The organism is Massilia sp. Root133, from assembly GCF_001426525.1.
Lineage (GTDB): Bacteria > Pseudomonadota > Gammaproteobacteria > Burkholderiales > Burkholderiaceae_D > Telluria > Telluria orientalis.
In genome coordinates this window covers 509,544-610,371 of the sequence record NZ_LMEW01000001.1, presented here as the reverse complement: position 1 = coordinate 610,371, position 100,828 = coordinate 509,544, and the positions used below count along the sequence as shown (strand labels likewise).

Sequence of the window (100,828 nt, the reverse complement as noted above, 5' to 3'; positions counted from 1 at the left end):
TAATTCATCCACGCTGTCGAATCTGTTCAGGTAGAAAAACTCGGACTTGAGCACGCCGAAGAAGCTTTCCATCGCTGCGTTGTCGTGACAGTTGCCTTTGCGGGACATGCTCTGCACGAGTTGCCTCTCCCGTAGCTGACGCTGGTAAGCTGGCATCCGATATTGCCAGCCCTGATCGGAGTGAAGCATCGGTTTTTCATGCGGTTGCAGCTTGGCCAAGGCTTTATTGAGCATCGAGCTGACCATATCGAAGACGGGACGCCTRTTCGTTTCGAAGGCAATGATTTCACCGTTGTACAGGTCCAGTACTGGCGACAGGTACAACTTTTCACCCGCGACGTTAAACTCGGTCACGTCCGTCACCCATTTCTGATTGGCTGCYTCGGCCTTGAACTGGCGYTGTAGCTCATTCGGCGCGGTTTGCCCTACCTCGCCCTTGAACGAGCGGTACTTCTTCGGTCGTACAAGCGATTTCAGGCCAAGCACGCCCATCAGACGCTGAACCACCTTGTGATTGACCAGGTGCCCCGACTGCTTCACGACAGCCGTGATACGCCGGTAACCATAACGCCCCTTGTGACGCTCGAAGATGGCTTTGATCGCGGCTTTCAGCTCGCCGTACTTGTCGCCCTCATGTCGCAAACTCAGCCGGTAATAGAACGTGCTACGCGAGAGCTGCGCCAGCTTGAGCAGGCCAGCCATAGRGTAATGCTGCCTTAGTTCGTGCACTACTTGCGTTTTTTCGGCGACGCTTGCTTCGGCCGGGCCTGAACTAAGGCTTGCAACTTTTTTAGGTAAGCATTCTCCATGCGCAGGTAGTCCAGTTCGGCCAGCAATTCCTCCCTGGATCGCTTTTCATCGGAGGGCATATCAGGCTTTGCTGTCGGGACTGCCATTGCTGTGGGTCTTCCTCGTGGGCGTGGTTTCAATGCATCCAGTCCGCCGCTATGAAAGCTGCGCTCCCACACACTGAGAATGCCGGGATTGCGAATATCGAACTGCACGGCCGTCTGGCCGTATGACATCTCATTTTCCCACATGTGCCGCAAGACTGACAGTTTGAACTCGGCGCTGTAGTGGCTGAACTTCTTCTTGAAAGCCTCGCTGCCATGGGCGCGGAACCGCTCGACCCACCGCCTAACCATCGAGTGCGCCAACCCGTGCTTCAGCGCCAGCGTCTTGTATCCGCCTTGCTGGTCCAAGTATTGCTGAACTACAGAGAGCTTGAACCGCTCATCGTACTTCGTCATGAAAAAACCCCAAAAGTTGGTGTCCAACTTTTGGGGTTCAGTTCANCGCCTAACCATCGAGTGCGCCAACCCGTGCTTCAGCGCAGCGTCTTGTATCCGCCTTGCTGGTCCAAGTATTGCTGAACTACAGAGAGCTTGAACCGCTCATCGTACTTCGTCATGAAAAAACCCCAAAAGTTGGTGTCCAACTTTTGGGGTTCAGTTCACCGCGGGGACGCCCTTTTCGAGCTGTTGGATGCCGCCAGGCCCAGGTCTCGCGCGCACCCGGCCAAGATGCCGGGGACGCAGAGCCTCACCTGGGGCGCCGAGCCAGGCCGGCCGGCACCCGCCAGACGATCAGTCCAGCTTCCAGGCGTAGTCGACCTTGGTCCAGGTCTGGGCCGGTGCGCCATCCTTGGTGCCTGGCTTGAACTTGCAGGCCGACAGGCCCTTCATTGCAGCCTTGTCCAGGCCTTTGAAGCCGCTCGATTTCTCCAGCTTCGAATCGGCCACCGAACCGTCGGCGGCGACGAGGAAGGACATCGACGTGATGCCCTGCTCTTCGTTCATCAGCGACGCTTTCGGATATTCGACCTTGCATTTGGACGGATCGAACGTCGCCGGCGTTTCGCCTGCAAAAGCCGAACCAGCGATACCGGAGACCAGCAGAGCGACGAGGCTCACAGAAAATTTCTTATTGGACATTTTTATTACCCCCGAAAAACAAAGTTTTTTTTGATGCCGGTGCTCTCCACCGGCGCTGGACGAGCCGTCCTGGCTCAGAATTCTTCCCAATCGTCGCTGGCGGCTGCCGCTGCGACTTTTTTCGCGGTCGATGCCGGCGCATCCGCCGGACGTTCCTGCTGGGCCGGCTTCTTGGCCTTCGCGGCGGCCGGTTTCTTCAGCTGCGGCTTGGCGGCCGGGCGGACGACGACAGCGCGGCTGGCGGTGGCGGCGGCCGGCGCCGGTGCGTCCACGATGGCCTGCTCCTCGCCTTCGGCCAGCTTGAAGATGCTGACGACGCGCTGCAGTTCAGCGGCCTGGTCCTGCAGGCTCTGGAAGGCGGCGGCGGCTTCTTCGACCAGCGCGGCGTTCTGCTGCGTCATGCCGTCCATCTCGATGATCGACAGGTTGACCTGTTCGATGCCGGCGCTCTGTTCGGCGCTGGCGCTGGCGATGTCGCTCATGATGTCGGTCACGCGCTTGACGCTGGCAACGACCTCGTCCATCGTCTCGCCGGCCTCGCCGACGAGCTTGCTGCCGCGGCCGATCTTCTCGACGGAGTCGCCGATCAGCTGCTTAATTTCTTTCGCGGCCGCTGCGGAACGCTGGGCCAGGTTACGCACTTCCGAGGCGACGACGGCGAAGCCGCGACCCTGTTCACCGGCACGGGCTGCCTCGACGGCGGCGTTCAGTGCCAGGATGTTCGTCTGGAAGGCGATGCCGTCGATGACGCCGATGATGTCGGCGATCTTGCTTGCCGAGCTATTGATCTCGCCCATCGTGCCGACGACCTGCGACACCACGTCACCGCCCTTGCGTGCCACGTCCGATGCGGTGGCGGCCAGGTGATTCGCTTCGCGGGCATTGTCCGCGTTCTGCTTCACGGTCGACGTCAGTTCTTCCATCGCCGACGCAGTCTTCTCCAGCGAGCTGGCTTGCAGTTCGGTACGCGACGACAGGTCGGTGTTGCCGGCTGCGATTTCACGCGATGCGGTGGTGATGGTATGCGTGCCGCGACGGACCTGGCTGACGATGTCGACCAGGCTGTTGCGCATCTGTTTCATTTCGATCAGCAGGCTGCCGCGATCCGACGACTTGGTGTCGATGGCGATCGACAGGTCGCCTTCGGCGATGCTGCCGGCGATCTTGGCGGTGTAGTCCGGTTCGCCGCCCAGCTGCTTCAGCAGGCCGCGGGTGATGATGGTGGCAGCCAGGATGCCGAGTGTGACGGCCAGGGCCAGCAGCACGAGCATGAAATTACGGGCGCTGGCGAAGGCGGCTTCCGCGTCGACCTGGGACTGCGCGTTCAGCTTGTCTTCCAGCCTGCCCAGTTGGTCAAGCCCGTCCAGCCACTTCTTCTGGGCAGGACGGATTTCCTTGACCATCACGCGGGTGGCGTCCATCGCGTTATTGGCCAGGTAGAGTGCCGATGCCTTGGCGATGGCCGGCATGGCGGCGCCTTCGGCTTCTTTCACTTGGTTCAGCAGGGATTTTTCTTCAGGCAACGCTTCTTCAGAGAACTTAGCTGCCAGTTTTTGTTGCAGAGCATCGTATTTGGCAGTCTGTTCCTTGAAACGGTTCAGTTCCGGCTCCATGTCGGCCGGGTCCGTCATCAGGGTCAGGGTACGCAGCGAGGTGACGCGTTCGCTCACGTTGTTACGCATGTCGACGACCAGGCGGGTGACGACATTGTTGACATTCACGACGTGGTCGAGCCGGTTCTGGATCTGCGCCATGCGCAGGATGCCGACGACGGTAACGATAACCAGCAGCACGAGCACGAGGGCAAAACCCAGGCCCAGACGCACGCCGACCTTCATGTTTGCTAAGTTCATTCCTTATCTTCCCTGTTTCAAGTGATCAGACCCGCTCCGGAGTCTTTGTCTTTTGTTACGGAAAGTCCATCTTCCCGGTGGACTTACGTATTTCCGTCAGGATAAATCAAAACGACGATTTGCAGACAGAAAACATGCACCGCTGTAATTATGTTTCACCACAACAACAGGATTAGATGTCATGCAAGGAGAAGAGCCCAGATTATGGGTCTATTCTTGCTATAGGGCAAGGATAACGTTGCAAACGATTAAAAGTTTGCAACATTTTTTGTAGCGGATTTTGAACATCCCGGCCATTTTCATGCAACCGGGGTAGCAAAATAACTAAAAGTCAACCTTACGCGGCGCTTACGCGGCGAGGCGCAGTTTGCCGGCGGCTTCGAGGAGGAGATCGGGGTTGCCTGCGGCGAGGCGGCGGGAATCGGACAGCAACTGGCGATAGCCGCGCGCGCCCGGCAGGCCGGCCATCAGGCCCAGCATGTGGCGCGTGATGCTGTTCAGGCGCAGGCCCAGCGGACCGTAGCGCTCCAGCTCGGCGCGGATGTATGGAATCATGGCTTCCAGCACCTGCTCGCGCGTTTTCGGCGGGGTTGCGTCGCCATAGAAACGGGCGTCCCAGCCGGCCATCACGTAGGGATTATGGTATGCCTCGCGGCCGATCATGACGCCGTCCACGTGCTGCAGGTGCGTGGCGATCTCGTCGTCGGTCTTGATGCCGCCGTTGATGATGATCTCGAGGTCGGGGAATTCGCGCTTCAGCTGGTACGCGACTTCATAGCGCAGCGGCGGGATCTCGCGGTTTTCCTTGGGCGACAGCCCCTTCAGCACGGCATTGCGCGCGTGGACGATGAAGGTGCGGCAACCGGCGTCGGCGATGGTGCCAATGAAATCGCGCACGAAGCCATATTCTTCGTTGTGATCGATGCCGATACGGTGCTTGACGGTGACGTCGATGCTGACGGCGTCGCGCATCGCCTTCACGCAATCGGCGACGAGTTGCGGTTCCTGCATCAGGCAGGCGCCGAACGCCCCCTTCTGCACGCGCTCGGACGGGCAGCCGCAATTCAGGTTGATCTCGTCATAGCCCCACTGCTCCCCCAGCTTGGCGCTCTTGGCGAGGTCGGCGGGATCGCTGCCGCCCAGCTGCAGCGCGATGGGATGCTCGACGTCGTCGTAGCGCAGGTGGCGCTCGACGTCGCCATGGATCAGGGCGCCCGTCGTCACCATCTCTGTATACAACCAGGTGTGTTGCGTGATCTGGCGGTGGAAGACGCGGCAGTGGCGGTCCGTCCAGTCCATCATGGGTGCCGTACTTAAAGTTCGCTTGCGGTATTTCATCAATATCTCAAAATTACATTCGTGGCTGTTGACTTAATTCAAACTCAAATTAGTTATGAATGCATGGTTCAGTAGCCATCCAAAGACAGGATTATCCCGCATCGAGGTCTCTGCCGCCATCTCACGTTAAAGCATGCTGTCGCAATCCTTGCCCCGCCCGCGATGAAAGAGTATGTTAAGCGCACACCTCGACGTCAGAACAAGGAGCGCGAACATGTCAATCAAACGGCCCCGTTCTTTTCGAGTGATGCTTGGATTGCTCGCGACAGCGGGCCTTGTCGCGTGTGCCAGTCCTGACGGCGACCATGGTCGGCATCACGCGGATCAATCTGCAGAAACCGCTGGCAATGGCTTACCGGGTGGCCCCCAGTCGACTGGCGGAATGATGGGCGCCGGCATGACAGGAAGCAATGGCAGCTGCCCGATGACGGATTGCGGAAATGCCACCGCCTCTACGCAACGACAGCCGATGATGGATAAGGATGCGATGTGCGCCATGTACCGCGGCATGCGCGACGCTCCGACAGAGCAGGCTCGGCAAGCGATGATGGAACGGAACATGCAAGCGATGTCTCCCGAGATGCGCCTACAACATATGGAAATGATGCGGCAGCAATGTCAGTGAACCGACGCTGGCCGCCCGTCGTCAGCATCTTCCTTGTCCTGCGGTTTACTGACCAGCCTGGATAACTCGAGGTTGCCAACTGGTGGCGTAGTACGCCAGGGCACGACGAACAAACGCTCTGCCAATCCATCAGCCACGCGTCTCATCTGCTCGCGCTCGCCGGCCATCCGCGCCTGTAGAAGCGGGTCACGCGTGCCGGCAGCAAGTATGCTCTTGTTGATCACCCACGCATAGGGTTCGACGCCGGCGCGGCGCAAGTCGTCCTGTAACGCCACTGCTTGCGAAACGGGCGTCACTTCCGGCAAGGTCACCAGGATGATCTTTGTGTAGGTTCCATCTTGTAGCCGCATCAAGGGCGTGGTCACGCGTCCACTGCCAAGGCCCTCGAATTCGCGCAGCGTTTGCCGATGATAGGCACCGGTAGCATCCATCAACAGCAGGGAGTGCCCGGTTGGCGCCGTGTCGAGCACGACGAAGGCACTCCGGGCTTCGTTGACGATTTTCGAGAAGGCGTGAAAAACCGCTACTTCTTCGGTGCACGGCGAGCGCAAATCTTCCAGCAACAAGGCTTTTTCCTGCGCATTCAACCCCGACGATTTGCTTGCCATCACCTTGGCGATGTAGCGCTGGGTTTCAACCTTCGGGTCGATGCGATCGACATGCAGACCAGACACCTCCGCATCCAACGTGCCGGCAAGGTGCGCTGCCGGATCCGTGGTGCTGAGGTGGACGGTTTTCCCGCGTCGGATCAGACCGAGCGCCAAGGCGGCGGCCAGGGTCGTCTTGCCCACCCCGCCCTTACCCATCACCATGATCAAACCGTGTTCGGCAAGTGCCAGCTCGTCGGCCAACGCGTCCAGGCCGGGCAGCGGCTCGATGGGATCATTGGCGGCATTGCTCTTGATGGTCGGGCTCGCATTTGCCGTAAAAAGCGCACGCAAGGCAGCAAGCCCGACCGTGTCGAACGATCGCAGCGGCACCTGATCTTGCGGTAATGATTGCAGGCATGTCGGCATCTCATCCAATGCCCGCTGTTCCAGAGTCCAGATGGCAACCGCGACCATATCGTCGGGATCGCTGGCGTGGAACACCCCATTGATGACCAGACGCTGGTTGTTCAGGCCGAGCGTGTGCAATTCCTCCGACGTGCGCGCCGCCTCGGCAATCGCACTCTTGTCGGCGCGGGCGACCAGAATGATTGTCGTCCGGCCCGGATCGGTCAGGGCATCCATCGCAGCCTTGAAGCGTACTTCCTGCATCTTCAAGCCCGAATGCGGGCCAAGACAGGAGGCGCCACGATCGTTACCGGCCAGAAAACCGCTCCACGCCTGTGGCAGGCTGAGCAAGCGTAGCGTGTGCCCCGTCGGCGCCGTGTCGAACACGACATGGTCGTAGTCATCGGCTGCGTCGAACAGCAGGGAGGCAAATTCGTCGAACGAAGCGATCTCCGTAGTACAAGCGCCGGACAATTGTTCACGCACAGTTGCGCGGTCTGTATCGCTGGCGCTGGCGTCCATCTGTGCCAGGACCCGTCGGCGATACGATTCGGCGGCCGCGTCCGGGTCGATGTTCAGCACGGACAATCCCGGTGCGCCGGGCACCGGAGAGGGTTTGTTGCGAAGCTCGATGCCCAGCATTTCGTCGAGGTTCGATGCGGCGTCGGTACTGACGAGAAGCACCCTTTTTCCAGCATCGGCGAGCGCCAGCGCCGTCGCGGTCGACAGCGACGTCTTGCCGACGCCTCCTTTACCTGTAAAAAACAGGTGCCGGGTCGGCCTATCCAGGAAACCCGGCGTTTTCGCCTTGAGCCAGTTTGCCGCCTGATCGCGTGTTGGCATGCTGCCGCCGTGGACGAGCGCGCCATCGATGAGGATGGCTGGCGTCGCGGTCGCACCCAGCCGCTCGATGTCCTGCCTGTCCGTGACCTCTGCGATATCAATCGACACACCGGTAGCGCGAGCCATGTCTTCAAGTAGTGCAACGACGCGTTGGCACTTCTCGCGTTCGGTTTCCAAGACTTTGATTTTCATCAGCCTTTGCCTTTAGTAGAGTGAGACTAGAAAGACAAGCTTTGGCCAGCATACTCAACTGTCCGCGCGAGAACAACCTTTCAAGGAAGTGCAGACTTGCGCGCAACCATCCCAACGAGCGCCGAGAGGCCCGCATGGCGCTTCCCTTCGCCGAGTTCGGCCTCGTACTCTTCGAGCTCCAGGATCTCGAGCGATGCGAATGCCGCGCGCAGCATCTGCTCCGTATACAGATTATCGAGGACGCCCGGCCCGCCCGTGTTGTATTCCAACTGTTTTGGCGTATACCCCTGCAAGATGAGCAGCCCTCCCGGTTTGAGCGCGGCCGTCATTCCGGCGAAGATCCGGACGCGTAGCGCCGGATCGGCGAACTGGATGAAGATGGCGGCAATGACGTCGTAAGCATCCGGACTCCAGGACCACGTGGTGCAGTCCGCTACCTGGTAGTTGACCGACACCCGCGCATCGCGCGCGAGTCTGCGGGCCTTGGCAACGCCCGTCGACGATATGTCGAAGGCGTCCACGAGCAATCCTTGCCTGGCCAGCCAAACGCTGTTGCGCCCTTCGCCGTCCGCTACCAAGAGGGCACTCTGGCCAGCCTCCAGAAGAGGCGCATGCCTGGCGAGATAACTGTTTGGTTCGGTACCAAAAACGAATTCCGACGTGTCATAACGTTCGTCCCAGACTCTTGCCGCGTCCTCGAACCGGTTGCCCGTCATCTTGTCCCCTTTCATGAAAATCATCGCCGATGAAATCATTCTATTGAAATATATATCGTAAATCAATATAATATTCACGGCTATATTGAAATTGAGGAGTCAACCTGTGGCGCACGACCAAGACAAATTCAACCTGGAGGACATGCAGGCCGCCGCCGCACGGGCCTGCGCCTTGCTGAAGGTGCTCGGCAATCCGGACCGCTTATTGCTGCTGTGCCAGTTGACGCAGGGTGAGTTCTGCGTCAGCGATCTTGAATCCAAGCTCGGCATCCAGCAACCCACGCTTTCCCAGCAACTCGGTGTACTGCGCGAGGAGCAGCTGGTGAGTACCCGCCGTGAGGGCAAGCAGATTTACTACAGCCTCGCGAGCAAGGAAGCCACCGCGGTGCTGCAGGTGCTTTACCAACTGTACTGTGTCCAACCACTGGGAGAAGACAATGACGATTGACTGGACCCACTTTACCCCTTGGACAGCATTGGCCGGGGGGCTGCTGATCGGACTGGCCGCCTCGACATTCGTCCTGCTCAACGGCAGGATCGCCGGCATCAGCGGCATTCTCGGCGGTCTCCTGCGCCCGGTGCAGGGCGATATCGCCTGGCGCGTCGCTTTCCTGGCCGGGCTGGTGGCCGCTCCCCTGCTCTACGGCCTGTTCCGGACCTTGCCCGCCGCCCATATTGAAGCCGGCGACGGCACGCTCATCGCCGCCGGCCTACTGGTCGGCCTCGGCACCCGCTACGGGTCGGGATGCACCAGCGGCCACGGCGTGTGCGGCCTGTCCCGCCTGTCGCCGCGCTCGCTGGTCGCGACTGCCGCGTTCATGCTGGCAGGGTTTGTCACCGTGTTCGTCATACGGCACCTTGCCGCTTGAGGAGGAATAAATCATGCAAATCGTCAGCGCATTCATCGTCGGCTTGGTCTTCGGGATCGGGCTGATCGTCGCGGGCATGACCGATCCGGCCAAGGTCCAGGCGTTTCTCGACCTGGCGGGTAGCTGGGACCCGTCGCTGGCCTTCGTCATGGGCGGTGCGATCCTGGTCGCGCTCGTCGCCTTCCGCTTCGCCGGCACGCGTGAGCGCTCGATGCTGGGCGAGGCCATGCGCCTGCCGACCGTCAGCCGGATCGACCGCCGTCTCGTCCTGGGCAGCCTGGCATTCGGCGCCGGATGGGGACTGGCCGGTTTCTGCCCGGGCCCCGCACTGGCGTCGTTGGCCACGGGCGGGAGCAAGGTCCTGATCTTCACCGGCGCCATGCTGGCCGGGATGGTCGTGTTCGAATTCCTGGAGCGACGCGTCGCCGCGGCCAGGACGCGCGCCGCATAACCGGAGCCGTGCGATGCTGACTTCGCTGTTACTCGGACTGGCGGTCGGATTGATCCTGGCACTGACCGGGGCGGGCGGCGGCATCCTCGCGGTGCCGTTGCTGGTATTTGGCACCCATATCGGCGTGGCGCAGGCCGGACCGATCGGCCTCATGGCGGTCGGGATGGCGGCCGCCCTCGGCGCCCTCCTCGGCCTGCGCGCCGGGGTGGTGCGCTATCGCGCGGCACTCCTGATCGCCATGACGGGTATGCTGTTCTCCCCTGCCGGACTGTGGCTGGCGCACCGCATCGACAACCGCTGGCTCGGCGTGCTGTTCGCGCTGGTGCTGCTGTATGTCGCCTTGAACACGTTTCGCAAGACGCGCGCCGGCCATCTCGCTGCGGTAGAAGAAGCAGCACGCCGGCCGGTCTGCCAGCGCGGGGCGGGGACGGGCCGCTTCATCTGGACCCGTCCGTGCGCCCGCGCGCTCGCCCTGTCCGGCTCGATTGCCGGCCTGTTGTCCGGCTTGCTGGGCGTCGGCGGCGGCTTCGTGATGGTGCCGGCGCTGCAGCGCCATACCGACCTGGCGATGCAGTCGGCGGTGGCGACGTCGCTGGCCGTCATCGCGCTGATCTCGGCGGCCGGGGTCGCCACCAGCGCGGCCAGCGGCACGCTCGCGTGGGGCATCGCTCTACCATTCTCCGCCGGCGCGCTGGCAGGGATGCTCGGCGGCCGCACGCTGTCGGCGCGGCTGTCCGGCCCACATTTGCAAAGAGCCTTCGCCACGGTATCCGCCGTGGTCGCTGTCGGCATGATCGCCAAGACATTACTGTAAGCACCACACGACGCCCATGGAGTACGCCATGCATCTCAATCCAATTCAGCTGTTCGACACCGAGTCATCGACCTTCACCTATATTCTCTCGGCACCGGGAAGTCCCGAAGCGGTCATCGTCGATCCTGTCGACCGCCAGCTCGAGCGCGATCTGCGCCATCTCGAGAGGCTCGGCCTGAAGCTGGCCTACGTACTTGAAACGCACGCGCACGCCGACCACGTCACGTCGGCCGGCGAACTACGGGACCTGACCGGCGCCAAGGCGGCGGTGCCGAGTGGGTGCGGTATCGCGCCGGCCGAAATGCAACTCAACGACGGCGACGTTCTCACGTTCGGCAACGGTGAAATGATCGAGGTGATCCATACACCCGGCCATACCGCGGGCAGCATGAGCTATCTCTGGCGCGGCAATGTGTTCACCGGCGACACGCTGCTGATCGACGGGTGCGGACGCACCGACTTCCAGAGCGGCAGCGCCGACGCCCTGTACGACAGCGTAACCCGCAAGCTCTTCGCCCTGCCCGACGATGTGCGCGTCTGGCCAGGTCACGACTACAAGGGACAGTCGGTGTCGACGGTCGGCTGGGAGAAGCGCCACAACGCGCGTCTCGCCAACCGCAGCCGGGAAGAGTTCATTAAACTGATGGGAGAGCTGAATTTGCCGAAACCCAAACTGATCGACATCGCCGTCCCCGCCAACCAGAACCTCGGACTGCCTCACGGCGGGTGAGCCGACAGAAGAAACACCACCCCGATGGATCAAGGAGCTGACATGCGGCCTGCCCAGCCTTGCGGGCTCGACGACGAGGAAGCCGGACGACGACTGCGCGAACAAGGTCCGAATGAACTGCCCACATCGAAGCCGCGCAGCGTCCTGCGCCTGCTGCGCGACATTGTCTTCGAGCCGATGTTCCTGCTGCTGGTCGCCTGTGGCGCCATCTACATGGTATTGGGCGACCGCCAGGAAGCGTCGATGCTGCTGGGGTTCGTGTTTGTCGTGATGGGCATTACCTTTGTCCAGGAGCGCCGCACGGAACACTCTCTCGATGCATTGCGTGACCTGTCCAGTCCGCGGGCGCTCGTCTTGCGCGGAGACCAGGCTCGACGGATTCCGGGCCGCGAACTGGTGCGCGGCGACGTCGTTCTCCTCGCGGAAGGCGACCGGGTGCCGGCCGACATCCGGCTGCACGAATCGTCGAACTTGATGGTGGACGAATCAATGCTGACAGGCGAGTCGGTACCTGTCGCCAAGCGGGCGGCGTCCGACAGCGCGGCCCCGGACGACAATGCAAACGTCAACGTGTTTTCCGGAACCCTTGTCACCCAGGGCACGGCGCGCGGCGAAGTCGTCGCCACCGGCGAGCAAAGCGCCCTCGGCAGGATCGGAAGATCGCTTGCCGGCCTGGGCGGCAACAGTACACCCATCCAGGCCGAGACCCGCCATATCGTCAAGGTCGTGGCCCTGGCCGGTATGGCGCTGGCTGCGCTATTGACCCTCGGCTATGGCATCTTGCGCGCGGAGTGGCTGCACGCCCTGCTGGCGGGATTGACGCTGGCAATGGCGATCATTCCCGAGGAGTTGCCGGTTGTCCTGACGCTCTTCCTCGGACTCGGTGCCTGGCGCCTGTCCCGGCAAAGCGTTTTAGCCAGGAACATTCCCGCTGTCGAACTGCTCGGCGCCACGACAGTGCTGTGCGTCGACAAGACAGGGACGCTGACCACCAATCACATGGTGGTCCGCAAGCTCTGGTGCGACGGTACGGAATTTGACGTCGGGGGCGCACTGGATGCGCTATTTCCGGAAACCTTTCATGGCCTGCTGGAGTATGCCGTGCTGGCGAGCCACCGACGCGCCTTCGATCCGATGGAAACGGCCATCACGGAGGCGGGCAAGACGCTCCTTGCCGACACCGAGCATTTACACGGCGACTGGACGCTCGTCGACGACTATCCCCTGTCGCGCGAGATGCTGGCCATGACGCGGGTGTGGCAATCGCCGGACACCACCGAACGCATGATCGCGGCCAAGGGTGCGCCGGAGGCGATGGTCGATCTATGCCACCTGGACCCGGTACGCGGCGCGCGTATCGCGGATCAGGTCGCGCGCATGGCGGCCGACGGCCTGCGTGTGATCGGCGTAGCGAGGGCCGTGTTCGCGGCCCGCGATCTGCCGGAGAGCCAGCACGATTTCGATTTCCAATTCCTCGGCCTGGTCGGACTGGAAGACCCGGTGCGCGCCAACGTGCCCGACGCCATCGCCGAATGCCGCGCAGCCGGCATCCGCGTCGTGATGATCACCGGAGACCATCCGGCCACCGCATTGTCGATTGCGCGCCAGGCGGGCCTGCCTGCGAATGGCAACTTCATGACGGGAGCGGAGCTGGCCTCGCTCGGCGACGACGAACTCGGGATGCGCCTGGCGGCGACGGATATCTTCTGCCGCGTGATGCCTGAGCACAAGTTGCGGCTGGTGCAGGCGTTCCGGGCAAGCGGCGAAGTCGTTGCGATGACCGGCGACGGCGTCAACGATGCGCCGGCCCTGAAAGCGGCGAATATCGGGGTCGCGATGGGTGCGCGAGGCACCGACGTCGCGCGCGAGGCTGCCGGCCTCGTGCTTCTGGAGGACGATTTTTCCTCACTGGTCACGGCAGTACGCTATGGCCGTCGCATCTTCTCCAATCTGCGCAAGGCCATCGTGTTCGTGGTCGCCGTCCATGTGCCGATCGTCGGCCTGTCCATTCTGCCCGTCATGCTCGGGTGGCCGTTGGTGCTCCTGCCAGCCCATATCCTGTTCCTCCAGCTGATCATCGACCCGAGCTGCTCGCTCGTGTTCGAAGCGGAGGAGCCAGAACGGGATGCGATGCGTGGCAAGCCACGGCGTCCGGAAGACAGACTGTTCGACACGGCTGTGCTGATCAGGGGGCTATGGCAGGGAGCGGGTCTGCTGGCGTTACTTTGCGGGATGTACGCGTGGAGCCGCCATCACACGGGTTCCGACGATGCCGCCCGCGCGATGACCTTCACGGTACTGGTTCTTTCCAACATCGGACTCATCTATGTAAACCGTACCTGGGAAGGCGCCACGTGGCAACGCGAACATGCCGGGAACCGCTATTTCAACTGGATGGCCGTGTCGACGCTCGCCGTGCTCACCATCGTTCTCACGATTCCCGCCATCGCGCGCCTGTTCTCGTTCGTACGACCGCCGGCCGGGATACTGCCGATTGCCGCGGGGGCCGCGATCGTAGCCACGCTGTGGTTCGAGGTCGTGAAGACGGTACTTCGCAAGCGGCAAGGCGGCACTGCGCCGGCCGGGTGACGCCGATCTCATTGCAGCAAACGACCAGGAACCAGGATCTCCCGCAACCGGTCGTCCTCGCGCAGGACAAAAATCGCATCGATCCCGTTTGCCCTGGCAAGGACGACACCGTCCTGTTCACCAAGCACAAGCAGCGCCGTGGCCCAGGCGTCGGCCAGGACGCAAGTCGGCATGAGCACGGTGACCGCCGCGACGGCATTCGACAACGGCTGTCCGGATCGCGGATCCATCGTGTGTGCATACCGCTTCCCATCGACTTCGATCCAATGCCGATAATCGCCGGATGTTGCGATGGCTGCGTCAACGAGTTCCATGACACCGGAGACCTCGCGCTGGCCGAAGACCGGCTTCTCGACCGCGACAGCCCAAGCTTCCCCGCCGGGCTTGACGCCACGCGCCCGCATTTCGCCATCGATACCGACCAGGTAACGCTCGACACCCAGACGTTCGAGACAGCGCGCAAGCTCGTCGACGCCGTAGCCCTTGGCGATCCCCGACAGGTCCAACGTGACCGGATGCAGCTTGCGGACTCGCCGACGTGCGCGGTCCGTATCGAGGATTGCACCCGCTTGCGTGGGTCGCCGCGGATCCGGCGCGGGATCGTGCGCCGCGAACGACCGGGCCGATGGACCAAATCCCCACACGTCCACGAGTGCGCCAACACCCATGTCGAAGGCGCCATGCGATGCCTGGCCGACCCGCAGCCCGATGTCGAGTACCTCCATCAGCTCGAAGGGTATCGTCACCCAGGTGTTTTCGGGCGCGGCGTTCAGGCGGCACACATCGGACGTTGGTATCCAGGTCGACATTTGCAGATCCACCTTGTCGACGGCGGCTTGCAGCCGCGCGCCGATTGCCATCGCATCGATGGGCTCCGACGCATAAAAGATCGCCGTATAGCGCGTCCCCATCGTCTTGCCATTCAGGCTGTAGCGCCGCAAGGCGACATGGGACTGCTGTTCAGAAAACGTCTTCACGGTACCGTCCAGTCGTTCTGAGCGTTTGTACGCTCAGGTTCATGGGCGCCAGGATCTCGTCCAGAGCCATCCTCACGCTGTGCGCCATCGCACTGCTGCCGCAGACGAGAACCTGGCCACCGCCTCCAATCAACCTGCGCATGTTCTCGGCATCTTCCGTCAATCGCGTCTGCACGCGGACGCCATTGCCGACACGTGAAAATGCGGTGTGAAGCTGCGTGAGCCGGGCGTCGGCCAGATAATTCTTCAACTCCGGTTCATACAGGAAGTCCGATTCGGGATCCCGCCCTCCCCAGTACAAATACATGGGATATTTGCCGGTATTATTTCGAATAAAACCCGCGAGCGGGCCAATGCCGGTGCCGGCTCCGATCAGGATCACCGGCGACTTTCCGGACGCGGGACGGAACTGGGGATTCGGCTGGATGAACGCTTCAACACGGTCGCCAACCCGAAGACCGTGCAGATATGTGGAACACATGCCGCCCGGCTGCTTACGCACACAAATTTCGAGCACGCCGTTCCCGGAACCGCTCGCCAGTGAATAGAAGCGCGGCATGGCGCTACCGGGAGGAATGATGCCGGCCAGGTCCCCCGCCTCGAAATGCGGCAGTCGATCTCTCTTGAACAGCCTGTTCAACAGGCCCCCGGGGGCCGCAACGGAAGCGGCAACGAAACGCAGCACGACCGTCGGTTCGGATTCCTCCCGGCCATAATCGATCCGCTCCTGCAGGCATAACGGAAAGGTCTGCGGATGGACCGGCGTGTATTCCAGCTTCAGCCCGGTGCCAAGCATGTCGCCGGCCGCAACGCCCCAACGTGCGAATTCCTGCGACGATTGCCGGTTGATCGTGACCAGTTCGAGGGCCGGCTGGCAGCCATGCGCACGGAAAGCCGCATCGACGTCTTTGGCAAACTGGCAGAATTTCGGAAATTGCCGGTCACCGAAACCAAGCACGGCGAATCGGGTCGCCGGGTCAGGCGGGCGTTGAGCCAGCCGCGCCAGGAACTGGTCGGCGGATGAAGGCGCGCCGCCGTCGCCATAGGTCGCTGTCAGGACGAAGACCACGCGTGCGGGGCTGTCATGGAACGAGGCCTGGTTCATCGGCGCGGTGCACACCCGCCTTCCCGCCTCGCGCAGCGCATCGTGCAAAACGCGCGCAAATCCCCATGTACTGTTGTTCTCGCTGCCCACCAGGATCAGGATCTCCGCCGACCGCGCCCGACTGTTGCCTGACAGGCGCGGCTTCGCGCGCCGCCGCTGCCACCAGACAGTCGCGCCCGTCACCGCCATCCAGGGTGACGTCAATGCGCACACGCCCAGAATCAAACCGAACCACCAGAGACCTTCGCCCGTGTGCAAGCGGTAGAGCAACTCGTACGCCTCGCGCGTGCCGCTGTGCGCGCGAAAAGCGAGCAAGGCGCCGCTCGACGGGTCGACGTATCCGTCTCCCTGGACAGTTCGCAACGTGTAGACGGCCGCAGCGTCGCCGGGCTCCGGAAACACGAGTTCGCGCAGGTCGGCTACGTCGGTGGCGACCAGGGCAGGCAATCGTCCCACGGGCGCAGGTGGCCCACCCGACGTCGTCGACGGAAAATCGGGCTCGTCTTGCATGCCGTCGGAGACGAAGCCGAACGTCGCGGCCGACATGTACGTGCCCGTGATCGCCGATATCAACAGGCCCGCAATGGCTAGCCGTCCGACCTCGGCATGCCAGCGCTGGCTTCTGCTGCCGTGTAGAGGCCGCGCCAGCGCCCGCCAACCGCCGACGCGATGGACCAGCAGCATGAGTCCCGACACGCAGAGCACGAGCATCACGACCGCCGTCACGCCAGTTGCGATGCGGCCGGTCGTGTCGAGGAACAGCGATCTGTGCAACTGTTTAACCCATCGGAAGAACGCCGATGGGGTGTACGGCCGAATACGGTTGCCGCTCGCTGGATCGACCTGGTCTGCCCCGGCGCCGCTCCCGGTTTGGTAATACACGATGAGAGCGCCCGACGGCGTGCGTTGGATCTGTTCCGCGCCGGGATAGCGTGTCTGCACCCGCTCCGCCAGCCGGGCCACGTTAAGACCCGCCGGCAGGCTCGCTCCCATCCGCTCGGCGGCCGGATCGACCGACAGGATCGCACCCGTCACGCCCACGACGGCGATGAACAGCGCGGCGACAAGCCCCGGGAGCGAGTGAATCTTGCGTAACATACGTCCGCGGTTACAGATCGTAGCTGAAGGTATTGATATAGCCTCGGCCCTTGACCGCTTTTCCGCTGCCCTGTTTCGTCAGGGGCACACGCACTTCGGCAGGATTGTCCCGGCCGTCCTCGACAGCACTATCGATCCTGATTTCATAGCCGGCGTCGATCAGGACATCAGCGATTTCGACTGTGACCTTGAGTCCTTTGCCGCTGCCGACGCTGGCGCCTGTGATGCCGTCGAACTCGCGGGTATTGAGACCGCTACCCCGGGCCCATGCACTCATGTGCTTGTAGTATTTCGATTTCTTTCCCGCGACCCATAAGGTTTTCTTGTATTTTCCGGCAGCGTCGGTCAGATACACCGCCAGATAAGCCCCATTGCCGCCATAATTCTGCAATTGAGCGTTCAACGTTACCGGCTTGGCCCAAGCGGCAGTCGGAAGCGCGCACGCGCTCGCGATGCACATATATGTGGTTATTTTTTTCACGAAAGTTTCCTTTATCGGTCGTGCTTCGCCCCGAGGTTATGTCTTCTCCCAACCGGCGGGAGATATTCCGCCGTATCCGCCTCTTCTTGGAACTCGACTTCAAAACTGCGAATTTTCAGGGTAGCAGGAGAATATTTCGCTTTTACCTTATTGCCGTTGCGATCCACCGCCCTCACCTCATAACAACCGTCATCCACCTTGATGCGCTGTATGGTCCAACCGTTTTTTTCGGCCTCTTGCCGCAACGTATCACGTGGCTTCCACTGGTCAACCGGGTCCGTACAGTCGACATGGGCCGACGCCTTATCACTGCAGACCAGAGCAGTCAACACGACGAAAACTGGAAGTAATTTCATGATGGAGTGTCGGAGCGATACATAGATCGGACCTGCGATGACGACTCGACGGGGTGCCCGGGTAAAAGCGGAGAGAATATATCCAATGCCCGAAAGCGTCTGACAGCAAGCAGATAGCTCTGGAAAATATAGCCGAAAACGCTTATATCGACACAAATTTATCTTTTTGAAAATTGATGCAAATCAAAGCGCGATCCAAGATGAGTATTTTGCTTTCATAACAGGCAAATCAGTTACAAATCAGGCCTCGATAATCGAGACGCGTGCAAAGCGCAGGTTGTCGAAGACCCGGATTCGCCCTTTGAGCGGCCACCAGTCGTACAGGAAGATCTGCACCGGTCTCCACATTGCAACCCAACCGATGATCGTGAGGCTCTCGCGTACGATCGATTGGGTGGGGCTGGGAATAAGACCTCCCGCGACCTCTGCAAGGAATAAGCAAACACAAACGAAAGCCACACCGATTGCAAGACTCATCCGTCCCTGCCTTAATAACTGGCGCAGTTCATAACGCACCATCTCGGCCTTGTATCGGTAATAGTTGTGGATAGCATCAGAAACAAGTTCGCAGGCCTTTGCGGTGGACTCGATTTTTTCGACGAAAATAGTCAGTTGCAAACGGCTTTCGTGAGGCAAGGCCAACGCCCAGCTTTCAATGAATGCTTCACAACTGCGGTCGAGATCCTTGTTCAGGAGAGGTGATGGGTCGAGCGAATTGAATAACTGTTCGATCTCGCGGACGCGGAGTTCCAGGGTGTGAATCGGGTGCGGACCAGGAGGCATGAAGTCAGTTTAACCCAACTATCCACTCGCGCATGCCCCTGGCTTGCCATAAAATAAAGCCACCTCAACTACGGGTCGGAAGCATGAGACACCAGGAAATGCACCGTATCAAACACTTGGGGTGGTTGCGCGCCGCCGTCCTTGGGGCGAACGATGGCATCATTTCGACCTCCAGTCTCCTCGTCGGCGTTGCCGCAGCTCATGCGTCGCATAGCAATATGCTGTTGACCGGCTTCGCTGGACTCGTGGCCGGGAGCATGTCGATGGCGACGGGCGAATATGTCTCGGTCGCGTCTCAGGCCGACACGGAGAAAGCATCGATCGGCCAGGAAAAAAACGAACTGGCCAATGACCCGGAAGCGGAGCTGCGCGAATTGACCGCGATCTACGTGCAGCGGGGCCTGGAGGCGGATTTGGCCCGGCGCGTTGCCGCGCAACTCATGGCGCATGACGCTCTCGGCGCCCATGCCCGCGACGAACTGGGGATGTCCGAAGCCACGCAGGCACGCCCATTGCAGGCGGCCCTTGCCTCCGCATCGAGTTTTGCTGTCGGCGCCGCCATGCCATTGGCGATCACGGCATTGGCGCCAGCCGGGCTGCTCATTGCGGTGCTGGTCGTTGCCACACTTGTCGGGCTTGCCGGACTCGGGGCACTGGCGGCAAAGACTGGTGGCGCGCCCGCCATGCCGGCCGCGCTCCGCGTCACGTGCTGGAGCGCCCTCGCCATGGGTTCCACCGTGGCCATCGGCAGCGCATTCAGCGTCGGCTTATGACATCGCATGGCGCGGTTCGCCGTGTTGTCCGTCCTGCTCCCGCGGAGGCTGTCCCACTGCCAGGGGCCGTTTCGAGAAATGGCTTAGTCGTAAGACTACAGTACGTGACTGTCGAGCTGTAAACGCGCCTGCGCGGCCAGCGCGTCGAGCCGTGCGGTCAGGGCCGCCAGTGCCGCGGACGAGTTGACTTAGAACCGCATGACCGATGTCCGCTCCTGCATTGACATCACCGCGGTGGCAAGGCAGCCAGCGATTTTTCTCATGAGGCGTTATTAAATAAACTGTTTATATCGATCGGCAATCAGCACATGCGCAGTGCCAAGCATGCAAACCGAACAGCCGCGACGTCGGGGCATATCTGAACCAACGACTTACGCCGACCGTAGCGGCCGGACACACAACCGAGGTTCCCCGGAGTCCGACGTAAGGGCTCGGGCACGGCTTCGACCACGAATGCCTTGGCAGTGTCGAACGCCGCCTTCGCACGGGCCGTTCGTCTTCGCGAAAACCAATTGCTACAAATTTGCTACAGCTGCCCCATTCCTCACTCTATAAACAGCGCTTCCTCGGTCCAGTCCATCATCGGGGCAACACTTAACGTTCTCTTGCGGTATTTCATACTATCCAGGCTCGGCACCGAGACCGGTCAGTATATACGACGCCCCTCGAACCTGTCTTCACCCGACACTGACCGGCATGCCGCCAACCTGTGCCTCGTTCGCGATTTCCCTGACGAGCTGCATCACCGTCTTGCCCGCGAGCGTCAACGGTCCCTGCTGGGACACCGCCAACGCGATATGACGCAGCAGCTGCGGCTCGACGATCGCGCTGGACTGGAGCTGGAGGGACCGGGTTGCGCCGGAAATAGCATACGGCCCCAGCAGTGCATACATGCCGCCATTGCTCACGATCCGCGTCTGTAACGCGAGCGAATCGACCTCGGCCACGACATTCAGCGCGATCCCATGCTCGGCCGCGACATGGTCGAGCCTGTCGCGCCATGAGTTCGGCCGGCAGAACATTACGAGAGGCAGCCGGTTCAACGACCGGAAAGCGACGGTCGGTGCGCCCGTCAACGCATCGCCGGGCGGGCCGACGAGGTACGTCTCCACTTCGGACAGGTAGACGTCGCCATGGTTGGGGGTCGCGCTGTGCCGGTACAGCAGTGCCAGGTCGACGTCGCCATTCTCGAGCCAGGTTTCCAGCTGCGCCCCCTGCCCTTCCCGGATCGTCAACTGGATCAGCGGGAACTGCTCCTTCAGCCGGTAATACAGCGTCGTGACGAACGGATGGGCCGTCGACGGCAGGATCCCGAGCCGGACCGCGCCGACGGGCGTGTCCGCCGTCGCGCGGATATCGTTCGTCAGCTGGTCGGTGTCGGCAATCCACCTGCGGATGCGCGGTGCGATCCGGCGCCCGAGCTCCGTCAGCACGACGCCACGTCCCGTACGAACGAACAACCGCCCCCCGCACTCGCGCTCCAGCTCGGTGATCTGCCGGCTGATGTGCGGCTGCGTCGTCCCGTAGGCCGTCGCTGCTTTCGTCAGGCTTCCCAGCTCGCTCACGACGATGAACAGCTTCCAGGCCCCGTAATGGATGGCGTCTTCTTGGTATGCGTTTTTAGGCATGTCTGAAATGTCTGACTGATGGCTTCCGGCATAGCCTAGCACGGCCTAGACTCGATTTGCCAATCTGAATCGACTAACAACACAACGGAGGAGATACGGGATGAAACTCGTGGCTTACCAATACGAAGGCAAGGCCGGCTACGGCGTGCTGTCCGGCGACCGGATCGCCGCCCCGGGCAAGGATTTCCTGGAACGCTATCCGGACATCCGTTCCGTCCTGGACGGCGGCGCGCTGCCCAAACTGCAGGAAGTCGTGACCAGTGCACCGGCCACGCTGGCCCTGGCGGACGTTGAACTGCTGCCGCCGCTCGCCAACCCGCGCAAGATCTTCTGCGTCGGCCTGAACTACAAATCGCACGTCGCCGAGACGAAGCGTCCGGATGCCGAGCACCCGGCGATCTTCGTGCGCTTCGCGGACTCCCTCATCGCCGACGGCGCGCCGCTGCGCTACCCGAGCGGCAAATCGGAAAAATTCGACTTCGAGGGCGAACTCGCCGTCGTCATCGGCAAGGGCGGCAGCGACATCGCCGAGGCGGATGCAATGGCCCATATCGCCGGCTATGCCTGCTTCAACGACGCCACCGTGCGCGACTGGCAACGCCACACGCACCAGTGGACGCCCGGGAAGAACTTTCCTGGCACCGGCGCCTTCGGCCCGGCGCTGGTCACGGCAGACGAGATCGCCGACATCACGCAATCCGTGCTGACGACCCGGCTGAACGGCGCCGTCATGCAACAGGCGCCGCTGTCGGACCTGATCTTCACGCTGCCCGTCATCATTTCGTATCTGTCGACGTTCACCCCCCTCTCCCCCGGCGACGTGATCGCGACGGGCACCCCGGGCGGCGTCGGCGACCGCCGCGAGCCGCCGCTGTACATGAAGCCGGGCGACACGGTCGAGGTCGAGATCAGCGGCATCGGACTGCTGAAGAACACCGTCAAGGCTCTCTGAGCCCATCGAAGCAAACAAGGAGACATCAGCATGACCACGGAAAACACCGCGGGCCACCTGCGCATCGCCGTCGACATCGGCGGCACGTTCACGGACCTGGCGATCCTCAACGAAAAGACGGGCGAGCTGTCGTTCGGCAAGGCGTTGTCCACGCACGGCCAGCTCGTGAACGGCATCCAGAACACGCTCGACAGCGCCGGCGCGCACGTCGAGGACGGCGGCCTGTTCCTGCACGGCTCGACGATCGCGATCAACACGCTGCTGGAGCGGAACGGCGCGAAGACGGCCCTGCTCATCACGCAGGGCTTCCGCGACATCTACGAGATCGGCCGTGTCAACCGTCCGGACGCGTACAACCTGTTCTTTTCCAAGCACGAGCCCCTGATCCGCCGTTCGCTGCGCTTCGAAGTGCCGGAGCGCCTGCTGGCCGACGGCACGGTCTACCGGCCGCTCGACGAGGATGCGGTGCGCGCGCTGGCACGCCAGCTCAAGGACGAAGGCGTGGACGCGGTCGCGGTCCTGCTGCTGCACTCGTACCGCAATCCGGCGCACGAGATCCGGGTGCGCGACATCGTCCGCGAGGAGATCCCCGGCGTGTTCGTCACCGCGTCGCACGAACTGTCGCAGGAATACCGCGAGTTCGAGCGTGTCTCGACGGTGGCGGCCAATGCCTACGTCGGCCCGCGCGTGTCCGCCTACCTGGGCGAACTGGAAGAGCACCTGGACCAGCAGGGCTTCCCGGGCGATTTCTATGCCGTGCAATCGACCGGCGGCCTGTTCCCCCTCGACCACGCACGCCGCGAATGCGTGCGCATGCTGGAATCCGGCCCGGCCGCGGGCGTGATCGGCGCGCAGGCGATCTGCGCCCAACTGGGCCTCGGCGATGCGATCGCGTTCGACATGGGCGGCACGACGGCGAAGGCCGGCGTCATCAACGACGGCAAGCCGCTGACGAGCAGCAGCGCCCTGATCGGCGGTTACGAAAAGGCGCTGCCGATCCAGATCCCGATGATCGACATCTTCGAGGTCGGCACCGGCGGCGGCAGCATCGCGCGCCTGGAAGTGGGCAACGCGCTGCGCGTCGGCCCGCAAAGCGCCGGCTCGATCCCGGGCCCCGTGTGCTACCAGCGCGGCGGCACCGAGCCGACCGTGACGGACGCGAACCTGCTGCTGGGCCGCCTGGACGAACACAACTTCCTCGGCGGCGAAATGCTGCTCGACAAGGACCGTGCCTACCGCGCGATGCAGACGAAGATCGGCGATCCGCTCGATATCGATCCGGTGCGCGCCGCCGACGGCATCCTGCGCATCGCGGTGACCTCGATGTCGCACGCGGTGAAGGCCGTGACGACGGAGCGCGGCCTGGACGCCGGCAGCTTCACGATGGTCGTCTACGGCGGCGCGGGGCCGCTGCACGCCTCCGCCATCGCCCGCGAACTGGGCATCCGCAAGGTGCTGATTCCGTTCGCGCCCGGCTACTTCTCGGCCTATGGCATGCTGTTCTCGGACCTGCGCTACGACTACGTCCGCTCGGTGTTCCGCAAGCTGGACGACGTGTCGTTCGAGGAGATCGAGGCGATCTACGCCGGCATGGAGGCCGAGGGCCGCGCCGCGCTGGCGCAGTCCGCGGTGGCGCCGGAATCCATCGTGATCGAGCGCGCGGCCGACATGCGCTACGTCGGCCAGGAGCATGCCGTCGCCGTGGACCTGCCGACCGAATTCTTCGAGCGCCAGGACCGCGGCGCGATCAAGCAGCGTTTCGACGCCGTCCACAATGTTCGTTACGGTACGTCGGCACCGGGCGAGCCGGCCGATCTCGTGAGCCTGCGCGTCACGGTGCTGGGCGTGATGCGCAAGCCGCCCCGCCACGCCGTCGAGGAAGGCAGCGCCGTGCCGCCGGACGAAGCGCTGCGTGCCCGCAAGGACGTGTACTTCCGCTCGGCCGCCGGCTTCGTCGCCACGCCCGTCTACAAGCGGCACCTGCTGCGCAGCGGGAACCGCATCACCGGACCGGCGCTCGTCGAGGAACACGCATCGACCACCGTCGTGCAACCGGGCGACGAGGTACTCGTCGACGCCTTCGGCAACCTGCAAATTTCCATCGGGAGCGAACTGTAATGAACACGCAAGCACACGCCGCAGAAGCGGTCGATGCCGTCACCGTCGAGATCATCCGCAACGGCCTGATCGCGGTGACGGAAGAAATGAAATCCAACCTCACGCGGACGGCTTACAACCTGATCATCTACGAGGCGCTGGATTTCACCGTGGGCCTGTTCACCGTGGAAGGCGACTCGATCTCCATCGGCCTCGGCCTGCCGATGTTCATCCGCGGCATGAGCGAAACCGTGAAAGCGAAGATCCGCCACTTCGGGCTCGAGAACATCAAGCCGGGCGACATCCTCGTCACCAACGACGCGTACACGACGGGCAGCCACCTGAACCACTTCACGTTCACGATGCCGGTGTTCCACGAGGATGAGCTGATCGGCTTCACCTGCTGCATGGCGCACTGGCTGGACGTGGGCGGCACGCTGGGCCAGATCACGACCGACATCTATTCGGAAGGCATCCAGATCCCGATCGTCAAGTATCGCAAGGAAGGCATCGTCAACCAGGACCTGGTCGACATCATTGCGATGAACGTGCGCCTGTCCGAGCGCGCGATGGGCGACCTGCGCGCGCAGATCACGGCGATCACGACGGGCGAGCGCCGCTACCTGGAACTCGTGCGCCGCTACGGCTGGCAGGCCGTGCGCGCGTCCGTCGTGCAGATCATGGACCATTCGGAAGCGCTGGCCCGCGCCAACACCCTGAGCATCCCGGACGGCGTGTACGAAGCCGAATCGTACATGGACGACGACGGCCTCGAAGTCGGCAAGCGCATCCCGATCCGCGTCAAGGTGGTCGTGCAGGGCGACGAGATGACGGTCGACTTCACCGACGTCGCCAAGCAGGTGCGCGGCTTCTACAACTCCGGCTTCACGACGGGTATCGCCTGCGCCCAGGTCGCGTACAAGTGCCTGACGACGCCGACGGACTATCCCGTCAACGACGGCAGCTTCCGTCCCTTGAAAGTCATCATGCCGATGGGGACCGTGATCAGCGCGGAGCGGCCGTTCCCGATGCGCGTGTGGATGACGTTCCCGATGACGGTGATCGACACGATCTTCAAGGCGCTCGCCCCCGCGATTCCCGACCGCGCGATCGCCGGCCACCACGCCGACCTCGTGTTCCCGAACATCCACGGCATCTCGCCGGAAGACGGGCGCCTGTTCATCGTCGGCATCGGTCCGCTGGGCGGCGGCTGGGGCGCCAAGTCGCGCGAGGACGGCGTGTCGGCCACGGTCTGCATCAATGACGGCGACACCCACAACAGCCCCACCGAGCAGCTGGAGGCGAAATACCCGGTGCTGGTGGAAAGCTACCGGCTGCGCCAGGACAGCGCGGGGGCCGGCCGCCAGCGCGGCGGTCTCGGCGCCGAGATGGTGGTGCAGGCGCTGTCGCCGTTCTCGGTCACGACGCGTATCGACCGCGTCCACTGCAAGCCGTGGGGCCTCGATGGCGGCCATGAAGCGGCGGGCAACGGCATCGGCATCCGCAAGGACGGCGTCTGGGACGAAAGCCATGCGAACGCCAAGGTGTTCAACGTCCGCCTGGCGCGCGGCGATGCGTACAAGATGCTGTCGGGCGGCGGCGGCGGATTCGGCGATCCGGCCGAGCGCGATCCCGCGCTGGTGGCGGACGACGTGCGCGAGGGCTACGTCAGCCGCGAGCAGGCCGCGAGCGCCTACAAGGTGATCGTCGGCGCCGACGGCAAGCTGGATGCCGCGGCCACGGCACGGCTTCGCGGCACCGCGTCCGTCACCGCCTGAGGCCATGATGGAAGCCGCCGCCCACGCCGTATCGGTCGAAGCACGCGAACTGCTCGACATCTGGGACCGCCTGGCACGCCAGCACGTGGCGCTGGCGGGAAGCTGCGCCTGCAGCGCGGGTGGCGTCACGCTGCAGCTGCAGGACTTCGAGCAGGACATCGCCGACTACCTGCTGGGCCAGGCGGAGCGCAACGGCCGCGCGGACGTCGCGGCGATGCTGCGCGAACGGGGCCGCGCGGATGACGGCACCTGGAGCATCGGCGCCCTGCTCGGGGCGCTGGCCGGGGCGCCAGGGGACGACACCTGTGCCTTCCTCGTCGCCCGGCTCGGCAAGACCCTGCGTTCTTTCGCTAAACTCCATGGTTGAGGAACACACATGAGCCCCAACGACAAACCCACGCTGCCGCTGCCCGTCACCGTATTGACCGGCTTCCTGGGCAGCGGCAAGACCACGCTGCTGTCGCACATCCTGCGCGATCCGGCCTTCGCCCGCACCGCGGTCATCATCAACGAGTTCGGCGAAGTCGGGCTCGATCACGACCTGCTCGAACAGACGCGCGAGGAACTCGTCCTGCTGGCGAACGGCTGCGTGTGCTGCACCGTGCGCGGCGACCTGCAGGCCACGCTGGCCCGGCTGGCGCGCGACGGAGCGGCGCACGGCATCGACCGCGTCGTGCTCGAGACGACGGGCCTGGCCGACCCGGCGCCGATCCTGCACACCCTGATGGCCGAACCGTCGCTGCGCGAGCACTTCCGCTTCGACCGGCTGATCACCACGGTGGATGCGGTGAACGGCGCGGACACGCTGGCGCGTCACGACGCGGCACGGCACCAGGTCGCACTGGCCGACCGACTCGTGCTGACGAAGACCGACCTGTCCACGCCGCAGGGACGCGCGGCACTCGAACGCCGGCTGGCCGCACTCAACCCGGGTGCGCCCGTGTGCCCCGCCACCCAGGGCAGGATCGAACCGGAGATCCTGTTCGGCGGCGCGGTCGCGCACGACGCGGCCGACAGCGACGCGTGGATCGCCCGGGCGACCGGGCATGACCATCACGATCACGATCACGATCACCATCACCCTCATCATCACCACGACCACGCCGGGGGCATCCGCTCGCATGCCGTCGTGCTCGACGATCCGGTGTCGTGGCGCGGCTTCCAGGCCTGGCTCGACATGATGACGGCCATGCGCGGTCCGGACCTGTTGCGGGTAAAAGGCATCGTGCACGTGCGCGAGCATCCGGAAGCGCCCATCGTCATCCACGGCGTCCAGCACATCTTCCATCCGCCCCGCAAGCTGGACGCCTGGCCAGGCACGGACCGCCGCACGCGTCTCGTGTTCATCACACGCGGCATCGACCAGGACGACATCGAAGCGACGCTGGCCGTGTTTGCCCACAAGGAGACATGAACCGGTCACATACGCAGAAGCTCCCGTAGGCCGCCCAGACGGCACCACAATCAATAATCACGGAGACAACATGAGCATCGCAAACCAGACAGTCACACCCGAACACCAGTTCGAACCATCGCCCAAGCGCGACCAGAACGTCGCGCAGGCCGCCCCACTGCTCTTCCGGCTCGAGAACGTCCACATGTCGCGCTGGCACACGAAGGCCAGGGTCATCATGGGCAGCGCCACGTTCTTCGACGCGTTCGACGCCCTGTCGCTCGCCTTCGTCCTCCCGGTCCTGATCGGGCTGTGGAAGATCACGCCCGGGCAGGTCGGCCTGCTGATCGCGTCCGGCTACCTGGGCCAGGTCGTCGGTGCCCTGTTCTTCGGCTGGCTCGCCGAGCGCATCGGGCGCGTGCGCAGCGCCGGCATCACGATCGGCCTCATGTCCATCATGAGCATCGGCTGCGCGCTGGCCGGCAACTTCAACATGCTGTTCCTGGCCCGTTTCATCCAGGGGATCGGCGTCGGCGGCGAGGTGCCGGTGGCCGCCACCTATATCAACGAACTGTCGCAGGCGAAGGGCCGCGGGCGCTTCTTCCTGCTGTACGAACTGATCTTCCCGATCGGACTGCTGGGTGCGGCACAAGCGGGCGCGTTCGTCGTGCCCCGCTTCGGCTGGGAGTACATGTTCCTGATCGGCGGCCTTCCCGGCCTGCTGATCTGCCTCCTCGTATTCCGCCTGCCGGAATCGCCGCGCTGGCTGATCGGCCGCGGACGCTACGCGGAAGCGGAGCGCATCATCGCGTCCGTCGAGGCTTCCAGCCGTGGACGCCACCTCGATCCGGCCACGCAGCCGGACGCCTGCGCGGCACGCACCGCGGAACTGGCCCGCACGCTGCAGAACAAGCGCAAGGGGTCGTGGAAGGAACTGTTCTCGCCCGTCTACAAGCGCCGCACGTTCGTCGTATGGGCGCTGTGGGCGAGCGCGTACTTCGTCGCCAACGGCATCAACAACTGGCTGCCCAGTCTCTACAAGACCGTGTACCACCTGCCGCTGCAGGAAGCGCTGCACATGGCATCGCTGTCGAACGTGCTGAGTACCTGCGCCGTCGTCTGCTGCGCACTGCTGATCGACCGTACGGGGCGCCGCCGCTGGGCCATCGGCAGCTTCGTCCTGGCCGGACTGCTGCTCGTCGGCCTGGTCACGCTCGGTACCGACAGCGCCACCCACGTGATGATCCTCGGTTCGGCCGCGTACGCCGTGATGGGCACGACGACAGTGATGCTGTACCTGTACACGCCGGAGATCTATCCGACGCGGATCCGCGCGATCGGTACCGGCCTCGCCACGTCGTGGCTGCGCGCCGCATCGGCGACGGCGCCCGCACTGGTCGGCGTCGTGCTGGCGAAGGACGGCATCAACACCGTGTTCCTCATGTTCGCCGGGATGACCGTCGTCGGCCTCGTCGCGGCCCTCGGCATGATCGAAACCACCAACCGCTCGCTCGAAGAAATCTCGCCCTGAGGCGATAGCCCGCACCCGGAGACACCATGACAATCGAAAACAACAAAGCCGCGCTGGCCGCGGCAGGGGCCCTCGCATGCCTGCTGTGCGCAAATGCGGCCGCACAATCGTCCGTCGAACTCTATGGTTTGATCGGCACCTACCTGGGCAGCGTGAAGCGCAGCGGCGAGCCGCAGGCGGTCACGCAGCTGAACGGCGGTGGCCTGACGACGTCCTTCCTCGGCTTGCGCGGCAGCGAGGATCTCGGATCGGGTAACCGCATCGTCTGGTCGCTGGAAAGCTTCTACCGCCCGGATACCGGTGAGCAGGGCCGCAACGCGACAGACCCGTTCTGGTCCCGCAATGCCTGGGTCGGCGTGGAAGGCAGCTTCGGCAGGCTGACACTGGGCCGGCAGACGAATCCGATGTACCAGCAGATGCTGCAACTGAGCCCGTTCGGCACCTCGGTGGTGTTCTCGCCGCTCGCGACACAGAGCTTCGTCGCGGCGTACGGCAGCAACGTGCTCGGGGACACGGTGTGGAACAACGTGATCCGGTACACGACGCCGCGCGTCGGCGGCGTGCGCGCCAGCATCGACTACGGCCCGGGCGAACAGGCCGGCCGGGCGGGCGTGGCGAACCTGGGCGTGCACGCCGACTACAACGACGGCCCGTGGAGCGCGGCCGTCAGCGCACAGCGGCTGCGCGTCAACATCCTCACGCCGCTGCCGGTGGAACAGAAGGCGTGGATGGCGGGCGTCGCCTACGACTTCGGTCCGGTCAAGGTCTACGGCAATGCCGGCCACGCCGGCATCGACGGCGGGAACACGTCGCGGCTGCTCGATGCCGGGTTGTCGGTCCCGGTGGGCGCGCGGGGCGCGATCCTGCTGGAGAGCGCCCGCACGAGATTGACGCCGGCGCGCGGCGCGAACACGCAACGCCGCACGACGTCGCTCGGCTATGACTACCGGCTGTCCAAACGAACGGACGTGTATCTCATCCACACGGGCGACAAGAAAACCGGCGCGGGCTACGCGGCAACGAACGCGCTCGGCATCCGTCACGCTTTTTGACGGGTTCGATCGGCACTGGAGCGCCGCATGCACCACGGTGCGGCTTCCCGCATGCCTACCCGGGCCGCCCCCCGGCGCCTACACTTTTCCACATCGTGAAGAGAGCAGCCGACATGGGATTCGAACTCGACGAAAAAATCGGTATCACGCGCATCCGCCTCAGCTTGCCCGTATGTGGCCTGACGGTGGTGGCGGCAGGCCAGGCGCCCCGTCCACCGCTTCGAGTACGCCATCCAGTTCACGGACGGCGCTGCAGCGGCTCCCGCTAGTCGCCGCGGTTGAAGGGGAAGCACAGCGCGGCGATCACCAGCACGATGACCAGGAACCATGTCACCCGATCGAGCCAGTCCATGATGGGTCCGTAAAAAGAGAATGCCGGCACGGAAAGCGCCGGCGTCGACGTCAGGCTATCTTACGCCGATGCTTACTTGCCCGGCTGGTACAGCTGGTCGAACGTGCCGCCATCCGCGAAGTGCGTCTTTTGTGCCTTCGTCCAGCCGCCGAACACGTCGTTGATGGTGAACAGGTTCACTTTCGGGAACTGCGCCGCGTATTTCGCGCCGATCGCAGCGTTGATCGGGCGGTAGTAGTTCTTCGCGATGATGTCCTGGCCTTCATCCGTGTACAGGAATTGCAGGTAGGCGTCCGCCACCTTGCGGGTACCGCGCTTGTCGACGACCTTGTCGACGACGGCCACCGGCGGCTCGGCCAGGATGCTCGCCTTCGGCGCGACGATTTCGAATTTATCCGGGCCCAGTTCCTTGATGGCCAGGATCGCCTCGTTTTCCCAGGCGATCAGCACGTCGCCGATGCCGCGTTCGACGAAGGTCGTCGTCGCGCCGCGGGCGCCGGAATCCAGCACCGGCACGTTCTTGAACAGCTTGGCCACGTAGTCGCGCGCCTTCGCTTCATTGCCGCCCGGCTGTTTCAGGGCGTTGCCCCAGGCCGCCAGGTAATTCCAGCGCGCGCCGCCGGACGTCTTCGGGTTCGGGGTGATGACTTGCACGCCCGGCTTGATCAGGTCGTTCCAGTCGTGGATGCCTTTCGGGTTGCCCTTGCGGACCAGGAACACGATGGTCGAGTTGTACGGCGAGCTGTTGTGCTGCAGGCGCTTCTGCCAATCCCTGGCGATCAGGCCGCGCTCGGCGATCTCGTCGATGTCCCAGGCGAGGGCCAGCGTGACGACGTCCGCCTGCAGGCCGTCGATCACGGAGCGGGCCTGCTTGCCCGAACCGCCGTGCGACGCCTTGAAGGTGACGTTGTCGCCGGTCTGGGCCTTGTACCTGGCGGCGAAGGCTTTGCCGACGTCCTGGTACAGCTCGCGCGTCGGATCGTACGACACGTTCAGGAGAGTGATGTCGGCGGCATGCACGGTCGGGGCGATCAGCGCGATGCCGACCAGGGCCTGGATCAGTTTTCTTGACAACATATGGAGGCTCTTTTCGAAAGGTTCTGGAAGGCACAGGTTAAGCACACCCCCTCGAAAGACGAACGAATACTTTCGGTCTTGTATATCCGGTTTACGCATGACAGCCCTGCCATACGTACAACAGTCAAAATGACAACATGAAACCCGCAAAAAAAAATTTAAAAAATTTCCGCTCGGCATTTAATGACGGACGTGAAATGGTCGTCCTGTACTTGTGAGAGCGCGAGATGCGCAACCTCCCAACAGTATCCAAGCCATTAGGAGCCATATCATGCTGAGCCTTCACACCAACGTCGCATCGCTTTCCGCACAAAATTCGCTGAGCCGCACCCAGAGCTCGCTGTCGACCTCGATGACCCGCCTGTCGACCGGTTACCGCATCAACTCGGCAATGGACGACGCTGCCGGCCTGCAGATCGCCACCCGCCTGAAATCCCAGAGCAGCGGCATGGCCGTCGCCATGCGTAACACCCAGAACTCGATCTCGATGCTGCAGACCGCCGACGGCGCGCTGAACGAAGTCACCAACATCCTGACCCGCATGAAGGACCTGGCAACCCAGGCCGCCGACGGTTCCTCGTCCGACGACGACAAGAAAGCGATGGACAAGGAGTACAACTCGCTGACCGACGAACTTTCGAACATTTTCTCGAACACCAAATTCGGCGGCACCGAGCTGCTGTCGACCAGCGCGAACGGCAAGCTGAACGCCGCCGCCGGCATCACCTTCCAGATCGGTGCCGACAGCTCGGAAAAAATGACGGCGAACTTCGACACCGAACTCTCCGCGGCCGGCGGCGTGACCGACTCGATCACGACGGCGACCACCGGTTTCGTCTCGAACGCCGCCGGTGCGCCGATCGCCGCGTCGACCGGTTCGATCCTGTTCACCGACGCCAACACTGCGATCGGCAGCCTGAACACGGCCATCGACGCCGTCTCGACCCTGCGTTCGAAGCTGGGCGCCGTGTCGAACCGCCTCGACCACGTCTACAACAACCTGTCGAACATCTCGAGCAACACGCAAGCCGCTACCGGCCGCATCATGGACGTCGACTTCGCGACCGAGTCGTCGAGCATGACTTCGAACCAGATGCTGATGCAAGCTGGTACCGCCATGCTGAAGCAGACCAACAGCATGTCGTCGATGGTCATGTCCCTGCTGCAGTAATCGCAGGGCCAGTAATGGCCACCCCGGGCTAGTCCAGCCGGAATCCGCAAGAGGCCAGCCACAAGCTGGCCTTTTCACTTTACACTGCCGAGATCATGGCCAGTCTATCCATCCCCGCCCTTCCGCCACCCGTCATCCCGGCGAGCGCGCCCGGCACCCTGCCGGCCACGCCGGTCGGTGCGGTCGCGGCCGCCGTCCCGGTCGCCTTGCTGCAGGCCGAGCTCGAGGCAATCCCGCTGCCGCTGCCTGCCGCGCAGCCGGCACCCGCGCTGCCCGCCGGCGATGCCCTGCCCGATGCCGCGGCGATGCGTCCCGACCAGGTCGTGATGGCGCGCCAGCTCACCTGGCCGCGTCCGGACGGCGGTGCGCTCGCCACGTCGTGGCGCGGGATGGTGCGCAACTATGGCACCCAGCTCGTCACGCGCGCGGTGCAGGCGTCCCGGCAACAGTCGGGCCAGTCGCTGCCGGGCGCGCTGCTGCAGAGCGGGCTGGATGCGCGCGTGCTGCGCCAGGCCGATCTCGCGACCCTGCCGCCCGACGCCTGGCGGTTCACCGTGCATGCGGGTGGACCGCAGGCACAGCACCTGCGCGTGATCGGGGAAGAGGAACAATCGCAAAAACCGCAGCGCCGCCGGCGCCGTGCCGCGCTGCGCCTGGAACTGGTGCTGGCCGACGGCACCGTCGTCACGGTGCAGGCGGAGCCGCTGGCCGATGGGGTCATGCTCGAACTGTGCACGCTCGACCCGGGCACCCTGCTGCACCTGCGCGCCCTGCAGCCGCAGCTGGAAGACGCCGTGCGCCGCTCGGGCCTGCGCGTACTCGGCTGGACCTGGAACGACACCCTGCCGGAAGGCCGGGTGCACGCGCGCCTGCCGTCGACCGAGGCGGCGGCCGCCCTCAGCCTGCCCGTGTTCCGCGCGATGGCGGAACTGGCGCTACTGCTGCCGGCGGCGTAATCAGCCGACCGTGCCGATGATCGAGACTTCCCGGTTCTCGGGAATCTCGTTATACGACAGCACGTGCAGCCCCGGCGCGAACAGGCGCGCGTAGCGGGCCAGCAACGGGCGGATCTGCGGGAGCACCAGGAGCAGCGGCGGCGTATGATGCTGCTTCATCTGCTCGCGCGCCACCGGCATGTTCAGCTGCAGTTGCTGCAGCAGCTGAGGATCGATCGGATAGTTGTCCAGCACGACCTTGCCGCCGTTGCTCTGGCGCGCCTGGTTCAGGGAACCGAGCAGCATGTTTTCCAGCTCGCCCGACAGGTTAAACGCGGGCATGTCCTTCTTCTTGCCGTACAGGCCGGACACGATCTGGCGGCGCAGCGCGCAGCGCACCTCGGCCGCGAGCAGGATCGGATCCTTCGTCGTTTCCGAGCTGTCCAGCAAGGTGGTCGCGATCACGACGATGTCCTTCAGCGACACGTTCTCGGCCAGCAGCACGCGGAACACGCGCAGGAGCTGCGTGTGCGTGAGCGCCTTGTCCAGCGCACCGGCCAGCTTCGGCGACAGCGCGGTGAGGCGTTCCATCAGCGCCGGCACGTCCTCGTGGCGGAACAGCTCCGCCATGTAGTCGCGCGCGACCTTGGACGTGTGCGTGGCGATCGCGCTCGGCACCTCGACGACCTGGTAGCCCTGCCCCAGCGCGTGTGCCTTCTGCTCCGGATCGATCCACGTGACGGCCATGCCGAACGCCGGTTCGATGCCGGGGATGCCGTCGATGTCGCCGTACACGTTCGGCGACGGGATCGCCATCAGGCATTCCGCCACGACCTCGCCCTCGGCCACGACGGTGCCGTTGATCGCGATCGCGTACTGGTTCGGGCGCAGCGTCAGGTCGTCGCGCACGCCGATGGGCGGCAGCAGCAGGCCCATCTGCTCGGACAGGCTCTGGCGCACGCCCTTGATCCGTTTGGTCAGCACCTCGCCCTGGGCCTTGTCGACCAGGTGCACGAGCTTGTAGCCGACGGTGATCGAGATCGGCTGCACGACGGGCAGCTGCTGCCAGTCGAGTTCCGGCACGCGGTCGTCGCGCAGCGCGGCCTCGATGGCGGCCACGCCCGATTCGCCCGGCGGCTTCACGTCTTCGCGCGCCAGCTTCCAGGCGACGTAGCCGATGGCCGCGGCGAACGCCATGAAGAACAGCGACGGCATGCCCGGCACCATCGCCAGGATCAGCATCACGCCGGCGGCCGAGTACAGGACCGAGGGGTTGGCCAGCAACTGGCCGCCGACCTGCTGCTCGAAGTCGCCCGAGTCGCTGATGCGGGTGACGAGGATCGCCGCCGCGGCCGACAGCAGCAGCGCCGGCACCTGGGCCACGAGGCCGTCGCCGATGGTCAGCAGCGCATACTGGCGGAAGGCATCGCCGAACGACAGGTCGTGCATCACCGCACCGATCGCGACGCCGCCGATCATGTTGATGAGCAGGATGAGGATCGACGCGATCGCATCGCCGCGCACGAACTTGGAGGCGCCGTCCATCGCGCCGTAGAAGTCCGCTTCCGCCGCCACTTCCTTGCGGCGCAACTGCGCCTGTTCCTGGTTCACGAGGCCCGCGTTCAGGTCGGCGTCGATCGCCATCTGCTTGCCGGGCAGCGCGTCCAGCGTGAAGCGCGCGGACACTTCGGAGATACGTTCCGAACCCTTCGTCACGACGACGAAGTTGATGATCATGAGGATCACGAAGACGACGATACCGACGACGAAGTTACCGCCGATGACGACGTTGCCGAAGGCTTCGATCACGTGACCCGCCGCGCCCGTGCCCTCGTGGCCGTGCAGCAGCACGACCCGCGTGGACGCCACGTTCAGCGCCAGGCGCAGCAAGGTGGTGCCGAGGATGACGGTCGGGAAGACCGAGAAGTCCAGCGGCCGCCTGGTCGAGACGGACGTCAGGATCACGATCAACGCCAGCACGATGTTGAACGTGAACAGCACGTCCAGCACTGCGGGCGGCAGCGGCAGCATGATCATCGCCAGGAGCGTCAGCAGGAACGCCGGCGTGGCGATCTTCTGGCGGCGCAGCTCGAGCATCAAGCTGTTCAGGAAATTCATGTCGGGGATACCTCACTCAAAGCGGCCGGCACGGCCACGTCACTCGGGAACCGCGGGGCGGCCTGGCGCCGGCCCGCACGGAACGCATTCAATTGCAGCACGTAGTTCAGCACCTGCGACACCGCCTGGTACAGCGCGGCGGGAATCTGCTGCTGCACCTGGCTGGTGTTGTAGATGGCACGTGCCAGCGGCGGCAAGGCGATCGTCTCGATCTGGTGCTTCGCCGCGACGGAGCGGATGTACAGGGCCATCTCGTCGATGCCCTTCGCCACCACGAACGGCGCTTCCGCACGCTTGGTGTCGTACTTCAGCGCGACCGCGTAGTGCTCGGGATTCACGATCACCACGTCGGCGGTCGGCACCGTCTTGTTTACGTTGCGGCGTGCCATCTGCTGCTGCAGCTGGCGGATGCGCGCACGGATCTCGGGCTTGCCCTCGGTGCTCTTGTATTCTTCCTTCACTTCCTGCTTGCTCATGCGCTGGCTGCGCGCGAACAGGAAGGCCTGCAGCGGCACGTCGATCAGCGCGAACAGCACGAACACGGTGACGAGCGCCATCAGGCCGTCGAACATCATGCTGGCGCCGTGCAGCAGCGCGTCCGACAGCGGCATGCGCTGCAGGTTGACCCACGCCGACAGCGCCGAGCGCACGACGTGCACCAGCACCACGGCGAGCAGCGCGGCCTTGGCCACCGACGTCGCGAACGTCGTCCAGTGCTTGCCGGAGGCCAGGTTGCCGAGGTTCTTCACCGGCGAGAAGCGGTCGAACTTCGGCACCAGGTTGCTGGTCGAAACGGCCCAGCCGCCCGGCACCAGGCTCGCGGCGACGATCGCGAGCGGCACGGCGGCGAGCGGCAGCACCATCTTCACGAGCAGCACGGCGGCGCCGCTCCATACGACGGTCATCGCGTTTTCCATCGAGCCGGCCGCGCCCAGCGGCGCGTACACGAGCCGGAACAGCGACCGGAACGATTCCAGGTAGCCGGGCAGCAGGAACGCGAACAGCTTCAGGCTCACCAGGATCCCGACCGCGGTGGCCAGGTCCTTCGAGCGGACGACGTGGCCCTGCTCGCGCGCCTTCTTGAGCTTCTGGGCTGACGCCTTTTCCGACTTGTCGCCGCCGGTATTGTCAGCCATGCGCCGCCCCCATCTGCTGCTGCAGCATCTCCAGCACCTGGTTCGTCATCTGCACATAGTGTTCCGGGATGAAGCGCACGACCTGCACCAGCATCATCAGGCCGAACAGCGTCACCAGCGAAAAGCCCAGCGAGAACAGGTTCAGCGACGGCGCGACCCGGTTCAGGAAGCCGAAGCCGATCTGCACGACCATCGTCGAAAACACGATCGGGAGCGCGAGCAGGATCGCGGCCGAGAACACCCAGCCCACGTTCAGCGCCACCGTCTCCAGCAGGAGACTGTTGTAGCCGCCGCCGACCGGCCACGCCTTGAAGCTCTGGCCCAGCACGCCCGCGAGCACGAGATGGCCGTCGACGGCGAAGAACACGAGGATCGCGACGATGCCCAGCAGGCCCGAGATCACGTCCGACTGCTGGCCGTTCATGGGGTCGTTCATCTGCGCCATCGAGAAGCCCACCTGGCTCGAGACGAGGAAGCCGAGCATGTTCACGACGGCCATCGTCAGTTGCAGGGCGAGACCGATCACGCCGCCGATCACGGCCTGCTCGATCATCACGACGACGCCGGCCAGCGAGAACGGATCCGGCATGACGGCGCCTTTCGTCAGCGGCAGCATCAGGAACGCGAGCACCACGGACAGCAGCGCGCGCACCGGTACCGGCACCAGCGCGTCGCCGATGACGGGAGCCGTCGACAGCAGCGCCATCACGCGGCAGAACGGCCACCACAGCGCGCTGATGAACGGCAGCAGCAGGTGAGACACTTCCAGCATCAGCCGACCAGGGTCGCGGCGCGCTGGAACACGCTCACGCAATAGTCCATCAGTTTGCCGGTCATCCAGTGACCGGCGAGGATCAGGGCCACCAGCGTGACGAGGAGACGCGGCAGGAAGCTCAGCGTCTGCTCGTTGATCTGGGTGGCGGCCTGCACGAGGGCGACGATGACGCCGGCCACGAGGCCCGGCACCACCAGCACCATCACGAGCAGCATCACCAGCTGCAGGGCTTCGACGACGAAGTCGACGGCGATATCAGGAGTCATGTGAATGAATGCTAGATGCCGTGGATGCTGCCGACCAGCGTATTCACGGTCAGGGTCCAGCCATCGACGAGCACGAACAAGAGGAGCTTGAACGGCAGCGAGATGACGAGCGGCGAGAGCATCATCATGCCCATCGCCATCAGCACCGACGACACCACGAGGTCGATGATCAGGAACGGAATGAACAGCATGCAGCCGATCTGGAACGCGCTTTTCAACTCGGACAGCACGAAAGCGGCCAGCTTCACGGTGAAGCCGCGGTCCATCGGCTTCATCTCGGCCGGCTCGCCCGCCAGGTGCGCGATCTGGGCCAGCGCGGTCTTGCTCGTCTGGGCCAGCATGAAGCGCGACAGCGGTACCTCGGCGATCTTGAGCGCCTGCTCGAGCGAGATCTTGTCCTTGTCGTACGGGACGAATGCCTCGTTCCACACCTGCTCGCCGATGGGACGCATGACGAGCAGGGTCAGGATCAGGGCGACGCCGGTGATGATCCGGTTGGGCAGGCCCTGCTGCAGGCCCAGGGCCTGGCGCAGCAGCGACAGCACGATCACGAAGCGGGTGAAGCTGGTCATCATCATGACCATCACGGGCAACAGCCCGAGGATGGTCATCAGGACCAGGATCTGCGACTTCACCGTGAGGCCGCTGGACGAGCCGGGGATCACGCCGGGCAGCACGTCCGGTGCGGCCCATGCGCCTGCGCTGGCCAGCAAAAGAACGGCGCCCGCGATGGCGGGCGCAAAACGGTGCAAGGTGTGAGCCACCCCGGCACCGCGGCGTTGCAACGTCATGACGCGATCAGGTCCAGGTTGAGGCCGTCCAGATCGATCACCTTCAGGCCGTACTGCTCGCCCGCGACGACCACTTCGGCGCGCCCGATGGCGGCGCCGTTGACCTTGATGACGAGCGGCTCGCCCGCCATGGCGTCGAGCGGCAGCACGCTGTCCGGGCCGATCGCCATCAGTTCCTGCAGCGAGATGCGGGCCGAACCCACTTCCAGCGTCAGCGTCACCGGGATGCGGCGCATCATCTGCGGCAGGCGCGGCGCGGCTTTCGGTGCCGCTGCCGCGCTTTGCTTACCTTCTGCGGCTTCATCCGCCAGCTCGTCGTCGATGAGGATGTCGTCACCGGCGAATTGATCGTTCAGGTTCATATTGATTACTCGGCGTCTTCAAAAGAGGTTAAACACAGCTTGCCTTTGTGCTCGGCGACGGCGGCGGTAAACAACCGCGCCTCGTCGAGCAGGACGTCGGCCCGGCCCACGTTCACCGGAATCACGTCGCCCACCTTCAGGTCGAACAGTGCGCCCAGGGTGATTTCCTTGCTGACCAGGCGGCCGTCCAGTTTGACCTGGAGCTTGGTCGCAAGGGGCTCGGCCGGACCGCGCGCGGCGGCCGGACGGCCAGTTTCCGGGCGCAGCGTGCCCAGGATCATGGCCATCAGCTGCTGGTCGGGCGCGATCCAGAACTGGCCGGTGTTGTCGTTGTTATCACGGACCTGCAGGCGCAGGGCCCAGTTGCTTTCGCCGGGCATTGCCGAAGGCACCACGGCATTGGCCTGGATGGGCCACGGGGCCACCTCCATTGCCACATTGACAGCGACGCGTGCATACAACAGATCCACCATTTGTTGCGTCAGTACGACGCCTAATCTTTCTTCGGTGGCCGTCACGCGCTCGGTTTGCGGGTCCCGCTGAGTTGCGCCGGCGCTACGTCCACCGTAGCGTCGCTCCAACAGTGTCAGTAATAAACCACGCTCGAACGTCACCGCGACGGTGCCCAGCGCACCCAATACGGCCATCCAGCGCAGGCTCGTTTCTTGCGGCACGCGGCCGAATTCAACGGTTTCGAGACGCCATCCGGCCCAGTAACGGCGTGCGCTGCCCTGCATGGCAGTGTCCAGGTCTTCCTGGAGACGCGCCGCAAACTGGGGCAGCAGATGTACCGGACGCCCTAGAAGACAGGGGTCGAGCACTTGGTGCTGCAGGGTGGTGTCGGGGTTTGCAATCGGCATGGTCAAGTTAAAAAAATGATAAGCAGAGATGCTTTCTTTTCATTCCTCTGGGCAACAATTATACCCGGGAAATTGTGTCACGCCATTTGATTTTCCCCTTTGAATTCGCCATTGCCCTACGGTAAGATGCTGTCACTGCGCTGGGGAAATCAAACTACACTCTGGGGATCGGACGAAACCGCTGCTATTCTCCTCGGTTCCGCGAGAGAAACCAAGCCACAGTATGACACTAAGAATTTAACAATTTTCTAAATGTCAACGTTTCTTGCAGAAAATGTAACAGCCGCAGGCGAAGCAAGATTGACTAAAAGTTACAACCGCAAACTTAAGCATGGGAGCGATGAACACGATGGGAACTGAACTTGCCGGCCTGATCCGGGCCGACCTGGCAGCCCTCACCAACGATGCCAACCGCCTCGCCGTCGTGGCGCCTGCGGTCGATGGCGGCCACCCCACCCTGGGCGATGGCAACGGCGGCTTCTCCTTCGCGCAGAGCATGAAGAATGCTCTCGTCAGCGTGGACCAGGACCAGCAGGTGGCCAACCAGAAGATGGCCGACGTGGACAGCGGCAAGAGCGACGACCTGGTCGGCGCCATGCTGTCGTCGCAGCAGGCCAACCTGTCCTTCTCCATGCTGATGCAGGTCCGCAACAAGGTGATGGGCGCCGTCGACGAGCTGATGAAGCTGCCGGTGTAACGGGAACGAACCGATCGTGATTGCTACTCTCAAGTCCGCCATCGGCGGCAAGCGCCTGGCCCTGCCGCCCGCGCTGACCAAGAACCTGACCCCGATGCTGGTGCTGGCCATCGGCATCACCGCGGCCGTCATGCTGTACATGTGGAACGACCAGGCCGGCTACAAACCGGTGTTCGGCGCCCACGAGAAAGTCGTCGCCAGCGACATGATGAGCGTGCTCGACGCCGAACACGTGCCCTACCGCATCCACCCGGATTCGGGCCAGGTCATGGTGCCGACCGGCCAGCTGGGCAAGGTCCGCATGCTGCTGGCCGCCAAGGGCGTCACCGCGCAGCTGCCGGCCGGCCTGGAGCTGATGGACAAGAACGACCCGCTGGGCGTGTCGCAATTCGTGCAGGACGTGCGCTTCCGCCGCGGCCTGGAAGGCGAGCTGGCGCAGTCGATCCTGACCCTGGACGCCATCGCCTCGGCGCGTGTGCACCTGGCCATCGCCAAGTCCTCGTCGTTCGTCGCCAGCGACGGCGACAAGTCGTCCGCCTCCGTCGTGGTGGCGGTCAAGCCGGGCCACACGCTGTCGAACGAACAGATCGCCGCGATCGTCAACATGGTCTCGGGCAGCGTCGCGGGCCTGGCGCCGGCGCGCGTGTCGCTCGTCGACCAGAACGGCAACTACCTGTCGTCGCGCGTGGACCTGACCGAAGGCTTCGACGGCGCCGCCCAGGGCGATGCCGCCGCCAAGCGCTACCAGGATGAAGCGCGCGCCAACGTGGCCGGCCTGCTCGGCCCCGTGCTCGGCGCCGACAACTTCAAGGTCAGCGTGACGGCCGACGTCGACAACGACAAGATCGAGGAAACGCAGGAGAAATACGGCGAAGCGCCGAAAGTCACCAGCGAAGCGATGCGCGAGGAGATGGAAAAGAGCCGCATGGCGCTGGGCGTGCCGGGCACGCTGTCGAACCGTCCGCCGGTCGCCGCCAATCCGCCGGCCGATCCGAACGCCGCTGCCAACGGCGCCGCCGCCGACCCGAACGCCAAGGCGGACGACGGTAGCGCCCGCAAGAACGCGACGACGCGCCAGTACGCCTACGACCGCGCCATCACGCAGATCAAGCGCTCGCGCGGCCGCCTGAAGAAGCTGTCGGTGGCGGTGGTGCTGAACAACGCCAAGGCCGCGACGCCGAAGACGGGCTGGACCCCGGCCGAGATCGCCAACATCGACAAGATCCTGCGCGGCGGCCTCGGCATCGACGCCACCCGTGGCGACGTGCTGACGGTGTCCGCGCTGTCGTTCCCGGCCCCGGTCGCGGTCGAGCCGTGGTACCAGGAGCGCGACAACATCGTCGACATGGTCCGCTACGGCATGGTTGCGCTGGGCGCCCTGCTCGGCTGGCTGCTGGTCCTGCGTCCGCTGATGCGCATGCTGAACCAGCGCGTCGCCCCGCAGCCGGCAGCGGCAGCGGCAGCCGCCGCGCCGACCCTGGCGACCGTCCAGGCCGGCGCCAGCAACGCCCTGCCGGGCGCCGTGCACAGCGCCGGCGCGCTGCCGGCCCCAGGCGCCACCGCGGCGGCGGCCCTGCCGGGCGAAACGACGGCAGCATCGACCGGCGGCACGCTGCCGGTCCAGGCGCTGCTCGAAGAATACGATTTGCCCCCGGCCGGCTCGGCCGTGGATGTGATGGTCGACCACCTGAAAGTACTGGCGGGCAAGGAGCCGGAGCGGGTGGCGGAAGTGGTCAAACAATGGGTGCAAAAGAAAAATGGCGGATCTGAACAATAACGACGTGCAAGAAGCAGTGCTGAGCCCGGTCGAACAGGCCGCAATCGTATTGCTGTCCATCGGTGAAGAACCGGCTGCGGCCGTTCTGCGCTGCCTCGAACGCGAGGAATTGATCGAGCTGACCCAGGTGATGAGCCGCATGAGCGGCATCAAGGTCGACGCCGTGAAGAACTCGATCCAGAAGTTCTTCGACGACTACCGCCAGCAGAGCGGCCTGCACGGCGCTTCGCGCAGCTACCTGAAGCGTTCGCTCGACCTGGCCCTGGGCAGCGAGATCGCCAATTCCGTGCTCAACACGATCTACGGCGACGCTATCCGCCCGATGATGGCGCGCCTGCAGTACGCATCGCCGAAGTGGCTGGCCGACTACATCGCCGCCGAACACGTGCAGATGCAGGCCGTGTTCCTCGCCTTCCTGCCGCCCGCGCTGGCCGGCCAGATCATCGATGCGCTGCCGGAAGGCAGCCGCGAGATGGTCCTGCTGAACCTGGCGCGCCTGGAAGAGATCGACCGCGACCTGCTCACCGAGCTGGAAGAGCTGGTGCAGCGCTGCCTGTCCGCACTGGACACGCAGAGCGCCACCGTGGAAGGCGTGCGCCAGGCGGCGGACATCCTGAACCGCCTGCCGAACAACCGCGCCACGATGGTCGAGCTGCTGCGCGCGCACGATCCGGATGTCGTGTCGAAGATCGAGATGTCGATGTACGACTTCTTCATCCTGTCGAAACAGACCGAACAGACGATCACCCGCCTGCTCGACGAGATCCCGCTGGAGCAGTGGGCGATCGCGCTCAAGGGTGCCGAACCCGCGCTGCGCGACGCGCTGCTCGGCGCGATGCCGAAGCGCCAGGCACAGAGCTTCGAGGATCTCATGAAGCGTTCCGGCCCGGTGCCGATGTCGCGCATCGTGCAGACGCGCCAGGAGATCATGGCGCAGGTCAAGGAGCTCGTCGACAACGGTGAGATCGAGGTCCAGCTGTTTGCCGAGGCGACTGCCGAATGAAGCAGTTCCGGCCCTATCACTTCCCGCCGCTGGCGCAGTTCATCGCCGCCGGCGCGGCCAAGGGCGCGCAATCGTCCTCCTCCGCCACGCCGACCGAGGACTGGCAGAGCGCGGTGGCCGACGGCTATCGCCAGGGCCAGCGCGAAGGCTATGAAGTCGGCCTGGACGAAGGCCGTGCCGACGGCTATGACGCGGGCCATGCCGAAGGCGTGGAACGCGGCATCGCCGAAGGCCGCCAGCAGGCGCTGGCCGAACTGGAGCAGATGGCCAAGCCCGTCGACGCCATGCTGCGCAGCCTGAAGAAGATGAAGACCGAATTCCGCAACGCCCAGCGCAAGGAAGTGGTGGACCTGGTCGGCAAGATCGCGCGCCAGGTGATCCGCGCCGAGCTGGCGCTGCAACCCGTGCAGATGCTGAACCTCGTCGACGAGGCGCTGGCCGCGATGCCGCCCACGCGCGACGAGGTGGAAGTGTTCATGAATCCGGAAGAACTCAAGCGCATCCAGGAACTCGATCCTAAGCGCGCCAAGAAGTGGAACCTGATGTCCGATCCTGCCCTGGACCTGGGCGAGTGCCGCGTGCGTGCGGGCGACCATGAAGTGGACGCCGGCTGCCAGAACCGCCTCGCCGCCTGCATGACGCAAGTCCGCGAAAGCCTGGACGCGACCGCGAAGGAGGACGCCGAGTGAGCGCACTGGCCGAAACCCTGCGCGCACTCGAGATCAAGGCTCCGCCGGTCGCGACGCCCACCGGGCGCCTCGTCGCGGTGCAGGGCCTGCTGCTCGAAAGCGTGGGCTGCCGCCTGCACACCGGCCAGCGCTGCCGCGTCGAGACCGTCGACGGCTCGTGGCTCGACGCGCAGGTCGTGGGCTTCCGCGACAAGGTCACGTACCTGATGCCGTTCAAGCAGGCCGACGGCCTCGTGACCGGCGCGCGCGTGCTGCCGGCCACGGGCCCGTCCAGCATCCAGATCGGCCCCTCGTGGATGGGCCGCATGGTGAACGGCCTGGGCGAACCGATCGACGGCCGCGGCAAGCTGGGTGGAGAGGAAACCCTGTCGACGACGCCGCCGAAGGTCAACCCGCTGCGCAAGGCCCCGGTGGAAGAACCGCTGGACGTCGGCGTGCGCGCGATCAATTCGATGCTCACGATCGGCAAGGGCCAGCGCGTCGGCCTGATGGCCGGTTCCGGCGTGGGCAAATCCGTGCTGCTCGGCCTGATCACGCGCCAGACCGTGGCCGACGTGATCGTCGTGGGCCTGATCGGCGAGCGTAACCGCGAGGTGCGCGAGTTCATCGAGAAGTCGCTCGGCGCGGAGGGTTTGCGTCGAGCCGTGGTCGTGGTGGCGCCGGCCGACGAAAGCCCGCTGATGCGCGTGATGGCGACGGAACTGTGCCACTCGATCGCGGCGCATTTCCGCGACCGCGGCCAGAACGTGCTGCTGCTGTGCGATTCGCTGACGCGCTACGCGATGGCGCTGCGCGAAGTGGCGCTGTCGCTGGGCGAGCCGCCGGCCACGCGCGGCTACCCGCCGTCGGTGTTCTCGAACCTGCCGCAGCTCGTCGAATCGGCCGGCAACGGCGAAAACGAACAGGGCAGCATGAGCGCCATCTACACCGTGCTGGCGGAGGGCGACGACCAGCAGGACCCGGTCGTCGACAGCGCCCGCGCGATCCTCGACGGCCACATCGTGCTGACGCGCGAACTGGCCGAACGCGGGCACTACCCGGCGATCGACGTGGCGCAATCCATCAGCCGCTGCATGGCGCAGGTGGTGACGCCGGAACACGCCCAGGCGGCGCGCAAGCTGAAGGCCGCGCTGGCGAAGCATGCGCGCGTGCGCGACCTGATCCCGCTCGGCGCCTACCAGCCGGGCGCCGATCCGGAAACCGACCGCGCCGTGAAGCTGAACCCGCACATCGAGGCGTTCCTGTGCCAGGGCACGCGCGAAGACGCGCCGTTCGCGGCCTGCGTCGACCAACTGAAAGCGATGATGGCATGAGCAAGCGCGAGACGATCACCAGCCTGGACACGCTCGTACGCGTGCGCAGCACCGAAGTGGAACGCATGCAGACGGCGCTGGCGAAGAAGGAGGCGACGCGCGTGCGCTTCCAGGCCAGCGTGGAGCGCCTGACGGCGCTGGCGGAAGGCAGCGGCCCGTCGGGGCAGCCGGCCGGCGCGCGCGCGCTGTCGCCGGCGCTGGCCATCAACTGCGGCAATTACAAGCAGGCCGTGTTCGCGCTGGCGGATACGCACCGGACCGACCTGCAGTTGCACGAGGCCGACATGGCCGTCGCGCAGAAGCATCTGGCCCAGGCCTGGACGCGGCGCGAGCTGCTGGGCAAGGTGCTGGAGCAACACGAGGTCGCGTATGCGCGTGCGCAGGAACGCACGCAGCGCAAACGCGAAGACGAGATCGCCACGCAGTCGTGGCTGGCAAAGAACGCATAAGCAGGAGAACCGATATGGCAACGAGCGCGATCACCGCCCCCACCTACGACCCGACCAGCACCGCCAAGGCCCTGGCCGACAAGTACATCGAAGGTGCACAGACCCAGCTGACCACGCAGACCAATACGGCGAACGCCACGGCCAAGGCCCTGACGACGCTGAGCTCCGCGATCTCCGCTTACCAGACGTCCCTCGCCAGCCTGGCCGGCATCGGCAAGTCGATGCTCGCCCAGAGCGCAACGTTGTCCGACACGACGCTTGGTACGGCCACCGCCAGCTCGACCGCGACGCCCGGCGCCTACAGCGTCTTCGTCAAGCAGGTGGCCACGCCGAGCCAGATCGCCTACAACCTGGGCGACTTCGACCTGAGCGCGGAACAGCAGCCCGATGGCACCTACCAGCCCGGCGTATTGAAGCTGAACCTGGCCGACCCGGCCGACCTCGCCGCGACCCCCGTCACCATCAACGTCGACCTCGCCGCCGCCGATGCGGACAAGAACGGCACGCTCACCGCGCGCGAGCTTGCGGTGGCCATCAACCAGTCCGCCGACAATGGCGGCAAGGTCACGGCCGGCATCGTCACGATCGGCACCGGCGCCAGCGCGACGTCGCGTCTCGTGCTGTCGTCGACGAAAACCGGCGCGGCGAACACCATCTCGCTCGATACGACCGGCGTGCTCGACGCCAACCTGCAGGCCGCCCTGAACGCCGCGCCCACGGTCATGAGTACGGCCCAGGACGCCATCGTCAACTTCGGCGATCCCACCGACCCCACGACGGAAGTCAAGCAGGCGTCGAACACCTTCACGAACATCGACGGCGTATCGTTCACGGCGACCAAGGCCCAGGCGCCGGGCGCCACGCCGATCACCTTGACGGTGGGCGGCAACGCCACCGGCACGACGGCGAACGTGCAGGCGTTCGTCGACGCCTACAACAAACTCAAGAGCGCACTCGACGGTCTCCTCTCGGCGGGCGACCCCAAGAACAACGTCGCGGCCGGCGCGTTTGCTCACGACGCGGGCGTGACCGCGCTGCGCAACCGCGTCGTCGACCTGCTGCGGCCGAGCGGCGTGCTGTCGCTGGCCAGCTACGGCATCACGGCCGCGCACGACGGCACCCTCAGCCTGGATTCGGCGCGCCTGCAAAAGCAGCTGGCCGTCAATCCGACCGGCCTCGACACGCTGATCGGTACGGCCAGCACGTCGGCACCGACAGGCATCGCGGGCTCGCTGAACACCTACCTGAACATGTGGAGCAATGCGACCACCGGCCAGATCCAGGAGCGTACCGACGCCAACAGCAGTCTGCAGTCGCGCCTGACCGAGCGCCAGACGGACCTCGATGACAAGTACAACGCGGCCTATCAGCGCTACCTGAAACAGTACACCGCCCTGCAGGCCCTGCAGTCGACCATGCAAAACAATTCTTCGATGTTCAGCGCGCTGTTCAACAGCAACTCATCCAACTGAGAGATTCGAGATGTCTTATACCGAAGCCTACAGCAGCTATCACGCCACCAGCCTGGACGCGCAAACGTCGCGCGCCTCGCCGATCGAACTCGTCCTGGTGCTGACCGACGGCCTGCTCGACGAACTGGCGCGCGCCCGCGCCCACATCGTGGCCAAGCGCTACGAACAGCGCGCCAACAGCATCAACAAATGCGTCGACATCATCAACGGCCTGTCCAGCTCGCTCGATTTCGAGACCGGCGGCCAGGTCGTCGCCAACCTCGCCAACCTGTACGACTTCTGCGTCACGCACCTGCATGGCGCCGGCATCAAGCAGGACCCGGCGATGATCGACGAGGTCGTGCGCATCCTGACCACCATCCGCCAGGGCTGGGCCGGCGTACAGGCGCGTAATGGCTGACCGGACCGACCGGCTTGCACGGCTGGCGCTGTTGGGCAATACCCTGCAGGACGCCGCCGCGCGCCAGGACTGGGACCGGCTGGGCGAACAGGCCCGTGCCCTCTTCCCGGCCTTGCACGCGCTCGCCGCACAGGGCCCGTGGACCGCCGGGGAACGCGCCGCGCTGGAACGCGTGCGTGCCCAGCACGACACGGCCGCGCGCCACGTGGCCGCCGCCGCGCGCGCGCTCGAACCGCGCCTGGAAGAGATGCGCGCCAACAAGGACGGCTGGATCGCCTACGCGATGCACAGCGAAACAGAATCAGGCGCAAGCCAGGAATGACCATGATGCTCAACACCGTAAACCCGTCCACGTCGGCCCTGCCGGCCGCCAAGCAGGCGAATGCCCCGGCTGCCACCAAGGACGCACCGACCGCGGCGGCACCCGCGCAATCCACGGCCGCCGGTACTGCGCCGGCGCCGGCGCCGGCGCCGGGCAAGACGTTCGCCCGCTGGCTCGGCCTGCAGAACGTCGCGGGCGCACAGGTGCCGACGGACGCCGCGGCGGATCCGGCAGCGGACGCCGCCGCCGCGCAAGCGAGCGCGCCCACCGACGCCGCGACCGACACCGCGCCGGCCGACGCCGCCACCACGCCGGACAATCCCCTGCTGGCCGCGATGACGATGCCGCTGATGCCGCTGTCGCCGCAACAGGTCACCCAGGCCGTGCAGGCTGCCCAGGGCGGCACGCACGCCGGCACGGATGAGGCCGGCAAGGCCGACACGCCGGCGCAGCCGCTCGCAGTCTCGGGCCAGGACGTCCGCCGCGCACCGGTGGCCCTGCCGCAGGCCGTGCTCGCGCAAGCCGCCCAGCAGGATGCGACCGCCACCACCGTGCGCCTGGCCGTCCAGGGCAATCCCGCCAACGGCAACGCCGGTACCGGCGGCCAGGACGCTGCGACGGACGGGTCCGGCGCGCAGGGCGTCCAGCCGGGCACCGCCACGGCCGCGCCGGTTGCGGGCGCCGTGACCTTGCCGGCTGCCCAGCCGGCCGCCGACACCGTCAAGCTGGCCGGTCCGCCGACGGCATGGCGCCAGACTCTGCAGGAAACGCTGGGCGACCGCCTGAACGTCCACGTCGCGGGCAACGTGCAGCAGGCCACGATCAGCATCGAGCCGCCCCAACTGGGCCGCATCGACATCGCGATCCGCCACAGCGCCGGCACGCTGGAAGTGAATATCTCGGCCACCAACGGTGACGTGCTGCGCCAGCTGCAGACCGTCAGCGACAACCTGCGCAACGATTTGTCGCAGCGCCAGTACACGGAGGTCGCCGTGACGGTGACACCGGCACCCAAGAACAATGCGGCGCCGTTCGGCGACCCGCAGCAGCAGGGCCGCGGCCGCCAGCAAGGCCGCGACCAGGACAACGAGCCCGGCCGCGGTCTGGCCGAAGCCGGCAACCCCGCGTCCGTGTTCAATCTCGGCCGCGACTCGTAAGCAACGGACGAATCGAGAGCGCTTTCGGGCGCAAGTACCAACATGAGCAAAATGAAAATGATTATTGCCATCGCCGGCGCCGTGATCGTGAGCGCGGCCGGTGCGGGTGGCGCGGTCTGGTGGTTCATGCCCAAGCCCGCGGCAGCCGCCGGCGCGGCGAAAAAAGCGGAAGCGGAAAAGGCCAGGGAAGGCAAGCCGGTCAAGTACGTGACGCTGGACAAGGTCATCGTGATGCTGCGCCGCGGCCCGGACGACGCCGACACCCACTACCTGTCGACCGACCTCGTCTTGTCGACGGAAGCGGCGAAGGAAAAGGAAACGAAGGAAAACCTGCCGCTGCTGCGCAGCCTGGCGGTGCGTACCCTGTCGGCCTACACGATGAAGGAAGCGGCCGGCATGACGGTGGAACAGTACGCGGAAGAACTGAACAAATCCTTCGACGCCAATTATGAGCACGAGCACACGGAAAAACCGTTCGTGCAAGTCATGATCGGCAAGCTGATCATCGAATAACCATCGGGGACAACGTGGGTTACATGACCGACTACGCCGACAGCTACGCCAGCAGCGAATATGCCGACGCCGCCATCCATGCGGCCATGAGCGCGGCCGAAGAGCAGAAACACCTCGTCGCCTATGCGCCGCTCGTCAAGCGCATCGCGCGCCAGCTCACGTCGCAGGTGTCGGGCGCGATGGGACGCGAAGACATGGAGCAGATCGGGCTGATGGGCCTGCTCGAAGCGCTGCGCCGCTACGGCACCCCGGACACCGGCTTCGCCAGCTACGCGTCGCTGCGCGTGCGCGGCGCGATCCTCGACGAGCTGCGCCGCCAGGACTGGCGCCCGCGCGCCGTGCGCCAGGACAGCCACAAGATGCGCGACGCCGTGCGCGCCCTCACCCGCAAGCTCGGCCGCGAGCCGAACGACAAGGAAGCGGCGGACGCGCTCGGCGTCAGCCAGGAAGACTGGCGCCAGTTCCTGCTGGATGACGTTGCCGAGGAGCTGCTCAGCTTCGACGACGTGCTGCAGGAAGCGACCGAGCGCGCCCACAACGCCCCCGGTCCGGAAGAACAGTTCATGGTGCGCCGCAGCCTGGAGCAGGCACTGGGCGCCCTGAACGAACGCGAGCAGCGCGTGATCCAGATGATTTATGAATTCGAGCTCAGCTACAAGGAAATCGCGGCCGTGCTCGACCTGTCCGACGCCCGCGTCTGCCAGCTCAACAAGAGTGCGCTGGCCAAGATGAAAGCGGCGCTGGCCCAGGCCTGAACGACCAGACAAGAAAGGTATAACAATCATGCAAATCCTTGGCATTCTCATCGTGCTCGGTGCCGTGTTCGGCGGCTACCTCATGATGGGCGGCAGCGCCCTCGCCATCTGGCAACCGACCGAGATGCTCGTCATCTGTGGCGCCGCCGTCGGCGCACTCGTGCTGGGCAACCCCAAGCACGTGCTGGCCGAACTGTTTTCCCAGGTCAGGAAGGTCGCGAGCAAGCACAAGCACGACTCCGAATTCCAGCGCCAGCTCCTGCTGCTGATGTACGAACTGCTGCAGACGGCCGCGGGCGGCCTGAAGGCGCTCGACGCTCACGTCGAGGCGCCGAAGGACAGCCCGATGTTCCAGCGCTATCCGCGGATCCTCGAAGAGCCGAAGCTGCTGGCGTTCATCGTCGACAACTTCCGCCTGATGGCAATGGGCAAGATCAACGCCCATGAACTGGAAGGCGTGCTCGAACAGGAACTCGAGGCCATCCACGACGAACTGACCCAGCCGTCGAAATCGCTGCACAAGATCGCCGAGGCCATGCCGGGCTTCGGCATCCTGGCCGCCGTGCTGGGCATCGTGATCACGATGAACTCGGTCGGCGAAGGGGCCGATACCGCCGAGATCGCCGAACACGTCGGCGCCGCGATGGTCGGCACGTTCATCGGCATCTTCTTCTGCTATGGCGTGCTCGATCCGATCTCCGGCATGATGAAACAGCTGGTCAATTCCGAAGCGTCGACCATGGAAACCGTGAAGGTCGTGCTGTGCACCCACGTCGCCGGCAAGCCGCCCCTGCTGGCGATCGACGCGGGCCGCCGCCTGATCCAGCTGAACACCAAGCCCAGCTTCGCCCAGCTCGAAGCGTGGATCAACGCGATGGCCGACGGCGAGGACGCCGGCGCCAGGCGCAAGGCCTGATCTGGAGCGATAAGTGCAAGCTACCAAGAAAGCCGCCGCCGACAAGCACGAAGCGACCATCGTCAAGCGTGGCGGCGGCAAGCATCACGACGACGAACACGGCGGCGCGTGGAAGGTCGCGTTCGCCGACTTCTGCATGGCGCTGATGGCGCTGTTCCTCGTGCTGTGGCTGATCGCCGCGCGCGAAGCCCAGCAAACCAAGAACATCGTGCGCGACAACACGGCCAGCGGCCTGCTCGAAGGCACGGGCGGCAAGCCGGAAGTCAAATCGAGCCCCGCCGGCAGCCTGATCGAACGCTTCCAGCTCCCGAAGAGCAACGGCGGCGCCGAAGGCCCGGCCGCGGGCGCCAAGGCGAATACCGATACGGTCCGCACGAAGTACGAATCGCCGTCCGAACTGGCCGCGCTGGCGCACCGGCTCGAGCAGATGAGCGTGGACGCCGGCCTCGCATCGAACCTTGCCGCCGTGATCACGCCGGACGGCCTGCGCGTGATGTTGCACGACACCGACCGCCAGGGCATGTTCGTGCGCGGCAGCCCGCTGCCGACCGCCAAATTCGCAAAACTGTTGCGTGCGATGGCACCGCTGTTCGAAAAGATGGAAAATCAGATGTTGATCGTAGGCCACACGGACTCCTTGCAGTACACTAAGGCCGGACCGACCAGCTATTCCAACTGGAGCCTGTCGGTCAACCGCGCTCTGGCTGCGCGGTCCGAACTGCTCATCGGCGGCATGCGCAGCGAAAGCATCCTGCAACTGGTCGGCATGGCCGACCGCGCCCCGATCGATGCGGCCCATCCGGATGCCTCGACCAACCGCCGTATCGAATTGTTAATCCTGACCAGCAAGCAAGCGGCTGCCATCAAGACCATGTTCGGCACTCCGGCGGATACCGAAGCCCTGACCTCCGATGCGTCCACGTCCAAAACGGACGATCCGGCGCTGAAGGACCTGCGCAGCCAGATGGTAAAGAAACCATGACGATTCAATCGAAAACCCGAGGACCACGCATGAAGATTTCCAGCGCCTCTTCGCCTTCCGTCTCGATCGCCCCGCAGGCGGGCGGCGCAGCCGCCGCGCCGGCGGCCGCCCCGGTTGCCGCCCCGGCGGGCAACGACGCCCTCGAATCCGCCATGCTGCAGCCGGCCCAGAAAGCGCTTGGCGCCCTGCCCGACTTCGACGCCGCCCGCGTGGCCGAGCTGCGCGACGCGCTGGCCAAGGGCGAACTGCCGTTCGACGCGGGCCGCCTGGCCGGCCTGATCCAGCGCTTCCACGGCAGCAAGGCTTGACCCCATGAGCCGCATGACCCGCGACCAGGCCGTCGCGCGCCTGCTGGACGGTGTCCAGGCCGACATGACCGCCTGCGGCACGATCCGCGACCTGCTGGAACGTCAATTCCAGGCCGCCATGCGCCACCGCGCCACCGAGCTGGCGCTGCTGGCCGAAGCCCTCACGCCCGAGCTGGACGCGATGGAACAGCGCCGCCAGCAGCGCGTGCAGCTCGTGCGCGCCCTGCTGGGCCAGCAAGCGACGATGGACGACCTGTTCGGCAGCCTGCCGGCGCCGCAGCGCACGCGCGGCCAGGCCGACTGGGAACAGCTCGAGACGCTCGTGCGCGACTGCAAGCAGGCGACGACGCGCAACGGCAACCTGATGGCTGAACAATTTACGATCATGCAACGCCTGCTGCACGGCGAAGACGATACCTATGCGCCACGCTGAATTCACGACGTCCATCCCCTCGTTGACCCCGACCGCGGCCACCGCGCCGACCGCGCCGATCGGCAACGGCGGCGGGAAGTTCGGCGGCATCTTCAACGAGGTGCAGGGCGAAGTCACCGACTTCATCCAGAACGGCGGCGGCGATTTCGCGCCGAGCGCACAGCTCAGCGCGGAGGGCCGCATGTGGGCCGCACGCAGCCAGGGCGCAACGGCGGCACTGATGGGCGGCGATACCGACGCGTCGCCCGACCAGCAGGCTTTCCTGGAAAGCATCGCGCCGTGGGCGAAAGAAGCGGCCGACAAGCTGGGCGTGGCGCCGGAGCTCGTCTCCGCGCACGCCGCACTGGAATCCGGCTGGGGCCAGCGTCCGCTGCGCAATACGGACGGCAGTTCATCCTATAACCTGTTCGGCATCAAGGCCGGCGCCAGCTGGAAAGGCGATGTCGCGCAGTCCGCCACGACCGAATACGTCGGCGGGGCCGCCATCAAGACGAGCGCGAAGTTCCGCGCCTACCCGGACCAGGCCAGCGCCTTCCGCGATTATGCGCAGATGCTGATCGACAACCCGCGCTTCCACGGCGCACTCGGCGCCGGCACCGACGCCCGGGCCTTTGCCGCCGGCCTTGCCAAGGGCGGCTATGCCACCGATCCCGCCTATGCGGCCAAGCTGTCGCGCCTGGCCGGCAAATTGCAGAACATCAGCGGCTGATCGCCATGTCGATCGGCTCAACCGTGCCGGGTCCGGCGACGCGCATGCGCACGACCTGCCCGCTGCCGGCGTTGCGCACGCGCACGACGGCACCCTTTCCGCCCGCATCCAGTGCTTCTCCGGCCATGCTGACTTCGATACCTTCGCGCCGCGCGATCATCATGACGGCATCGCCGCGCTTCACCAGGACGGGGCTGCTGAGCTGGCCGCTGCGCAAAATGTCTCCTGGACGCAACATGCGACGAGACATTTGTCCGACCGCGTCGGCTGGATTACTGATCGGATCGGCAATGTTGGAAATATCACGCCGCTCGATCGTAACTTGTGTGTCCGTCAACGCTTCGTTGGCCGCCACCGGCGCCGCCGCGATCGCGACCATGGCCGTCACGCGCGCGCGGACGACGTACTCGTACCGCCATCCGGGCGTGTCCGGACAGCGCGCCACGAAGCGCATCCTCTGGGGAAAGCGGGTATCGAGCGGTTCCACGGCCACTTGCTGGCTGCACGGCGGCGCCGGCCGCGCGGTCACGACGGCAATCTCGAATTGCGGTTCGGTCAGGCCGGACGCGGCCATCTGTCTTTCCAGTTCGGCACGGGCCGATTGCTCGATTTGCATGGGAATCGACGGCGTCGCCGCTTGCGCGAACGCAGAAAACAGCATCAGTGATAAAGCGGCAAGGGTTGCCTTACAGAAAGCAATCATTAGAGAATAGTGGCTGCGGAAAAAATCTGATTCTAACCAATCATCTGAAGTTCAACCGACAGGAGTTCCCGACATGACGATTAATTTCAAAGATGCACTGGGTGTGCATGCCGACGCGCTGGAACTGCGCGCCGAGCGCACCAAGGTGCTGGCGGCGAACATTGCCAACGAGAGCACGCCCGGCTACACCGCCCGTGACATCGACTTTGGCGCCATGTTGCAGGATCGTATCGACACCGAGAACGGCGAGCTCAGCCTGAGCGACGACCAGCCCCTGTACCGCGTGCCCTACCACCCGAGCGCCGACGGCAACACCGTCGAGATCGGCGTCGAGCAGGCCGCGTTCGGCCAGAACTCTTCCGATTTCAATACCAGCCTCACCTTCATCAACATGCAGTTGCGCGGTCTGGCAAAAGCCATCAACGGTCAATAACAGGTCAACAATGGGCTTCAAGGACATTTCCCAGATCGCCGGTTCGGCGATGGCGGCGCAGTCGGTGCGCCTGAACACGATTGCCAGCAACCTGGCCAACGCCGACGTCGCGGCCGGCTCCGAAGCGGAAGCGTACCGCGCCCGCAAGCCGGTCTTCGCGGCCGTCATGGGCAACGACGCCAGCGCGGGCGTGCAGGTGCTCGACGTGGTCGAGAGCGCCGAGCCGCTGCGCCGCGTGCACGAGCCGGGCAACCCGAAGGCCGATGCCGACGGCATGGTCTATTACACGAATGTCAACGAAGTGTCCGAGATGGCCGACATGATGTCCGCCAGCCGCGCCTTCGAAACCAACGTCGAAGTCCTCGGACGCATCAAATCCATGCAGCAGTCGCTGCTCAAGCTGGGAGAATCCTGAACATGGTGACCACCAATCACGCCACCAACACCCAGTTCGGCAGCACGTCGAATACGGGCAGCAACAAGATCGCAACGCAGGCGCCGACCGACGCCAACAAGGACATGTTCACCAAGCTGCTGGTGGCGCAGATCCAGAACCAGGACCCGCTGTCGCCACAGGATCCCACCCAGTACGTCAACCAGCTGTCACAGCTGTCGCAGACCGAGGCATTGCAGAACCTGTCGCAGACGACGACCGCCAGCGCATCCGTCCTGCAAAGCCTGCAGACGCTCGCGATGGGCGGCCAGGTGGGTTCCGAAGTCACGGTCGCGACGGACACCGTCAGGCTCGACGGCAGCAAGGTGAACGGCACCGTACAACTGAACGGTCTCTCGGCCGGCACGAGCCTGGTCCTGACCGGTGGCGACGGCCAGCAGCATGCGATCGACCTGGGCCCGGGTTCCGGCGCCCAGTCGTTCACGATCGATCCGGACGCCCTTGGCCTGGCGCCCGGCACGTACAAGATCCAGGCCAAGCCATCGGACGGCAGCGCCCCGACGATCGAAGTGGCGGCGCGCCTGAACAGCGTGCGCGTGAACGGCGCCAGCGTCGTGCTCCAGGTGGCCAACATCGGCGAGGTGGATCCCTCGGCCGTCACGGGTTTCAACGGCAAGACGGGCTCCTGAACGGCGCCCACCCTCTACCGCAACGCATTTAAGGAATCGACATGAGCTTCGACATCGCACTGTCCGGCATCCAGGCCATCAACGAGCAACTGAACACCGTTTCGAACAACATCGCCAACGCGGCCACCTACGGCTTCAAGGGCAGCCGCGCCAACTTCGCGTCCGTCATGGCCGGCAGCCGCCCCAACGGCGTGGAAATCGGTTCGGTCACGCAGAACATCAGCACGAACGGCAGCACCCAGACCACCGGCCGCGGCCTCGACGCCGCCATCGACGGCCGCGGCTTCTTCGTCAGCGTCAACGCCCAGGGCACGACGCAGTATTCGCGCGTGGGCATCTTCTCGACCGACTCGACCGGCATGCTGATCGACAGCAACGGCAACAAGGTGCAGGGCTACGGTCCGTCCAAGAACGGCACGCTGGGCGCGATGGGCGACGTGCAGATCCCGACCGGCCAGATCCCGGCCGTCGCGACGACCGGCATCGCCTACACCGGCAACCTGTCGGCCGACTGGACCGTACCGACCGTCACCCCGTTCGACCCGACCAAGAACACCTCGTACAACATGGTCAAGCAGTCGATCGTGTACGACTCGCTGGGCACGCAGCACACCCTGTCGCAATACTTCGTCAAGAAGGACGCCAACACCGTCAACGCGTTCTATTCGCTGGACGGCGCCACGCCGGGCACGACGCCCGCCGTGCTGACGTTCGACGCCACCGGCGCGCTGAAGACCACGACCGGCAACTCGGTCGCCATCACGGCTGCGGGCGGCGCCGCGGCCGGCAACGTCACCATCGACTACACGGGCACGACCCGTTTCGCCGGCGAAGCCACCACCACCACCAACCGCAGCAACGGCTATGCGTCGGGTACGTTCGTGGGCGTGGAAATGGCGGCCGACGGCTCGCTCGTGGCCAAGTACAGCAACGACCAGTCGCAGGTGGTCGGCACCGTCGCCGTCGCCACCTTCGCCAACGAAGGCGCGCTGTCGTCCATCAGCGATACCAGCTGGGTGGCCAACGCCGATTCTGGCGCCGCCCTGTACAGCTCCCCGGGCGTGGGCCTGGCCGGCAAACTGGCGACCGGCGCACTGGAAGGCTCGAACGTCGACATCACGTCGGAACTCGTCGGCCTGATGACGTCGCAGCGCAACTACCAGGCCAACTCGAAGGTCCTGACCACCGAGAACCAGATGATGCAGGCCCTGATGCAGGCCCTGTAAGACTGACGCCCCATGGATAAACTGATCTTCACCGCCGTTTCCGGCGCCGAGCGCCTGATGCGCGCCCAACAGGTCCACGCCAACAACCTGGCGAACCTGGACACCGCGGGCTTCCGGGCCAGCATGGAAGTGGCGACCAACCAGCAGCTGGGCGGTTTCGGCTACGACGACCGGCATATGTCGTCGATGCAGGCCGACATGGTCTCGACCCGTGCCGGCACGGTCCGCGAAACGGGCCGTCCGCTCGACGTCGCGATCGGCGGCCAGGGCTATCTCGCCGTGCAGTATGGCGACAGCGAAGCCTATACCCGCTCCGGCGAGATCGACATCGGTCCCGACGGCGCGCTGTCGGTCCACGGCCATGCGCTGATGGGCGAAGGCGGCCCCATCGTGCTGCCCCCGCACACCGCGGTCGAAATCGGCAAGGACGGCACGATTTCCGTGCTGACCGAAGGCGCCACGCAGATGCAGGTCGTCGACAAGCTGCGCCTCGTGAACGCCACCGGCGCCGAATTGACGAAGAACGAGGCGGGCCTGATCGTGACGCGCGACGGCGCCCAGCTGCCGGCCGATCCGGACGTCAAGGTCCGCCCGGGCGCGCTCGAAGGCAGCAATGTCTCGGCCGTCGAGGAAATGGTCGCCACCATGAGCCTGAACCGCAGCTTCGAGGTGCAGATGCGCCTGTTCAAGGCCAGCGACGGCATGAACGAAGTCGGCAACAAATTGATCGCAGGCTGAACGCGCGTCCCCAACCGAATCAGAAGAGAGAGAAACCATGAATCCAGCAATGTGGATCAGCAAGACCGGTGTGCAGGCGCAGGATGCGAAACTGCAAGCCATCGCCAACAACCTGGCCAACGTGAACACGGTCGGCTTCAAGCGCGACCGCGTCGTGTTCGAAGACCTGTTCTACCAGGTCGACAAGCAGCCGGGCGCCCAGACGGCCGACAACACGGTCAGCAACGGCGTCCAGCTCGGCAACGGCGTGAACATCGTCGGCACGCAGAAGGTGTTCACCAACGGCAGCATCCAGACGACGAGCCAGCCGCTCGACGTGGCCATCAACGGCAACGGCTTCCTGCAGGTGCGCCGCCCGGACGGCCAGCCGGCGTTCACCCGCGCCGGCCAGCTGCAGGTCGATTCGAACGGCGTGCTGGTCAACGCCCAGGGCCTGCCCCTGGTGCCGCAGATCACGGTCCCGAACAACGCGACCGCGATCACGATCGGCGAGAACGGCATGGTCAGCGCGACCGTTCCGGGCAACATCGCCCCGACGGAACTGGGCCAGCTCACGCTGACGACCTTCGTCAACCCGGCCGGCCTGCTGGCCCTGGGCGACAACCTGTTCCAGGAAACGACCGCCAGCGGCACGCCGAACGAAGGCCGCGCCGGCGACGGCGCCTTCGGCAAGATCAAGCAGGGCGCACTGGAAGGGTCGAACGTGCAGGTCGTCGAAGAGATGGTCGACATGATCGCCGCCCAGCGCACCTATGAAATGAACACCAAGGTGTTGTCGGCCGCCGACAACATGCTGCAATACCTGTCCCAGGCGTCCCGCTGACCATGAAACGCTTCGCCCTCGCCGCCGGGATGGCGGCCAGCCTCGTGCTGACCGGATGCGCCTCGCGCGTCCCCCTGAACAACCCGGCCCCCGTGGACGACGCCCTCGCCCTGCCGAAAGCGCAGGCGGCGCGCGCCGGCGTCGGGGGCGGCGTGTTCAGCGCCGATACCGTCTCGCTGACCTCGGACGCGCGCGCGTTCCGCGTGGGCGACGTCGTCACCGTCCTGCTGCAGGAAACGACCCAGGCCAGCAAGAAGGCCGGGACCAGCTTCAGCAAGGGTTCCTCCGCCTCCGTGACGCCGATCAGCGCACTCGGCAAGACCTTCGGCCGCACCGGCCTCGAGATCGCCGGCGACCGCAGCTTCAACGGCGACGCCACCAGCACCCAGCAGAACGCGCTGACCGGCGCGATCACCGTGCTCGTGCAGGAAGTGCTGCCGAACGGCCTGCTGCGCGTGGCCGGCGAAAAGCGCCTGCAGCTGAACCAGGGCGAGGAATACGTGCGCATCAAGGGTTACCTGCGCGCCGCCGACATCGACAACGAGAACCAGGTGTCGTCGCTGCGCGTGGCCAATGCCCGCATCGCCTATTCCGGCCAGGGCTCCCTGGCCGACGCCAATACCCCCGGCTGGCTGACCCGGTTCTTCACCGGTCCGTTCATGCCCTTCTGAGGACGTCATGACCCGCACCTTACGTTTCGCTTCCCTGGTCCTGGCCGCGGTGCTGGCGCTGCCGGCCCTGGCCGCCCCCGCCGTGAAGACCGCGTCCGCCGGTCCCGACATGGCCATCCTCGCGCGCACCCAGCCGCTGCGCAACCTCGCCAGCGTGGAAGGCGTGCGCGAAAACCCGCTCGTGGGCTACGGCCTCGTCGTCGGCCTGAACGGCAGCGGCGACTCCACCCAGGTGAAGTACTCGAGCCAGTCGGTCGTCAACATGCTCAAGCAGTTCGGCGTCAAGCTGCCGGAAGGCGAGGAAGCGAAGAACAAGAACGTCGCCGCCGTCATGGTCTCGGCCGTGTTCCCGCCCGGCTACCGCCGCGGGCAGCAGATCGACGTGACCGTCTCGTCGCTGGGCGACGCGAAAAGCCTGCGCGGCGGGACCCTGCTGCTGACCCAGCTGCGCGCGGCCGACAACGACGTCTATGCGCTGGCCCAGGGCAACCTCGTCGTCGGCGGCCTGTCGGCGGCCGGCAAGAGCGGCTCGTCGGTGACGGTCAACACGCCGACCAGCGGCCGCATCCCGAACGGCGCGATGATCGAGCGCGAGATCGCGACCGATTTCGCCACCCGCCCGGCCGTGCTGCTGCGCCTGCGGCACCCGAACTTCGACACCGCGACCAATGTCGTGAACGCGATCAACCGCCGCTTCGGCCAGGTCGCGACCACCGCCGACGGCACCAGCGTCGAGGTCGTGGCGCCGACGAATCCAACCGAACGCGTCGCCTTCGTCGCCAAGCTGGAAAACATGGCGGTGGAAGCCGGCGAGGAAGTGCCGCGCGTCGTGTTCAACTCGCGCACGGGCACCGTCGTGATTTCCGACGGCCTGCGCGTGAAATCGGCCGCCGTGACCCACGGCTCGCTCAAGGTCGTGATCTCGGAAAGCTCGGCGGTCAGCCAGCCGGGACCGTTCTCGAAAGGCCAGACGCAGGTCACGCCGCAATCGAAGGTGTCCGTCGACCAGGGCTCGGGCCAGATGTTCCACTGGCCGGCCGGCGCCCGCCTGCAGACCATTATCGACACGGTCAACAGCCTCGGCGCGTCTCCCGACGACATCATGGCGATCCTGCAAGCCCTCGACCAGGCCGGCGCGATCGAAGGCGAACTGGTGGTGATCTAATGCTGAACAACGTCAACGCAATCGGTCCGGAACAGCCGGACCAGGCCACGGGCGAAGAGAAGGTGGCGCCCGCCGCGCTGGACAAGGCCTACGTTGCCAAGGCGACCAAGGCCGCCGTCGAATTCGAGAGCTTCTTCATCTCGCACATGCTGCACCAGATGCGCGAGAGCACGCGCGCCATCGCACCGGACGACAGCCCGACGAAGGACAAAGTCAACCAGGACATGACCGACATGGTGGACAACATGTTGGCCGGTAACATGGCGCAACAGCGCGCCTTCGGCGTCGCCGATGCGATTTTGCGGCAGATCTTGCCCGCGCCGCTTAATAAAACGAGCTGAACGGTCGCCTGTCATTACTGATCACGCACAAGAAGGCTACGCCCCATGAGCATCCTGAACAACGCCCTGTCCGGAGCAGTCGCTTCGCAACTGGCCCTGTCCGCCAGCAGCCAGAACATCGCCAACCTGCAGACCAAGGGTTACACCCGCCAGTCGGCCCTGCTGAGCGCGGTCGCGCCGGCGGCCGGTTCGAGCCAGGCCGGCAACGGTGTGCGCGTGACCGAGCTGATGCGGTTCTCCGACAGCTACAAGACGCAGCAGATGTGGCGCAGCGCGTCGGACCTGGGCGCGCATTCGCAGACCCAGCCCTATCTGACCCAGCTGGAAAAGGTGATGGGCGACGACACCGCCAGCCTGTCGAGCGGCGTCGACGGCTTCTTCGCGGCATTGAACTCGGTGGCCGGCGTCGACCCGACGTCGACCCCGCTGCGCCAGCAGGTGGTGACCGCCGCCGGCCTGCTGGCCCAGCGCTTCAACAGCATGAACAACGTCTACAACGCCCAGTTGCAATCGGTGCGCCAGCAGCGCAGCGCGCTGGTCGACTCGGCCAACACGACGATCGCGTCGATCGCGTCGCTGAACGCCCAGATCGCGAACGCGAATGCCACCGGCAGCAATCCGTCGGCCCTGATCGACGCGCGCGACCAGGCCATCGACAGCCTGGCGGGCCAGATGGGCCTGGAAGTCAGCGACCAGCCGGACGGCACGCGCAACGTGTCGCTCAAGACCGGCCAGTCGCTGGTTTTGGGCGGCGTCCCCGGCAAGCTGTCGGTCAGCGGCGGCGCCGCGCAGACCTTCACCCTGACGTTCGCCGGCACGACGTTCGACCTCGACACGACGAAGGCCGGCGGCCAGCTGGGCGGCCTGTCGGTCTATGAACAGGACACGCTGCTGCCGCTGCAGCAGGGCGTGGCCGAGATGGCGCAGCAGATCGCCGACAAGGTCAATACCCAGCTCAAGGCCGGGTATGCGATGGACGGCTCGGCCGGCAAGCCGCTGTTCGTGTACAACCCGGGCAGCACGTCGAACATGCTGCAGGTGGCGGACGGCTACCAGACGTCCGACCTCGCATTTTCCGGCGACGGCAAGCCGGGCGACACCGGCAACCTGCAACAACTGGTCGCCATCAAGAGCCAGACGATCACGATGGCGAAGATCGGCACGGTGCTCATCAGCGACGCCGACACCCAGCTCGTCGGCCGCCTCGCCGTCGACAGCCAGCAGAACAAGGGGGCTCTCAAGACCGCGCAGACGATGCGCGACCAGGCCGTCGCGGACTGGCAGTCGACGAGCGGCGTGAACCAGGACGAGGAAGCCGTGCATCTCGTCGAATACCAGAACATGTACCAGGCCAATATGAAGGTGATGTCCGTCGCGAACGCGCTGTTCGACGCCACCTTGCAGATGATGGGCTAAAGGAGAAAAGCATGCGTATCGCCACCAGTCAATACCAGGCGATGATGACCCAGTCGCTCGAGCTGAACCAGGAGAGCATCACCTACGTGACGCAGCAGATGGCCAACGGCAATCGCATCCAGCTGCCGTCGGACGATCCGGTCGACAGCGTGCGCCTGTCGCGCCTCAAGCGCGAAGAAGCCGGCATCAAGCAGTACCGCAACAACATCGCCGCGATCAACGAACGGCTCACGAAGAACGAAGGCTACCTGCAGAACATGGTCAACGACATGGGCCCGGGCCGCGACCTGCTCGTGTGGGCACTGAACGGTTCGAACACCCCGCAGGACTTGAACGCCATGGTCAGCCCGCTGACCTCGTTGCGCGACAGCCTGATGTACTCGGCCAACACGGTCGACCAGGAAGGCCGCTACGTATTTTCCGGCACCGAGACCGGCACGGCCCCGATCACCTACAATGCATCCGCCCCGCTCGGTTCGCGCTACAGCTATGCGGGTAACACGAATGACCAGCTGGTGGTGGTGGGCAACGGCATCACCCAGGTGGCGAACCAGAACATCAGCGGGCTGGAAAAACTGCTGAACCAGCTCGACCAGACGATCAGCACGCTGTCGGGCAGCACGGTCAACGCCAACGACCCCGCCGTGCGCACCATCCTGAAGGCCAACCTGGACGGCTTCGACGATGCGCTGAATCTCGTTACCGGCAAGGTCGCCGTCATCGGCGGCCAGCAGAACGTCCTCAAGACGATCGACGCCAACCACGAGAACGTCAGCCTGTCGAACCAGACGGCGATCCTCGACATCGGCCAGCTCGACGTCGGTACCGCGGCCATCGAGCTGAACGGCTACCAGACGGCACTCCAGGCCAGCTACAAGGCCTACAGCAAGATCGGCACCCTGTCCCTGTTCTCGGTGCTCTGACGGCGATGGATACCACATTACGACCCACGACCGCCGGCGGAACCGGTGGCACACTCGGCACCCGGGCGAATGCCTCGTCCCGCCTCGTTCCGACCCGCTCGAGCGGGTCGGTCGACGACACGGCGGCCGCCACGACGGCGGCCTCCGCCGCATCCGCGGCGCCGCTGCGCGCCAACGGCAGCGCGGCGAAGATCGCCAGCGGCCTGCAGGACCAGGTGGCGGGCGCCCAGCAGGCGCTCGACTACCTCGAACGCGTGTCGAACCAGCTCGAGGCGCTGAAGGGCGAGCTGACGGCCAAGCTGGCCGGCACCCGCAACGGTTCGCGCCTGCAGCTCGAAGTCCACGCGCGCCAGCTTGCGCAAACGCTGGCCGAGCGCAAGAAGACCGGCGGCGGCAGCGTCGACAACAACCTGAATTATTCGACGAAGCCGGCCACGCAGCGCTTCCGTATCCGCGGTCTCGACATCGCCAGCATCAAGCAGAGCGCGCCGCTGAACATCTCGTTCTCGGTCGGCAGCGCCGGCGGCCCGCAGATGGGCGTCAACATCGAGCCGGACCAGTCGAACCAGGAAGTCGCCCGCGCCCTCGACCGCGCCCTCGCCCCGATGGGCGTGCATGCGAGCCTGGACGAGAACGGGGAACTCGTGTTCTCGACGCCGGAATCGAACTGGTCGTCCGTCAAGGACAGCATCGCCGTGAGCGGCCGCGGCCGCGTGACCACCGAAGAACTGCCGGCGAACCTGGCACCCCAGCTGTGGAACGTGGGCACGGAAACCGGCAATGCCGACGCGCTGCGCCAGAGCCTGCGCGAAGTGGTGCAGGCGCTGGAACGCGTGCACCGTTCGCAGGCCGCCGCCAGCGCCGCCCTGCAGGCTGCCAGCGCCCAGGTGTCGGATGCCGCGACGCCGCCGCCCGACATGACGATCGCGGTCGACGACTTCGGCAAGGTCGCCGCCAGCACGGACTACGAGTCGCTGATCGCCCTGACGTCGGCGCTCGTCGGCGTCAGCCGGGATCGCGTCCTCGCGCTGCTCGGGCTCCGCTAACAACCACCGTCGCCCCCGCGCAGGCGGGGCGACGTTTATGGGTCAACGACCCAGCGGCTTCACGCTGATCGTCGTCCCCCGCAAATCGATGTCGTGAATCTCGATGCTGCCGAACGTCGGCCCCGGATGGCTGCCCACGCGGATGTTGCGGAAGCTGATCTCGCCGATCGTGCTGGGCAGGCGCAAGGTGATGGAGCCGTCCTTGTTCACGGTCGCGTGCGAATTGCCCGGGTCGTAGCTGACGTCGCGCACCGTCGTGTCGGCCGACAGCAGCAGCGCGAGCGGATTGAACACCGTCGCCAGTTCGCCCAGCACGCGCACGCCGTCGTCCGGCAGCGCGTGCTGCACGGCGGTCTGCACCCCATGCTGGCCGCCCTGCGCCGCCATGGCGATCAGGCGCAGTTCCGCCTGGCGGGCCTGGTCGCGCAGCGCATCACTCAGTGGATCCTCCTTGCGTCCCTGGGCCGTCACCTCCCCCAGTTCCTCATCCGACAGCGCACGCAATCCGCGGCCGAATTCGCGCCCGCTTTCGCCGCCCTGGCGCGTGGAGACGGCCGCCGCCGGCGCCGCCGCCACCGCCGCGTAGGCGTGCAAAGGCCCGAGCAATGCGGTCGCCAGCGCCGCCGCCATGCGCAGGCTGCGCTGGCGCCGCACGGCGCCGCGCACCTGCGCCTGCGTGATCAGCTTCATGTCGGCCAGGATCTCGCCCAGCCGGCGTCCGCTCTGTTCCTGCGCGCGGATTGCCGCGTCCAGCTGGTCCTGCGAGATCAGCTTCTTCTCGATCAGGATCTGGCCCAGCCGGGACCTGTTGGTACTGCGTGTCATCCAGTCGCTCATCCCCGCCTCCTCATGGTGTGGTCATCACTGCCCGACGGCCGCGCGCAGCTTCAGGCCCACGCGGTTCTGCAGCGCCGTCATCTTCGGCTGGATCTGCGCCGCGTTGGCCTTGGCCACGTTGTCGCCGACGGCCTTCTTCATCTCCGGCACGACGCTCTCGAACTTCGCCAGCACGGGCGATTCGAGGATGCCCGCCAGCTGTTTCAGCTCCTCCTCGCTGAACTTCTGCGCGAGCAGCGGCGCCACGCTGGACTGCACGATCGCGCGCGTGCTCGTGCGCAGGCCCGCGGATTCCTGCTCGACGAACGTCGTCGCCTCCGCCGTGATGTCCTTCATCGTCGCGTCCTGCTTGTCGGCCGGGACGCGGCTCTGCACCACCACGCGCGACTGCCGCAGCATGTCGGCCACGGGTGCCTGCAGCATCTGCAGGCCGACGGATTCCAGTCCCATCTTGTCCAGCACGCGCTGCACGAGCGCCTGCTTGGCGGGGGACACGCCGGTCATGCCCTCCGCGTGCGCGCCCGCGGCCAGGCCCACGCCCGCACCGAGCGCCATCGTCATCCACATCGTTCGCAACATCGTCGTCTCCAGTCAGAACGGCCGCGTGTACGAGGCGCCCGCGTATTTCACGATCAGGCTGCCGGACACGTTGGTGGCCGCGTAAGGGTTGTAGATCAGGTTGAAGAAATTGTCGCAATTCAGATTGCAGTCGCTGCGCGCGGGGATGTCGTACGTCCCCTTCATGTAGCTGCCCGTCAGGTTGAGTTCCCCGCCGTCGTCGAAGCGGTAGCGCAGGCCGACGCTCCTGAGCTTCGTGTCCGGCAGCGGCGCGAGAAGACTCATCTGGTTGCCCGGGATGGAGCTCTTGCGCGGCTCGTAGCCGAAACGCAGGGCGAGCTTCTTCGTCAGGTTCAGCTGCGTACCGAAGCTGTAGTTGACGACGCTCCTGAAACCCATCTTGAACGTGGCCTGGCTCGAATTCGCATAGCCGAACAGGCGCGCCATCTCGAGCAGCTTGACGCTGCGGTCGAACTGGAACGTCAGCTCGTTCCACTGGGACCAGTCGGCGTAGCTGACGTCCGCGTTCACCTGCACGTAATCCGTCAGCATCAGCTTCATGCCGGCCTGCACGCGCCACGGGAACGGGATCTGCGCCGTCATGTTCCCCGACTGGTATTCGGGTATGTCCTGCGGCATGCCGGTGACGGCGCCGACGATCGGTCCGAGCAGGCTCGAATTCAGGCCGCGCACGAAGCTGCGCAGCATCGGGTCGCTGTGGAACGTGTACGAACCGGTGTAGGTCGTGCGCGCGCCGCCCTGGTACACGAGGCCCAGCGCGAACCATTTTTTCGGTTCCCACAGCACACCGATGTTGACCGTCGGGTCGAACGACGCACGCAGGTCGAAGTCGATGTTCGCGGCGCGCTTGAACGGGTTGACCATGCCTTCCGGACCGCCGCCGCACAGGCCGAACGTCAGCGTGTCGATCACGGTGCCGTTGCCGTCCGGGCAGACGGCCTTCTGCAGCTGGCCGACGGTGCCGAGCAGCTTGTTGGGCGCGCGGAAGTCGGTGTTGATGGCGAACGCGGAATACGCGATCGGCACCGAGATGCCGATCTTCAGCGTGTCCGACACCTTGTACGCGGCCGCCGGCGACAGGTACACGAGCCGCTGCAGCTGCACGAGGCGGCCGTCGAAGCGGGCGGGATCGTCCGGGTCCTTGGTGCGGTCGATACTCATCGCGGCCGCCAGGTAGACGTTCGTGCCGAACGTCCAGCGCGAACCGGGCGCGTTGTACGACATGCCCATGCTCGGCACCAGCACGCCCGGCAGGCGCGCCTTGGGGACGCCGTAGAACGGAATGTAGAGGGCCTGGCGCACCGGGCCGCTCGACTTGCCGTTGATCGGATCGTCCTTGAAGCCGCCGATGTCGAGGTCGGGCGCTGACACGAACCGGTTCGGGTTGCGGATCGTCGCCACGAACACGGAATCGATGTGATGCGTGCCTTCCAGGCGCGCGAGGCCGGCCGGGTTGAAGTGGATCGACTCGATCCCGGGCGGATCGGCCGTCACCGCATTCCCCATCGCCATCGCGGTGGGGCTCGTGACGAGGTTGTCGGTGACGCCGGCATGGGCGACCGGCGCCAGCGCCATGGCCAGGCCGGCCGCGGCGAGCAGAACGATCGGTGACGGCGCGGCGTTCATGGGCACGGCCTCACAGCGACAACGGCAGGCTCATGGTGAGCGACAGGTTCGGCGCGGCCGCCGTGAGTCCGGCGCCGACCGTCACGTTGACGGTGGTCTTGGGCGACATGCGATAGCCCGCGCCGATCGCCAGAATGCCCGCGCTCTGCGTCTGCGTCTGTGCCTTGTTGCCATTGTCGAAGGTGAGCGTGGAGCGGGCCTGGATCGATTCCTGGAACGAGAACGACGTCGTGATCTTGTACGACAGCGCGTACGCGAAGCCGAGGCCGAAGCCGAAGCTGGCGCCCGGCTTCACTTCGCGCAGCGTGGCGCCGTACATCTGCTGGCTCAGGTGTTTCGCGGCGAGGCTGTAGCCCACGTTGAAGGAGCCGAACAGCGCGACCGGATCGACGATGCGCGTCATGTTGGCGCCGATGTTGAAGGTGTTGACGCCGGAGCCGGTGGCCACGCCCTTCTGCACGTCGACCTTGTACGGACTGGTGCCCGTCGCGAGGCGCACGTTGCCCGTGAGCGTGTACGCGACCTCGTCGCGCTTGACCTCCTGCGGCTGCCAGCGCACGCCCAGGCCCACGTCGCCGATCGTGTGCGAGACGCCCGAGAAACCGCCGGAATCGGAGTAGCGGCTGATCAGGGGCAGCGTGAGGTTGGCGGTCAGGTTGTTGCGCACGCCGTAGTCCGCCATGATCGTGTTGGTGATCGTGTGCGAGTTCGTGTTCTCGATCGAGAACAGCGTGGCGGTGCCGGACGACAGGTCGGTGTTGATCTTTTCCTGGCCGATGTAGGTGTAGCCCAGCTCGTAGTTCAGCTGCACCTTGCCCTTGCGGATCAGCGAGTACTGCTTGTCCACCGCGGTCAGCGTTTCCTTCAGCAGCGTCGTGTTGTCGGCATCGCCCTCCTTCTTCGCCAGCGCGTCGCGCACGGCTTCCGAGGTCGCCGTGTCCTGGGCCTGCGCCGGCACCTGGGCGAGCAGGAGGGTGCAAGCCAGCGCCGGCGCGCACGCCGACATAGTGGAAATCTTCATGGTGGTCCTTCGTGGTGGGTCTAGTGTTTGCGGATCGAGATGCCGCCGAAACCGTTGAGCAGGCGCTCGTTCGCCACCTGCGTGTCGATGGGGCGCTGCAGGCCGCGGTCGCGGATGCGGTCCATGTCGACCACGCCCAGTTCGTCGTCGGCCAGCGCGAGCTTCAACGCGGGCGGATGGTTCTTCGGCGGATAGGCGATGAACAGCGTGTTGCGGTCCCACAGCGTGGCGAATTCCTCGACCGAGAACGTGATGTTGCCGGCCGACGGGTCGGCCAGGAACACGAGGCCGCCGCGCACGCCGCGCAGCACGACGAAGTGCTTGAAGCCGGCGTAGTCGATCGGCACGATGCCCGGCGCATCGAGCGTGAGCAGGTCCGCCATCTCGGCGTGGAAGCCCGCGCTCTGCACGTCGATCGAGGCGAGGTAGCGCTTCATGTCGAGCAGGGAAAAGCCGCGCCGCTCGATGATCTTGTCCTTCTCGCCGAAGGCCATCATCCCTTCCATCGACTGCTGCTCGGTGACGTCGATGCCCAGGTGGTACTTGAGGATCGTGACGAGCGCCGCGGAGCCGCAGCTGTAGTCGTAGGCCTGGTGGACGATGTTCTTGTACTTGAGCTCGGAGAACGGCTCCATCGACACGTTCGGAATCCCGGCCGCGGCCACGGACATGGTCGTCGGCAGGTCGAAATGGTCGAGCGGACGGTCCTGCACGTCGTGCCTGGCAAGCACGCCGCCGCCGCCCACGAGGACCGCGAGGATCCCCAGCAGGAATGTGTACATGATGTCTCCCTGGGGCGCTTCATGCGGCCCCTTGTGGCCCGGCTCCGTGCGCGTTCATGGCGCCCGGATGGCGGATTTTTCATGCATCCCAACGTGGTGTTTTGGCCACGTTTATTGCACTTTTTCTATATTTTGGATGCAGCCACGGCTGACGGATGTTATAAAACGCTATCGTTTTTATAAAAAACCGCTCATTCATTGAGGCATCGTGCACACTTGGGACAGGATCAGCAATGCATTGGGCGAGCCGGTCACCAGCGTGGAGATCGGCGGCGTGCCGCTGCGCGCGGAGCGCTACATCTTCCAGCTGGGCGGCTGCGAAGTCCCGCCGCTCGATTCGATGGTGCTGGCCTGCCACCTCGGCGGCGCGCGCGCCACGGCCGGGCGCAGTCCGGGCCGCTCGTTCGATTTCCTGGCCGGCGCCGCGACCGTGTTCCAGCCCGGCTTCGCGAGCCGCTGGTCGTTCTTCGGTGCGATCGACATGGCGATGTTCCACTTCCTCGACCCGGAGCACGAGATGGTGCGCCACCTGCAGCGCCTGCTCGCCGCGCGCGCCAAGTCGCCCATGTTCTCCGACCCGCTCGTGCATGCGGCCGCCCAGCAGCTGCTGGCGGAAGTGTCCCGCACCAGCACGCCGAACACGGGCTTCGTGGAGCGGGCCTGTTCCCTGATGATCGAGCAGGCGTGCCGCGTGCTGGAAGGCAAGACGGGCCGCCACCTTCCCCCGGACGCCCTCCAGCTGGGCCGCCTGCAGGGCGTGCTGGAATGGATCGGCCAGAACCTGTCGAGCGAGCTGTCCAATGCCGAACTGGCCGAGCGCGCGGGTGTGTCGGAATCGCACTTCCGCCGCATCTTCCAGGAAGCGATGGGGATGACGCCGCACCGCTATGTGTTGCGTTTACGCCTCGAACGGGTGCATGAATTACTGACCCGGACCAGCTTCTCGATCGCCCGTGTTGCGGCGCAATGCGGGTTCAACAGCCAGAGTCACATGACGGCCTGTTTCGCGGCCGCGTACGGCATCACGCCCGCTCGGGCACGCCAGCAGGCACGGTCCTGACCCGCGCCGGCAACGCCGGGTTTGCGTTGCATCAAATTGAAAATCTTGCCTGTCGAAAATGATCGTTTTTTGATAAAGACGGGATCATTTTCCGAAGCGTTGCGATTTCGCATGCACACATAATAAAAAACACACCCGGGCACAAGAACCCGTGGCCACTCGATAAATGAGTCAGGAGACCAAGCATGAGACCAGCGCAGGACGCGTCCGCACGTACGCGGTCGCCAGCGTGAAGTACCTGTCCGCCACGGACGTGGTACAACGCATCAAGACCTGCCTCGGCGCCGAGGGCATCGACGTCGACGCCCTGTTCGCCAGGGCCGGCCTCGAATGGTTCGAGCACGGCGCGCAGGGACAGCGCGCGGCCGACCTGCTCGCGTTGTCCGACCAGTTCAGCATTCTGTGGGAAAGCCTCGCGGCCGCCAGCGGCGATGCCCTCGTCGGCTTTCGCGTGTTCGCCCCCGACCCGCTCAGCTGGCTCGGCGTACTGGGCCATTTGATGCTCGCCTCGCCCACCCTGCGCCAGGCCGCGGACAGCCTGACGCGCTACATGCCGCTCGTGTCGCCCGTCGTGCGCGCCACCATCGAGCCGAAGGCGGACCGCGTGCGCGTGGGCCTGAACCTCGTCGGCGGCGCGCGCGCCGTGCCGCAGGCGCGCTACGACTTCACCTGGAACCTGCTGCTGGCGACATTGCGCTTCGTCGGTGCACGGCCGGACCTGAAGCCGGCCCTCGTCGAATACGCGTATCCGGCCCCGCTCGACACGGCGCCGTACATGCGAAAGTATGGCTGCCCCGTGCGTTTCGGCGCGCCCGCCAACGCGCTCGAATTCGCCAATGCCGACATCACGGCGCCCATTCCGACCGCGAACCCGCTCGCGGCGGAAGGCCTGTTCCGCCTGCTCGACGAACGCCTCGCGCAGGCCGAGCGCACGAGCGTGGCCGCGCGCGTGCGCGAGCTGCTGCCGACGATGATCGACCAGGGCGGCGCATTGCGCGATGCCGTCGCGCGGCGCCTCGCGATCAGCGAGCGCACCCTGCAGCGCCGTCTTGCGGACGAGGGCACCGACTTTTCCACGCTCGTCGACGAGGTGCGCCGCACGATCGCGCAACAATACCTGGGCAGCGACCGAATCAGCGTCAAGAACCTCAGCTACAAGCTGGGCTTCGCCGACCCCAGCGCCTTCCACCGCGCCTGCCTGCGCTGGTTCGGCAAGGCGCCCGGCGAGTTCCAGCAGGACCGGCTGAACGCCCACGGACAAGCGGCCGTCAATGGGACCACAGGCGCAGCTGGCCCTGCATCTGCAGTTCGCCGTTCAGGGTGACCTGCCCCAGGCTCTGCGTGACGGGCCCGCGCGGGTCGGCCTGCACGCTGAGCGAATCGAAGCCGGCGTCCGTGAACTTCGTCCACGCCGGCAGCGTGAGTGCCAGGTAGTTCGTGCCGTCCGCGGCCGCCTGCGGGCTGATGTTCAGCCCCACCATCTGGATCACGCCGCCGATGTTTTTCAGGACCGTGTACGTCGTGCGGCCGTCGACCGTCTGGCCGATGGTGAGACGGCTGTCGCCTGTCGTACCGTCGCCCGGTCGGTTCAGTTGCAAACGCACGGCGAAGCTGACGCCGTCGGCGCCGCGTACCTGCGCCAGTTCTTCATCCGCCAGCGGCTGCGGCCCTGCCAGCGCACACCGCGCCGTGCAGAGCAACAGGAGGGCGAGAAGGCGCGTGCTCACTGGCGGAACTTGACGTCGAGGTACTGCAACTGGATCGCGCCGATGCGCGAGCTGCCCAGGTCCATGTTCGCCCCCGCGTCGCTGCGGAAGCCGATGTTCCCGATCTGCAGCGTGCCGCTCGGTGCCGCCTGCCCCGCATCGGGCCAGTTGACGCCGATGTGCAGGCTCGGATTACCTGCCGCATCCGTGCGTGCATTGAAGATGCCGGCCTGGTTCGTCACGTCGGCGATGCGCCACGGCGACGTGGGCGCGGAGCCGTCCGCCGTCGCCGCGCCGATCCTCACGTCCGACAGCACCATCGCCTCGCCCGTCGCCGCGCGGCCGTTCGGCGCGAGCGTCAGGCTCCCGAGCTCGATGCGCGTGGCGAGGCCGAACGCGAGGCCGTCGCCCACGGCCGGCGTCGACCACTGCAGGCCGCCGCCGTAGACCACGAGATCCTTGAGGATCACGCTGCCGTTCCTGACGTCGAAGCCGCCGGCGTTCACGCCGAAGTCGTAGGCGACCTGCCAGACTTCGCGGCCGGCCGCGTTCTCGGGAAACGCGATGTTGATGATGTCGGCGCGGCCCTGGCCGCCCGCGCTGATGTCGAGGCGGTACGGATCGGCGAACGGCGCGTCCGTGTTGTCGGAACGCGATGCGGCCAGGTTGCCGACGCCGAGGCTGCCGCCGCCGGGCGCGTAGTAGCGCAGCTCGGCGTTGCCGCTCATGGCGAAATTCGAGAGGTTGAAACTCATGCCGTCGCGCCCCGCCACCTTGGCGAGCGCGCTGTCCGGCAGCGGTTCGAGCGCGGCGGCCAGCGCCGGCGCGGACAACAGGATGGCGGCGGCGACGGCGCGCATCAATGCCCCGCCGCGTTATTGACCGGCACGGTGCCGGTGAGGTTCAGCGCGGTCAGCTTGTCGCGCCAGTTCAGCCAGATGCCGGCCTGCGCCTCGGTCAGCGCGGGCATGCCGGCGGCGGCCTGGAATGTCACGGGCTGCTTGAGGATCGCGATCCAGAAATCGCGGCTCGGACCGTTCGCATCGCCCGCCGTGACGCCGCCCACGTTGGCGAGCGGTGTACAGCCCGCGCACGTGCCGTCCCAGCGCTTGCCGCCGCCGGCGTCGTTCATGCTGTCGATGATGCCGGCGGCGCCCGCGTCGATGCGCATGGCGCCGGACAGCGTGGCGATCTTCATGCCGATGTCGCCCGAGATGCCGTCGAAGCCGAGGCGCATGCCGACGATCTCGCGCTGGCTGCCGCTGCCCGCGGCGGTGTTCTTGTAGACGAATTCGAAATAGGGATTCGTGATCTGCACGAGCCGCTGTGCCGCGGACGCGTCGGTGCGGCCGAATTGCAGCGCGCCGATGTCGAGGTCGGCGCCGGACCCGTTGCGCGGCGCGTACGTGTACTCGCCCAGGCGCATGTTGGCGAGGTTGGCGTTCAGCGTGACGTCGGCGTCGAGGCTGATGCGCGTGAAATCGAAACCGCTGTAGCTGGAGTTACTGACCGTGAACAGGCCCTGGCCGCTGACTGTGGACAGTTCGGTGTCGGACATCGGGCGCATCTGGGCCCATGCCGCGCAGGGCAACAGCGAGAGTGCGACGATGGATGCGGCGAGCAAGGTGCGCATGGTCGAACCAGAGGGAAAACGAGCTCAAAAAAACGGCCCGGGGCAAGCCCGCGGGCCGTCCATCACCCAACCCGGGCCGCTCAGTGCGCCCAGATGTAGACGGTGGTGCCTTGCAGCTTGATGTCGTTGGCGGCGAACGAACCGTAGGAAGCGGTCGAGTTGCCCATCTTGATCGAGTCGACCGACATGCTCAGGTTCTTGTTGGTGTCGATCAGCGGGATGGCGATCTTGACGACGTCGCCAGCCGGCATGAAGGCGGCCAGGCCGGCACCGCCGGTCACGCCCAGGACGCTCGATGCGCCCGACGCTGCGCTGGCGTCGGCCTGGAACGTGGCGTTGTTGATGATGTCGATGGTTGCAGCGATGGCACCGGCGATCTTGATGTTGTTGAAGCTCACCGAGCCGCCTGCGGTATCGGTATCCGTGTAGACGAACGAACCGATGTTCACATGCAGGTCAGCGGCGATCGACACACCGTCACGGCCCGAGACCTTGGACAGTTCGGCATCGGCGATCGGGGTCAGGGCCGATGCGTACGAAGCGATCGAGGACAGGGCGGCAACGACGGTCAGTTGTTTCAGCAGTTTCATGGTATCTCCAGTGTTATTGTGATCGACGGAATCTCTTCGGGCTTACCCGCGCGTCCGCATCGGTTCCTCTGCGGCTTGTGGCCAATCGGGACGGCTGCGTCGGGACCGCTTTTGCCTTAATTGGAAGTCAATTAAGTGGAAATAATGTTATTCCTTCCAATGCAATAACCACATCGTTTTGTCCTTGCCCGGGAAGCCAAATCGATGGATTCCCGAGCCATAAAAAAACCCGCTGCGAACAGCGGGTTTTTCGTCGGAACCGGTGAAGCTTATGCGGCTTCGCGGCTGGCCTTCTTGCGCTCGTGCTCTTTCAGGTGGCGCTTGCGCAGGCGGATGCTCTTCGGCGTGATCTCGACCAGTTCGTCGTCCTCGATGAACTCGACGGCGTATTCCAGCGACATCTGGATCGGCGGCACCAGGCGGACGGCTTCGTCGGTACCCGACGCGCGCACGTTGGTCAGCTGCTTGCCCTTGATCGGGTTGACGACCAGGTCGTTGTCGCGCGAGTGAATGCCGATGATCATGCCTTCGTACACCGGGGTGTTGTGCTCGACGAACATGCGGCCGCGGTCCTGCAGCTTCCACAGTGCGTAGGCGACGGCCTGGCCGTCATCCTGCGAGATCAGCACGCCGTTGCGGCGGCCGGCCAGTTCGCCCTTGCCGTTGTCGACCGGGGAGTACGCGTCGAACACGTGGCTCATCAGGCCGGTGCCGCGGGTCAGGGTCATGAAGTCGCCCTGGAAGCCGATCAGGCCACGGGCCGGGATGCGGTATTCCAGACGAACGCGGCCTTTGCCGTCCGATTCCATGTTCTGCAGGTCGCCACGACGGCGGCCCAGTTCTTCCATCACGCCGCCCTGGTTGACTTCTTCGACGTCGACGGTCAGGTTTTCGTACGGCTCGCACTTGACGCCGTCGATCTCCTTGAAGACGACGCGCGGACGCGACACGGCCAGCTCGAAGCCTTCACGGCGCATGTTTTCCAGCAGGATGGTCAGGTGCAGCTCGCCGCGGCCCGACACTTCGAACACGGTGTCGTCCGGGGTCGGCAGCACGCGCAGCGCCACGTTCGACTTCAGTTCGCGGTCCAGGCGGTCGCGCAGCTGGCGGCTGGTGACGAACTTGCCTTCGCGGCCGGCCAGCGGCGAGTTGTTGACCATGAAGTTCATCGTCAGGGTCGGCTCGTCGACGGTCAGCATCGGCAGCGCTTCCGGCGTATCCACCGCGGTCACGGTCACGCCGATGCCGATGTCTTCGATACCGTTGATCAGCACGATGTCGCCGGCGACGGCTTCATCGACCAGCACGCGCTCCAGGCCCTTGAAGTTCAGCACCTGGTTGATGCGGCCCTTGATCGGATTCTTGTCGTCCTGGCCGTTCACGACCAGCACGTCCATGCCCGGCTTGACGCGACCGCGGTTGACGCGGCCGATACCGATCTTGCCGACGTACGACGAGTAGTCGAGCGACGTGATCTGCATCTGCAGCGGACCGTCCGGATTGTCGTCACGCACCGGCACGTATTTCAGGATGGCGTCGAACAGCGGCTTCATGTCGCCGCCGCGCACGCTTTCGTCCATGCCGGCGTAGCCGTTCAGGCCCGAGGCGTAGACGATCGGGAAGTCCAGCTGCTCGTCGTTGGCGCCCAGCTTGTCGAACAGTTCGAACGTCTGGTTGATCGCCCAGTCGGCGCGCGCGCCCGGACGGTCGATCTTGTTGACGACGACGATCGGCTTCAGGCCCAGCGCCAGTGCCTTGCGGGTCACGAAGCGGGTCTGCGGCATCGGGCCTTCCTGGGCGTCGACCAGCAGCAGCACCGAGTCGACCATCGACAGCACGCGCTCGACCTCGCCGCCGAAGTCGGCGTGGCCCGGGGTGTCGACGATGTTGATGTGGGTGCCTTCGTACTCGACCGCGCAGTTCTTCGACAGAATCGTAATGCCGCGTTCTTTCTCGAGGTCGTTCGAGTCCATCACGCGGGTGTCGACCGCCTGGTTTTCACGGAAAGTGCCGGATTGGCGCAGCAGCTGGTCCACCAGGGTGGTCTTGCCGTGGTCAACGTGGGCGATGATTGCGATATTACGAATCGCGCGTTTGGTGTCTGACATATGCGTTTTCAACAGTGAAATGTTGCGTGATGGGCGGAAGAGCTCGAGACTTTCGACTTCCGGAACCCACTAGTATAGCATGCTTACAGGCCTCTGCTGCGCCGCAACGGCCTGCATCGCCAGAATAACGCCGAAATGTTGAACGACGATGACGTCAGGCGCGCAGTGCCCAGGCGGCGCTGAGCCACAGGATGAGTCCGGCACCGAGGAAGCCCACCGGCGCCGTCGGGCCGCCGCTCGCCAGCAGCGGATACAGCGCGGCGAACGCGACCATCGCCAGGCCCGTCACGTAATGCGGCGGATTCTTGAACACATGGGCCAGCGGCAGGAAGTGCAGGCCGATGATGGCGATGGCCATCGGGATGATCCATGCGCCCTTGCCCAGGTTGACCAGCACCTGCGCGAGGATGAAGATGGCGGTCCATTGTGCCGCGTTCACGATGTTGAAGACACGCTTCATGCGGCGCCGCTCCGGCGTGTCCTGCGCGTGCGCCAGCGCGGGCGCGTAGCGGCGGTAACGGCGCCACGCGACGGCCAGCAGGGCCAGGGCCATTAACGCGATGCCGGCACATGCCGCAGCGCCCTCGTGAGCTTGCGTCGCCCAGCCTTCCAGCCAGACGGCGCCGAACACGAAAAAGAACATGGCGCCGGTGGCCCGGCCGGCCAGTTGCGCTTCGGTGCGGAGGGAGTCGGTGGCTTGCATCACTTGATTCTGGCGCAATGTTGACGCCAGAGCAAGCGGTTAACCCTGCGGCCGCGCGATCAGCCGTTCCGGCGCCAGCACGCCCCAGTCCTGCAGGATCGCGGTGCCCAGCAGTTTATCGTCGTGGTAGACGCGCACCCTGCCGGGCGTCTCCGGCAGCGTCACCGGCTCGCGGTTCAGCGCGAGACGCTGGCCGTTGAGGAAGCGCGCGGCCAGTTCGGGGGTGAGCTCGACGCGCGGGAAGCTCGACAGCAGCGCATCGACGGGGGCCAGCAGCGACAGCGGATTGTCGTGCGCCTGCAACTGCTCCAGGGTCACCATGCCGTCGACCGTCAGGCTGCCCACCTGGATGCGGCGCAGCGCGTTCAGGTGCGCGCCGCAGCCGAGTTCGGCACCGATGTCCTCGCCCAGCACGCGCACGTACGTGCCCTTGCTGCACGTGACGCGGATCGTCAGCATCGGGGCGTCGTACGCCAGCATCTCGAGCTTGTGGATCGTGACGGGACGGGCTTCGCGTTCCAGCGTGATCCCTTCGCGCGCGTACTCGTACAACGCCTTGCCGTCGCGCTTCAGGGCCGAATACATCGGCGGGACCTGCAGGATGGGGCCGCGGAACTTCGCCAGCGCCGCTTCGATCTGCTCGACCGTGACGTTCACGGGACGGGTCTCGACGGCCTCGCCTTCGGTATCGCCCGTGGTCGTCGTGATGCCCAGGTGGACGACGGCGTCATACGTCTTGTCCGCTTCCAGCAGGTCTTGCGAGAACTTGGTCGCCTCGCCGAAGCACAGCGGCAGCAGGCCGGTGGCGAACGGGTCCAGCGTGCCGGTGTGGCCGGCCTTTTTCGCGTTGACGACGCGCTTCGCCTTGATCAGCGCATCGTTGGACGACAGGCCGACCGGCTTGTCGATGAGGAGCACCCCGTCGACGAGGTCGCGGGGCTTTTTCGGGGGACGTGCGTTCACTCGGAATCCGAATCTTCGTCGTCGTCTTTTGCTCTCGTCGCGTTCGCCTGGTCGATCAGCGCCGACATCGCGAGTCCGCGGCTCGTCGACGTGTCGTGCACGAAGTGGAGCTGCGGCAGCGTGTGGATGTGCAGGCGCTTGCCGAGCAGGTTGCGCAGGTAGCCGGACGCCTTGGTCAGGCCTTCGAGCGTCTGCTTGATCTCTTCCGGGCTGTCCTTGAGCAGCGTGAAATAGATCTTCGCGTGCGCGTAGTCCGGGGTCAGCTTGACCTCGCTGATGGTGACCATGCCGACGCGCGGATCCTTCAGTTCGAAGGCGATCAGTTCCGCCAGGTCCTTCTGGATCTGGTCGGCCACGCGCAAGCCGCGCTGGGGAATGCTTTTGCTGTGTTTTGCCATGTTCGTTTACTGCCGTGTATTCTTGTTATCACCCGTCATTCCCGCGAAAGCGGGAACCCATGCTGACGTTCAGAAATCGAAAAACAATCGACTTCGATCACCGTATCGATCGAGCCATCAGCGCAACCCGATACGTTCAGCATGAATTCCCGCGTGCGCGGGAACGACGAAAAATGATTTGGGGCCAGTCGCCCCGCGCCGCAAGGCGCGAGCTCCTGGCCCCAAATGGTACTCCGATCGGCAAAGGCCGTGATTACAGCGTACGCGCCACTTCCTGAACTTCGAACACTTCCAGGGTATCGCCCACCTGGATGTCGTTGTAGTTCTTCAGCGACAGACCGCACTCCAGACCGGCGCGCACTTCCTTGACGTCGTCCTTGAAGCGCTTGAGCGACTCGATCTCGCCCGTCCACACGACGATGTTGTTGCGCAGCAGGCGGACCGACGAGGTACGCTTGACGACGCCGTCCGTGACCAGGCAGCCCGCGATCGCGCCGACTTTCGACACGAGGATGACCTGGCGGATTTCCACCTGGCCAGTGACGTGCTCGCGCTTCTCCGGTGCCAGCATGCCCGACAGTGCCGTCTTGATCTCGTCGATCGCATCGTAAATGATGCTGTAGTAACGGATGTCGACGCCGTTCGTTTCCGCCAGCTTGCGCGCCTGGGCGTCGGCACGGGCGTTGAAGCCGATGATGACTGCCTTCGACGCGGTTGCCAGGTTGACGTCCGACTCGGTGATGCCGCCGACGGCCGCGTGCACGATCTGCACGCGCACTTCCGACGTCGACAGCTTCTGCAGCGAGCCGACCAGCGCTTCCTGCGAACCCTGGACGTCGGTCTTGACGATGAGCGGCAGGTTCTTGACTTCGCCTTCGCCCATCTGGTCGAGAATGTTCTCCAGCTTCGCTGCCTGCTGCTTGGCCAGTTTCACGTCGCGGAATTTACCTTGACGGAACAGTGCGATTTCGCGCGCCTTGCGTTCATCGGCCATGACCATGACTTCCTCGCCCGCGCTCGGGACTTCGGTCAGGCCCTGGATCTCGACCGGGAACGACGGACCGGCTTCGGTCACCGACTTGCCATTTTCGTCCAGCATCGCACGGACGCGGCCGAAGGACGATCCCGCCAGCACGACGTCGCCGCGCTTCAGCGTACCCGACTGCACCAGGATGGTGGCGACCGGGCCGCGGCCCTTGTCCAGGCGGGCTTCGACCACCAGGCCACGGGCCAGCGATTCCACCGGCGCCTTCAGTTCCAGCACTTCGGCCTGCAGCAGCACGTTTTCCAGCAGGTCGTCGATGCCCTGGCCGGTTTTCGCCGACACCTGGACGAACGGCGATTCGCCACCGTATTCTTCCGGCACGACGCCTTCAGCCACCAGTTCCTGGGTCACGCGGTCTGGATTCGCGCCCTGCTTGTCGATCTTGTTGATCGCCACGACGAGGGGAACGCCGGCCGCTTTCGCGTGAGCGATTGCTTCCTTGGTCTGCGGCATCACGCCGTCGTCGGCCGCCACCACGAGGATGACGATGTCGGTCGCCTTGGCACCACGGGCACGCATGGCGGTGAACGCCTCGTGGCCCGGGGTATCCAGGAAGGTGACCATGCCGCGCGGGGTGTCCACGTGGTAAGCACCGATGTGCTGGGTAATGCCGCCGGCTTCGCCCGCCGCCACCTTGGCGCGGCGGATGTAGTCCAGCAGCGAGGTCTTGCCGTGGTCGACGTGACCCATGACGGTCACGACCGGCGCACGCGGCTTCAACTCGAAATCGGCATGCTCGCCGTGGTCGGCCAGCAGCGCTTCCGGATCGTCCTCGGCGGCGGCGAAGGCCTTGTGGCCCATCTCTTCCACCACGATCATCGCGGTTTCCTGGTCCAGCACCTGGTTGATGGTGCACATCTGGCCCAGCTTCATCAGCTGCTTGATGACTTCCGATGCCTTGACGGCCATCTTGTGCGCCAGTTCGGCGACGGTGATGGTCTCCGGCACGTAGACATCCTTGACGATGGCTTCGGTCGGGGCCTGGAAGTTCGATTCGCGATCGTCGTGGCCGCCACGACGGCCGCCACGGCCGCCACCCGCGCGCCAGCCGTCACGGCCGGTCGGCGCCGCGTTGCCGCGACCCTTCGTACCGCTGCTCGGACCGCCGCGCTTCTTGTCGTCCGACCAGGTCGAGGCCACGTTGGCCGACTTGATCGATTTCTTGTCGCCCGGCTTGGCACGGGCGCCCGCGCCGTCGGCCGGCTTGGCTTCGGCCGGTTTCGCAGCCGTCGCCGGCTTGTGCAGGGTGCTCGGTTCGGCCGCCTTCGGTTTCGCAGCCGGCACCACTTCCGGCGCCTTGATCACGCGGCGCGGCTGGGCCATCATCGCCTTGATCTGGGCGACTTCATCGGCCACGGCCTTGCGTGCACGCTCGGTGGCGGCAGCGCGTTCGGCGGCTTCCTTCGCGGCCTCTTCGGCCTTGCGCTTGGCTTCCTCGGCAGCCGCTTTCTTGGCTTCCTCGGCGGCGGCGCGCTTCGCTTCCTCGGCGGCGTTCGCAGCACCTGCCGACGCCTGGGATGCTTTCTGCGCCTCGTTGGCACGGGCTGCCTCGGCTTCCGCGGCTTCGCGCTTGGCGCGCTCTTCCGCGTCGCGCTTGGCCTGCTCTTCGGCCGCCTTGGCCTGCTCGGCCTTTTCGGATTCGAGCTTGGCCAGGCGTTCCTGCTTCTCGCGCAGTTCCGCTTCCTGACGCGCGATCAGCTCTGCCTGACGGCGCGCTTCTTCATCGCGACGCGCCTGCTCGGCGGCGTCGACGACCGGCGACTGCTGGGCAGCCGCTTTCGGCGTGACGAGATCGTCACGTTGCACGAAAGTGCGTTTCTTGCGCACTTCGACCTGGATCGTGCGCGACTTGCCGCTCGCGTCAGCCTGCTTGATCTCGGAGGTTTCCTTGCGGGTCACCGTGATCTTCTTCTTTTCGCCGGATTCGGCGGCACCGTGGGTACGGCGCAGATGGTTCAGCAGCTTATCCTTATCATCCTTGGACAAGGGATCTGACGTCGAACTTTTCTCGACGCCGGCAGAACGCAGCTGCGTCAGCAGCAAGTCTGCAGGCATCTTCAGTTCGGTGGCAAATTGGGCTACGTTGTTACTCGCCATTCAGTCCTCTTTTCTATGTGTCGCGAGATGATAAAGAAATTTGCTAGCTTAATAAAGCGCGAAGACCGGAAAGCAATGTGCTCCGGTCTGTCGCGTCTCATTTATGCCTTGGCCGTTTCGACCTGGCTCCAGGCTTTCGCCTGGAGGGCCTTGGCCCGGTCGTCGTACTTGGCGTCGACCAGTTTCATCTCATCGTCGGTCACATCATTAAATTCATTCTTGATCAGTTCACGGGCACGATCGGTCGGGAGCGCCAGGATGGCGCTGAACTCGTCGTAGGCCAGACCCGCGAATTGCTCCAGGGTCTTGATACCGGCCAGACCCAGCTTGCCGGCGGTGGTGCGGTCCATCCCTTCCAGGTTGGCCAGCGCCTCTTCCATACCCTCGAGACCTTCTTCCGAAGCAATCGCCTCGGTCACCAGCGCGTCGCGTGCGCGGGTGCGCAGTTCGTTGACGGTGTCCTCGTCGAACGATTCGATCTCCAGCATTTCGGAGATGGGCACGTATGCGACTTCTTCAAGGCTCGAGAAGCCTTCCTCGACCAGGATGTTCGCCACTTCCTCGTCCACGTCCAGCTTTGCCATGAACAGCGTGCGCACGGCAGCGGTTTCCTGGGCAGCCTTGTTGGCCGACTCTTCGGCGGTCATGATGTTGATCTTCCAGCCGGTCAGCTCGGACGCCAGGCGTACGTTCTGGCCCGAACGGCCGATCGCGATCGCGAGGTTTTCCTCGTCGACGACGACGTCCATCGCGTGCTTCTCTTCATCCACCATGATCGACGACACGTTGGCCGGAGCCAGCGCGCCGATCACGAACTGGGCCGGATCTTCCGACCACAGCACGATGTCCACGCGCTCGCCGCCCAGTTCGCCGGTCACGGCCTGCACGCGCGAACCGCGCATGCCGACGCAGGTACCGATCGGGTCGATGCGCTTGTCCGCGGTAAAGACAGCGATCTTCGCACGGACGCCCGGGTCGCGGGCGGCCGACTTGATCTGCAGCAGACCCTGCTCGATCTCGGGCACTTCGAGTTCGAACAGTTTCATGATGAATTCCGGTGCCGTGCGCGACAGGATCACCTGCGGGCCGCGCATGTTGCGGTCCACGCGCAGGATGTAGGCACGCACGCGGTCGCCGATGCGCAGGTTTTCCTTCGGGATCATCTGGTCGCGCGGCAGGCGCGCCTCGATCTTGCCCGATTCGACGATCGCATCGCCGCGCTCCATGCGCTTGATGGTGCCGGTGACCAGCGCGTCGCCGCGCTCCAGGAAGTCCTGCAGGATCTGCTCGCGCTCGGCGTCGCGGACGCGCTGCAGCACGACCTGTTTCGTGTCCTGGGCGAAGCGGCGGCCGAACTCGACCGACTCGATCGGTTCTTCGATGTATTCGTCGACTTCGATGTCCGGAATCTGTTCCTTGGCTTCGAAGTGCAGGATTTCCTGGTCGGGCAGCTGCAGGCCGGCCTCGTCGGGCACGACGTGCCAGCGGCGGAAGGTTTCGAATTCGCCCGTGTCGCGGTCGATGGACACGCGAATGTCGACCTCGCCTTCATAGCGCTTTTTGGTAGCTTGCGCCAGGGCGAACTCGAGCGCCCCGAAGACCACTTCCTTATCGACGTTCTTTTCGCGCGCGAGCGCATCAACCAGTAACAAAATTTCGCGACTCATGCTTTGCGACTCCTAAAATCCACCTTCGGCACCAGGCGTGCCTTGTCCAGTTCGGCCAGCGTAAATTCGAGCAACGCCGGCCCATCCTTGCTTTCAAATTCCAACCCGATCTTGTCGCCCTGCGGCGCATGCAGGATGCCCGTCCAGGTCTTGCGGTTCGCGGTGCCGGGCATCGCGACGCGCAGCTTGACGGTGCATTCGCTGCCGGCAAAGCGCTCGAAGTCGGCCAGGGTGCGCACCGGACGGTCCAGTCCGGGCGACGACACTTCCAGGCGCTCGTAGTCGACGTTTTCGACCATCAACACGTGCGACAGCTGGTGGCTCACCGTGGCGCAATCCTCGACCGAGATCGGTCCCTTTTCGTCCGCCACTGCCGCCGGGAAGTCGATAAACACGCGCAGGATGCCTCGCTCGCCCCGTTCGATATCGACGAGGTCGTAGCCCAGTCCGCTGACTGTCGTGGCAATCAAATCAAACAACTGCACAGGTTTCTCCACGGTCCGGTGCCGGACCCTTAAAACGATTCAACAAAAAAAAAATGGGCAACTGCCCATCTTTTGTATTCCCAACTGGAGCTTGTTCGCCAAAACAATATTGGGAAGCACTCGGGTTAGACACGCATTATAACCCGATACAGGGTCGGCCGCAATCGCCGCACTGCAAAATGAACAGCTATGCAACAGTTTACACGTTTGAAGAATACGGCGCTGCGAGCGATTCATTTTCGCGCGGCATGACTCAAATCATGCCCGCGCGATTTGACGAATTAACCGCGGCGACCGCGGCGCGGCATACCGTGGTCGCTCACGCGCGGACCCTGGCTGCGGCGGTTCTGGCCGGCGCCGGCAAAACCGAACGTCGTCTGCAGAGGATCCGGCTGGCGCGGGCCCTTGCCGCCACCGCCACCGCCGCCACCGCCACTACCGCGCGGCTGGTTGTTGCCACGCGGCTGGTTGCTGCCGCGTGCCTGGCCACCGCCGAAGCCGCGTCCACCCTGGCCCTGACCCTGACCCTGACCGCCGCGGCCGCCCAGGATGCCGCCCTCTTCGCGCCCCGAGCCGACACGCGCCACCGGCGGGCCGAACGGATCCACGTTGCGGTTGGCGTCGGCGCGGTCGATGCGGTTGCCGTTCGAGCGGTGATCGTCGTTGCCGCGCCCCTTGGGACCACCCTGCCCCTTGCCCAGCCCCTTGCCGCCGGCAGCGCCCTTGTTGTTCTGTCCGCCGCCCTTCTTCTCGATGCCGAAGGCGTCGAGGAAGTTGCGGACGTCGTTTTCTTCCAGCTCTTCCCAGCGGCCGCGCTTGAGGCCCGACGGCAGGGTCATGGCGCCGTAGCGCGTACGGATCAGGCGCGAGACGGTCAGGCCCACCGCCTCGAACATGCGGCGCACCTCGCGGTTGCGGCCTTCGCCGATCACCACGCGGTACCAGCGGTTGACGCCTTCGCCGCCGCCATCGGCAATCTTGGTGAACGAAGCCGTGCCGTCGTCGAGCTCGACGCCGGCCAGCAGTTTCTGGCGCATGCCCTCTTCCAGCTCGCCCAGCGTACGCACGGCATATTCGCGGTCGATGTTGTAGCGCGGGTGCATCAGGCGGTTCGCCAGATCGCCGGAATTCGTGAACAGCAGCAGGCCCTCGGTGTTGAAGTCGAGGCGGCCCACGGCCAGCCATTTGCCGCTCTTCATGGTCGGCAGGCGGTCGAACACGGACGGACGGCCTTCCGGATCGTCCGCGCTGACGATTTCGCCGGCCGGCTTGTGGTACACCAGCACGCGCGGCGGCTTGTTGTTGTTCACGCGGCGCTGCAGCAGCTTGCCGTTGATGCGCACAGCGTCCGTCGGCAGGATGCGCTGGCCGATGTGGGCCGGCTCGCCATTCACCGACACGCGGCCGGCGATGATCAGTTCTTCCATGTCGCGGCGCGAACCGAGGCCTGCTTCCGCCAGCACCTTGTGCAGCTTCGGTGCGTCGTCCTCGGCCGTCAGGTCGCGGCGCGCCTTGGTCGGCTGCGATTGGCCGCGGCCGCCCTCGTTGGCGTCGAACGCGTCCGACGTGACGAACGAGAACACGGCGTCGGCATCGTTGCCCTTGCCGCCCTTGGCCGGCTTGTTGCCCGGTCTGGCGTTCTTGCCCTTGCCCTGCTGTTTCTGGTTCTGGCCCTGCGGTTGAGCGTTCTGGCCGCCCTGGCCGCCCTGGGCGTTCTGTGCCTGCTGGCCGCGCTGCTGGCCTTGCTGGCCTTTCTTCTGCTGCTTGCCGCCGCGCTGGTCGCGGCGCTGCTCGTTGCGACCGGCTTCGACCGGCGCTGCCTCGGCGGCAACGGCTTCCACCGCGGGCGCTTCCGACTCGACGCGCGGCTGGCGCGGTTCGCGCTGCTGGCGCTGCTCGCGCATCTGGCGCGGGCCGCGCGGCTTGCGCTGGCTTGCAGCCTCGTCCGCCGGAGCGGCTACGGCAGGTGCGGGTGCGGGTGCGGGTGCGGGTGCAGGTGCGGGTGCGGCAGCAACAGGCGCGGGCTCGGCCGCGGCGGGCGCAGCCTCGGCCACCTTACGGGTACGCGGCTTGCGCGGCGCCGGTTCGGCGGCCGGTGCGGCGGCGGCCGGAGCCGCGCCTTCCGCTGCCTCGGCCGCCTTCTGGGCCGCGGTCTTGCGCGTGCGTTTCGGTTTTTCCACGGCGTCCGGCTGCGCGCCTTCCGGTGCGGGCGCGGGTGCGGCCTCCGCCTTCGGCTTGGTGCGACGCTTCGGCTTGGCGGCCGTCTCCTGTCCTGCCTCGGCAGGGGTCGTCTCGTTCATGTCAGTTGGATTCATCATTCGTTTCTTGGTTTTGCTGACCTGGCGCGACGATCAGTCGTTGGACGCGAGCGCTTGGTCGTGTATCGGGACTTCAACGGGTGAAGTGTCGTCAAATTGTTGCAGGGCCGCTTCCAGTGCTTCCAGGCTGCGCCCGGCGCCGACGTCGGCCACCTGCTGCAGCGGCGGCAACTGGGACAGCGCGGCGAGCCCCAGATCGTCGAGAAACTGCTTCGTCGTTCCCAGCAGCGCGGGGCGCCCGGGCACTTCGCGGTGGCCCACCACGTCGATCCAGCCGCGGTCTTCCAGCATCTTGATCGTCTGCGAATTCACCGCCACGCCGCGGATTTCCTCGATGTCGCCGCGCGTCACCGGCTGGCGGTAGGCGATGATCGCCAGGGTTTCCAGCGTCGCGCGCGAGTACTTCGGCGGTTTTTCCGGCGCGATCCGGTCCAGGTAAGGCTTCATTTCCGGGCGGCTCTGGAAACGCCAGCCCGATGCCAGGCTGACGATCTCGATGCCGCGATCCTGCCAATCCTGGCGCAATTCTTCGAGCAGGATCTTGATCGTATCCGACCCGACGCCGGCGCCGAGCGGCTGGCCGTCCTTGTCCACGTCGACGAAGAGCTTCTTCATGGCGTGGATCGTCATCGGCTCGCGCGCGCAGAGCAAGGCGGTCTCGAGGACCTTCTTGGCCTCATCAGTGTTCATAACGATGTCGTCAGCGGAGTGTGCAACTCTGGATGCTAAGAATCATCAAACATAACCCGTTCCACCAGCTGCGCGGCAGCCGCCAGACTGAGACTTCATGCTTTGAAACGGGGTTCCATCGCCCGGATTGGCGTACCGGACGGGATACCGTGAGGGTTTGCGCCCTGCCACGGGGCGGCTCACCGGAAAGTGGACCGCAAACGGTTGATTTTCAAGAGAAACGGGGCTACCGGCTCCATCGGGAGACTGGGCTCTGGAGGCGAGGCTCCTGGCGCCGGGCTAAGCGAACGACATCGTTTCTTCCAACTGACGGCCATTGTACCCGATAAAACCGGGAAAAGAACATTGCCATGCATCGGAAGCGACACCGCGGGCGCGGATCACACGCCCGGATGGTCCGCGAGGATAGCCGAAACGCCCACGAAGGCGGGGTAGTCGGCCGTGATCACATAGGTCGGCACCTGCGCCAGATAGCCGGCGAAGCGGCCTTTCTGCTCGAAGCGGGCGCGGAAGCACGAGGCGGCGAAGCGCTCGCCCAGGCGCGGCACGATGCCGCCGCCGATGTAGACGCCACCCTGGGCGCCCAGCGTAACGGCCAGGTTGCCGGCGATGGTGCCCAGCATGCCGCAGAAGACCTCGATGACCTCGTCGCACACGACGCAGGTGCCGGCCAGGCCGCGGCGCGTGATCTCGGGGGCATCCAGCGCCTCCACCGCGCCGCCGCGCAGGTTTGCCAGCGCGCGGTAGATCAGTTCCAGGCCGGAACCGGACAGGAAGCGCTCGGCCGACACGTGTTCGAATTCGCGCCAGGCGAATTGCAGGATGGCGACTTCCGTCTCGTTGGCCGGGGAAAACGTCACATGGCCGCCTTCGCTGCGCAGTGCCGTCCAGGCGGCCTTGGCGCCGGCCGGCAGGTTTTCCGCCGGCACCAGGCCGGACACGCCCAGGCCCGTCCCCGCCCCGAGCAGGCCGATCGGACTGCCCGCGACGGGCGCGCCGCCGCCGACCTGGCGCTTCTCGCTGTCCGCCAGGTGCGGCAGCGCCATCGCCAGCGCATAGAAATCGTTGACGACGGCCAGCGCGTCGAATCCGCACTCGCGGCGCAGCGCCTCGATCGAGAATTCCCAGTGATGATTGGTCATGCGCACGAAGTCGCCGACGATGGGATTCGCGATCGCGATCGCGCCATGGCGGACGGCGCCCACGGCGGCCACGTGCGGCAGCGCGAGGTAGGCACGCAGTGCGTCGGCGAGGGTCGCGTACGCGGCGCAGGGCAGGACTTCGATCAGCCCGGCCGTGCCTGGTCCGGTTTCCAGCGCGAAGCGCGCATTGGTCCCGCCGATGTCGGCCAGCAGGCGCGGGCTCGCGTATCGGGCGCTGTCGAGGCGCGGTTCGGTGGACGGATCGACGATGGCAACGGGCGAAACGATCATGGCAGGCCGTAAGAAACAGATTCCTCGAAGCTTAAGGATTTCTTGGCTGCAGCGCAAGCTTTTATTGTAGTTTAGGTACATCCGACCCAACACTTGGGCGAATCTGCGTAAAACCCCTGTGCGGTGACGAGTAGTCCAGCTACCAATGTGCGGGATTTATCGAAAGCATGGGCGAGCGCCGACGCCGGGCCGGCGCCGCGTGATCGGGAAACGGGATACTGATCAGCCGTGCTTGGGCTTGAGCTCGGCGTCGGCCTGGGCGGCCGCGCAGTGGTCGTTCCACGCATCCAGGCCGCCGTGCAGCGGACGGGCGCGATGAAAACCGTTCTTGACGAATTCCTTCGCCACCTGCGCCGCCGTGACGTCGTTCGGGCAGGAGCAATAGATGACGATGTGGCGGTCCTTGTCGAGCGTGGCCATCAGGCGCTCCGGCACATGGTCGCCATAGACCAGCGCGCCGGGAATGCCTGCTTCCAGCTGGCGCGCGGTGACGCCGCGGGCGTCGACGATCAGCGGATCGTGTCCCGCCTCGACCAGGGTCTTGAGCTCGTCCATCGTGATGCGCGGCAGGTTGGCCCCGCCGAGGTTGCGCTTGCGCTCGATGTACTTGAACGCCACGAACAGCACGAGCAGGAAGCCGACGACCATCAGCGCCGTGCTGCCGAGGGTCTCGAACCATGCGATGACGTCATCCACGCTGTTGTGGAACCAGGCACCGAGGCCCATGCCCACGCCGCTCCACAGCAGGCCGCCGGCGACGGACAGCCAGACGAACTGCGGCGTCGTCGTGCCCATGGCGCCGGCGAGCGGCGGCGCGATCGTGTTGAAGCCGGGAATGAACTTGGCGACGACGAGGGATTTCGCGCCCCAGCGGCTGAAATTGTCCTCGGTCTGGCTGACGCAGGAATCGGGCGACAGCGAAATCTTGCACAGCAGGCGCAGGATGCGCTTGCCGTAGTAGCGGCCGGCGCGGAACCAGAAATAATCGCTGATGAGGCAAGCCAGCACGGCCGCGGCCAGGTACAGCGGCCAGTTGGCCCCGCCGTCGACGGCCAGCGCACCGGCGATGATCAGCACCGGAAACGCGGGAATGGGCAGTCCGATCTGTTCGAGCAGGACGATGCCGAACACGATGAGGACGCCATATACGTGAATCAGGTGGGAGAGCTGGGCCATCCTCATATGGTAGCGGAAAACCGGCACCGGCGTGGCGAAAGCGGCAACGCGCGCAGCCCGCGCGCAACACCGCACACCGGGGTCAGAGCCCGATTTTGGGCAATTGCCAAAATCAGGGCTCTGACCCCGGTATGGCGGCCAGCAGTTGCTGCGTGTACGGATGCTGCGGATTGCGATAGAGCTCGTCCGCATCGGCCATCTCGACGACGCTGCCGTGGTGCATCACCATCACGCGGTCCGAGATGTACTTCACCACGGACAGATCGTGCGAGATGAAGATGTAGCTCATCCTGTACTCGTCCTGCAGGTCTTGCAGCAGGTTCAGCACCTGCGCCTGCACGGACACGTCGAGCGCGGACACGGATTCGTCGCACACGAGGATCTCCGGCTTCATCGTCAGGCAGCGCGCGATGGCGATGCGTTGTCTCTGGCCGCCGGAGAATTCGTGCGGATAGCGGTCGAACGCCTGCACTGGGAGACCCACTCTCTGCAGCAGATGGCGCGCATGGTCCGTGCGCTCCGCATCGTTCGCGCCGATGCGGTGGATGCGCATCGGCTCCAGCAGGATCTGGCCGACGGTGAAGCGCGGGTTCAGCGACGCGTACGGATTCTGGAACACGATCTGGATGCGCCGCTTGTACGCCTGGAACTCGGCATCGCTCATCGCGACGAGGTCGCGGCCGTCGAACAGCGCGCTGCCGCCGGTCGCGCGGTGCAGGCGCAGCAGCGTGAGGCCGACCGTCGTCTTGCCCGATCCCGATTCGCCCACGACGCCCAGCGTTTTCCCGCGCGGGAGCGTGAACGACACGTCCTTCACGGCCTGGAATTCGCGCTTGCCGAACAGGCCTTCGCGCACGTAGAAACTCTTCGCCAGCCCCTTGACCACGAGGATGTCCTCGTCGCCCGGCGCATAGCCGCGCGCGCGCTGGGGCAGCGTGTCGCCGGGCTGCGCGCGTCCGCTCAGGTAGTCGTCGATGACGGGCAGCCGCACGGGCCGCGCATCCAGCGGCGGGCGGCAGTGCAGCAGCGCGCGCGTGTACGCATCGCGCGGATCGCCCAGCACCTGCGCGGCAGCGCCCTCTTCCCGCACCTCGCCGTGGCGCATGACGATCACGCGGTCCGCGATCTCGCCCACCAGGCCCAGGTCGTGCGTGATGAAGAGCACGGCCATGCGGCGGCGTCGCTGGAGCGCCGCGATCAGGTCCATGATCTGCTTCTGGATCGTCACGTCCAGCGCCGTCGTCGGCTCGTCCGCGATCAGCAGCTTCGGCTCGCACGCGATGGCCATCGCGATCATCACGCGCTGCTGCTGGCCGCCCGACATCTGGCTCGGATAGGCGTCGATCTTTTGCGCCGGATCGGGAATGCCCACTTCCTCCAGCAGTTCGAGCGTGCGGGCGCGCGCCTGGCGCTTGTCCATGCCGAGGTGCAGGCGCAGCACTTCACCGATCTGGAAGCCGACCGTGAACACGGGATTCAGCGACGACATCGGTTCCTGGAAGATCATCGCGATGTCCTTGCCGCACAGGCGCCGGCGTTCCGCGATCGGTAGGTCGAGCAGCTCGCGGCCTTCGAAGCGGATCGACGAGCCGGGATGGATGATCGTCGTCTCGGCCGGCAACAGGCCCATCACGGCGAGCGAGCTGACGGACTTGCCGCTGCCCGATTCGCCGACCAGCGCGACGGTCGCATCGAGCGGCAGGCTGAACGAGATGCCCTTCACGGCCTCGAACGTGTTCTTCCTGTCGGTCCGGAAGGACACGCGCAGATCATGGACCTCGAGAAGATTCATGGTGCTCATTTGAGTTTCGGATCCAGCGCATCGCGCAGCGCATCGGCGAACAGCGAGAACGCCGTGACCAGGATGGCCATGGCGCTGGCGGCCGCCGTCAGTTGCCACCATTTGCCGAGGATGAGTTCATTCTGCGCCTCGTTCAGCATGCTGCCCCACGAGACGACGCCCACCGGCACGCCGAAGCCGAGGAATGACAGGATCACTTCGGCCTTGATGAAGCCGACGACGAGGATCGACATCTGCACGAGCGCCACGTGCGACACGTTCGGGAAGATGTGCACGAACATCTTGCGCCAGCCGGACGCGCCGATCGCGTCGGCCGCCATCACGTATTCCCGCGCCTTGTGCTTGATGTACTCGGCGCGGATCAGGCGGTACGGCCCCGTCCAGCCGGTGAGGCCGAGGATCAGCACGATCGTCAGCACACCCTTCGTCTGCAGCACGGCGGCCACGGTGAGGATCATCAGGATCGAGGGGATCGCCGTGAACACGTTGTAGAACCAGTTGAACCAATCGTCGACCAGCCCGCCATAGAAGCCGGACAGCGCGCCGAACAGCGTGCCCAGCGCGACGGCGACGAACGCGGCGACGAGGCCCACGACGATCGACGTCTGGCCGCCCTTGATCGTCTTCCTCACGATGTCGTGGCCCCATTTGTCGGCGCCGAACGGCAGCGTGGTGCGTTTGGCCGCATGCGCGGCATGGCCCTGGCGTGCCAGTTGCGCCCGCAGCTCGGCGATGTCGCCCGCGAGCGGATCGAACGCATTCGGCGGCGCCGGCCGCTGCGGTTGCGCGAGCGCGGCCAGCGCTGGATCCGGGCCGACGAAGGAAGGCGGCGCGTAATTGACGGCCACCTCGTCTTCCCAGTCGGCCGCGACGAGGCCCGTCGCCGCCAGCACGACGGACAACAGGAACAGGCCCACGACCGCCAGCGCGACCATCGCGACGCGGTCGGCACGCAGGCGGCGCCAGGCCAGACCCCACAGGCCGACAGGAGTTGCGGGGAGGTTCAGCTCTTGACCCGTCATTTGAGCTGCACGCGCGGGTCGACGGCCTGGTACATCAGGTCCGCCAGCAGGTTGAACACCATCGTGGCGGCGGCGACGTAGACGGTGATCGCCTTGATCACGGGGAAGTCGCTGCGCTCGACGGCGAGGATCACTTCGCGCCCGATGCCGGGGATGCCGAAGAAGCGCTCGAGCAGGAAGGCGCCGATCAGGAGCGCCGGCAGGTTGGCCATGACGTACGTGATGATGGGAATGGCGGCGTTGCGCAACACGTGCACCCAGACGATGCGCCGCTCCGGCAGGCCTTTCGCGCGCGCCGTGCGCACGTAGTCCTGCCCGACTTCGTCCAGCACGAAGCTGCGGAACAGGCGCAACGTCGGCGCCAGCGACACGGTGAGGCCGATCAGGATCGGCAGGGTGGCGTAGCGCAGCAGGTTTTCCGTGAAATGCTCGCCCCACCCCTGCACGGGGAACAACCCGAGCTTATAGGCGAGACCATACTGGAACACGATGATGTAGACGAGGATCGAGATCGACATGCCGACCGTGCACGCGACCATCACGACGCGGTCCGTCAGCGAGCCGCGCACGAAGGCGACGGCGAGCGCCAGCGCGATGCCGATCGTGGTCTCCAGGAACGTCAGCGGCACGAGCACCGTCAGCGACGGCCCCAGGCGGCTGGCGATGATGTGCGACACGGGCTCGCCCGTCGCCCACGCGTTGCCGAAGTCGAACGTGACGATCTGCTTCACGAAGATGCCGAGCTGGACGTACCACGGCGCATCGAGCCCCAGCTGGGCGCGGATGTTTGCGATGGCGCGCGCGTCGGCCATCTTGCCCGCCAACAGGTACGAGGGGTCGCCGCCGACCCAGTTGAACAGCACGAACACCAGCACGACGACGCCGGCCATCGTCGGCAGCATCTGCCACAGGCGCCGCAGGATATAAGCAAACATCGGGATTCCCGGGTGAGTCTTCGAACGCGTTCGGAACTATAGACCAGATTGCGCCGCCCCTGCCGGGAAAAGATGTCATGAGGCCATAACCAAATGGATGGGCTGTTGTGGTGTTTACGCAATATGCATTGTCATCGTATTGACACATTGCACGCTGCGGTGGTCTGATGCGTTGCCAAAAAATGAATTCTAGATTTTTGGACAATGAGAGAGAGCTTACAACATTAGATTTTCCAGTTCGGCATATACATACCATGAATGTTCCGAATCTGGAATGCATCGATGCTCAGCCTCGCCATCGAAGCCCCATTTGGAGTTGCAAATGTATCAAAAGAAAGCTATCGCACAAGCAGTCACGCTCGCCCTCGCCTATGCGGCGCTGGGCGCTGCACCGGCCGTGGCGCAAGACGCCCAGGGTCCGATCCAGCGTGTCGAAATCACCGGTTCCAGCATCAAGCGCGCGACCGCCGAAACGGCTTCGCCCGTGCAGGTGGTCAGCCGCGAAGACCTCGCCAAGTCCGGCAAGGGCACCGTCGCGGAATACCTGCAGACCTTGACGTCGGACGGCGCCGGTTCGCTGCCGACCGGTTTCGGCAACGGCTTCGCCGCCGGTTCCACCGCCATCTCGCTGCGCGGCCTGGGCGCCACCTCGACCCTGGTCCTGCTGAACGGCCGCCGCATGGCACCGTTCGCGCGCGCCGACGACGGCCAGAAGAGCTTCACCGACCTGTCGACCGTGCCGATGGAAGCCGTCGAGCGCATCGAGATCCTGAAGGACGGCGCCTCGTCGACCTACGGCGCCGACGCGATCGCGGGCGTGGTCAACATCATCCTGCGCAAGGACTTCGTCGGGACGACCTTCAAGGCCGAAGTCGGCGAATCGCGCTACCACGACGCCGGCACCGGCAAGGCCGCGCTCACCTGGGGCAAGGGCCGCCTGGACGAAGACGGCTACAACGTCATGGTCAACGCCGAGTTCTACGGCAACCAGTCGCTCTTGAACAAGGACCGCGCGGGCCGCGAATGGATCGGCCATGGCGACATCCGTCCGTGGGGCTATGCCGCCAACACCCAGTTCGGCTACGGCTACATCACGTCGGGCGCGTCCCAGCCGACGCCGACCGGCGCGCTGCGCGATCCGAAGACCGGCAACTACGTGTCGCTGCCGGGCTGCTCGCAGTTCTCCGTCACCGCGGCGCAAGACCCGGCCGGCGGCTGCCTGTGGTACGCCGACCAGTTCCGTTCGATGCAGCCGAAGATCGGCGGCATGAACTTCTACACCCGCTTCACCAAGAACCTGAGCAACGACCTGCAGTTCTACGCCGAAGCCGGCTACTCGAAGCGCGACACCGAATTCACGCTGATCCCGCCGTCGACCAGCGGCACCATCGCGTTCCCGCCGAACGCCGCCAACCCGACCGGCATCATCAACTACGGCAACGCGATCCTGATGGGCGCCACCCATCCGCAGAACCCGTACGGCGTCCCCGTGCGCCTGCGCTACTCCCTGTTCGACGTCGGCCCCAGCACCCGCTCGGCCGACAACGAATTCTCGCGCTTCGTGTTCGGCCTGAAAGGCACCGTGGCGGGCTGGGACTTCGACACCGGCCTCACGCACTCGCAGTCGGCACTCGACCTGAACTACAGCAACATGCTGAACATGAAGGTGCTGCAGGCCGCGCTGGGCGATCCGACGAACGCCCTGTTCCCGTACTACATCGGCGCGCAGGCCGGCAAGAACCCGGCGGCGCTGTATGCCGCGCTGGCCACGAACGCCACGTCGCACTCGACCACCAAGCTGGACGTCCTCGACTTCAAGGCGTCGCGCGAACTGATGCAACTGCCGGGCGGCGCGCTGGGTCTCGCGGTCGGCGGCGAATACCGCCACCAGTCGCTGGACAACCCGTCGCTGTCGGGCACGTCGGACGGCTCGATCAACTCGTCGTACGTGGCTGCCCAGGGCTCCCAGAACGTGTCGGCCGTGTTCTTCGAAGTGGCTGCGCCGATCGTCAAGACGGTCGAGCTGAACGCCGCCGTCCGCTACGACAAGTACAAGGACTTCTCGTCGACCACGCCGAAATTCGGCGCCAAGTGGACCCCGCTGAAGACCTTCGCGCTGCGCACGACCTACACGGAAGGCTTCCGCGCTCCGGGCCCGGCGGAGTTCAGCCCGGCCTCGCAGAGCACCGGCAACTCGGCCGTGCGTGACCCGATCCGCTGCCCGGGCGGCACGCCGGCCGCCGGCGGCGCCACCCAGGCCGACTGCTCGATCACGATCGGCGCCGTCAAGGTCGGCAACCCGAGCCTGCAGCCGGAAAAATCGAAGGGCTACACGCTGGGCATGGTGTGGGATCCGTTCGACGGCACCGCGCTGTCGCTGGACGCCTTCAAGATCAAGCGCTCCAACGAGATCAACCCGCTGTCGTACGTGGAAGCCGCCGCCCTGCCGACCGCGATCCGCAACGACAACAACCTGGTCGTGAATGGCGTCGCGATCCCGAACACGGGCACGCTGCTGCTGTCGAAGGCGCCGTACCAGAACTCCAGCTTCACGGAAGTCAAGGGTGTCGACCTGGACGTCAAGCAGCGCTTCCGCCTGGGCAACTACGGCCGCGCCACCGTGGGCCTGACCTGGACGCACGTCGCATCGTGGGTGCGCGCCGAGAAGAACGGCACGCGCTTCCAGTACGCCGGCACGCACGGCAACTGCGATACGTCGGACTGCGCCGGTACGCCGAAAGACAAGATCAGCACGACCGTGTCCTGGGACCGCCAGGACCTGAACGTGACGGCGACCGCGAACTACCGCGCCGACATGCAGAACGTGTACTTCGCGGGCGACAAGTGCGCCTCGCAGTACGCGAACGGCTCGCCGGCACCGGGCAACTGCCGCCTGGCGTCGTTCACGACGATCGACCTGTCGGCCCGTTACCAGGTCACGCCGCAACTGCAGGTCTACGGCTCGATCACGAACCTGTTCGACAAGATCGCACCGCTGGATCCGCTGACCTACGGCGGCATGAGCTACAACCCGATGGACGCGAGCGGCGCCATCGGCCGCTTCTTCAAGGCCGGCGTGCGTTACCAGTTCTGATGACAGACAGCCGGTTCGCCGGCTGATCGTCGGTCGATGATGAACGGGACAGTGAGCACTCACTGTCCCGTTTGTTTTTGGTGCAGCGCCGCACCACAATGGGGCAAAGAGTTGTAATTACGCGCCCATAAAATTTCGAATAAAAAACTAAATACAACATTTCAAGCAGAATTTCTATGAGTCATTTTTCCATTTAAAAAAATTTGATTTGGTATTTACAGTATTTATGCATATATGCATATTTACACGTTGACTTTGTTTATTAGCAATGATTTCATTGTCTTGTAGCAAATAAACATTCCCTCCCAAAAGGATGGATGAAGATCAATAACAGGATCTGCGAGCCGGCGCGTAGTCCGCACCGGTCCAGCTCAGAAGGGACTCAAGACAAATGATGTCGGAAAAAGTTTTATCTCGATCGGTTCGATTGATGTTTGCCGGCGGCATGGCGCTCGGCGCGTCCGTCGTTCATGCACAGGACAATGCCGCGGCACCCGCCGCGTCGATGCAGCGCGTGGAAGTGACGGGCTCGCGCATTCCATCGCTGAATACGGAAGGCTCCAGCCCCATCACCACCCTGAGCGCCAAGGACATCAAGATCGATGGCGTGCGCAATACCGAAGACCTGCTGAACAACCTGCCCCAGGTGTTCGCGTCGCAGGGTGCGGCCATCTCGAACGGCGCCAGCGGCACCGCCACCGTCGACCTGCGCGGCATGGGCTCGCAGCGTACCCTGGTGCTCGTCAACGGCAAGCGCTTGCCTTCCGGCAGCGTGCTCAGTGTCGCAGCCGACCTGAACCAGATCCCGAGTGAACTGATCCGACGTGTCGACGTGCTGACCGGCGGCGCCGGCGCCGTGTACGGCTCGGGCGCCGTGTCGGGCGTCGTCAACTTCATCCTGAAGGACAACTACGAAGGCGTGGAACTGGAAGCCAATATCTCCGGCGCCAACCACAAGCAGCACAACGACGAGATCCAGGGCGTCGTCAACAAGAAGGGCTTCCCGCTGCCGGGCAACCACACGTTCGACGCCAAGAAGTACGACTTCAGCCTGCTGGCCGGCTCGAACTTCGCCGACAACAAGGGCAACGCGACGTTCTTCGTGTCGCACCGCCACGCCGACGCCCTGCTGCAATCGCAGCGCGACTTCTCGGCCTGCTCGCTGGGCGCGTCCGATCCGGGCTTCGCCTGCTCGGGCTCCGGCACGTCGATCGCCCGTGTCGGCACGTTCACCCCGGATGCGAACGGCAATCCGCGCAAGTACGTGTCGGCCACCGATGCCTACAACTTCGGCCCCCTGAACTTCTTCCAGCGCCCGTCGGACGAGTACAACGTCAACTCGATGCTGCACTACGACATCAACGAGAACGCGCGCCTGTACAGCGAATTCAACTTCCACAACTACACGACCGACGCCCAGATCGCGCCGGGCGGCATCTTCTACGGCCAGCAGGCGACGATCGGCTACGACAACCCGCTGCTGAACGATGCCTGGCGCGCCGCGCTGGGCCTGAAGGCACCGGGCGACACCACGACCCTCTCCGTCGGCAAGCGTAACGTCGAAGGCGGCCCGCGCTCGACCAACATCACCGATTCGTCGTTCCGCGAAGTGCTGGGCGTGAAGGGCATGATCGGCGACTGGTCGTACGACGTGTTCGGCCAGTTCGCACGCGTCAACCACAGCGACCGCGCGACCGGCTACTTCTCGACCCGCCTGATCGCCAACGCGCTGGACGTCGTCGCCGACCCGACCACGGGCAAGGCCGTGTGCCGCTCGGTCGTCAACGGCTCCGACCCCGCCTGCGTGCCGTACAACCTGTTCAAGCAGGGCGGCGTCACCCAGGCCGCGCTGGACTACCTGAACGCCACCGGCTCGAACGGCGGCTTCACGCAGCAATCCGTGTTCGGCCTGAACTTCGGCACCGACCTGACCCGCTTCGGCCTGAAGCTGCCGACCGCCGAAAGCGGCGCCGGCGTGTCGTTCGGCTACGAGCAGCGCATGGAGAAGCTGTCGTTCCAGCCCGACTACGAAAACCAGACCGGCGACCTGTCCGGCGCCGGCGGCGCTTCCCCGGCCGTCACGGGCGCGTACAACGTGAAGGAAGCCTTCGGCGAATTCAAGCTGCCGCTGCTGGACAACATGCCCTTCTCGAAGCACATGGACCTGTCGGGCTCGTACCGCCGTTCGAACTACAGCACGGACGCGAAGACCAACACGTTCGGCCTGGGCCTCGACTGGCAGCCGATCGACCAGGTGCGCGTGCGCGGTTCCGCCCAGCGCGCCGTCCGCGCACCGAACATCTATGAACTGTACACGCCGCAAGCCGTGGTGCTGGCCGGTCCGAACGACGACCCGTGCGGCGGCGAGAGCCCGAAAGCCACGCAAGCCCAGTGCGCCAACACGGGCCTGCCGGCTTCGCTGTACGGCAAGGTCGCGGAAAACTCGACCAACCAGTACAACGGCCGTACCGGCGGCAACCCGAACGTCAAGCCGGAAACCGCGAACACGTACACGATCGGTATCGTGATCGACCCGATCAAGAACCTGACCATCACGCTGGACGCATTCAAGCTGAAGATCAAGGACGCGATCCAGGCCGTCAACGCCCAGAGCGTGTTCACGCAGTGCCTGCAGACCGGCAATGCGCTGTACTGCAACATGATCCACCGCGACTCGCTGGGCTCGCTGTGGCTGCTGCCGACCGGCTACGTCGAAGCCGGCACCACGAACATCGGTTCGCAGGGCACCTCGGGCCTGGACGTGGGCGCCAGCTACCGCACCCGCCTGCCGCAAAGCTACGGCAACCTGGACTTCACGCTGAACGGCACCTACCTGAAGAGCTACACGGTGGAAAACCTGCCGGGGACGGGCAGCTACGACTGCGCCGGCCTGTACGGCCCGACCTGCGGCATTTCCGCGCCGGCGATGCCGAAATGGCGCCACAAGCTGCGCACGACCTGGTCGAGCCCGTACAACCTCGACTTGTCGCTCACCTGGCGCTACATCGACCGCGTGAAGAACGACATGCTCGATTCGAACACGCAGCTGGCCGGCGAACTGGACACGCAGCGCGACGCGTACCTGGCGTCGCGCAGCTACTTCGACCTGAACGGCGTGTACCGCTTCAGCCGCAAGCTGGCCCTGAGCTTCGGCGTCAACAACCTGCTGGACAAGGATCCGTCGATCGCTTCGTCGAGCTCGGTGACGGGTACCTACGGCAACGGCAACACGTTCCCGCAGGTGTACGACGCGTATGGCCGCTTCATCTACGCCAACGTGACTTACCGCTTCTGATCGCCTGATCGGGCGCCGTAAAAAAACCGCCGCCGGCTGCGAGGCCGGCGGCGGTTTTCATTTGTTCCGTCGACGATTACAGCCCGAAGCTGCCCTCGTCCGCCGAGAATGCATTCATGCCGTCGCTCATGGCCGTCACGAGCGCGCGCTCGGGCCCCGTCAGGTGCGGATGCCAGATGTCGAACATCAGGATCGCGCGGGCAGCGTCGCTGTCGTTCCACGCCTCGTGCTCGATGGTGTCGTCGAACACCCACGCCTTGCCCTCTTCCCACGCGCGCACGTCGTTGCCGACGCGGAAGCCGCAGCCCGGCGGCACGACGAGCGGCACGTGCGTGACGAGGCGGACGTTGCTGACGCCGCAGTGCGGCGGGATGCGCGTCTTCGGCTTGAGCACGGAAAACATCGCGACGGGCGTGCGGCCCGGCTGGTCCGGCTGCGGCGCACCGGCCAGCAAGGCCATCGTGCGCGGGCAGCGCGCTGCGTTGGCCTCGTTGACCTTGCCGGCTTCGACGAGGTGGAAGGCGCTCCAGCGCAGCGAGTTGTTCAGCTCGGCCCACTGGCGCAGCGGCTGGTCGTCGCCATACTGCATGTAAGGCGTAAAACCGTCGGCGCCAGCCTGCGCGGCGATGAATTCCGCGCGGATGGCGTCAAGCTCGCGCTCGAACGCATCGAGCCACGGAAAGTCCGCGCGGTCGAAAAAGGTGATGGGCGCCAGGCCCTGGAAGTGGAACAGCGCGGGCTGCGGCTCGTAGCGGCGCTTGCGGCCCAGCATGATGTCGAGGGATGCCGTGAAGCGCTGCACGCGCTCGCCGCGCAGGTCGCGCAACAGGGGCGCCATGTGGTCGTCGAGGAAGCGGCCGAAATCGGTGTCGTACTGTTCGCGGTAGGCCATGGCTTCCTGCACGGCCGGGCGCAGTTCGGGCGGCAGTTGCTGCAGCGGCGGCGCCACCGCGGCGACGGCGCCATGCGCGCGCGCGGCCGCGTGGCGCTTGCCCTGGCGCGTGAGCAGGCCGGCGCGCAGGATCAGCGCCACGAGGTCGGTCGGCTCCAGCACGAGCGCGCGCCGGATCGCCTCTTCCTCGCGCGCCTCGTCGTGCTGGGCCATGCTGACGACGGCGAGGTTGATCCACTGCTGCTTGTCGCTCCCGTCCGCCGCGACGAGGCGCTCGAGCAGCGCGCGGGCCTCGGGCAGCGCGCCGGACCGGTAGTGCAGCTGCGCCATGCCGAGCAGCGCCGGTCCGTGCGTCGGCACCTGTTGCAGGATGCGCTGCCACAGCTGCGCCGCCAGGCGTGGATTGGCGCCCTTCAGCGCCGCCTGTGCCGCGCGTTCCCAGGCGGCGATTTCACCTTCGTTGGAAGCCATGCCACCCCTTCAAGTATGTACACGTACATACGATTCTGGAGTGGGCGCTTCCGGTTGGCAAGAACTATTACGCGTCGTCGCGCAGGCGGCGTGCGCGCACGCTGGCCGCGAGGTTTTCCAGCACGGCGATGCTGGTCTCCCA

97 protein-coding genes (1 of these 97 running past the window's edge) are annotated in these 100,828 nt (G+C 65.2%); 50 read left to right on the top strand and 47 right to left on the bottom strand.

Going from position 1 to position 100,828, the window contains the following annotated elements:
• From ASD28_RS32605 to dusA, 4 genes are all read right to left on the bottom strand, one after another.
• A protein-coding gene (locus ASD28_RS32605; RefSeq protein ID WP_229412373.1) for an IS3 family transposase occupies nt 1-1,250 on the bottom strand; the annotation gives its coding sequence in 2 pieces (ribosomal slippage) (nt 1-771 and nt 774-1,250; 1,248 coding nt annotated over the 2 pieces). This gene is flagged as partial in the annotation.
• Nucleotides 1,251-1,586: 336 nt separating this feature from the next.
• Nucleotides 1,587-1,934, bottom strand: a complete 348-nt coding sequence (locus ASD28_RS02745; RefSeq protein ID WP_056123531.1) for an energy transducer TonB — start codon at nt 1,932-1,934, stop codon at nt 1,587-1,589.
• A gap of 74 nt (nt 1,935-2,008) precedes the next feature.
• Complete coding sequence (locus ASD28_RS02740; RefSeq protein WP_229411865.1) at nt 2,009-3,787, bottom strand: methyl-accepting chemotaxis protein; 1,779 nt, start codon at nt 3,785-3,787, stop codon at nt 2,009-2,011.
• 348 nt (nt 3,788-4,135) lie between these two features.
• Nucleotides 4,136-5,125 (bottom strand): tRNA dihydrouridine(20/20a) synthase DusA, encoded by a 990-nt coding sequence (gene dusA / locus ASD28_RS02735; protein ID WP_056123524.1) that lies wholly within the window; start codon nt 5,123-5,125, stop codon nt 4,136-4,138.
• A gap of 214 nt (nt 5,126-5,339) precedes the next feature.
• Between dusA and ASD28_RS31565 the strand changes: the two genes are divergently transcribed.
• Nucleotides 5,340-5,750, top strand: a complete 411-nt coding sequence (locus tag ASD28_RS31565) for a hypothetical protein (RefSeq protein WP_156403641.1) — start codon at nt 5,340-5,342, stop codon at nt 5,748-5,750.
• Here ASD28_RS31565 and arsA read toward each other — a convergent pair.
• Together arsA and ASD28_RS02725 are read right to left on the bottom strand one after the other, a co-directional pair.
• The gene (gene arsA, locus ASD28_RS02730) at nt 5,744-7,780 is read right to left on the bottom strand and encodes an arsenical pump-driving ATPase (protein WP_082576995.1); all 2,037 of its coding nucleotides are present in this window, start codon (nt 7,778-7,780) and stop codon (nt 5,744-5,746) included. The genes ASD28_RS31565 and arsA overlap by 7 nt on opposite strands.
• 80 nt (nt 7,781-7,860) lie before the next feature.
• On the bottom strand, nt 7,861-8,535 hold the full coding sequence (locus ASD28_RS02725) for a class I SAM-dependent methyltransferase (RefSeq protein ID WP_229411868.1): 675 nt from the start codon (nt 8,533-8,535) through the stop codon (nt 7,861-7,863).
• A 103-nt stretch (nt 8,536-8,638) separates the two neighbouring features.
• On the opposite strand from ASD28_RS02725, the gene ASD28_RS02720 reads away from it, so the two are divergent.
• Genes ASD28_RS02720 through ASD28_RS02695 form a run of 6 tightly spaced genes read left to right on the top strand, consistent with a single transcriptional unit; the run spans nt 8,639 to nt 13,949 of the window.
• A complete protein-coding gene (locus ASD28_RS02720; protein WP_200948756.1) occupies nt 8,639-8,944 on the top strand; it encodes a metalloregulator ArsR/SmtB family transcription factor in 306 nt (101 codons plus the stop codon).
• On the top strand, nt 8,934-9,365 hold the full coding sequence (locus tag ASD28_RS02715; protein ID WP_056123518.1) for a YeeE/YedE family protein: 432 nt from the start codon (nt 8,934-8,936) through the stop codon (nt 9,363-9,365). Before ASD28_RS02720 ends, ASD28_RS02715 begins: the two co-directional genes overlap by 11 nt.
• A gap of 13 nt (nt 9,366-9,378) precedes the next feature.
• Entirely contained in the window at nt 9,379-9,816 is a 438-nt protein-coding gene (locus tag ASD28_RS02710; RefSeq protein WP_056123510.1) for a DUF6691 family protein, read from the top strand.
• A gap of 13 nt (nt 9,817-9,829) precedes the next feature.
• Nucleotides 9,830-10,630, top strand: a complete 801-nt coding sequence (locus ASD28_RS02705; protein ID WP_056123508.1) for a sulfite exporter TauE/SafE family protein — start codon at nt 9,830-9,832, stop codon at nt 10,628-10,630.
• A gap of 28 nt (nt 10,631-10,658) precedes the next feature.
• Complete coding sequence (locus ASD28_RS02700) at nt 10,659-11,360, top strand: MBL fold metallo-hydrolase (RefSeq protein WP_056123506.1); 702 nt, start codon at nt 10,659-10,661, stop codon at nt 11,358-11,360.
• 42 nt (nt 11,361-11,402) lie between these two features.
• The gene (locus ASD28_RS02695; RefSeq protein ID WP_156403642.1) at nt 11,403-13,949 is read left to right on the top strand and encodes a cation-translocating P-type ATPase; all 2,547 of its coding nucleotides are present in this window, start codon (nt 11,403-11,405) and stop codon (nt 13,947-13,949) included.
• 8 nt (nt 13,950-13,957) lie between these two features.
• Here ASD28_RS02695 and ASD28_RS02690 read toward each other — a convergent pair whose 3' ends face one another.
• The 5 genes from ASD28_RS02690 to ASD28_RS02670 form a co-directional block, all read right to left on the bottom strand.
• Complete coding sequence (locus ASD28_RS02690) at nt 13,958-14,926, bottom strand: FAD:protein FMN transferase (RefSeq protein ID WP_307166932.1); 969 nt, start codon at nt 14,924-14,926, stop codon at nt 13,958-13,960.
• The gene (locus tag ASD28_RS02685; RefSeq protein WP_056123498.1) at nt 14,910-17,129 is read right to left on the bottom strand and encodes a PepSY domain-containing protein; all 2,220 of its coding nucleotides are present in this window, start codon (nt 17,127-17,129) and stop codon (nt 14,910-14,912) included. The genes ASD28_RS02690 and ASD28_RS02685 overlap by 17 nt, the downstream gene beginning before the upstream one ends.
• A gap of 10 nt (nt 17,130-17,139) precedes the next feature.
• Entirely contained in the window at nt 17,140-17,610 is a 471-nt protein-coding gene (locus ASD28_RS02680; RefSeq protein WP_229411870.1) for a DUF2271 domain-containing protein, read from the bottom strand.
• A gap of 11 nt (nt 17,611-17,621) precedes the next feature.
• A complete protein-coding gene (locus tag ASD28_RS30810; RefSeq protein ID WP_082576996.1) occupies nt 17,622-17,966 on the bottom strand; it encodes a PepSY domain-containing protein in 345 nt (114 codons plus the stop codon).
• A gap of 240 nt (nt 17,967-18,206) precedes the next feature.
• Nucleotides 18,207-18,749 carry a hypothetical protein gene (locus tag ASD28_RS02670; RefSeq protein WP_056123489.1) on the bottom strand — a complete coding sequence of 181 codons (543 nt, stop codon included), beginning with the start codon at nt 18,747-18,749 and terminating at the stop codon, nt 18,207-18,209.
• Between the two features lie 98 nt (nt 18,750-18,847).
• Between ASD28_RS02670 and ASD28_RS02665 the strand changes: the two genes are divergently transcribed.
• A complete protein-coding gene (locus ASD28_RS02665; RefSeq protein ID WP_229411872.1) occupies nt 18,848-19,522 on the top strand; it encodes a VIT family protein in 675 nt (224 codons plus the stop codon).
• A gap of 677 nt (nt 19,523-20,199) precedes the next feature.
• On the opposite strand, the gene ASD28_RS02660 is transcribed toward ASD28_RS02665, so the two are convergent.
• Nucleotides 20,200-21,150, bottom strand: coding sequence for a LysR family transcriptional regulator (locus ASD28_RS02660; RefSeq protein WP_229411874.1), 951 nt, complete (start codon nt 21,148-21,150; stop codon nt 20,200-20,202).
• Nucleotides 21,151-21,250: 100 nt separating this feature from the next.
• Between ASD28_RS02660 and ASD28_RS02655 the strand changes: the two genes are divergently transcribed.
• The 7 genes from ASD28_RS02655 to ASD28_RS02625 all read left to right on the top strand — a co-directional run bounded on the left by ASD28_RS02655 (nt 21,251) and on the right by ASD28_RS02625 (nt 29,953).
• Nucleotides 21,251-22,102 carry a fumarylacetoacetate hydrolase family protein gene (locus ASD28_RS02655; protein WP_056123483.1) on the top strand — a complete coding sequence of 284 codons (852 nt, stop codon included), beginning with the start codon at nt 21,251-21,253 and terminating at the stop codon, nt 22,100-22,102.
• A gap of 30 nt (nt 22,103-22,132) precedes the next feature.
• Entirely contained in the window at nt 22,133-24,220 is a 2,088-nt protein-coding gene (locus ASD28_RS02650) for a hydantoinase/oxoprolinase family protein (protein WP_056123480.1), read from the top strand.
• Nucleotides 24,220-25,977 carry a hydantoinase B/oxoprolinase family protein gene (locus ASD28_RS02645; protein ID WP_056123478.1) on the top strand — a complete coding sequence of 586 codons (1,758 nt, stop codon included), beginning with the start codon at nt 24,220-24,222 and terminating at the stop codon, nt 25,975-25,977. Before ASD28_RS02650 ends, ASD28_RS02645 begins: the two co-directional genes overlap by 1 nt.
• 4 nt (nt 25,978-25,981) lie before the next feature.
• A complete protein-coding gene (locus ASD28_RS02640; RefSeq protein ID WP_056123475.1) occupies nt 25,982-26,344 on the top strand; it encodes a hypothetical protein in 363 nt (120 codons plus the stop codon).
• 9 nt (nt 26,345-26,353) lie between these two features.
• On the top strand, nt 26,354-27,391 hold the full coding sequence (locus ASD28_RS02635; RefSeq protein ID WP_056123473.1) for a GTP-binding protein: 1,038 nt from the start codon (nt 26,354-26,356) through the stop codon (nt 27,389-27,391).
• Nucleotides 27,392-27,461: 70 nt separating this feature from the next.
• The gene (locus ASD28_RS02630) at nt 27,462-28,901 is read left to right on the top strand and encodes an MFS transporter (RefSeq protein ID WP_056123470.1); all 1,440 of its coding nucleotides are present in this window, start codon (nt 27,462-27,464) and stop codon (nt 28,899-28,901) included.
• Nucleotides 28,902-28,927: 26 nt separating this feature from the next.
• Nucleotides 28,928-29,953 (top strand): porin, encoded by a 1,026-nt coding sequence (locus tag ASD28_RS02625; RefSeq protein ID WP_056123467.1) that lies wholly within the window; start codon nt 28,928-28,930, stop codon nt 29,951-29,953.
• 265 nt (nt 29,954-30,218) lie between these two features.
• On the opposite strand, the gene ASD28_RS32600 is transcribed toward ASD28_RS02625, so the two are convergent.
• Together ASD28_RS32600 and ASD28_RS02620 are read right to left on the bottom strand one after the other, a co-directional pair.
• Nucleotides 30,219-30,335, bottom strand: a complete 117-nt coding sequence (locus ASD28_RS32600; RefSeq protein WP_229411876.1) for a DUF1987 domain-containing protein — start codon at nt 30,333-30,335, stop codon at nt 30,219-30,221.
• A gap of 42 nt (nt 30,336-30,377) precedes the next feature.
• Entirely contained in the window at nt 30,378-31,379 is a 1,002-nt protein-coding gene (locus tag ASD28_RS02620) for a sulfate ABC transporter substrate-binding protein (protein ID WP_371763751.1), read from the bottom strand.
• Nucleotides 31,380-31,653: 274 nt separating this feature from the next.
• On the opposite strand from ASD28_RS02620, the gene ASD28_RS02615 reads away from it, so the two are divergent.
• Both ASD28_RS02615 and ASD28_RS02610 read left to right on the top strand, forming a co-directional pair.
• The gene (locus tag ASD28_RS02615) at nt 31,654-32,553 is read left to right on the top strand and encodes a flagellin (RefSeq protein WP_056123461.1); all 900 of its coding nucleotides are present in this window, start codon (nt 31,654-31,656) and stop codon (nt 32,551-32,553) included.
• 95 nt (nt 32,554-32,648) lie between these two features.
• On the top strand, nt 32,649-33,509 hold the full coding sequence (locus tag ASD28_RS02610) for a hypothetical protein (RefSeq protein WP_056123456.1): 861 nt from the start codon (nt 32,649-32,651) through the stop codon (nt 33,507-33,509).
• On the opposite strand, the gene ASD28_RS02605 is transcribed toward ASD28_RS02610, so the two are convergent.
• From ASD28_RS02605 to ASD28_RS02575, 7 genes are read right to left on the bottom strand one after another with little or no spacing between them, the layout of a single operon-like run.
• Nucleotides 33,510-35,606: a flagellar biosynthesis protein FlhA gene (locus ASD28_RS02605; protein ID WP_056123453.1), complete on the bottom strand. Its 2,097-nt coding sequence runs from the start codon at nt 35,604-35,606 to the stop codon at nt 33,510-33,512.
• The gene (gene flhB, locus ASD28_RS02600) at nt 35,603-36,742 is read right to left on the bottom strand and encodes a flagellar type III secretion system protein FlhB (protein ID WP_056123451.1); all 1,140 of its coding nucleotides are present in this window, start codon (nt 36,740-36,742) and stop codon (nt 35,603-35,605) included. The genes ASD28_RS02605 and flhB overlap by 4 nt, the downstream gene beginning before the upstream one ends.
• Nucleotides 36,735-37,514, bottom strand: a complete 780-nt coding sequence (gene fliR / locus ASD28_RS02595) for a flagellar biosynthetic protein FliR (protein WP_056123448.1) — start codon at nt 37,512-37,514, stop codon at nt 36,735-36,737. The genes flhB and fliR overlap by 8 nt, the downstream gene beginning before the upstream one ends.
• Nucleotides 37,514-37,783 carry a flagellar biosynthesis protein FliQ gene (gene fliQ, locus ASD28_RS02590; RefSeq protein ID WP_036235061.1) on the bottom strand — a complete coding sequence of 90 codons (270 nt, stop codon included), beginning with the start codon at nt 37,781-37,783 and terminating at the stop codon, nt 37,514-37,516. Before fliQ ends, fliR begins: the two co-directional genes overlap by 1 nt.
• Before the next feature lie 11 nt (nt 37,784-37,794).
• Nucleotides 37,795-38,574, bottom strand: a complete 780-nt coding sequence (gene fliP / locus ASD28_RS02585; protein WP_056123445.1) for a flagellar type III secretion system pore protein FliP — start codon at nt 38,572-38,574, stop codon at nt 37,795-37,797.
• Nucleotides 38,571-38,936 carry a FliM/FliN family flagellar motor switch protein gene (locus ASD28_RS02580; protein WP_056123440.1) on the bottom strand — a complete coding sequence of 122 codons (366 nt, stop codon included), beginning with the start codon at nt 38,934-38,936 and terminating at the stop codon, nt 38,571-38,573. Before ASD28_RS02580 ends, fliP begins: the two co-directional genes overlap by 4 nt.
• Nucleotides 38,937-38,941: 5 nt before the next feature.
• Nucleotides 38,942-39,796 (bottom strand): FliM/FliN family flagellar motor switch protein, encoded by an 855-nt coding sequence (locus tag ASD28_RS02575; RefSeq protein ID WP_056123642.1) that lies wholly within the window; start codon nt 39,794-39,796, stop codon nt 38,942-38,944.
• 349 nt (nt 39,797-40,145) lie between these two features.
• Between ASD28_RS02575 and ASD28_RS02570 the strand changes: the two genes are divergently transcribed.
• From ASD28_RS02570 to ASD28_RS02490, 17 genes are read left to right on the top strand one after another with little or no spacing between them, the layout of a single operon-like run.
• Entirely contained in the window at nt 40,146-40,493 is a 348-nt protein-coding gene (locus ASD28_RS02570; RefSeq protein ID WP_056123639.1) for a flagellar hook-basal body complex protein FliE, read from the top strand.
• Nucleotides 40,494-40,509: 16 nt separating this feature from the next.
• Nucleotides 40,510-42,270, top strand: coding sequence for a flagellar basal-body MS-ring/collar protein FliF (fliF, locus tag ASD28_RS02565; RefSeq protein WP_056123437.1), 1,761 nt, complete (start codon nt 40,510-40,512; stop codon nt 42,268-42,270).
• Entirely contained in the window at nt 42,251-43,273 is a 1,023-nt protein-coding gene (locus ASD28_RS02560) for a flagellar motor switch protein FliG (RefSeq protein ID WP_056123433.1), read from the top strand. Before fliF ends, ASD28_RS02560 begins: the two co-directional genes overlap by 20 nt.
• The gene (gene fliH / locus ASD28_RS02555) at nt 43,270-43,962 is read left to right on the top strand and encodes a flagellar assembly protein FliH (protein ID WP_056123431.1); all 693 of its coding nucleotides are present in this window, start codon (nt 43,270-43,272) and stop codon (nt 43,960-43,962) included. The genes ASD28_RS02560 and fliH overlap by 4 nt, the downstream gene beginning before the upstream one ends.
• Nucleotides 43,959-45,275, top strand: a complete 1,317-nt coding sequence (fliI, locus tag ASD28_RS02550) for a flagellar protein export ATPase FliI (protein WP_056123428.1) — start codon at nt 43,959-43,961, stop codon at nt 45,273-45,275. The genes fliH and fliI overlap by 4 nt, the downstream gene beginning before the upstream one ends.
• The gene (locus ASD28_RS02545; protein ID WP_056123425.1) at nt 45,272-45,724 is read left to right on the top strand and encodes a flagellar export protein FliJ; all 453 of its coding nucleotides are present in this window, start codon (nt 45,272-45,274) and stop codon (nt 45,722-45,724) included. Before fliI ends, ASD28_RS02545 begins: the two co-directional genes overlap by 4 nt.
• A gap of 14 nt (nt 45,725-45,738) precedes the next feature.
• The gene (gene fliD, locus ASD28_RS02540) at nt 45,739-47,196 is read left to right on the top strand and encodes a flagellar filament capping protein FliD (RefSeq protein WP_056123423.1); all 1,458 of its coding nucleotides are present in this window, start codon (nt 45,739-45,741) and stop codon (nt 47,194-47,196) included.
• A gap of 10 nt (nt 47,197-47,206) precedes the next feature.
• Nucleotides 47,207-47,596 (top strand): flagellar export chaperone FliS, encoded by a 390-nt coding sequence (gene fliS / locus ASD28_RS02535; protein WP_056123420.1) that lies wholly within the window; start codon nt 47,207-47,209, stop codon nt 47,594-47,596.
• A complete protein-coding gene (locus ASD28_RS02530) occupies nt 47,589-47,918 on the top strand; it encodes a hypothetical protein (protein ID WP_056123415.1) in 330 nt (109 codons plus the stop codon). The genes fliS and ASD28_RS02530 overlap by 8 nt, the downstream gene beginning before the upstream one ends.
• 2 nt (nt 47,919-47,920) lie before the next feature.
• Complete coding sequence (locus ASD28_RS02525) at nt 47,921-49,075, top strand: flagellar hook-length control protein FliK (RefSeq protein WP_056123413.1); 1,155 nt, start codon at nt 47,921-47,923, stop codon at nt 49,073-49,075.
• A 51-nt stretch (nt 49,076-49,126) separates the two neighbouring features.
• Complete coding sequence (gene fliL, locus ASD28_RS02520) at nt 49,127-49,588, top strand: flagellar basal body-associated FliL family protein (RefSeq protein WP_082577030.1); 462 nt, start codon at nt 49,127-49,129, stop codon at nt 49,586-49,588.
• 23 nt (nt 49,589-49,611) lie between these two features.
• On the top strand, nt 49,612-50,343 hold the full coding sequence (locus ASD28_RS02515) for a FliA/WhiG family RNA polymerase sigma factor (protein ID WP_056123408.1): 732 nt from the start codon (nt 49,612-49,614) through the stop codon (nt 50,341-50,343).
• A gap of 25 nt (nt 50,344-50,368) precedes the next feature.
• Entirely contained in the window at nt 50,369-51,259 is an 891-nt protein-coding gene (gene motA, locus ASD28_RS02510) for a flagellar motor stator protein MotA (RefSeq protein WP_056123405.1), read from the top strand.
• Nucleotides 51,260-51,272: 13 nt separating this feature from the next.
• Complete coding sequence (locus ASD28_RS02505) at nt 51,273-52,241, top strand: flagellar motor protein MotB (protein WP_056123403.1); 969 nt, start codon at nt 51,273-51,275, stop codon at nt 52,239-52,241.
• A gap of 29 nt (nt 52,242-52,270) precedes the next feature.
• Nucleotides 52,271-52,549 (top strand): flagellar biosynthesis anti-sigma factor FlgM, encoded by a 279-nt coding sequence (flgM, locus tag ASD28_RS02500; RefSeq protein WP_056123400.1) that lies wholly within the window; start codon nt 52,271-52,273, stop codon nt 52,547-52,549.
• Nucleotides 52,550-52,553: 4 nt separating this feature from the next.
• Nucleotides 52,554-52,982 carry a flagellar export chaperone FlgN gene (gene flgN, locus ASD28_RS02495; RefSeq protein ID WP_056123397.1) on the top strand — a complete coding sequence of 143 codons (429 nt, stop codon included), beginning with the start codon at nt 52,554-52,556 and terminating at the stop codon, nt 52,980-52,982.
• Nucleotides 52,969-53,691 carry a glycoside hydrolase family 73 protein gene (locus ASD28_RS02490; RefSeq protein WP_056123396.1) on the top strand — a complete coding sequence of 241 codons (723 nt, stop codon included), beginning with the start codon at nt 52,969-52,971 and terminating at the stop codon, nt 53,689-53,691. The genes flgN and ASD28_RS02490 overlap by 14 nt, the downstream gene beginning before the upstream one ends.
• Here the strand turns inward: ASD28_RS02490 and flgA are convergent.
• Complete coding sequence (gene flgA, locus ASD28_RS02485; RefSeq protein ID WP_229411878.1) at nt 53,681-54,352, bottom strand: flagellar basal body P-ring formation chaperone FlgA; 672 nt, start codon at nt 54,350-54,352, stop codon at nt 53,681-53,683. The two genes, ASD28_RS02490 and flgA, sit on opposite strands and share 11 nt — an antisense overlap.
• A gap of 115 nt (nt 54,353-54,467) precedes the next feature.
• On the opposite strand from flgA, the gene flgB reads away from it, so the two are divergent.
• Genes flgB through ASD28_RS02425 form a run of 12 tightly spaced genes read left to right on the top strand, consistent with a single transcriptional unit; the run spans nt 54,468 to nt 64,259 of the window.
• Nucleotides 54,468-54,827 (top strand): flagellar basal body rod protein FlgB, encoded by a 360-nt coding sequence (gene flgB, locus ASD28_RS02480; RefSeq protein WP_056123393.1) that lies wholly within the window; start codon nt 54,468-54,470, stop codon nt 54,825-54,827.
• A gap of 10 nt (nt 54,828-54,837) precedes the next feature.
• The gene (gene flgC, locus ASD28_RS02475; protein WP_056123391.1) at nt 54,838-55,242 is read left to right on the top strand and encodes a flagellar basal body rod protein FlgC; all 405 of its coding nucleotides are present in this window, start codon (nt 54,838-54,840) and stop codon (nt 55,240-55,242) included.
• 2 nt (nt 55,243-55,244) lie between these two features.
• The gene (locus tag ASD28_RS02470) at nt 55,245-55,910 is read left to right on the top strand and encodes a flagellar hook capping FlgD N-terminal domain-containing protein (RefSeq protein ID WP_056123388.1); all 666 of its coding nucleotides are present in this window, start codon (nt 55,245-55,247) and stop codon (nt 55,908-55,910) included.
• Nucleotides 55,911-55,951: 41 nt separating this feature from the next.
• Nucleotides 55,952-57,136 carry a flagellar hook protein FlgE gene (locus ASD28_RS02465; RefSeq protein WP_056123386.1) on the top strand — a complete coding sequence of 395 codons (1,185 nt, stop codon included), beginning with the start codon at nt 55,952-55,954 and terminating at the stop codon, nt 57,134-57,136.
• Nucleotides 57,137-57,148: 12 nt separating this feature from the next.
• Nucleotides 57,149-57,874: a flagellar basal body rod protein FlgF gene (locus tag ASD28_RS02460; protein WP_056123383.1), complete on the top strand. Its 726-nt coding sequence runs from the start codon at nt 57,149-57,151 to the stop codon at nt 57,872-57,874.
• Nucleotides 57,875-57,911: 37 nt separating this feature from the next.
• Nucleotides 57,912-58,697, top strand: coding sequence for a flagellar basal-body rod protein FlgG (flgG, locus tag ASD28_RS02455; RefSeq protein WP_200948751.1), 786 nt, complete (start codon nt 57,912-57,914; stop codon nt 58,695-58,697).
• 2 nt (nt 58,698-58,699) lie between these two features.
• Nucleotides 58,700-59,368 carry a flagellar basal body L-ring protein FlgH gene (flgH, locus tag ASD28_RS02450; RefSeq protein ID WP_056123377.1) on the top strand — a complete coding sequence of 223 codons (669 nt, stop codon included), beginning with the start codon at nt 58,700-58,702 and terminating at the stop codon, nt 59,366-59,368.
• A 7-nt stretch (nt 59,369-59,375) separates the two neighbouring features.
• Nucleotides 59,376-60,533 carry a flagellar basal body P-ring protein FlgI gene (locus tag ASD28_RS02445; RefSeq protein WP_056123374.1) on the top strand — a complete coding sequence of 386 codons (1,158 nt, stop codon included), beginning with the start codon at nt 59,376-59,378 and terminating at the stop codon, nt 60,531-60,533.
• Complete coding sequence (locus ASD28_RS02440) at nt 60,533-60,874, top strand: rod-binding protein (protein ID WP_056123371.1); 342 nt, start codon at nt 60,533-60,535, stop codon at nt 60,872-60,874. The genes ASD28_RS02445 and ASD28_RS02440 overlap by 1 nt, the downstream gene beginning before the upstream one ends.
• Nucleotides 60,875-60,919: 45 nt before the next feature.
• Nucleotides 60,920-62,290 carry a flagellar hook-associated protein FlgK gene (flgK, locus tag ASD28_RS02435; RefSeq protein ID WP_056123368.1) on the top strand — a complete coding sequence of 457 codons (1,371 nt, stop codon included), beginning with the start codon at nt 60,920-60,922 and terminating at the stop codon, nt 62,288-62,290.
• A gap of 11 nt (nt 62,291-62,301) precedes the next feature.
• Nucleotides 62,302-63,213, top strand: coding sequence for a flagellar hook-associated protein FlgL (gene flgL, locus ASD28_RS02430; RefSeq protein WP_056123365.1), 912 nt, complete (start codon nt 62,302-62,304; stop codon nt 63,211-63,213).
• A gap of 5 nt (nt 63,214-63,218) precedes the next feature.
• The gene (locus ASD28_RS02425) at nt 63,219-64,259 is read left to right on the top strand and encodes a hypothetical protein (protein WP_056123362.1); all 1,041 of its coding nucleotides are present in this window, start codon (nt 63,219-63,221) and stop codon (nt 64,257-64,259) included.
• A gap of 42 nt (nt 64,260-64,301) precedes the next feature.
• On the opposite strand, the gene ASD28_RS02420 is transcribed toward ASD28_RS02425, so the two are convergent.
• The 5 genes from ASD28_RS02420 to ASD28_RS02400 are packed head-to-tail and all read right to left on the bottom strand — an operon-like array spanning nt 64,302 to nt 69,104.
• Nucleotides 64,302-65,084: a hypothetical protein gene (locus tag ASD28_RS02420; protein ID WP_229411880.1), complete on the bottom strand. Its 783-nt coding sequence runs from the start codon at nt 65,082-65,084 to the stop codon at nt 64,302-64,304.
• A 36-nt stretch (nt 65,085-65,120) separates the two neighbouring features.
• Complete coding sequence (locus tag ASD28_RS02415; RefSeq protein ID WP_156403643.1) at nt 65,121-65,675, bottom strand: DUF2059 domain-containing protein; 555 nt, start codon at nt 65,673-65,675, stop codon at nt 65,121-65,123.
• Between the two features lie 12 nt (nt 65,676-65,687).
• Entirely contained in the window at nt 65,688-67,301 is a 1,614-nt protein-coding gene (locus tag ASD28_RS02410) for an OmpP1/FadL family transporter (protein WP_056123354.1), read from the bottom strand.
• A gap of 10 nt (nt 67,302-67,311) precedes the next feature.
• Nucleotides 67,312-68,322: a hypothetical protein gene (locus ASD28_RS02405; RefSeq protein WP_056123351.1), complete on the bottom strand. Its 1,011-nt coding sequence runs from the start codon at nt 68,320-68,322 to the stop codon at nt 67,312-67,314.
• A 20-nt stretch (nt 68,323-68,342) separates the two neighbouring features.
• On the bottom strand, nt 68,343-69,104 hold the full coding sequence (locus ASD28_RS02400) for a C39 family peptidase (protein WP_056123348.1): 762 nt from the start codon (nt 69,102-69,104) through the stop codon (nt 68,343-68,345).
• A gap of 208 nt (nt 69,105-69,312) precedes the next feature.
• Between ASD28_RS02400 and ASD28_RS02395 the strand changes: the two genes are divergently transcribed.
• On the top strand, nt 69,313-70,164 hold the full coding sequence (locus tag ASD28_RS02395; RefSeq protein ID WP_156403644.1) for a helix-turn-helix domain-containing protein: 852 nt from the start codon (nt 69,313-69,315) through the stop codon (nt 70,162-70,164).
• Nucleotides 70,165-70,330: 166 nt separating this feature from the next.
• Nucleotides 70,331-71,488: an AraC family transcriptional regulator gene (locus ASD28_RS02390; RefSeq protein WP_056123342.1), complete on the top strand. Its 1,158-nt coding sequence runs from the start codon at nt 70,331-70,333 to the stop codon at nt 71,486-71,488.
• Here ASD28_RS02390 and ASD28_RS02385 read toward each other — a convergent pair.
• The 18 genes from ASD28_RS02385 to ASD28_RS02300 form a co-directional block, all read right to left on the bottom strand.
• Nucleotides 71,433-71,891: a hypothetical protein gene (locus tag ASD28_RS02385; protein ID WP_056123340.1), complete on the bottom strand. Its 459-nt coding sequence runs from the start codon at nt 71,889-71,891 to the stop codon at nt 71,433-71,435. The two genes, ASD28_RS02390 and ASD28_RS02385, sit on opposite strands and share 56 nt — an antisense overlap.
• A complete protein-coding gene (locus ASD28_RS02380; protein ID WP_056123336.1) occupies nt 71,888-72,730 on the bottom strand; it encodes a hypothetical protein in 843 nt (280 codons plus the stop codon). The genes ASD28_RS02385 and ASD28_RS02380 overlap by 4 nt, the downstream gene beginning before the upstream one ends.
• Entirely contained in the window at nt 72,730-73,503 is a 774-nt protein-coding gene (locus ASD28_RS02375; protein ID WP_056123333.1) for a hypothetical protein, read from the bottom strand. The genes ASD28_RS02380 and ASD28_RS02375 overlap by 1 nt, the downstream gene beginning before the upstream one ends.
• A gap of 80 nt (nt 73,504-73,583) precedes the next feature.
• A complete protein-coding gene (locus ASD28_RS02370) occupies nt 73,584-74,093 on the bottom strand; it encodes a DUF6160 family protein (RefSeq protein ID WP_056123329.1) in 510 nt (169 codons plus the stop codon).
• Between the two features lie 269 nt (nt 74,094-74,362).
• Complete coding sequence (gene typA, locus ASD28_RS02365; RefSeq protein WP_056123327.1) at nt 74,363-76,201, bottom strand: translational GTPase TypA; 1,839 nt, start codon at nt 76,199-76,201, stop codon at nt 74,363-74,365.
• Between the two features lie 154 nt (nt 76,202-76,355).
• Entirely contained in the window at nt 76,356-76,904 is a 549-nt protein-coding gene (locus tag ASD28_RS02360) for a hypothetical protein (RefSeq protein ID WP_056123324.1), read from the bottom strand.
• A 39-nt stretch (nt 76,905-76,943) separates the two neighbouring features.
• Nucleotides 76,944-77,867 (bottom strand): tRNA pseudouridine(55) synthase TruB, encoded by a 924-nt coding sequence (gene truB, locus ASD28_RS02355; RefSeq protein WP_056123321.1) that lies wholly within the window; start codon nt 77,865-77,867, stop codon nt 76,944-76,946.
• On the bottom strand, nt 77,864-78,265 hold the full coding sequence (gene rbfA / locus ASD28_RS02350; protein WP_056123317.1) for a 30S ribosome-binding factor RbfA: 402 nt from the start codon (nt 78,263-78,265) through the stop codon (nt 77,864-77,866). Before rbfA ends, truB begins: the two co-directional genes overlap by 4 nt.
• Before the next feature lie 253 nt (nt 78,266-78,518).
• On the bottom strand, nt 78,519-81,407 hold the full coding sequence (gene infB / locus ASD28_RS02345; RefSeq protein ID WP_056123314.1) for a translation initiation factor IF-2: 2,889 nt from the start codon (nt 81,405-81,407) through the stop codon (nt 78,519-78,521).
• 101 nt (nt 81,408-81,508) lie between these two features.
• Nucleotides 81,509-83,074, bottom strand: a complete 1,566-nt coding sequence (nusA, locus tag ASD28_RS02340) for a transcription termination factor NusA (RefSeq protein WP_056123311.1) — start codon at nt 83,072-83,074, stop codon at nt 81,509-81,511.
• Nucleotides 83,071-83,559 carry a ribosome maturation factor RimP gene (rimP, locus tag ASD28_RS02335; protein ID WP_056123309.1) on the bottom strand — a complete coding sequence of 163 codons (489 nt, stop codon included), beginning with the start codon at nt 83,557-83,559 and terminating at the stop codon, nt 83,071-83,073. The genes nusA and rimP overlap by 4 nt, the downstream gene beginning before the upstream one ends.
• Before the next feature lie 281 nt (nt 83,560-83,840).
• The gene (rluB, locus tag ASD28_RS02330) at nt 83,841-85,874 is read right to left on the bottom strand and encodes a 23S rRNA pseudouridine(2605) synthase RluB (RefSeq protein ID WP_056123306.1); all 2,034 of its coding nucleotides are present in this window, start codon (nt 85,872-85,874) and stop codon (nt 83,841-83,843) included.
• Between the two features lie 36 nt (nt 85,875-85,910).
• On the bottom strand, nt 85,911-86,567 hold the full coding sequence (gene scpB, locus ASD28_RS02325; RefSeq protein ID WP_082576999.1) for an SMC-Scp complex subunit ScpB: 657 nt from the start codon (nt 86,565-86,567) through the stop codon (nt 85,911-85,913).
• A gap of 380 nt (nt 86,568-86,947) precedes the next feature.
• On the bottom strand, nt 86,948-88,000 hold the full coding sequence (locus ASD28_RS02320; protein WP_082577000.1) for a glucokinase: 1,053 nt from the start codon (nt 87,998-88,000) through the stop codon (nt 86,948-86,950).
• A 222-nt stretch (nt 88,001-88,222) separates the two neighbouring features.
• Nucleotides 88,223-89,176, bottom strand: a complete 954-nt coding sequence (locus ASD28_RS02315) for a VTT domain-containing protein (protein ID WP_056123303.1) — start codon at nt 89,174-89,176, stop codon at nt 88,223-88,225.
• 112 nt (nt 89,177-89,288) lie between these two features.
• The gene (locus ASD28_RS02310; RefSeq protein ID WP_056123300.1) at nt 89,289-90,977 is read right to left on the bottom strand and encodes an ABC transporter ATP-binding protein; all 1,689 of its coding nucleotides are present in this window, start codon (nt 90,975-90,977) and stop codon (nt 89,289-89,291) included.
• Nucleotides 90,974-91,999: an ABC transporter permease gene (locus tag ASD28_RS02305; RefSeq protein ID WP_056123297.1), complete on the bottom strand. Its 1,026-nt coding sequence runs from the start codon at nt 91,997-91,999 to the stop codon at nt 90,974-90,976. Before ASD28_RS02305 ends, ASD28_RS02310 begins: the two co-directional genes overlap by 4 nt.
• Complete coding sequence (locus ASD28_RS02300) at nt 91,996-92,934, bottom strand: ABC transporter permease (RefSeq protein ID WP_056123296.1); 939 nt, start codon at nt 92,932-92,934, stop codon at nt 91,996-91,998. The genes ASD28_RS02305 and ASD28_RS02300 overlap by 4 nt, the downstream gene beginning before the upstream one ends.
• Before the next feature lie 322 nt (nt 92,935-93,256).
• Between ASD28_RS02300 and ASD28_RS02295 the strand changes: the two genes are divergently transcribed.
• Nucleotides 93,257-96,028 (top strand): TonB-dependent receptor, encoded by a 2,772-nt coding sequence (locus tag ASD28_RS02295; protein WP_056123293.1) that lies wholly within the window; start codon nt 93,257-93,259, stop codon nt 96,026-96,028.
• Nucleotides 96,029-96,458: 430 nt separating this feature from the next.
• On the top strand, nt 96,459-99,323 hold the full coding sequence (locus ASD28_RS02290) for a TonB-dependent receptor (RefSeq protein WP_056123290.1): 2,865 nt from the start codon (nt 96,459-96,461) through the stop codon (nt 99,321-99,323).
• Nucleotides 99,324-99,399: 76 nt separating this feature from the next.
• On the opposite strand, the gene ASD28_RS02285 is transcribed toward ASD28_RS02290, so the two are convergent.
• On the bottom strand, nt 99,400-100,686 hold the full coding sequence (locus ASD28_RS02285) for an aspartyl/asparaginyl beta-hydroxylase domain-containing protein (RefSeq protein WP_056123288.1): 1,287 nt from the start codon (nt 100,684-100,686) through the stop codon (nt 99,400-99,402).
• Nucleotides 100,687-100,753: 67 nt separating this feature from the next.
• Nucleotides 100,754-100,828, bottom strand: the final stretch of a protein-coding gene (gene aroG, locus ASD28_RS02280) for a 3-deoxy-7-phosphoheptulonate synthase AroG (protein WP_056123286.1). It continues 987 nt past the right edge of the window; the window shows 75 of its 1,062 coding nt (coding positions 988-1,062); its start codon lies beyond the right edge, outside the window — the gene reads right to left on this strand; it ends in the stop codon at nt 100,754-100,756.

Coding starts and splice junctions, on each gene's coding strand:
- ASD28_RS02745 (WP_056123531.1), bottom strand. CDS start 1,934: ATGTCCAATAAGAAATTTTCTGTGAGCCTCGTCGCTCTGCTGGTCTCC.
- ASD28_RS02740 (WP_229411865.1), bottom strand. CDS start 3,787: ATGAACTTAGCAAACATGAAGGTCGGCGTGCGTCTGGGCCTGGGTTTT.
- dusA (WP_056123524.1), bottom strand. CDS start 5,125: ATGAAATACCGCAAGCGAACTTTAAGTACGGCACCCATGATGGACTGG.
- ASD28_RS31565 (WP_156403641.1), top strand. CDS start 5,340: ATGTCAATCAAACGGCCCCGTTCTTTTCGAGTGATGCTTGGATTGCTC.
- arsA (WP_082576995.1), bottom strand. CDS start 7,780: ATGAAAATCAAAGTCTTGGAAACCGAACGCGAGAAGTGCCAACGCGTC.
- ASD28_RS02725 (WP_229411868.1), bottom strand. CDS start 8,535: ATGATTTCATCGGCGATGATTTTCATGAAAGGGGACAAGATGACGGGC.
- ASD28_RS02720 (WP_200948756.1), top strand. CDS start 8,639: ATGCAGGCCGCCGCCGCACGGGCCTGCGCCTTGCTGAAGGTGCTCGGC.
- ASD28_RS02715 (WP_056123518.1), top strand. CDS start 8,934: ATGACGATTGACTGGACCCACTTTACCCCTTGGACAGCATTGGCCGGG.
- ASD28_RS02710 (WP_056123510.1), top strand. CDS start 9,379: ATGCAAATCGTCAGCGCATTCATCGTCGGCTTGGTCTTCGGGATCGGG.
- ASD28_RS02705 (WP_056123508.1), top strand. CDS start 9,830: ATGCTGACTTCGCTGTTACTCGGACTGGCGGTCGGATTGATCCTGGCA.
- ASD28_RS02700 (WP_056123506.1), top strand. CDS start 10,659: ATGCATCTCAATCCAATTCAGCTGTTCGACACCGAGTCATCGACCTTC.
- ASD28_RS02695 (WP_156403642.1), top strand. CDS start 11,403: ATGCGGCCTGCCCAGCCTTGCGGGCTCGACGACGAGGAAGCCGGACGA.
- ASD28_RS02685 (WP_056123498.1), bottom strand. CDS start 17,129: ATGTTACGCAAGATTCACTCGCTCCCGGGGCTTGTCGCCGCGCTGTTC.
- ASD28_RS30810 (WP_082576996.1), bottom strand. CDS start 17,966: ATGAAATTACTTCCAGTTTTCGTCGTGTTGACTGCTCTGGTCTGCAGT.
- ASD28_RS02670 (WP_056123489.1), bottom strand. CDS start 18,749: ATGCCTCCTGGTCCGCACCCGATTCACACCCTGGAACTCCGCGTCCGC.
- ASD28_RS02665 (WP_229411872.1), top strand. CDS start 18,848: ATGCACCGTATCAAACACTTGGGGTGGTTGCGCGCCGCCGTCCTTGGG.
- ASD28_RS02660 (WP_229411874.1), bottom strand. CDS start 21,150: ATGCCTAAAAACGCATACCAAGAAGACGCCATCCATTACGGGGCCTGG.
- ASD28_RS02655 (WP_056123483.1), top strand. CDS start 21,251: ATGAAACTCGTGGCTTACCAATACGAAGGCAAGGCCGGCTACGGCGTG.
- ASD28_RS02650 (WP_056123480.1), top strand. CDS start 22,133: ATGACCACGGAAAACACCGCGGGCCACCTGCGCATCGCCGTCGACATC.
- ASD28_RS02645 (WP_056123478.1), top strand. CDS start 24,220: ATGAACACGCAAGCACACGCCGCAGAAGCGGTCGATGCCGTCACCGTC.
- ASD28_RS02640 (WP_056123475.1), top strand. CDS start 25,982: ATGATGGAAGCCGCCGCCCACGCCGTATCGGTCGAAGCACGCGAACTG.
- ASD28_RS02635 (WP_056123473.1), top strand. CDS start 26,354: ATGAGCCCCAACGACAAACCCACGCTGCCGCTGCCCGTCACCGTATTG.
- ASD28_RS02630 (WP_056123470.1), top strand. CDS start 27,462: ATGAGCATCGCAAACCAGACAGTCACACCCGAACACCAGTTCGAACCA.
- ASD28_RS02625 (WP_056123467.1), top strand. CDS start 28,928: ATGACAATCGAAAACAACAAAGCCGCGCTGGCCGCGGCAGGGGCCCTC.
- ASD28_RS02615 (WP_056123461.1), top strand. CDS start 31,654: ATGCTGAGCCTTCACACCAACGTCGCATCGCTTTCCGCACAAAATTCG.
- ASD28_RS02610 (WP_056123456.1), top strand. CDS start 32,649: ATGGCCAGTCTATCCATCCCCGCCCTTCCGCCACCCGTCATCCCGGCG.
- ASD28_RS02605 (WP_056123453.1), bottom strand. CDS start 35,606: ATGAATTTCCTGAACAGCTTGATGCTCGAGCTGCGCCGCCAGAAGATC.
- flhB (WP_056123451.1), bottom strand. CDS start 36,742: ATGGCTGACAATACCGGCGGCGACAAGTCGGAAAAGGCGTCAGCCCAG.
- fliR (WP_056123448.1), bottom strand. CDS start 37,514: ATGCTGGAAGTGTCTCACCTGCTGCTGCCGTTCATCAGCGCGCTGTGG.
- fliQ (WP_036235061.1), bottom strand. CDS start 37,783: ATGACTCCTGATATCGCCGTCGACTTCGTCGTCGAAGCCCTGCAGCTG.
- fliP (WP_056123445.1), bottom strand. CDS start 38,574: ATGACGTTGCAACGCCGCGGTGCCGGGGTGGCTCACACCTTGCACCGT.
- ASD28_RS02580 (WP_056123440.1), bottom strand. CDS start 38,936: ATGAACCTGAACGATCAATTCGCCGGTGACGACATCCTCATCGACGAC.
- ASD28_RS02575 (WP_056123642.1), bottom strand. CDS start 39,796: ATGCCGATTGCAAACCCCGACACCACCCTGCAGCACCAAGTGCTCGAC.
- ASD28_RS02570 (WP_056123639.1), top strand. CDS start 40,146: ATGGGAACTGAACTTGCCGGCCTGATCCGGGCCGACCTGGCAGCCCTC.
- ASD28_RS02560 (WP_056123433.1), top strand. CDS start 42,251: ATGGCGGATCTGAACAATAACGACGTGCAAGAAGCAGTGCTGAGCCCG.
- fliH (WP_056123431.1), top strand. CDS start 43,270: ATGAAGCAGTTCCGGCCCTATCACTTCCCGCCGCTGGCGCAGTTCATC.
- ASD28_RS02545 (WP_056123425.1), top strand. CDS start 45,272: ATGAGCAAGCGCGAGACGATCACCAGCCTGGACACGCTCGTACGCGTG.
- fliD (WP_056123423.1), top strand. CDS start 45,739: ATGGCAACGAGCGCGATCACCGCCCCCACCTACGACCCGACCAGCACC.
- fliS (WP_056123420.1), top strand. CDS start 47,207: ATGTCTTATACCGAAGCCTACAGCAGCTATCACGCCACCAGCCTGGAC.
- ASD28_RS02530 (WP_056123415.1), top strand. CDS start 47,589: ATGGCTGACCGGACCGACCGGCTTGCACGGCTGGCGCTGTTGGGCAAT.
- ASD28_RS02525 (WP_056123413.1), top strand. CDS start 47,921: ATGATGCTCAACACCGTAAACCCGTCCACGTCGGCCCTGCCGGCCGCC.
- fliL (WP_082577030.1), top strand. CDS start 49,127: ATGAAAATGATTATTGCCATCGCCGGCGCCGTGATCGTGAGCGCGGCC.
- ASD28_RS02515 (WP_056123408.1), top strand. CDS start 49,612: ATGACCGACTACGCCGACAGCTACGCCAGCAGCGAATATGCCGACGCC.
- flgM (WP_056123400.1), top strand. CDS start 52,271: ATGAAGATTTCCAGCGCCTCTTCGCCTTCCGTCTCGATCGCCCCGCAG.
- flgN (WP_056123397.1), top strand. CDS start 52,554: ATGAGCCGCATGACCCGCGACCAGGCCGTCGCGCGCCTGCTGGACGGT.
- ASD28_RS02490 (WP_056123396.1), top strand. CDS start 52,969: ATGCGCCACGCTGAATTCACGACGTCCATCCCCTCGTTGACCCCGACC.
- flgA (WP_229411878.1), bottom strand. CDS start 54,352: ATGCTGTTTTCTGCGTTCGCGCAAGCGGCGACGCCGTCGATTCCCATG.
- flgB (WP_056123393.1), top strand. CDS start 54,468: ATGACGATTAATTTCAAAGATGCACTGGGTGTGCATGCCGACGCGCTG.
- flgC (WP_056123391.1), top strand. CDS start 54,838: ATGGGCTTCAAGGACATTTCCCAGATCGCCGGTTCGGCGATGGCGGCG.
- ASD28_RS02470 (WP_056123388.1), top strand. CDS start 55,245: ATGGTGACCACCAATCACGCCACCAACACCCAGTTCGGCAGCACGTCG.
- ASD28_RS02465 (WP_056123386.1), top strand. CDS start 55,952: ATGAGCTTCGACATCGCACTGTCCGGCATCCAGGCCATCAACGAGCAA.
- ASD28_RS02460 (WP_056123383.1), top strand. CDS start 57,149: ATGGATAAACTGATCTTCACCGCCGTTTCCGGCGCCGAGCGCCTGATG.
- flgG (WP_200948751.1), top strand. CDS start 57,912: ATGAATCCAGCAATGTGGATCAGCAAGACCGGTGTGCAGGCGCAGGAT.
- flgH (WP_056123377.1), top strand. CDS start 58,700: ATGAAACGCTTCGCCCTCGCCGCCGGGATGGCGGCCAGCCTCGTGCTG.
- ASD28_RS02445 (WP_056123374.1), top strand. CDS start 59,376: ATGACCCGCACCTTACGTTTCGCTTCCCTGGTCCTGGCCGCGGTGCTG.
- ASD28_RS02440 (WP_056123371.1), top strand. CDS start 60,533: ATGCTGAACAACGTCAACGCAATCGGTCCGGAACAGCCGGACCAGGCC.
- flgK (WP_056123368.1), top strand. CDS start 60,920: ATGAGCATCCTGAACAACGCCCTGTCCGGAGCAGTCGCTTCGCAACTG.
- flgL (WP_056123365.1), top strand. CDS start 62,302: ATGCGTATCGCCACCAGTCAATACCAGGCGATGATGACCCAGTCGCTC.
- ASD28_RS02425 (WP_056123362.1), top strand. CDS start 63,219: ATGGATACCACATTACGACCCACGACCGCCGGCGGAACCGGTGGCACA.
- ASD28_RS02420 (WP_229411880.1), bottom strand. CDS start 65,084: ATGACACGCAGTACCAACAGGTCCCGGCTGGGCCAGATCCTGATCGAG.
- ASD28_RS02415 (WP_156403643.1), bottom strand. CDS start 65,675: ATGTTGCGAACGATGTGGATGACGATGGCGCTCGGTGCGGGCGTGGGC.
- ASD28_RS02410 (WP_056123354.1), bottom strand. CDS start 67,301: ATGAACGCCGCGCCGTCACCGATCGTTCTGCTCGCCGCGGCCGGCCTG.
- ASD28_RS02405 (WP_056123351.1), bottom strand. CDS start 68,322: ATGAAGATTTCCACTATGTCGGCGTGCGCGCCGGCGCTGGCTTGCACC.
- ASD28_RS02400 (WP_056123348.1), bottom strand. CDS start 69,104: ATGTACACATTCCTGCTGGGGATCCTCGCGGTCCTCGTGGGCGGCGGC.
- ASD28_RS02390 (WP_056123342.1), top strand. CDS start 70,331: ATGAGTCAGGAGACCAAGCATGAGACCAGCGCAGGACGCGTCCGCACG.
- ASD28_RS02380 (WP_056123336.1), bottom strand. CDS start 72,730: ATGCGCGCCGTCGCCGCCGCCATCCTGTTGTCCGCGCCGGCGCTGGCC.
- ASD28_RS02375 (WP_056123333.1), bottom strand. CDS start 73,503: ATGCGCACCTTGCTCGCCGCATCCATCGTCGCACTCTCGCTGTTGCCC.
- ASD28_RS02370 (WP_056123329.1), bottom strand. CDS start 74,093: ATGAAACTGCTGAAACAACTGACCGTCGTTGCCGCCCTGTCCTCGATC.
- typA (WP_056123327.1), bottom strand. CDS start 76,201: ATGTCAGACACCAAACGCGCGATTCGTAATATCGCAATCATCGCCCAC.
- ASD28_RS02360 (WP_056123324.1), bottom strand. CDS start 76,904: ATGCAAGCCACCGACTCCCTCCGCACCGAAGCGCAACTGGCCGGCCGG.
- rbfA (WP_056123317.1), bottom strand. CDS start 78,265: ATGGCAAAACACAGCAAAAGCATTCCCCAGCGCGGCTTGCGCGTGGCC.
- infB (WP_056123314.1), bottom strand. CDS start 81,407: ATGGCGAGTAACAACGTAGCCCAATTTGCCACCGAACTGAAGATGCCT.
- nusA (WP_056123311.1), bottom strand. CDS start 83,074: ATGAGTCGCGAAATTTTGTTACTGGTTGATGCGCTCGCGCGCGAAAAG.
- rluB (WP_056123306.1), bottom strand. CDS start 85,874: ATGAATCCAACTGACATGAACGAGACGACCCCTGCCGAGGCAGGACAG.
- scpB (WP_082576999.1), bottom strand. CDS start 86,567: ATGAACACTGATGAGGCCAAGAAGGTCCTCGAGACCGCCTTGCTCTGC.
- ASD28_RS02320 (WP_082577000.1), bottom strand. CDS start 88,000: ATGATCGTTTCGCCCGTTGCCATCGTCGATCCGTCCACCGAACCGCGC.
- ASD28_RS02315 (WP_056123303.1), bottom strand. CDS start 89,176: ATGGCCCAGCTCTCCCACCTGATTCACGTATATGGCGTCCTCATCGTG.
- ASD28_RS02310 (WP_056123300.1), bottom strand. CDS start 90,977: ATGAGCACCATGAATCTTCTCGAGGTCCATGATCTGCGCGTGTCCTTC.
- ASD28_RS02305 (WP_056123297.1), bottom strand. CDS start 91,999: ATGACGGGTCAAGAGCTGAACCTCCCCGCAACTCCTGTCGGCCTGTGG.
- ASD28_RS02300 (WP_056123296.1), bottom strand. CDS start 92,934: ATGTTTGCTTATATCCTGCGGCGCCTGTGGCAGATGCTGCCGACGATG.
- ASD28_RS02295 (WP_056123293.1), top strand. CDS start 93,257: ATGTATCAAAAGAAAGCTATCGCACAAGCAGTCACGCTCGCCCTCGCC.
- ASD28_RS02290 (WP_056123290.1), top strand. CDS start 96,459: ATGTTTGCCGGCGGCATGGCGCTCGGCGCGTCCGTCGTTCATGCACAG.
- ASD28_RS02285 (WP_056123288.1), bottom strand. CDS start 100,686: ATGGCTTCCAACGAAGGTGAAATCGCCGCCTGGGAACGCGCGGCACAG.